This is a genomic window from Arthrobacter sp. Z4-13, from assembly GCF_054792705.1.
Genome location: NZ_CP096459.1, coordinates 3,083,183 through 3,194,291 on the forward strand (window position 1 = coordinate 3,083,183; position 111,109 = coordinate 3,194,291).

Here is a 111,109-nt window from a genome sequence, read left to right on the forward strand (position 1 = left end):
GCGGCTGTGGTGGGGATGCCTTGGTCGAGCAGCTCCTTGACGAGCCACTTCCCGATGAAGCCTGTGGCACCGAAGACGAGAGCATGCCGGTTGGCCTTCAACGTTGCCTCCCTATGGTTTTCTCAGCGTTTGTGGCTGTGGACATGATGCTAGTTGTTTCGGCCCGGACTTTGCGCCCGGAGGCTCTTTGCCCGGTTCGGCCGGGGGGCTGATGATCCGTACTGCGATGAGCACCATCCCGAGATCGCGGATCTTGGTGAGGAGGCTATGTAATGCGGCCTGGTCCGCTACCGGGCCGCGAAGAGACGTCGTACCGTCGATTTCACGGGTGATCTCGAGGTGCTCGAACCATTCCACCCAATGATCATCGAGATGACGGTCAACCCGAAACTCATAGTGCTTGGGCTTTTGCTTGTTGGGCATGTTGCTGGCCATGGCACGGGTACTTTCTTTTCTGATCGTCACTTCGCCACAGCGCGGCCACGACCGGGCGTGACGGTCCCGGTGGCCGGCAAAAGAGCTGTTTCACGGGCGCTGACCCAGAGCGAGTAACCCAGCCAAGCCACGGCGATACCTACGGGAAGGGCGGCAAAGCGTCCGACGGCGTGGGGAAACAGTGGGAGCAGGACTGTTGAAACGGATCCCACAGCGAGCAGGATGCCCGCCCAGCGGGTGAGGATCCGGGCGCGGAAGATGGCGATGCCGAAGGTCAGTCCGCCGAGAAGGTAGACGGCGAAGGCGAACGTGCTGATCCCCTCAAGAGCACCCAGGCTCCCGTCGGCTGCGGCACCGCCGAAGATTCCAAGGATGTCCGTTGCCACGTGCGGAGCCTGCTCGGCCAGTGGCGGCAGCACAAATGCTTCCACGAACGAGTTCGCTACAACGGCCAGATAGAACAGGCCGAACAGAAGAAAGCCGAGCAGCCCCAGCAGCCCCGTCTCCTTCACCTGCCGAAGGTACATTCCCGTTATCCCGGCAAGGCCGAGGATACCCATCGCCAGGGTCAGGTAGTGCACGATTGCCCAAGTGCTGCCGGTGACGTTCGCGACTTCCTCCGTCGGATGCACGAACTGTATCGATGCGTACAGCAGTCCGGCGGTGATGGCGGCAACTCCGGCCGCTGCGGTGAGTTTGGACGGGGTGATAGTCATTTCGGCACTCCCTGGTTCTGGTTGGCCCCGGCGGCTGCCGGGGATGATTCCAAAGCTACGGATGCGCTTGCTGACCGGGCATCACCATAGGTGGTGACTGATGTGGTGATTCGACGAGTTTGATTCGTTCAGAGCAAGCCGTGCTCGTGTGCGCGGCGGACTGCCTCCGCCCGGCTGTTCACCTGGAGCTTTTCGAAGATGTGCCGGGTGTGGGTTCTGAGTGTGTTGAGTGAGACGTACAAGTGCCTGGCCACCTCCGGGCCGCTCAGGGAAGAGTCGAGCAGCCGGAGAACCTGGAGTTCACGCTCGCTCAGCTGGGCGGGTATGGCGTCCGTGCCGGGAGTTGTGGCAGGCGCCGTTCCGCTGGCGCCGGATGCGTGCAGTAGCTGGCTTACGTAGCTGGGAGCGATCTGCTTCATGGCGGCTTTGCCCAGCAAGGCGACCATGGGTGCGCCTTCATCGAGGAACAGCCGCACGTGCCCATCGGCTTCGGTACGTGTGAGGGCCTGTTCCAAGGCTTCGAGCGCCAAGCCCAAACGCCCCTGTGCCTGGTAAGCCCTTGCCTGCAAGACGAGGATCTCGCTGACGCTGCCACCGCGCCCGGCGGTTTGGGCGGCCCGGAGCAACCGATCGAGCAGATTGAACGCGTCGCCGAGGGAGCCGTTGGGCGGGTGCGATTCGTGTTGGGCGATGAGCAGGCGGGCGAGGGTGAGGTGCTCGAATTCCCGCAGGTAGGTCAGCTCGTCACCGGCAGTGAGCCTTAGCGCCCGAGCCCAATCCGAGGCTTCGCGCAGCGACCCTTGCCGGATCCAGATCCGCGCCTTCATCGCCGGGATCGGCCGGACGTCGGGAAGGAACCCCCGCAGGTAGCGCCGCTCGGCCTCCTCCAGCAGCCCAATGGCACCGTCAGGGTCTCCGGAAAGGTGCTGTAGACGTGCCATCACAACGAATCGACGGTACCGGTTCTCCGGCAGGGACGCTGCCTCACCGAGCGTGAGGCTGGATTCCAGGTGTTGTTTCGCAGCATCCAGCGCGCCGGACTCACAGCACAGGGCGCTGATTCCCACATGGAGGTCCGCGGTTGGGGGACCAGACGCCATGCCGGCGGAGTTCGCGGCGATGAGGGCTTGTTCCAGAAGGCGGCGCGCCTCGTTCAGGCTTCCCCTGGCCATCCACATGTCCGCCAGCACCATGGCACTGGCGAGTTCGTCAGCGACATTTCCGGCAGCACGGAGGTTCGGGGCTACTTCCGAGAAGGTGGGCACTGCAGTCTCGAGATCGCCCCGGCCCCACGCGGCCAGCCCGAGGAACCCTGCCGCCGCTGCCCGCGACAGGTGATCACCTGGCCCACACAACTCCAACGCCCGTCGGGCATGGGCGTTGGTCCCTGCCACATCACCTGCTGCCTGTGCCAGCGCGGCCCGGTAGACGGCGATGGTCACAGGCAGGGCGCGGAACTCTTCGCCGTCGGCTGTCAACCCTTCGGGGAGATCACGCTTCTGTTCGGCAGGGCGGGAAGCCGCTGCGAGTCCCCGTTCAGCGTCCTGGAGATGATGCTCGACGGCGTCCAGGTCACCGGAGGTGAGCATCATCCAGGCGTAAAACACGCTCACGACCGGGTTCTCGCGCACGATGTGGTCGGGAAGGGCGCTCAACCAGCCGCGCAGGGTTGCGTCATGCCGGCTTCGTCGGATGTCCGGCAGCACCATCTCCAGCAGGACCTCCGCCCGTTTGAAGTCCTCGGCGGCCAGCGCATGCTTCAGCGCCTCCTCCAGCAGATCATTCTGCTGGTACCAATCGCTGGCGCGTCGGTGCAACGACTGTTGAAGGTCAGGTTCCTCGTGCCTGACACGGGCCCGGAGTACTTCGGCAAACAGGTGGTGGTATCGATACCACTGCCTCCGGTCGTCCAAAGGGACAACGAATAGGTTCGACCTCTCCAAGTGCTCAAGCGCAGCAATGCTGCCTCCCTGGCCGGTAACGGCGTCACAAAGAGGACCTGACAGGCGATCGAGAATCGCTGTGCGCATCAGGAAGCTCCGAACATGGTCGGGCTGGCGCTGCAGCACCTCTTCCACGAGGTAGTCCAGGACAAAGCGGTTACTGCCTGCAAAGGCCTCGACAAAGCCTGGCACGTCGGCGTGCCCGCGAAGGGAGAGCGCCGCGAGCTGAAGGCCGGCCGCCCACCCTTCCGTCCGGGCTTCGAGGGCGGAAATGTGCTCGGCCGAAAGGTTCAGCCCCATGCACTGGTTCAGGAAAGCCCCGGCTTCCTCGGCCGAAAAGCGAAGCTCCGCAGCCCGCAGTTCGGTCATCTGGTCCCGCCCCCGCAAACGGGACAAAGGAAGCGGCGGATCGGAGCGGCTTGCCATGGCCAGATGCAAGTGCCGCGGGGAATGGTCGAGCAGGAAGGCTATCGCGTCATGAACCGGGCGCGTTTCGATTGCATGGTAGTCGTCGAGTACGACGAGGAACGGAGTTCCCAGCTGGGCGACGTCGTTGATGAGTGCAACCAGAACCGGCTCTGCCGCGGGCGCCTGGGTGCCCTCCAGCAGCGCTTTGGCACCTGATCCGATGTCCGCGTCCGCGTCATGCATCGCGGCAACAAGATGGGCTAAGAACCGGGTAGGGTCGTCGTCGCCCTCATCCAGGGACAACCAGGCGACCCGCACCTCCGGGTCCGCCGCGCGGACGCGGCTCACCCACTGGCTCAGCAACGTGGTCTTACCGAAGCCTGCGGGAGCGCAGATCAACGTGAGCTTCCGATCTGCAAATGACTCGGAAATCAAAAAATCGACAAGCCTCGGGCGGGCGACGGCTTGGCGTCGTGGCGCCGGAACATGGAACTTCGTGGCAAGCATGCTCATGGCCATTTTGTGAACTATACGGCGGCCAACAGGTGCCGTGTAGGCGGCACGCTGGCTCGTTTTCCCGCACACCGGGCGTGGGGCGAGCCGAGCGCCGAAGCACCCGGCTCGTCATCCCCATCAGCGGCGGGATGCCATGCTGGTTCTGCTGCCGGCCTATCGCGCACTAACGCCCGTCACCGGCTTTGAATCGGCAGCGTGAGTTGCAGCTTCGTTTGGAATGTTCCGCAGGATCCAGATGGCGAGCCACGTGATGGCTGCGGCCAGCCCGATCAGCCCCAGCTGAAGCACAATTTCAGGAAACACGGTACGCAACGCGATGGGGAGTGTGCTGACCGCGTAAAGGAGAACCGCGCCTCTGGGCGCGTTTGAGGTCCGCCATAACGCGAGCATGAGGACCACCGTGCCGAACAGGAACAGTACTGAGACGGCGGTCAGTGCGATTGCCAGCGGACCCGATCGCAACATGGCAACGACATCCCGGTCGAGGTAGGGGAAGACAAGGTTGAGAACAAACTCAACCCCGACGAGCCCTGCCAAAGACGCGACGGACAGAGCCGCCCCGCAAATTCCCAGGACGCCGGCTTTCTGGGAAATCACCAGATAGATTCCGATAACCAGACCAATGGCAGCGAGTTGGGCAACCGGCGCCGCCAGCTGGGTGATGGGTGATGTGGGGATGACGCCGGAACGCTTGGCCGAGTTTAGCGCGAGAATGGCTGCCGAGAGGAATCCGGCAATTGCCAAGACTTTAACCAATGCGGCCGGCAGCAGCACCTGGATTCTTGCGGACATCTGAGGCTCTTGTCTGTTGGGTAGTGCGCGAATAACGAGTCCTGCGAGGATCATCGTGCCCCAAGGGGTGTCGGGACATCTCGAAGCTACAGACGGGCGTGGTGACGGGCCATCACCACAAGTGGTGACGCCCATGGTGAAGTGGTGGCACTGCCGGAGGAACGGCCGAATACCGGCCGAGCTGGCTTACCGGGTTGGCTCGGGACACAAAAGCACGGCCCGCCCTCCTGGAAGGAGGACGGGCCGTGTGGGGGAATCAGTGAGGATTCCGGTGGTGAGCCTTAGCGGCGGGTGATGCCGTCGTCGTCGAGCTCGATGTTTTCCTTGCGGATTTCCTCGGTGACGTGGTGCTCGTTGGTTACGGTCTCCTTGTCCAGGCGCACGCGCTCCACCGGGACGGCTTCCTTCTCCACGACGGGGCGTTCCTGGTGGAGGATGACCTCGTGCTCTTCCTCGCTGATGGCAGGGCCGTCCAGTGCGTCGCCGATGTTTGCGTCGGTGATCGGTTCACGTTCGATGCGGACCTCTTCACGCTGCACCGGGACGGTGGTGGTGACGTTCTCGGTGACCACGTACTTGCGCAGGCGTGCCCGGCCGGCCTCCTCCTGGCGGGTGCCGACGTGCAGCTGCTCCTCGGACCGGGTCATGGCGTCATCGGTGGTGGGCCCCGAGGTGTCGTGGCCCACGGTTCCGTGGCTGACAGTTCCGCGGCCCGCGGTGCCTTCTGCCGTACCCGCGGCAAACCCGTTGGCGGCGAACCCGTTGCCGCCGTTGAGGCCATAGTAGGTGTAGAGCTGGTCTTCCTCGGCGGGCTCCAGGTGGCCGTCCGGGGCGACCCGGGGTGCGTCCTTGACCTTGTCCTTGGTGTGGGCGACGACGATATCGTTGCCGTCCTGCGACGCGGCGTCCAGCGGCGCGAAGGACTCGTGGGATCCGAAGAGCCCAGTTTTCACCGTGACCCAGGTGGGCTCGGAGGTCTGGTCATCCACGTAAATCTGTCCGATGGATCCGATCTTGCTTCCGTCGGAACCTACGACGTGTCCGCCGGCAGTGGTCAGTGCAGAAAGGTTCTCAGTGCTGATCATGTGTTTCTCCTTCTTGTTACTGGTTTGTGCTGCTTGAGGACAAATTCAGAAGCGGTTCCGCGGCGGCCGGGATTGGGCCTGGCCGGCGCGGAGTTGCTTGGCTTTGCGTGCTTTCATGACCCGGCTGATGATGCCGGGGAGCAGGGCGAAGAGCAGTTTTTTCATGACGCTGGTCCTTTGGTTGTTGGATCCGCTGTCTTGGGGAGTCAGCTGTGACGCTTACGGCTGGCGCTCGGCGCCGCGGACTTCGCTGTACGGGTCATCCAGGTCCCTGAGTGGGACTCCGCCCGCTTCGGTGCCGGAGTAGGCGGGACGGGCAGGTTCACCGTAGATGGTTTCGCCGTAAGTTGCGGGCGCTGCCTCGTGGTTTTGGTAGACCGACTCTTCGCCCCAGGGCGGACCGGTTGTTGTTGCGGCAGCGGGCGCCTGCGCAGGCCTGGTTGGAATGGCAGTTTGCGGTGCCGGGGCTGGCTGCAGGCCACGTGCGAGGCGGCCCACAAGGATGCCTGCGCCGGCAGCCAGGAGCAGGAACGTACCCGGCTTGCGGCGGGCGAAGGACTGAACATCCTCCAGCAGCGCCCCGGGCTCCTTGTTTTCCACCCAGGATGCAACCGAGGAGGTGCGCTCGGCAGCCTGCCGGATCAGGTCACTGGCGAAGCCCTGCTGCTCCGGGGCATCAGCCATGGACTGCAGTTGGCTGGAAATGGTCCGGATGCCGTCGGCAGCCTTCTGCTGCTGCGCGCCGGCCTGGCTGCCCAGTCCGGACTTCGCCTCGTGCAGGAGGCCCTTGGCGCTGGCCTTTGCCTCGGACGCGACGTTTCCGGCCTCAAGCTTGGCGGTCTGGGCCACATTCTGGGCCGCACCGGCCGCCTGCCCGGCGATCTTCGACGTCTCCCCCTTAGCTGCATCCTTCTTGGTGACGTATGTTTCCGGCTCGGCCGAAGGATCCGCCGGTGCTGCGTTCCCGTACTGGTCGAGAGGGCTTCGGGCAGAAGCCTCAGGCCACTGGTTCTCCGTCATCTTCACTCGCTTCCACTGATGGGCAGCTGGACTTTGATACCCAGCATGATGAATTAGTAAGTAAGGTTACTAACTAGATACTAAGCACACTTGGTATCTGTCGCGCAAGACGGGTCTGGTGGCAGCCGACCCACCCGGGAAGGCCGAAGCGCCATCAGCAACCGGGCACGAACGCACGATGGAAGGGTGCCGAGTCCGTGCCGCCAGCCCCTATGAAGGATAAACTGGACATCCGCCGCCCAGGGCGGGTCACCGCTTTTTGCGGTGCCCCTCTCAGGGCCATTGTTCAGGGCACTACAGGAACGAGGCTGCATGGCACAGGACCCCAGCACGCAGCAGGACACCAGCGTGGCCGACCACCTCCAGGACCTCGTTCTGGAATCCGCCGACGTGGAGGAACTGCTGACCGAACTTGCGAAGTTTTCGGCTTCCAACCTTTCTGCCCACGGCGAGCTGCTGTGCGGTGTCACGCTGATGCGGCGGAAGAGGACAACTACGGTGGCAACGAGTGACCCTTCCGTCCTGCCCCTGGACGAGCTGCAGTACGGCTACGGCGATGGGCCCTGCCTGTCAGCTCTTCGGGAAAAGACCACCTTGCACGTTCCCGACCTGAGGGAAGAGCAGCGCTGGTCCCGCTACTGCACGGCCGCCTGGGCGGAAGGGATCGGATCCATCCTCTCCGTTCCACTCCCCCTCGAAGGCGAAGCGCATGCCGGGCTGAACTTGTACTCGAGGAGCACCCACGGGTTCACCGGCGAGGACATCGAAAACGCCGAAGCCTACGCCGTGCAGGCCTCCAAAGCCCTGCGTATGGCCGTTCGGGTGGCGCAGCTGGTCGATGACCGCAAGCACCTCAAGGCGGCGATGGAATCACGCACGGCTATCGACATCGCCGTCGGGGCAATCATGGCGCAGAACCGCTGCAGCCAGGAAACGGCCATGAAGATTCTTCGGATCGCTTCCAGCAGCCGCAATATCAAGCTCCGTGACGTGGCGGCGTCCATTGTCGCTTCCGTGTCCGAAGACCCGAATGTACTGACGCATTTCGACTACTGACCAGGGTTTCGGACCGCCGCAGCTTGATTCCGGACGCGGCGGTCATCGGGTCAGGCAGCATCACGTAGCCTCCCCAAAAGGTCCGGGCGGTTCCGGCCGCTAAGACATTTATCAATTTTATCAATACTGACCCATCCGTGGCCGGTATGGCTTCGAACCACTGCAGCGGGACGCAGACCGCGACACTTTCGCAAAGCCCACCGACCAGAAGGCGCCTGCCCATGAGCGTTCCGAACTACACCCGTTTCCTCTCTGAATGCTTCGCCCAGAACCCGGAAAGGCAACCGGCCCTTCGCGAAGACGAAATATACGGGGTGTACGTCAGCTGGTGCCTGCTCAATGGCCAGCAGCCCGGTCCCACCACGTCCTTGTGGGCAGCCTTGGACCAACGCGGACATACAAAACAACACCGCGACACCGGCCGTCATGAATGGCCCGGACTGACCATGAAGGGCCCGGCAGCGGTGGACTACATCCTCTCGAGCCAGCCCAGCCTGCTCTGACCCCCGTTGCCCGGAATAGGTCGTAACCCTTTCGCTCTTTCGCGGCTTTAACTGCGAGCCTGACCGGCCGCTAGGCTGAGCTGATGGTCTCACTCGCTGCCCTGGCACCCACCGTCGCAGCCGTAGCCATCCTGATGCTGATTACCGTCGCCGTGCTCCGGGGATCGAGTACGCCGTCGTTCCTTGCACCGGCCGTGGCCATCTTGCGGGGAGCTGCCCAGCTGGCGCTCATCAGCCTGGTCCTGGGCGGCATCATCGCGGATCCGCTGTGGGTGGCAGTGGCGCTGCTGGTCATGTTCACCGTGGCGGCAGCGACAGCAACACGCCGGTTGGCCTGGTCCTGGCGGCGCTTCGCAGTGGTGTCAGCAACCATGGCCGCCGGCATCGTGGTGACCCTCGCCGTCGTCTTCGGCATGGGAGCTGTGGCCCTCGAACCCCGCTATGTCCTGGCGGTGGGCGGGATTGTGATCGGCAACTGCATGACCATCGCGGTGCTCGCCGGGCACCGCTTCCACGAAGCAGTCCGTGAGCAGTGGGACCAGGTGGAGGGCTGGCTTGCGCTGGGCGCCACGGCCCGGCGCGCCACCCTTACGCAGGCCCGATACTCGGTGCACGCAGCCCTGATCCCTTCCACGGACCAGACCAAAACCACCGGCCTGGTGACCCTGCCCGGCGCGTTCGTGGGAGCGATCTTCGGCGGCGCCTCCCCGCTGGAGGCCGGGCGGTTCCAGGTGGTGGTCCTGGCGTCCATCATGGCGGCGGGCGCGATTACCGCCGTCGCGCTTCTCCGTTCCCTGGCTGCCGTGCGCGTGCGTCCCGAGCCGCGCTAGACAGTCAATGCGGGAGCTGCTGCTGCAACTCGGCGGTCATCTCGCTTACCAGTTCAGGCCTGCCGTGGAACTGGGCCGAAGTGTTCTGGAAGAGCTCGATGCGCCACAGGTCAGGATCAGCCATCGTTGCCCGTTAGGAATGTTCGGATTTCCTCGGCCATGCGCCTGGACTGGGTCCAGTGCAGGTAGTGGTGGCCCTCGAGGGTAACGATCTCGTGGCGTGTGACGTTTTTCAGCAGGTTCTGCGCCGCGGCTGTCTTGGTTTCTGTCGAGCCGGAGCCGTCATCAGCGAGGAAGGCCAGCACGGGCAGGTGGTCCGGATAGGTGACTCCCCTGAGGGCTGCCGCGTTGTTCGCTATCCGGGCTGTTTCATCCGCCACGGCCGGATTGCCGTAGGTCCAGCTGGTCATGAGGCGCATGCGGTGCAGCTCGTCATCGGTGTAGGCGTCACTTGCGGGGTCAACAAAACTTGGGACGGCGGCGGAGACAGCGCGGACTACCCCGGTGAAGGCCAGGGCCCGCTGCCAGTTGAGGTCCGGCTCCGGATCTGAAACCGGCCCCTCTCCAGGTTTGGGTATCGACGCGTCGATTCCGACGACGGCGGAGACTTCCGTTGGGTACCGGTTGGCGTAGTCAAGCATGTAGAAGCCGGCGATTGAGTGCCCTACCAGAACGTACGGTTGCCTGACCTGGAGCTTGGCCAGTACTTCGTGCAGTTCGGTGCTGATGTTCTCATTGGTCCTCGGAGGGGCTTCCATGTCGCTGTAGCCGTAACCAAACCCCTCGACGACGATGGCATCGAAGCCGTTAAGTTCGCGGACTAATGGGGCGAAATCAAGACCCGGCGCCGGGGTTCCCAGGCCACTGAGAAGGACAATGGTCTGGCCCTCCTGCCCGTTCCGGGACACGTTGAGCGCGCCGCCGCCTACCACGACGCGTTCGCCGTAGGCAGCCGTGCTCGATTTCTCCGTTGACTCCAGGACCGCGTTGATCACGGTGGATACCAGCACCAGCGCCAGGACTACCAGAGCTGCAATACCGGCCCGGCGCCACCCGCGGCGCGGCTTTTTCCGGATCCCGGATTCCCTGGCTTCTGATGACCCGGAAGTCCTATGCGGGGATGGGTGCATGCTGGACCTTTCCATCCCGAAGTTTATCTGGGCCGCCCTCCAACTGCCCGGAGTCAGGCAGGCTTGGCGAAAGTGGCCGCGCTCATGATTTCGTAGCCCACGAATGCCTCGTTGCCTTCAACCCAGGCGTCGTGGCCGGCTGGAATGGTGTACGCGTTGCCGGGGCTTATGGTGGTTTGCTCGCCGTTATCCATCTTTACCGTCAGCGTCCCGGCGGAGCAGATCCCCACGTGGTTAACCTGGCAGCTGTCCGTGTGGACCACGGTCTTAACCGTCTCGGACCACTTCCAGCCCGGCTCGAAAGTAAACCTGCCCAAGGTGGTGTCGCCGATGTTCACCACATCAACCTGGGTCTTTGGGGGACGGCGCGTTTCATCTGGTTCGTCGAATGACTTGGCTTTGAGGGCTTCTAATCCGGCCACTTGGTTCTCCTGACAGGGAGTGATTGGAACTGTTCGTCCGGAACGCCCAGAAAGCCCCGGGGTGATGGTTGGCCGGCTTCCTCCGAGCCCGTCAACGCCGACATCCAGCGGTATCAGGGTGCCTTCACGAGTGGGTCATGTCAATACGTAGGAGTCGGCATGACTGTAGCCGGAGTGTTGGGACGGTGCATGGTGACGCCCGCCCTGCCCTGACCCGCGGCGGACACACAGCCGCGCGTGTATTCATGGACCCGGCCCGCCGGGCTTGGCAGCGCATGTGAGGCTACGCTGCCAAGCCCGGCGCACTGACCGGAACGAGCTATTTGGGGGCTAACTCCCCAGCCAGATAACAACATCCTGACGCCGCGACCTTGGGAAAACCCTTTGCCGGGAACCTGGGAAGAACCTTGCAGGAGCGACCGGCGTTTCGCCCGTGTATACGGAGGCTCGGCCGGCTCCTGCGAGGCGCACGCAGAGGAATGTCCGGTCGTGTGGGATCGTGGTCGTATGAAGCGGGAGGCACTGCGGGAGAGCATCGACGCTGAGCGCCAGGCTCTCAGCGATCAGCTTGAAGCGCTCGATTCGGCAAGCTGGGCCACGCCCTCGCTTTGTGCCGGGTTGTCCGTCCGCGAGGTCCTTGCCCACATGACCGTCAGTGGAGCAGTCTCCGCTCCTCGGTGGTTCCTCGGCGTTCTACGTGCAAAGTTCGACTTCGATCAGCAGGTCGACGACCGCCTTCGGGAGCAGCTCGGCTCAAACGAGCGAGAGACCCTTGCCCTGTTCAGATCTACTGTCAGAAGCAGGACGTCGCCTCCGTTGCCGGCAGTGGCACTGCTGGGAGAGATGGTGGTGCACGGCGAGGACATCCGCCGGCCGCTCGGGCTTCCGCGCGTGTACCCGCAGCAAACCCTCGATGCACTGCTGTCCTACTACGCCGGAACCGATCAGGTGGTGATCGCGAAGAAGCGGGTTGCGGGCCTTCAACTCGAGGCCACTGACAGCGGCATCACGATTGGCCATGGCGAGCCCGTGCGCGGAACCAGCCTTGCTCTTATCATGGCCATGACCGGCCGCCGGGCCTATTGCACGGAGCTTGCCGGCCCAGGCACGCACACCCTCGCGGAACGGTGTTCCTAACTTCCGCGAACATGGAGGTACAGCTACCTGCCGGTGAGCTCCGCGTGGAGCTTCTGGACGCGGGCTTTGATGTCGTCCCGCACCAGGCGCATGCGCTCCATGCCTTCGATACCTTGCTCGGACGGCTCGTACGTCTCCCACACCTCGAACCGGGTACCTTCGGGAGCTTCCAGCTTCGCTTCGGTGCCCAGGACGATGACGGCGTCCACCGTGTGCAGGACCTCGTCGGTGACGGGCTTGGGGTGTTCGCCGGTGATGTCGATGCCGAGTTCGGTCAGGGACTCCACAGCCTGCGGGTTGAGGGACTTGCCAGGTGTGGTGCCGGCGGAGTAGACGGTGACCGCCCCGTTGGCGAGTTGGTTCATCAGCCCCGCGGCGAGCTGGGATTTGCCGCCGTTCTTGCTGCAGACGAAGAGCACAGCAGGGGTTTTCCGCGTACCGGGTGTCTCGTTGGTCATGAGTGCGCTGTTTCCTTTGTGAGTGAGTCGACCGCCGTGGGGAAACCGATCAGCACGGGTTCGGGGGCGGCACAGCAGCCGGCTTCTCCGGCCGAGTCTGCAGGGGCCTGGGCCGGGACGTCGCAGCTGGTACCGAAGTCCGTGGAGCAGACGCCGGTCTCGGGGAGTTCGAGCCGGACAGTGGCGGCGGCTTCGCGGTCGTCGGCCAGGGCGGCGACGACGGATCGGACCTGTTCGTAGCCGGTGGCCAGCAGGAAGGTGGGCGCCCGCCCGTAGGACTTCATCCCGACGATGTAAAAGTCCTTGTCCGGGTGGGCCAGCAGCTTGGCGCCGTGCGGCGGGACGGTGCCGCAGGTGTGGAATTCCGGGTCGATAAGCGGGCCGAGTTCCAGCGGAGCCTCGACGGCGGGGTCCAGGTTGAGCCGGAGTTCGCGCAGGATGTCCAGGTCCGGGCGGAAGCCGGTGCAGGGAATAACAACGTCGGCCTCGAGGGTGCGGCCGTCGACGGCCTCGACGGTCACGTGCGAGTCCAGGGATTTCAGTGCGCTGATGCCGAAGCCGGTGTGGAGTTCGATCTTCCCTGCCTCCACGAGCCGCCGGACGCGACTGCCGAGCTGGCCCCGTGCCGGCAGCCCGTCAGCGTCCCCTCCGCCATAGACTTTCGCCGCTGTGGCCCCGCGCATCGTCCAAAGAATGCGGGTGTCCGGCTCCTCCTTGGCAAGGCCGGCAAGGCTGATGAGGGTGTTGGCGGCGGAGTGGCCGGCGCCAACCACCAGGACACGCCGGCCGGCAAAGGCTGCCCTATCGCGGCCGATGACGTCGGGGAGCGGCGACGAAATTTGGTTCGTTGCGGTGTCCTCGCCGATGGCCGGCAGCCCGGAAGTGCCCAGCGGATTGGGCCGGGACCAAGTGCCGGACGCATCGATAACTGCCGCCACCGTATGGTCGCGGGTTTCGCCGCCCGCATACTCGACCCGCACGGTGAACGGTGTGGTGTCGCGGTTCCGGGCGTGGGTCTTGTCGATGCCCTGCCGGGTCACCGCCACCACGCGGGCGCCGGTCTGAAGCCGGGAGGCGATCTGCGGCAGCGCGGCCAGCGGTGCGAGGTAGTTGTCGATGAGTTCCCCGCCGTACGGAAGCGCGGTGGGACGGGGTGGTTGCCAGCCGGCAGCCTCCAGCAAACGCACGGCGGCGGCGTCAACGTTGAACCGCCAAGGCGAGAACAGCCGGATGTGGCGCCATTGCCCGATGGCCGCGCCCGCGGTCGTGCCCGCCTCAAAGACCAGCGGCTCCAGGCCGCGCTCGAGCAGGTGGGCCGCAGTGGCCAGGCCGACTGGGCCGGCGCCGATCACGGCGACGGGAAGGCTCTTCGCCACATCCATGCTGTCCTCTTTTCTCATCGGGTGTTGGGGTGGGAGGAGTCAGCAGCAGTCCTCGTCGTCGCAGCAGCCCGAGTCGCCGCAGCATCCTGTCGTCATTCCGCTCACCTCCTCCCCTCATCAGGTTCTTAGGCGTGGGTTGGTTCCTCGGGGATGAGGGACTCGATCAGGCCCTCGATCCGGGTTCTGATCTGGTCCCGGATGGGGCGGACGGATTCGACGCCCTTGCCGGCGGGATCTTCCAGGACCCAGTCCTCGTAGCGCTTGCCGGGGAAGTACGGGCATTCGTCGCCGCAGCCCATGGTGATCACCACGTCGGATTCCTTCACTGCCTCGGTAGTGAGCACCTTCGGGACCTCCGCGGACATGTCGATGCCCAGTTCGGCCATGGCCTCAACGGCGGCGGGGTTGATTTTGTCGGCGGGCTGGGACCCGGCCGAGCGGACCTCGATGCCGCCCTTGCCGAGGGTGGTGAGGAAGGCTGCGGCCATCTGGGAGCGGCCGGCGTTGTGCACGCAGACGAACAGGACGGAAGGCTTCTTGGCGGTTTCGGTGCTCATTGTTTTGCTCCTGGGGAGTTGAGGGACTGTGGCTGAGCCGTCACGCCCGCACTTCCTGCTTCAAGTATTGAAGTTGATCGATGCAGGAAGTATCGAACGATATATTGATCATTGTCAATGCGTAGAAGGTTGGGTGTTTCAGGCGGCGTGCACCCGGGGTGCTAAATCGGCAATGCGGTGGGAAATGTCGTTGTAGGCGAATTCGAAGGCTTCCTCGGTGTTGACCCGCAGGGGATCCGGAACGGACCAGTGGACGCCGGCGAGGCCGGTGAGTTCCTCGTGCGCGTTGTCGCAGACAGTGACGATGAAGTCATCGTCGGCAACCCCCTCCAACCGGCGTGGCGGAACCTCGGGGACCTCCACTCCGTGCCGGCGGGCGACGTCGATGGCTCCCTGGGCGATACGGTCCGCCGGCTGCGTGCCGGCGGAGGTCGAAGGGATTTCGCTGACCTGCCGCCAGAGGGCGGCAGCCAGCTGTGAGCGGGCGCTGTTGCGCGTGCAGACAAACAAAACGCGCGCGGCGGGGTGCTCGACGCCGGGCGCGAGGCCTTCCAGCGCGCCGGCAGCCAGGCGCATGTAGCTGCGGCGCTTGTCGGCTTCGGAGCGGTGCCGGGTTGCCAGTCCCGCTCCTTCCAGTGCCCGCAGGTGATGGGACACCAGGTTCGAAGGCATTCCCAGTTCAGCCTGCAGTTCCGTGGGCGAGAAGTCCCCAAGGGTCAGCAGATCGACAATGCGCAGCCGCGCGGGATCGGCGAGAGCCGCATGCTTGGCGACCCGCGACGAGAAGGCGTCCGCTTGCTCAGTTTTCATTGACTCAATTTTGACTGAGCTAATTTTCTGGGTCAAGCTTGACGCCATGACAACCAACCAGCCGCCGCTGTGGCGCCGTGCCGTGGCCGAGCTTCTTGGGACCAGCCTGCTCGTGATGATCGTCGTAGGTTCCGGGATCATGGCCCAGCAGCTTTCACCCACCGACGTCGGACTGCAGCTGCTGCAGAACAGCACCGCGACGGTGCTGGGGCTGACCGTCCTGATCCTCATGTTCGGGCCCGTCAGCGGAGCACACTTTAATCCCGTGGTCTCGCTCGTGGATTTGATTTTGGGCCGGCGCAGCGGCACCGGTTTGACCCTGCCGGAGCTCGGTACGTACGTGGTTGCGCAGACTCTTGGTGCGGTCAGCGGCAGCGTCATCGCCAACGCCATGTTTGAAGTGGGGACGTCCTTTTCGGGGAAGGACCGTGCCACCGGCGGGCATCTGCTCGGCGAAGGTGTGGCCACCGCCGGACTTATCCTGCTGATCTTCGCCCTCGCCGCCACCAAGCGGGGCGTCCTTGCCGCGCCCGCGGTGGGCGCCTACATCGGGGCCGCGTACTGGTTCACGTCATCGACGTCGTTCGCCAACCCCGCCGTGACGGTAGGCCGTATCTTCAGCGACACTTTCGCCGGCATCGCGCCCTCCTCCGTGCCCGCGTTCATCGTCGCCCAGCTCATCGGCGCTGCAGTGGGGCTGGGTCTACTCCTCATCCTCTTCCCCTTCGCGGCGCAGGCTGCCGACGACGTCGTCCTGCCGCACGAGGCGGACAAGGCCAGCTCGTAGCCCGGGCCGCCATACAAAACTGCCAGAATGGGCCCTGTGACTATCGCAAAGACCATCCTGCTGTTCGTTCTTGCCGCTGCCGCTGAAATCGGCGGCGCCTGGCTGGTCTGGCAGTCCGTCAGGGAAGGCAAGGAATGGTGGTGGGCCGGACTGGGCGTCATTGCCCTGGGCATCTACGGCTTCGCCGCAACCTTGCAGCCTGACGCACACTTCGGCCGCATACTTGCCGCCTACGGGGGCGTCTTCGTCGCCGGGTCACTCGTCTGGGGCATCGTCTTCGACGGCTTCCGGCCGGACAGGTGGGACATTGCAGGATCGGCGATCTGCCTGCTCGGCGTCGCTGTGATCATGTTCGCCCCCCGCAACGCTGCCTGAGGCCAGTTCCCAGCGGATTAGTCCCCGTCAGCCGGGACCCGCACCGTGCAGTCGGCCGCATCCCTGACTACGTCCTCCAAGTCCCCGGTTCGGTGCAGCACCTCAATCTGCCGGGCTGCGCCCGTTCCGGCGTTGAGCAGATTGTCCATCAGTTCCTCCACCCGCCCCAGGTCCCCGATGTCCTCCAGAGCCTTGCGGATGTGGTTCATCAGCGCATTGACGACGGCGAGGGCTTGCACCGGCCGGCTTGTCACCGGATCCAGCAGCTCACCGCGCAGACCCCACCGGCTCGCCTTCCAGCCCGCCAGCCGCAGCAGCGCAGTGGGAACAACGGCGGGTTCAATTCCTTCCCGCCATTCCCTCGCCGCGGTCTCCACCAGCCCCCGGGCGATGCCTGCCAGCAACACGGTGTTCTCCGGCCGGAGGCACACATCGGCAAGCCGGAGCTCCACTGTGGGGTAGTGCCGGGAGAGCCGGGCGTCGAAGTAGATCATCCCCTCGTCCAGCGCGACGCCGGTGCCCACCATGTCCTGCACCAACTGGTAGTAGGCCTCCGGTGTACGGAGGATTTCGAGTGGACCGGCTGACGGCCACCGGTTCCACACCTGCGAGCGGTAGCTGGCGTAGCCGGTGTCCTCGCCGTGCCAGAACGGGGAGTTGGCGCTGAGGGCGATCAGCACCGGCAGCCAGTTCCGGATCCGGTCCAGCACAGCCACTCCCTCTTCCGCCGACTCCACCGAGACGTGGATGTGGCAGCCGCACGTGAGCTGCTCGCGGGCAGTCAGCCCATATTCTTCCGTCATGGCCTTGAACCGCCGGAGCTGCACGGGATGGGGATCGGCGGGAAGCGGTGACGTGGCCAGCGCCGCCACCCTGACCCCCACGTCCTCTGCCGCCTGGTGCGCAATGGCCCGCCCGGCGATGATGTCCGCTTCCAGCCCGGCCAGGGTGGAATGCGGCGGGGTGACCACCTCGATCATCTCCTGCTGGAACTCAGCCGTGAGGACAGGACCGGAGGTGGAATCCATCGGGCGGACGTACAGGTCCAGGAGTGCGCCCGCTACCGGTACGGCATCCCCGCTGCCTGCGTCCACCAGGAGCAGCTCCTCCTCCACTCCAAAGGTACGACGGCGGCGGGCCGCCCCAGCGCTGGTATCTCCAGTTTGCGCCGGGGTGCCGTCAGGACCTGAGCCATCCATCGTCGTCGCCCCTTGCTCATTCCATCCGGGCCAGTTCGTCCCAGAAGCACGCCAGCGTGACGGCACCGTTCACCAGGACCTCGAGGTTGGCGCTCTCGTCGCTGTCGTGCCAGTGGTCCTCCACCAGGCCCGTTCCGAAAAACAAAAGCGGGGCGTCCAGTGACTTGCTCAGCAGCACGGCGGGACCGCCGCCGGCGTTGCCCATCCTGCCCACCTCTGCGGAGCGGAAGCCCGCAGCCATGGCCCGCTCCAGGGCGGAAACAGCGGGATGGTCCGGAGTCCAATACGGTTCCTGGGCCGTCTCGAGATCCACGCTGAGAGTGTGTCCGTAGTCCTCCCCCACCGTGTCCTGGACCCATTGCCGGAGCTGCTCGGCCACCTTTTCCACCCGCTGGCCGGCCACGGTCCGGAAACTCAGGTCCACGGAAGCCACGGAGGGAACGGCCGCGCTGGAAAGTCCTACAGGATCGCCGGCGAGCAACGCCGTGATTTCCACGGCCGGGCGCAGCCACAGGCGTTCCGGAACCGTGTACCCCGCCTCACCGGTGATGCGTCCCATCTCCGAACGCTCAAGCCAGTCCTCGTCCGTGAACGGCAGGCGTGCGAGCGCCGTCCGAAACTCCTCAGGCACCGGCGCAACGTCGTCATAGAATCCGGGAATGGTAATCCGGCCATCTTCGTCATGAAGGTCGGCAAGCAGCCTGCTCAGTTCAAAAGCCGGATTGGGGACGGCACCGGAAACGGCGCCGCTGTGAACGTCCACCTTGGGACCGGTGAGCTCCAGGTGTGCGCTGAGCATCCCGCGAAGGCTCACGCACAACGCGGGATGGTCGGCGCGGAAAAGCAGGGTGTCGGAGAAAACCACGAGGTCCGCCTGAAACCGGTCCGCCTGCTCCTCCAGCAGCTTGGCCAGGTGTGGCGAGCCGCCCTCCTCCTCCCCCTCAACGAGGTACTTGAGGTTGACGGCGGGCGCGGTGGAGTGCGAATGCGTTGGGGTTTCGGGAGCGGTAGCTGATGGAGCGTCCGGGTTTTGGGGGGCAATGGTAGAGCGTGTGGACTGCCGGTTCAGGTGCGCGCGCAACCCCCACAGGTGGGCCAGGACCTGGCCCTTGGCATCGGAGCTGCCCCGCCCGTACAGCCTCCCGTCCCGCACCACCGGCTCGAATGGAGCGGTTTGGTCCCACTGCTCGGGCTTGGCCAGGCGTACATCGTGGTGGCTGTACACCAGGACGGTGGGCGCGCCGGGCGCCTCGCACCATTCCGCGTACACGGCGTGGGACTCCCCGGTGGGGAGAACTTCCACCACCGGGAAGCCAACCTCCCGGTACGCGGCCGCGAGCCAGTTGGCGGAGCGGAGCAGGTCCTGCGCGTGCTCCGGATCCCCCAGCACCCCGGGCACACGCACCCACGCCGCCAACTGGCTCTCCAGCTCGGCCCGGCGGGACCTGACGAAGGCGTGAAGGTCCTCGCCGCCGTCGTTATCCTGCGACGGGTCTTCTGCGCCGCCGTCGTGGTCCTCTACGCCGTGATGCTGCTCCACGGCTCACCGGGGCTGGGCAGGGTTGGTGGGATCACCCTGCGACGGCGGGTTGATGGGCGGTCCTGGAACACTGGCTGTCCGCGGGGTGTCCGGCGTGCCGGTGTTGACCTCTGGAGTGCTGGGCGCCTGCGGGCCGCGGGGCACGGTGCCGCCCTGCAGGTCATGGAGCCTCTTTTCGAGGATCTGCATGACGGGCAGGCGGTTTCCGTGCGCCTTCTCGTAGGTAATAAGCTGCGCCACTTGCGCTTCCTCCAGGCCGGAGATGCGCGAAGGCAGGGTTCCCACCGGCAGGTGGTCGTAGTCCGGAAGCGGCAGGTCCTTGTGCAGGGGTACTTCGTTCATCGTTGTTCAGCTCCTTCTCTCGCAATGCAACTTCGTAGTGGATTAGTGGACAGACTGTCAGCCCAAGGCCCCGGCGCTTGCCGGCTCCGGCTCCTGGACCCCGCCCGCAAAGACGGACTCCGCCATCTGGGCGGCGATCGCATCCCAGTGGTACTTCTTCAGCAGCTCGCGGGTCTTCGGCTTGGGCCCGCGCGACGGGTCCCGCTGGCCGAGCCTTCGGCACAGCGCAGCAAAGCCGGCGGCGTCGTCGCGCAGGTGCACCACTCCGGGGAAATCGGTCACCACGTCCGGCACCCGCGTGGAAACCACCGGCAGGCCCGCCGCAAGGTACTCGAGCGTCTTGGTGGGACTGATGGAGCGGGTTGCCTCATTCAGGGCGAACGGCATCAGGGCCACATCCAGGCCGGCCATCGCCGCAGGCAGGTCCGCGTAGCAGGTGTACCCTTCGTAGCTGATGTTGGGCTCCTGGGGCAGGCTGGCGGGATCGATCTTGGCCACCGGCCCGTACATCCTGATGTCCCACTCGGGCAGTGCCCGGGCGAGGCCGGCGACAAGGCCCAGGTCCAGCCGTTCGTCCAGCACTCCCACGTAACCCGCAACTGGACGCTGCCCGGGAACCCGGGGCGCCGCCGTCGGGAGCCTGTAATGCTCCGGCTCCACGCCGCTGGGAAAGAGCAGCGTGTCCGCGCGGCCCTGCCGCACCATGGACCGGTGGAGCGAGCGGCCGCCGGCGAATACGACGTCGGCCCGCCGGAGTGCCTGCCGCTGCCTCACCACCAGCTCGGGCGGGGCATCCTTGAAGGCGGCGAGATCGTCCATGACGTCGTACACGAGCGTGGTGGGGTTCAGCGCGAGGGCCAGTTCCAGGGCCAGTGGGGTGTACAGCCACACCACGCGCTCCCCCGCAGGCGGGCCCACCAGTTCGGGCAGCTGCTCGATGTAGTCCGGGAGGACGTCGTCGAAAAAACCCACGTGGTGGCCCTGCTCCGGAATCTCCAGCCAGGCGCGGTTCAGCCCGTCCACCTGCGTATGGTTCAGCCGGTTCTTCCCGGTGAATCCGGGCGAGGGTGTGAGCGGCTCCTCCACATACCAGGTGGAACAGCGGGAGCCCAGGCGGGAAACGAGGTGCTGGGGACGCTGCCATACCCAGTCCCAGCGGAGATGCGACAAGACGATCAGTTCACTCTGCATTGACTATCCTCAATTCCATTCGGGTCTCCGTGCGGGGAAGGCTGTTTCCCTGGTCCGCGTCAGGGGCCGGTGTCCATTTCCAATGGGACATTTGTGATTCGTATCCGCGCAGCCAGGTGGCCACGGGTTCGCCGAGCGTGAAGGCCGGCAGCTCTTGCGACGGCGTGCCGGCGGCGGCTTTCGCGTAGGACTCGGACATCACGGACGGCTGCCGGGCCAGCTCGTCATCCAGCCAATACACGCCCACAGGATCGATGTGGCCATCGCTGCGGTACAGGAGCGTATCCCAGTCAGTGGAGTCGATCACCGGGAACCAGCACAGGCCCTCGAGGGGAACCCCCATCTGCCTGGCGCGTTCGCACTGTTCCAGCACGTACTTGAACCAGGTGGCCCGGTCTGACGTGCGGCCACGGACGTTCGTCTCCGTCAGCAGGCACGGCAGCCGGTAGCGGTCCCAGTACAGATAGATCTGCTGCGCCAGCGGCAGCGGGTACGGTGTGTTGGGCGAGCCTCCCTTTTCATCAAAGTGCCACTGGCAGTGGGCGTAGTAGTCCAGGCCCAGCACGTCGATCCGCCCCGGCTCCAGGCCCTGCAGCTTCTCTCCCCCGGCTTCATGGAGCAGCTCCGCCATGGGCCCCTGGGGGTCGTAGCCCTTGCCCAGGAAGCTGTCCAGCACCAGGAACCGGCGTTCGTTGGCCATGGTGGCGTACGCGCTTCCGTTGGCACCGGCCCCGGTGTGGTGTTCGCAGGTGTCCACCCACACGTGCTTGGCGCCGGGCAGCAGGTCCGCATACGCGCGGCTCGCCTCCGCCACGGCCGGCAGTACGTTGAGGATCTGGGCCACGAAGTTGTCCAGGCCCTTCTGGTACGGCGGCCAGATGCCCTCGTGGCCGGTGAGGAACAGGGTGGAGAAGGGTTCGTTGAAGAGGGTGTACTCCTCCACCCAGGGGTAGCGCCGGGCGAACTCTTCCGTGTACCGCAGGTACGCGGTGGGGAAACGGGGGTCTGCGAAACCGCCCTCCATCCACCGGGGATAGCTGGTGTGGTGCACCAGGTCCACGATGGGGCGGAAGCCGTGGTCCCGCAGGTAGTGCAGCACCTTGTCTGTGTCCTGCCAGCTGAAGACGCCTTCCTCAGCCTCCACCCTGTGCCAGCGGACCGGATACCTCAGCCTTTTTACCCCGCAGTGGGTCAGCAGTTCGAGGTCCTGCTTCCACTGCACGTCGTGGGCGGTGGATTCGAAAATATCCTTGTTGTGCCGGGGAAGATACGTGCTCTCAAAGGCGCCGATGATGTCAATTCCGCTCATATGCCCGCCCCTTCCCCCTTCAGGGCAGGAGCTGGGGCACTTGCCGCCATGTCTGCGCGGTCGAAGGTGCCGGCCGCATCCGAAGCGCGTGGACGGTCCGGGGTGCTTGCCAGGTGTTCGTAGACGAGGTCCAGCAACTCCGCCGCCCTCCGGTTCAGCCGCCGGGACTCGTCCAGGTCCCGGTCCAGCCGGTTAACCTCGGCCCGCAGTTCGGCGATATCCGTTGCGGCTATGGCCAACCGCAGGTGGACCTCTTCCAGCGGGTCACTCAGGGGCTCGTGCTCGTGGATGGCGTCAATCAGGGGATCATTCATGGCAGGGCCCTCACTTTCACTCGGTGGGTAGGTATGGCGCCATCGTCCTGGCGCCCGGTTTGTGGTGTCACATCCTCTGCTCTGAGCCCCAACTTGGTGAGGGTGCTTGTCAGCGCACTGATATCCATGGGGCCATAGAAGCGGCAATCCGGGAAGGCCGGTTCGGACTCCGCCACCTGGACTTCCAGGAAGGCCGTGGCCGCCCGGCCCTGGATCCGCAAAAGCTGCCGGATCAGCCCCAGCGTGTTCTCCCTGCCTTGCCAGTCCAGCGCATTCAGCAGCAGCCGCGCGTACACATGCAACGGACCCGCACCGTGGTTCACCAACCTGGCCAGCGGAGCGGTTTCCCGGAGCGAGTTGAGGTTCACCCGGCGGAACTCCACAGACCCGGCGCCGGCCTGTTGCCCGCGCAGGTTTTCGATTGCCGGGCGGCTGTAGTCAACAGCCACCACATAATGCCCCTGCTCCGAAAAGTGCCTGGCATCGGCACCAAGGCCACAGCCGAGTTCCAGGATGCGGGACCCCGGGGGCAGCTCACGGGCGAGTTCCTCGGCCCAGGCCGACGGCGTGTGGCCGGCAGCCTGCCCGGATTCTCCCCGCAACAGCGCCCGGTGGTGGTCCTCCCAGTTCTCCCGGTCCCAGTCCAGGCCGCCGAGCCAGGTGTCATAGCGGCGGCGGGCCGGTGGCGGCGTGACGAAACGGAAGGCAGGATCAGGGGTGTGCCAGCCGAGTCCGTAGATCGCCGCAAGCATCTGCTCCGGCTCCGCCGGGGCCGGCAACTCCCGTCCGTTGATGGCGAGGGTCCGCAGCGGGAAGATAGTCACCTTCTCGCTGTGCTCGCGGGCGTGGAACGTGCCGTGGAACCAACCCCCCACATTGAAGTAGGTAAAGATGTCCAGGTAGAACCGGTCCGTGCCGTCCGCCCCGGGAAAGAGCAACTGCAGGTGCCCCGCGGAGTGCCGGACGGTTTCGTAGCCCTCCGCGTGCAGGGCCCGTTCCAGTTCGAAGCCCTCCAGTGCAATGTCCGAGGGGTTCTGGTGCGGGCTGAGGTAGGCCAGGTCCACATCGTCGTCGCCGGGCATCACCCGGCCGTCCCGGACGGGTCCCAGGAGGGTGCCGCCGGTAACGAACAGCTCCTGGCCGCGGCCCCGCATCCACTCCACCAGCTTGCAGGCCTCATCCAGTGCCTCATCGATCAGGTAGGCGCGCCGGCCTTCGAAGTTCCGCGCGATCCGCCCCCACTTGTTGATGATCTGCGGCATGCCCGTGCCCGGTTCCGCCAGCGAGAACTCGTGCGGTGAGTCGTCAAAGGCGACTGTCGCCGTCGGGCATAATGGCGTTCCATCCTGCATCACGCGGAGCCGCGCCCAGCCGGAGAGACGGCCCGCCAGGGCCGGGGGCCAGTCGATGACGCAGACGCCGGGGCCTGGCCTGGCCGCCTCCCCGGTTCGGATGTTCCAGATGGGCCTGTCCCCCAGCAGGATGGACAAGGTGGAGTCCGCCGGAATGGGCGGCCCCGCCAAGGTGAGGGACACCTTGTCCGCCCGGAGGCTGTGGCTGTCAGTGCCCCTCCCAACCTCCGGCACCTCAGCCGACAAGGGGCCGCCGTCCCGGGTACCTGCGTCCCGGGTCTCAACGTCCTGGCTCATGGCTGAGCTACCAGTTCGGGGTCCTTGGACGGGTCCGTGTACGGGAGCCGGACGTCCACCACCTGCCCGGTCATGGCCGACGCCAGGACTTGAATGCTCGCCCCGGCCACGGCTGCCGCCGGCAGCAGGGATCCTTCCTCTTCCGCCCCGAATGCCCTGGTCCGCATGGGCGTGGCGGTCCGGCTGGGGCTGATGCAGTTCACCCGGATGCCGTCCGAGCTCCACTCGTCCGCGAGCGCCTGGGTGAGGTTCACGATCGCTGCCTTGGTGGCGGAGTAAACCGTGTAGTTGGCCCGGCCGCGGGTGTAGGAGCTGGAGGCGAAAAGCGTCAGCGAACCCTTGCTCTCGGCCAGGTACTTCTGCGACTCCTGGGCCACGATGAAGGCTGCCGTGAGGTTGACGTCAACGTCGTGGTGCAGCTGCTCATCGGTCAGCTGGGCGAGCGGCCCCACGCTGAGGACGCCGGCTGTGAGGATGATGTGGTCCAGGCGGCCGTGGCTTGCGGCGGCGGAGGCGAGCGCCTGCGCCACGCACCTGCGGTCCTCCACGTAGGTGCCGTTGCCGGTGCGGCTCTGCCCCACCACCACGGCGCCTTCGGCCTCGAGCTGCTGGACGAGTTCCAGGCCGATGCCCGAACTCGCACCGAACACCAGCACCGTAGAGCCGCGGAGCCCGTCCGCATTTCCGCCGGGCAGCATGGTTTTGTGCTTGAGCTGGAACAGTTTGTCCGCAAGGTGGATGTCGATGGGCTGGGTGATCTTGATGTTCGCCTCGTCCCCGTCCACCACGAAAATGGGGACGTCGGGGCAGTATTTGAGGACCACCGAGCAGTCATCAGTGGCGGCGAAATCCGGGTCCTGGCCGGCCCGTTCGTACGCTTCGGCAATCACGGGCATCCGGAACGCCTGCGGCGTCTGGCCTCGTCGCAGCTTGGCCCGCGGGGGCACGGCGCGGATGAAGTTGTCATCATCCACTTCGATGATGGTGTCCGCTGAGGGGATGGCAGTGTCGACGGCGGCGTAGACGTCGAGTGCGCGGATGCAGGCAATGATGATGTCGCCGTCGAGCAGGGGCCGGACGGCGTCGTGGAAGATGACGTTGGCGTCCCTGTCCGCGATGGCGTCCAGTGCCAGGCGTGAGGTTTCGCTGCGGTCTGCGCCGCCGGAAAGGATGGCGGTGAGTTTGCTGAACTTGCTGGCCGCTGTCGCACCCGGTGTGCTGCCGGGTTTGCTGCCATAGAGCAGCTCCTCGGCCCGCGGTATGTAGCCCGGGGCCATCATGACGATGATCTCGTCCACCAGCGCACAGTGCTGGAACAGCTCCACCGTGTGCTCGAGGCTGGTGCGGCCGGCGATCGGGACAAACTGTTTGGGTATGTCCAGGCCCATGCGGGCGCCGACTCCTCCCGCCAGGATGACCGCCACGTTGCGGCGGGTGCCGGATGGAGAGGGTGGTTTCTGGTCCATGGCTGGTCCTTTCATTCGAAGTAGCGGCCTACTGGCGGCCGCAGGGGGTGCCTCCCGCGTTTTCGGTGGCGGATGGGATGGCGCCGGCCGCGGCCTGGAGCCGCCGCCGGGTTTCCTCGGCGGTGATGTAGGAGCTCATCCGGGGGTATTCGCCCACCGGAACCACTGCCGAGACGAAGGTGCGGTCGTGGATGCGGATCAGATTGAAGGACCGGGCGCCGTCCAGTCCCTGCATGGCGCCTGAGGGCAGGGCCAGGTCCTGGTTATAGCTGGTGGAGGAAGCCACCGATACCGGGATGTTGGCGAAGGTTGAAAAGACGCTGTGGTGCGTGTGGCCGGAGAGGATCCCGATGACATCGCTGCCTTCCAGCACCCGGGCCAGGCCCTCCTGGTTCCGCAGCTCCGAAAGCACCGCGAGTTCCTGTACCGGCGGAACAGGCGGGTGGTGGATCACCAGGAGGGTGCCGTCGTCGGCCCTCGTCTCCAGTTCCCCGGCCAGCCAGCGCAGCTGCTCATCGCTGATCTCGCCGTGGTGGTAACCAGGTGTGGAGGAGTCCAGGACCAGCACCCGGAGATTGCCCAAAGAGTAGCTGCGGTCCACCGGAAGGGTCCGCGGCTCCTCGTCGAGGAGCATCTTCTGGAAGTTCATACGTTCGTCGTGGTTGCCCATGGCCCAGATGAGCTGGGCTCCCATCCGCTCGGCGTAGGCCTGGCAGGTGGTCCGCAACCGCCGGTAGGCCTCCAGGCCGCCCTTGTCCGTGAGATCGCCGGAGAAGATGATGGCTTCCGGTTTCAGCCCGCTGGCCTCGATGGCATCGAGGACTTCCACCAGTCCCGTTTGCGGATCCAGCTCGCCGTACAGCAGGCCCTCTTCCACGAAGTGCGGGTCGCTTACGTGGACCAGCACGTGGTTCGGGCCTGAGTACTCGGACTGGAGCAGGTGCATCGGAGCCTTTCAGCTTTTCCCGGGGCGGAGCCCATCGGGAAGATTGCTGACGGGCTCTGCATGCCGTCGAAGGAACAACATAATAAGCACGCTTATAAAATGTTGGGAAGACTTGTCTTTTGTTACGGCAGTGTGCAGGCTCTGCCCACTAACACGTCAGTGCGAGTCCGGCGGCGGCGGGCGGCTGTACTTCCCCGCCCGCCGCGGGTAAATTCAGGTGTGTGACGGGCGTTACCGCCGTCCTCCTCCGGCCCCTTCTGCAGTGGCCGCGGGAGTAGCTGCTGAAGCCACCCGGTGGCACATGTTGCAGAACTGGATAGAGCCATCATGCCGTCCTCGCACTTCCAGCAATTCCTTGATGAAGCCACCATTCCTGACCCTGCTGCCGAACACCCGTTGGGACCGGACTGCCTTTACGGCCTCTACGTCAGCTGGGCATCGCTGCACGGCTTCCGCGCTAAGTCCGACCAAGCCTTCCGTGCGGGCATGCAGCGTTGCGGTGTGGACATCCAGCACTCCCAGTTGCATATGACCGGCCCCGCCTCGGCCGATTACATCCTGCGCAGCTACCCCAACGTCGCCTGACGCGGCCAGGCAAGCCCCGGGTATAACGACGCTGACAGTTGAGTGAACCATGGCATTCGAGCCGCACGAGCCGGAGCAGCGCAGCCAGCTCAATTTCACCTTGCGGGAAGCCGACATCACCGTAGCGGAGCTCTGGCTGCGGTACTACAGCATCAGCGGTTCCGTCGGCGAATACGAGGTCCAGGCCTACATGGAGGGACTGATCTCCCTGCCGGCCCTCCAGCGCGACCTGCTGGCCATGGCGGCCAGGGAAATCATCAGCGAGGCGCCCTGACGTCGCCCGACGGCGGGGGAAGCTGAAGTGACTCCCGACGGCGACAGTCTCCCGCCGCCGTCGGCCGCCCTTTTCCCGGCGTACCACCCTTCCATCCGTCTCCATCCCGCGCTAGGGTGGGCACAAACCACTGGCCAGCGCCATGGGTGATTGGGCTCATGCAGTTGGGCCTCTGGGCATATCCGGAGGGAACCGCGGTGAGCAGCACTGGAAAAAACACCTTTCAAGGGCGGCGGGGTGCCGCTTTACTCATCATCCCGGCTTTGATGGGTTTAACCTCCTGTTCGGCTGAGGTCCAGCGCGGCTGGCTGCCCGGCGAACGCGATACTACAGACCACACCCCCTTGGTCACGGACCTGTGGGTGAACTCGTGGATCGCTGCGACCGTGATCGGTGTGATCACCTGGGGGCTCATCCTGTGGTGCATCATCGCCTACCGCCGCAGGAAAGACACTGTCGGGTTCCCGCGGCAGATGAGCTATAACCTCCCGCTGGAAGTCTTCTACCTGTCCGTCCCGCTGATGATAGTCGGGGTCCTGTTCGTGTTCACGGACCGCGACCAGCGTGCAATGGACGACCGCTTCGAGGACCCGGATGTGATCATCGATGTCCGTGGCAAGCAGTGGTCCTGGGACTTCAATTACGTCAAGGAAGATGTCCACGAGGATCCCGGAGTGCAGGCCCGCCTGGACGGCAACTGGGGCACGCCAGACCGGCTGCCCACCCTGTACCTGCCGGTGGGTAAAAAGGTTGAACTGCAGCTCAACTCCCGGGACGTCCAGCATTCCTTCTGGGTGGTGGAGTTCCTGCAGAAGCGGGACATGTATCCGGGTGAAAACCAGTACAACCGGTTCATCGACATCATTCCCACCCGCACCGGTGAATTCACCGGAAAATGCGCCGAACTCTGCGGCGAATACCATTCCGAGATGCTCTTCAAGGTGCGGGTAGTGACCGAGCAGGAATACAACAACCGCATTGCCGAACTCCGGGCCAAGGGTAACACCGGTATCCGCGGAGACGAATACGACAAGAATCCGGCACAACCAGCCCTGGAACAGGCACAGCAAAGGACGGAACCGTAATGACCACCACCGGCCAGAACATGGGCGTCACGTCGGCGACCGCCGCACCCTCGGTGGTCAAGCGCCCCAAGGGCAGCATGGTGGTCAGCTGGATCACTTCCACGGACCACAAAACCATCGGGTACATGTACCTGATTGCCTCGTTTGTGTTCTTCCTCATTGCCGGCATTATGGCGCTGCTCATCCGGGCCGAGCTGTTCGAACCCGGCATGCAGATCCTGCAGACCAAGGAGCAGTACAACCAGCTGTTCACCATGCACGGCACCCTGATGCTGCTGATGTTCGCCACCCCGCTGTTCGCTGGTTTCACGAACGTCATCATGCCGCTGCAGATCGGTGCTCCGGACGTCGCGTTCCCGCGGCTGAATGCGCTGGCTTTCTGGTTCTTCCTCTTCGGCTCCACCATCGCAACGTCCGGCTTCATCACCCCGCAGGGCGCTGCTTCCTTCGGCTGGTTCGCCTACGCTCCACTGTCCAACACCACCTTCACGCCCGGCCTGGGCGGGGACCTGTGGGTGTTCGGCCTGGCGCTGTCCGGCTTCGGCACCATCCTGGGCGCGGTCAACTTCATCACCACCATCATCTGCATGCGCGCCCCCGGCCTGACCATGTGGCGGATGCCGATCTTCACGTGGAACGCCCTGGTCACGTCCATCCTGGTGCTGATGGCCTTCCCGCCGCTGGCTTCGGCCCTGTTTGCGCTGGGAGCGGACAGGAAGTTCGGGGCCCACATCTTCGACCCCGCCAATGGCGGCGCCATCCTCTGGCAGCACCTGTTCTGGTTCTTCGGCCACCCCGAGGTGTACATCATCGCGCTGCCGTTCTTCGGCATCGTCTCCGAAATCTTCCCGGTGTTCAGCCGCAAACCGATCTTCGGCTATAAGGGCCTGGTGTACGCAACGATCGCCATCGCCGCCCTGTCCGTAACGGTGTGGGCCCACCACATGTACGTGACCGGAGCGGTGCTGCTGCCGTTCTTCGCATTCATGACCATGCTCATCGCAGTGCCCACGGGCGTGAAGTTCTTCAACTGGATCGGCACCTTGTGGGGCGGTTCGCTGACGTTCGAGACGCCTATGCTGTGGAGCCTCGGCTTCCTGATCACGTTCCTCTTCGGCGGCCTCACCGGCATCATCCTGGCCTCCCCGCCGCTGGACTTCCACGTCTCCGACTCCTACTTCGTGGTGGCGCACTTCCACTACGTGGTGTTCGGCACCGTGGTGTTCGCGATGTTCGCCGGGTTCTACTTCTGGTGGCCGAAGTTCACCGGAACCATGCTGAACGAGCGCCTGGGCAAGATCCACTTCTGGATGCTGTTCCTGGGCTTCCACGGCACCTTCCTGATCCAGCACTGGCTGGGTGTTGAGGGCATGCCCCGCCGGTATGCCGACTACATGCCGGAGGACAACTTCACGGGAATGAACCAGCTTTCCACCATCAGCTCCTACCTGCTGGGTGCCTCCATGATCCCGTTCCTCTGGAATGTCTACATCACCTGGCGGACCGGCAAGAAAGTCACAGTGGACGACCCCTGGGGCTTCGGTGCCTCGCTGGAGTGGGCCACGTCCTGTCCGCCGCCGCGGCACAACTTCACCTCGCTGCCCCGGATCCGTTCCGAGCGTCCAGCCCTGGACCTGCACCATCCCGAGCTGAGCGTCCGGGATACCGTGTCCGCTGACAACCCGGCTGCCAATGTTCTGGGCGCCGCGGACATCGGGGAACGCAACGTCAGGGATCTGAACCCCGAGACGTAGCACGCACAGGCGAAGCCCCCTGCCGGCCGGTCCTTCCGGGTACCGGCCTGCAGGGGGCTTTTTCCTGCGATTTCGATGCGCGAAGTACCGGTTGACGCGCAAAAACGCTGGCGCACCCGGAATATCAGGTGCGTCAGCGTTTTAGCGCGTCGCAAAACAACGTGCGGGTCGCGGAGCGTTGCCCGCCGGTACCGGCTACTCCTTGTGGAGCTTGTCCTGAATGGTTCCCGCAGCTTTTTCCATCATGTTCGGCAGCTCGGTGGTGCCGTAGAAGCGGGAATCAGGGTGCGTGGGCGGCGGCATTGGGACGCCGGCCGGAGGCTCTGCCACGTAGCTGAACTCGCCCAGCCCGTCCGGTGTAGGACCCTTGGCCCAGGACCCCTCCGCCGCGGCCTGGCCGTCGGAGAAGTTCCGGTACTGGTAGGCGACGTCCCGCATCTCATTTTTAAGGGGGAAGTTGCTGGGCACCGGGAAGTTCTCGGCGCCTTCCTCCTGGAGTTCCTTGGCCGCGGCTACCCACTGGTTCTGGTGCATGGTGTCGCGCGCCAGCAGGAACGAGAGCATTTCCCGGACGCCGTGGTCATCCGTCATGTGGTACAGCCGGGCCACCTGGAGCCGGCCCTGCATTTCGGCGTTGGCGTTGGCCCAGAAGTCGGCGAGCAGGTTTCCGCTTGCCGTGATGTAGCTGCCCTGCCAGGGGTTACCCATGCTGTCGACGGGACGGACGCCGGCGCCGGCAACGATGGCGGACTGGATATCGGTTCCGCCAACCACGGCGGCGATGGTGGGATCGGACTGGACGGCGTCCTCGGTGATCCCGAGGGGCGCTTTCTCCAGCAGCTGGGCGATCATGGTGGCCAGCATCTCCACGTGGCCGAATTCCTCTGCTCCAATGCCGAACAGCATGTCCCGGTACTTCCCCGGGATGTGCGCGTTCCAGGCCTGGAACGAGTACTGCATGGCCACGGTGATTTCACCGTACTGGCCACCCAGCACTTCCTGGAGCTTGCGGGCATAGACGGCGCCCGGCTTCTCCGGAGTTGCCTTGTATTGAAGTTCCTGCTTGTGAAAGAAAACCACGAGTATGTCCTCTCGAGCTCACATTTGGGTTTGTGGAACCGAAGTGGTTCCGGCAGCCGAGTTAATCAGCATGCTTACTATCCTGCGTCAGATGCGTCGCTTTTTCCAGACGTTTGGCTACCCCGAAACAGAAGCCATCCGCCCACGGCCAGGACCACGCTGATCACCAGGAAGCCGAGGTCCCAGGCCAGCGGCCCGCCGAGGTCATCCCGGACGTGATGGATCTGCAGGAGCTGATGGTTGACCAAGCCCTCGATGACGTTGAAGACTCCCCAGCCGCACAGGACCAGGCCGGTGTGGAAGCTCCAGCGGGCAGACAGCCGTCCCTGCTGCCGGGCTCTGATGGCGAGAGCGGCTGCAGCCACCACCAGCACCCACATGGCGCTGTGAAACAAGCCGTCCGCCAGGGTGTTCAGTTCCAGACCGGACACCGACTTTGTGTTGCCGCTTTCGGTGTGGCTAAGCATGTGGTGCCATTGCAGCAGCTGGTGCAGGACGATGCCGTCCACGAACCCGCCGATCCCCATTCCGAACAGGAAAGCCGGGGCTCGGGCCGGTGTGCCGGCCGCCTTCGCCGGCGTAGCTTGGGTTTCCCGTGACACTGTTCTGCTCCCCCTTGTGTCGGTGCACCTTTCACCTTGTCCCCTACCCGCCGTCGGACGCTCTAAGCATCCCGCACCCCCGCTAAAGGTGCCGGCGCAGCGACCCTTGACCAGGTCCAGCCCGAGGTGGAAACGTAGGGCAAGCGGTGCGCCTCAAGCAGCGGGGTGGTTCCTCCACGAGTCGGAACCGCACGGCCAGCCAACAACGAAGGCGGCACTCATGCGAGCAATGGTTTACCGGGGACCGTACAAAATCCGGGTCGAAGAAAAAGACATTCCCCGGATCGAGCACCCCAACGACGCGATCGTCCGGGTGACCACCGGAGCCATCTGCGGCTCTGACCTTCACCTTTACCACGGCATGATGCCGGACACCCGGGTGGGAATGACATTCGGGCATGAGTTTGTGGGCGTGGTGCACGAAGTAGGCTCCTCGGTGCAGAACCTCGTACCGGGCGACCGCGTGATGGTCCCGTTCAACGTCTACTGTGGCTCCTGCTACTTCTGCTCCCGTGGGCTGTATTCGAACTGCCACAACGTGAACCCGAACGCGACTGCGGTGGGCGGCATCTACGGCTACTCCCACACCTGCGGAGGGTACGACGGCGGCCAGGCGGAGTTCGTGCGCGTCCCCTTTGCAGACGTGGGGCCTGCCAAAATTCCGGACTGGATGGACGAAGAGGACGCCGTCCTGCTCACCGATGCGCTCCCCACCGGCTACTTCGGCGCCCAGCTCGGGGACATCGTTGAAGGCGACACCGTGGTGGTGTTCGGTGCCGGGCCGGTGGGCCTGTTCGCCGCCAAGTCCGCCTGGCTGATGGGCGCCGGCCGGGTGATCGTGATCGACCACCTGGAGTACCGGCTGGAGAAGGCCCGGACCTTCGCGCACGCCGAGACATACAACTTTGTGGAGTACGACGACATTGTGGTGCACCTGAAGAAAGCGACTGACTACCTGGGCGCCGACGTCGTGATTGACGCTGTGGGGGCCGAGGCGGACGGTAATTTCCTCCAGCACGTGACGTCCGCGAAACTGAAGCTGCAGGGCGGCTCGCCGGTCGCCCTCAACTGGGCGATCGACGCGGTGCGCAAGGGCGGCACCGTGTCGGTGGTGGGCGCGTATGGCCCAATTTTCAGTGCCGTGAAGTTCGGCGACGCCGTGAACAAGGGCCTGACGCTGCGGATGAACCAGTGCCCGGTCAAACGGCAGTGGCCGCGGCTGTTCGAACACATCCGAAACGGGTACCTGAAGCCCAGCGATATCGTCACCCACCGCGTCCCGCTGGAGCACATTGCCGAGGGGTACCACATCTTCTCCGCGAAGCTCGATGACTGCATCAAGCCCCTGATCGTTTCCACCCCGGCCTGAAAGGACTTTCATCATGGCTGAGATACCAACGCCCTACACCGCCGGCAAGTCCCCCTTGGCGGAATCCGCGGAGGACCTGCGGGCGCGCATCCCGGGCTGGGGCGCGGACCTGGACCCTGCCGACAGGCCCTCCTACCCCCGCGAACAACCCGGCATCGAAACCGGCGCGCACTGGGACTTCCCCGAACGCCAACCCGAGAAATGGCCCCGCGAACGGTCCGTCGAACACGCCTTCCTAACCCCCGTTTTCGGCACCTCCACCCCACCCAAGGGCGCCTCCGGGGCCATCCGGAAGTACGCCTACAAATACAGCGAAGGCCGCGCCGCGCACTGGCTCCTGCTCATCGCCGCAGACCGGGTGGACGCGTGGGAGCACCATCTGGGCTCGCTGGCCACCCTGCGCCCGGACAACCCGGTGACCGAGACGGGAGTGCTCAGCGAATTCTCCCGGCACGGCCTCCGCTCCCGGTTCGGAAGGAAGCGGGCCGACGTGAACCACCAGTGGATCGATCCCCTCGTGGTGGGCGGGCCCTGGGTGCTCGCCGGCCTGGGTGGCGTCGCCGCGGTGCGGGCGCTCCGCCGGGCAGCGGGAGGACGGAAATGACGCCGGCCACCTCAGGCAGGGCAACGTTCACCGCTGTGGCGGAAGGCGTGCACTGCGTGTCCGAGGCGTTCGTCAACTTCTATCTGGTGGAGAGCCCCGACGGGCTGACCCTGGTGGACTCCGGGCTGCCGGCAATGTGGAAGACACTGGAGGAATCAGTTCGGGGGCTGGGGCACGCGGTGGGCGACATCAAGGCGGTGGTGCTCACCCACGCGCACTTCGACCATCTGGGTCTGGCACACCGGCTGCATACGGAGTTCAAGGTCCCGGTCTGGGTTCACGGCGGCGACTCCTTCATCGCCCGGCACCCCTACCGGTACCAGCACGAGAAGTCCCGTTTTGTGTTCGCGCTGGCCCACCCGAAAGGCCTGCCCGTCCTGGCCAGCATGACCAGGGCGGGCGCCTTGCGGGTGAAGGGCGTTGATGATCTGACCCTGTTTCCTGGGCAGTCCGGCACACTGCCGGTGCCGGGGCAGCCCGAGGTGGTTTTCTCCCCCGGCCACACCGCCGGCCACTGCGGGCTGTACCTGCGGGACCGGGATGTGCTGTTCAGCGGGGATGCGCTGGTGACGCTGGACCCGTATACCGGCCGGACCGGGCCGCGGATCGTGTCCGGAGCCGCCACCATGGACAGCCGGCAGAACTTGGACACCCTGACGCAACTGGCGCGGACCGGGGCTTCGCTGGTCCTTCCCGGGCACGGTGAACCCTGGACCGGCGGGATCGAGGAGGCAGTCGCAGCAGCCCGGCGCGTGGCGGCCTCCTGACCCGCAGAGGTTTCGACGCGCAAATGACTTGGCGCGGCCCGCATAACAGGGGCGCCGAGGCATTTGCGCGTCGGTTTTGACTCTGCGCGTCGATCGCATTGTCCGCTGATACAGAAAAAACACCGTGTTGAAACATGTCAGCAACCTGGCCACGGCAAGCTGTTGTCACCGGGATACAACAGCAGGAGGCACCGCATCATGGAGGCACAAAAAGTACTCACGGCCCAGCTTCGCATCGGCGACCAGATCGAAGCGTGGCACAACGGCAAGCTCTTCCACCGGGGGCGGGTGACCGACGTCGTACCCGCCCTGGAACTGTTCTGGATCCTGGATGCGAGGACCGGTGCGCGCAAGCTGCTGGATCCGGAGGCGCTGGAGATCCGCCATGTGGAGGCACCGGCCCAGCCTCTGGCTACTGCCTGAGGGCTACGGCCTGAGGGCGGCCTGCGTTTGAGGGCGGCCGATGCTTGAGGACGGTGAGCGGGGCGCGCCTAGAATGAGTTTGATGCGGAACCACCGCGGAAGTCCGGGCGTCACATGCCCGCAACCACGAAGGAGCACACCGTGATTGGATTCATTGTTGCCGGCCTGATTATCGGCGCACTGGCCCGCCTCATCAAGCCGGGCAAGCAGAACCTGGGCCTGCTCGCCACCTTGCTGCTGGGCCTCGTCGGCTCCGTGATCGGCGGCGTGGTGGCTTCACTGCTGGGCACCGGAAACATTTTTGAACTGAACTTCCTGGGCTTCATCGTGGCCGTCATCGCGTCGGTGCTCCTGGTGGGCACCGCGGAGGCCGTTGCCGGGCGCCGGAAGTCAGTGCGCCGCTAGAACCTTTTGGGGCCGCCTGCCGGGTCGCGGGCAGCCCACCGGACCGGACAGAAACGCCACAGGCGCTTGGAAATGCCAGGCGCCTGTGACGTCAGGTGGGCCAAGCGCCCGCGGTGACGTCCCGACGTCGGCCGCTTGCCTGGGAGCCCTAGGTGCGGTCCTGGTACACGTCCGGAATACCGTCGTCGTCAGCGTCCACTCTTTCGGCTTCCTCGGCCGCGCGGTACTGGCGGTTCCTGGTCCGGAGCACGGCCGTGGCCAGCAGCGCCGCCAGCAGGGAGGCGGTGAGGATTCCCACTTTGGCGTGGTCATCGTGCAGGCTGCCCTGGCCAAAGCTGAGTTCGGCCACCAGCAGGGACACCGTGAACCCGATACCGGCCAGAAGCGCCACGCCGAAGACGTCAATCCACTTGAAGGAGTCATCAAGCCGCGCCCTGCTGGTCTTGGTCAACAGCCATGTGGTTCCCATAATGCCGATCGGCTTGCCGAGCACCAGGGCCACGATGATGCCCAAAGCTACGGGATCAGCCAGGGCAGAGCCCAACCCTTCCAGGCCTCCCACTGCCACGCCGGCCGAAAAGAACGCGAAGATTGGCACTGCAATGCCTGCAGAAATGGGCCGGAAGCGATGTTCGAAGATTTCAGCCAGGCCCGGTCCTGCTTCGGGCCCGCCGCCTGCCTGCGAACGGATCACCGGGACGGCAAAGCCCAGGAGGACTCCGGCCACCGTGGCGTGGATCCCCGAAGCGTGAACCAGCGCCCACGTGACCATCCCGAGCGGCAGCAGGATGAGCCACGCCGCCGCCGCCTTGCGGCCAAAGAAATGGCGGTACTTCTGGGCCAGGAACGCATAGATCGCCAGCGGAACCAGGGCCCAAAGCAGGGGCATGACCTGAAGGTCGCTGGTGTAGAAGAACGCGATGATGGAGATGGCGATAAGGTCGTCAACCACTGCCAGCGTCAGCAGGAAGATCCGCAGGGCGCTGGGCAGGTGTGAACCGATAATCGCCAGGACGGCCACCGCGAATGCGATGTCCGTGGCGGTCGGGATGGCCCAGCCGCGCAGGGTTTCCGGGCTGGTGAAGTTGATAAGGGCGTAGATGAGGGCCGGGGCCACCACCCCGCCCGCGGCAGCGGCCACCGGAACGATCGACTTGTTCAGCTGCCGCAGGTCCCCCGCTACGAACTCCCGTTTGAGCTCCAGGCCCACCAGGAAGAAAAAGATTGCCAGCAGCCCGTCGGCCGCCCAGGCTCCGAGGCTGAGGTCAAGATGCCACGGCTCGTAGCCTACTTTGAAGTCCCGCATGGCGAAGTAACTGTCCGCGGCGGGTGAGTTGGCCCAGACCAGTGCGATGACCGCCGCGGCAACCAGCAGCGCTCCGCCCACGGTCTCTTTGCGCAGGATCTCGCCGATCCGCAACGCTTCGGCGTAGCTGCCCCGGCCGAAAATCGTGGAGCGGGCGGGGTTGGGTGGGGGCGTCTGGCTCATCAAGCGTCCTCAAATCCGGGATCGACAAATTTATGCCGACCAGACTTCCCGGCGCACCTTCGAGTTATCCTACAGGTCCGGGTTCCGCCCCGGCCATGTGACGTCCGGGACCGGCCGCCTAGCCTGCCCGGCGCGCCGCGCTTCCCAGCGACCTGCTGTCATGGGCAATGGCCCTAACGGCGGCGTCGAGGTAACCGCCCGTAGCCGCGGAGTTTGCCAGCTGCACCAGCTCAGCTGCCACCACCACCAGCTTGACGTTGCGGTGGCTGCTGGTGCTCACCAGCACCTGGAAGGCCTCGTCCGAGCCCAACTTCAGCTGACCCATCAGGATGCCCCGCGCCTGGTCGATGACGCTGCGGGTGGAGGTCGCCCCCGCCACCGCTTCGCGCGTTTTCTCCTCGGTTTCGCGCTGGAGCGTGGAGGTGAGGTCAATCATCACTCCTTCCATGGCGGTGACCTTCCCGGCAGCATCCACAATGGCCTCGCCGGACGTCAGCACCCGCCGTGTCCGGCCGCGTGAATCGATGATCCGGTGGTACATGCAGAAGTAGCCTCCGGTCTTCGCAACCTGCGCCACGATCTCTTCGCATCGGGGCCTGTCCTCCGGGTGCTTGTGCGAGTACAGCAACTCCAGGGTGGGCACTACTTCGCCGCGCTCATACCCGTGCAACTGGAACATGCCGTCCGACCATTCAATCTTCCAGCCGTCAACATCAACGTGGTATGTGCCCGCGACGCACTCATTGTCGCCCAGGGCACTTGAGTACGTGTAGGGGCCGCTCAGTTCAGCCACAGAGCCACCTCGGTCCTATCTTCCAGCCACGTCCGCAAGGACGCAGGCGCCATTGCCTGTTTCCTTCATTATGGTCAAGAAGCGTCACCGCGGAAAGGCCGCAAGCTTCTCACCACGCCTTGAGCATGCGGATTAGGGGGCTGGAGATAGTTGACAGCTATGGCGCCTGCCGCCGTCGTAATTCCCGACGCCGGCACCCCCTCCGCGACGCCCTCTCACCTTTAGCAACAATTCCGGCGCGAAATCAAGGACGCCCGGGCCCGCACCTGCCGGCGCGGTCAAGCGCTGCGGCGTTGGACGTGTTCGGGAAGGATGCCGACCCCGACGAACCGTGCGGTGACCCGGCGCAGCAGTGGTGAGGCGACCCGGAGAAGTCCGATGAACCAGCGGGGCGCCACCCGGCTGCCGGTAGCCGCCCTTGCAACCACCTTGTGTCCGTTGCGCTGAAGCAGCTGCACAACCTTCACCGGCCTCTCACGACGCCGCTGCACCGCCGCGAGCCTTTCCACCGGCAAGGTTCCGGTTGCCAGGTCGTCCGCTATGGCGTTGGACAGTGCGACGGCGTCCTGGATGGCGAAGTTCACGCCGACGCCGAACATCGGGGACATCGCGTGGGCTGCGTCGCCAATCGCGATGAACCCGGGACGGTACCAGCGCCGGAGTCGGTTGATCTTCACTGAGAGGAGCTTGATCTGGTCCCAGTCCGTGAGGGTGTCAACGACGGGGCGCAGCACGGGCGCAGCGTTGCTGATCCGCGCTCGAAGGGCGCCAAGCCCCGCCCCCCGAAGCTCGTCGAAACCACCCTTCCGGATGACCATGCCCGACTGGTATCTGTCGCCCCTGTCAATGGTGAGGACCATTCCCTGGGGAGATATGTATCCGAGGGTTGCAGGCGGAGGGCTGGGTGGTTTGGGAAGGCTGAACCACAGCACGTCGATAGGCACGCCGAACTCGTCTGGAATCATCCCGGCAGCTCCGCGCAGGACGGAGGCGCGACCGTCAGCGGCAACAGTGAGCGTCGCCCGGATTTCAAGCGCGCCGTCGGCCGCGGCGGCCCGCACGCCGCGCACCTGGTCCTCCTCAATGATCAGGTCCGTCACGTCGGTGAGCATGCGCAGTTCAAAGTTCGGGAACACCGCCGCCTCGCCGGCGAGGAAGTTCAGGAAGTCCCACTGCGGCGCCAAAACGAGAAAGTTGTCGGGGCCCGGGAGGGTGCCGAAATCCACCAGCGTGAAGCGCTGGCCGTCAAAAACGGCGTCCATGGTGGGCAACCGGGTGAGCGGCAGTTGCAGGAACTTTTCGCGCAGTCCCAATTCGCCAAGCAGGGTCACGGTGGAAGGATGCACGGTGTCGCCGCGGAAGTCGCGAAAGAAGTCTGCGTGCTTTTCCAGCACTGTGACACGCAAGCCGGTGCGGGCCAGGAGGTAGCCGAGCACCATGCCAGCCGGGCCGCCGCCGGCTATCACGCAGTCGCGCTCGAGAAGGCTCTCCACACTCATATCATCCGGCCTCTTTCGCGGAAAGTGATAGGGGCTCGTCTGGAAACGTGCGGAAAGTGATAGGGGCTTGCCTGGAAACGTGCGGAAGGTGATGGGGCGTCGCGTAAAAACGTGCGGAAGGTGATGGCGCGTCCTATGGAAACGTGCGGAAGGTGATGGGGCGTGCGGGGTGGGGCGGCCGGCGTCGGGTCGTTGCGTGTTAAGTTGAAAAGCACGGAGGCACCGGCTGGAAAGAGAAATCTCCCTTGGACTCACCCGCACCAGTAAGAATCCTGACCGTCTGCACGGGCAACATCTGCCGGTCACCCGTGGCCGAGCGGCTGCTGCAGGCGGGGCTCAACCAGGTGCTGCCGGGCGGATTCGAGGTGGCCAGCGCAGGGACCCGCGCCATGGTGGGCGACCCCATGCAGCCGATTTCCGCGGACATCGTACGCACGTTCGGCGGCGACCCCGAAAACTTCGCCGCCCGCCAACTGACACCGAAGGTCCTGCGCGGCGTGGACCTGGTGCTCACCATGACCTCGGGGCACCGCGGCGAGGTCCTGCAGCTGGACGCGTCCCTCCTCAAGCGGACCTTCACCATCCGCGAGTTCGCCCGGATGCTTGACGTCCTGGACGAGCGCGCTGCCGCTTCCGAGGGCAGGGATCCTGGCGCAGGAACGCCCGACGACGGCGATCCCCTGGCCGCCAACCACGCCTTTTGGCGGGGCTTGCCGGCGAGCGCGGCGGCGGTGCGCCACTTGTCGCTGCCTGCAGACTCGTCCGAGAACGACATCATCGACCCCTACCGCCGGGCGCCCGAGGTATACCGGCAGATGGAGGACGAACTCGCGCCCGCGATCGTGTCCATCCTGCGCCATGCACGCCTCAACGCTCCCGTTCGCGGGACCCGTGCCGGGTCACTGTAGCGCTCCGGCGAGCCCGGCATCTCTCCCGAAAGATTCGACGGCGGCCCGGTGAGTCCGACGGCGGCGGCCATGGCAGGTGACAGTTTGGACACGTTTGTAGCCAGGGAGGGCCCGGCGGGCGGACACTGATCCCACCATCCCCACGATGAGGTGAGGCACAATGAGCACGCCCGGCGATTCCGAACCCGGCACCAGCCCCTCCGGCCCCCACCCGCGCGGTCTTGGCCTGGTGCTCTGGCGGCGACGTTGGATTGCGGCGCTGCTGGCGGTGGTCCTGGTGGCGGTTGCCGTCGTCGCCGTCGTCAGCCTCAACCGCGCAGGCAACGAGGCCCAGCCTGCCGCAACTCAAAGCGAAACCCCCGCTGGGACAGCTTCCGAAACTCCGCTGCCGGCCTTGCCTCCTCCGCCGCCGCCTCCATCCATCCCGGAACACCCTGCCGTGGCCATGAACGTCCTGGTGATTGGCAGCGACATGCGCGGCATCGCCAAAGATGCCGCAGCCCACACCGCGGCAACCGGCCAGCCCATGGACCACCGTTCAGACGTCCTGATGCTGGTCCATGTCCCGGCTGACCGCCGGTCCCTGTACATCGTTTCCATCAACAGGGACCTGTGGGTGGACATCCCCGGCTTCGGTGGAGGAAAGATCAACGCCGGGCTGCAGTACGGCGGCATCGACATGACCACCCGGACGGTGCAGCAACTGTTTGGGATCACTATCCACCACACCCTGATGCTGGACTTCGGCGGCTTCAAGCTTCTGGTGGACGGGCTGGGCGGCATCGACGTCAAGGTCCCCGTCCCGTTCCAGTCCACGCACGACACGAAGCACGTCTTCGGCCCGGGCGTGAATCACCTGAACGGCCAGGCGGCGCTGGAATTCTCCCGGGAGCGTCACGCGTTCATCGACGGCGACTTCCAGCGGGTGCGCAACCAGCAGGCCCTGCTGCGGGCCGTCCTCGCCCGCCTCACGGCCGGCGGCGCCCTGAAGAACGTGACGGCGGTAAGGGGCCTGGTGGAGTTCGCGTCCTGCTGCCTCACAGTGAACAAGGGCTTTGACCCGGCGCAGGCCGCCATCCTCGCCTACAGCCTCCGCAACCTGAACGCGAACGCCATCGGCATGATGACCCTGCCCACGGCCGGGAACGGATTCATCGCCGGGCAGTCCGTGCTGCTCCCGGATTACGCCGCCATCAATGCCGTGGGGGCCGCCCTTCGGGAGGGACGGATCAAGGAGTTCGCAGTGCCGTAAGCCAGCTGTTCAGCCCCGGCTTACCCTTCGTTCACCTATGGGAAACGGTCCGTGCGCCGGGCGCCGGAAGGCTGGCCCCCATGACTGACATTTCTCGCCGCACCATCGTCAAGGGCTCCGTCCTCGCCGCCGCACTGGCAGCCACACCCGCAGCTGCGCAGGCCGCCCCTGGCCAGCAACCCGCCGGCATTGCATTGGTCCGGAACCGGCTGACCCTGCCCAGCGGTATCGCCACCGGCGACGTCACCTCCGACTCCGCCGTGCTGTGGTCCCGCGCTTCAGGCCCCGGCCGGATGACAGCCATACTGCGGGCGGTCGACGACGGCGGCGGGGTCCTGCGCGGCCGCGGCTCCTTCGAGCGCACCCTCCGCGGGCCGCGCGCCACCCAGGCTTCCGACTTCACCGCAAAGATCCACGCCGGTAACCTGCCGTCCAACACCCGCTTCGCGCTGGAGATCAACTTCGAGGACGACGGCGGCGCTGCCGGTGAGACGGTCCGCGGCACCTTCCGCACGGCTCCCGACGCCGGGACGGGCAACGGGGGCGACGTGCCGGCGTCGTCCGTCCAGAGCTTCGTCTGGACCGGTGACACGGCCGGGCAGGGCTGGGGCATCAACGAGGAGATCGGCGGGATGCGCGGTTACCGGGCCATGCACCAGGCCCGGCCGGACTTCTTTATCCACTCCGGCGACACGGTGTACGCGGACGGACCGCTGACTGAAACCGTGGTGGAACGGGACGGGCAGGTGTGGCGGAACCTGGTGACCGAGGAGGTGTCCAAGGTGGCCGAAACCCTCACCGAATTCCGCGGCCGGCACCGGTACAACTCCATGGACGCCAACATGCGTGCCATGTTCGCTGACGTGCCGGTGATCGCAAACTGGGACGACCACGAAACCACCAACAACTGGTACCCCGGCGAGATCCTCGAGGACCCGCGCTACACGGTCCGCGACGTCAACACCCTCGCGGCGCGCGGCCGGCAGGCGTGGCAGGAGAACATGCCGATCGCCGACTCGTCCGCGCTCTGGCGCCCCGGCACGTTCGACGACGCCGGCCAGTACCAGCCCGCGCGCATCTACCGGAAGATCAGCCGCGGCCCCCAGCTGGACATTTTCTGCCTGGACATGCGCACCTTCAAGTCCCCCAACACCGACGGCAAGGAGTCGTACGCCACGTCCATCCTCGGCCAGGAACAGGTGGACTGGCTGATCCGGGAAGCCACGAAATCAAAGGCCACCTGGAAAGTGATTGCCGCCGACCTGCCGCTGGGCATCATTGTGCCCGACGGCGCCGTAAACCAGGAGAGCCTGGCAAACCGCGACGCCGGTGCGCCACTTGGGCGCGAGCTGGAGATCGCGGGGGTGCTGAGCGCGTTCAAGCACAACCGGGTTAAGAACGTGGTGTGGCTCACGGCCGACGTGCACTACTGCGCCGCCCACCACTACTCCCCCGAGCGCGCCGCCTTCACCGACTTCGACCCGTTCTGGGAATTCGTGGCCGGGCCCATCGCCGCCGGCTCTTTCGGCCCCAACCCGATGGACGGAACGTTCGGCCCCGAGGTGGTCTTTTCCAAGGCCGGGCGCTTCCCCGGAGAGTCGCCGCGCGACGGCGAGAACCAGTTTTTCGGGCACGTGCAACTGGATGACCACACCTTTACCGTGAGCCTGCGGAATGCCAACGGTGCCACGGTGTTCTCAAAGGTGCTGACGCCGCAGCCGTAGCCGGGGCGGCTCCCGGTGGCGCTGCCGCTCGCTGCGCTTCCGGGCGGCCTCCCGCCGTCGTCGATTGACCCACCTCGTTTACTTTCCCTGGCCCATGGGTACGCCGCTGGTAATGTTCCTGCATTCGGCACGGCACACGGACGGGGTGATTCTTTGTGGAAGAGGACGGACTGACAGAGGCTGTCCAAGAAGCCGGGGCGGTGGATCTGATCCTGATCCGCCACGGTGAGAGCGAAGGGAACGTGGCTGCCACCGATGCGCGGCTGGCGGGGGCAGAGGTCATCGAGGTGCCGGCCCGGGACGCAGACGTGGACCTCTCGGGAACCGGGCAGGAACAGGCCAAGGCCCTGGGCGCCGCGCTGGCCCGCATTGCTGAGGACGTCCGGCCGGATGCCGTGGTTTCCTCGCCGTACGCCCGTGCCCGCCAGACGGCCGAGATCGCCATCGAAGCAGCGGGCTGGCCCGTCAAGGTGCGGACCGATGAACGCCTGCGCGACCGCGAACTCGGCATCCTGGACCGGCTGACACGCCGCGGTGTTGAAAGCCGCTTTCCGGAAGAGGCTGAGCGCCGCGAGTGGCTGGGCAAGCTCTACTATCGGCCGCCGGGCGGCGAATCCTGGGCTGATGTGGCACTGCGGCTGCGTTCCGTCCTGGATGAACTGAACAGCCTCGGCACCGGGCACCGGGTGATGCTGGTGTGCCACGACGCCGTGATCCTGCTGTTCCGCTACGTGCTGGAGGGCATGAATGAGCAGGAAATCCTGGACCTTGCCGCGAGCACGTCGGTCCTCAACGCTTCGTTGACCCGCTACGTCCGGCCGTCCGGTGAGGGGCCCTGGACCTTGGAAAGCTTCAACGTGGCGGACCACCTCACCGAGCAGGGTGTAACAGTCACCGAGCATGCGGGAGATGCCAGTGTCCACCCAAAATGACTCCCTGGCCACAGCCCGGGCTGCCACCGCTTCCCCGACGCTGGTGACGCCGTCGCTGCTTCGCGGCTGGCCGCTGCCGGCGCCGGGCGCGGACAAGTATTCGCGCGGCTCGGTGCTGGTGATCGGTGGTGCACGGGCCACGCCCGGTGCGGTACTGCTGGCCGGTACGGCTGCGCTGCGGGCCGGCGCCGGAAAGCTCACGCTTGCCGTGGCGGAGTCGGTGGCGATGCAGCTGGGCGTGGCCCTGCCGGAATGCGGGGCCATGGGGCTGCCGGAAAACGCGGACGGCTCGGTAACCGGTGAGGGCCTGGACCGGATCTCCTCGTACCTCGAGCGCGCCGATGCGATCCTGGTGGGCCCCGGGCTGGACGATCCGGACCTCGCGGCGGAGCTGCTGCGGGCACTGCTGGAGCGGGAGGCGGCCGGCTCCAGTGATTCAGGCTCTGGTGATTCAGGCTCTGGTGAGGGGGACGCTGGCGGTGGTCCCGCCGTCGTGCTTGATGCCTATGCCCTGGGTGCCTTGGTGAAGGTGGCGGACCTGCTGGAGCCGTGGAAGGGGCGGCTGATCCTCACGCCGAACCCGAAGGAGGCAGCTGTTTTGCTGGACCGCAAGGTGGAGGATCTGGCTGCCGATATTGCTGAGATCGCGGATACGTTCCAGGCGGTGGTGAGCTGCCAGGGCTTCATCGCACGTCCGTCCGGCGAGGACGCGCCGGAGGAATCCGAACTCTGGCAGATGACCACCGGGTACGGCGGGCTGGGGACTTCCGGCAGCGGGGACGTCCTTGCCGGGGCAATCGCGGGACTTCGCGCCCGGGGAACCACCAGCGCGCAGGCCGCATGCTGGGGGACCCATCTTCACGCTGCAGCAGCAGACCGGCTCGCCAGCAGGCTGGGCCCCCTCGGGTTCCTCGCCCGCGAACTGGCCGACGAACTGCCCGCCCTGATGCTGGAGCTGAATACCTAACAGCGCCCCGGGGCGTTCGAAGCCCGGGCATGGGACGGCCCCCGGCCGAAACCGGGGGCCACCGTACCGGGAAGTGCAGGCCTACCCTGCCGTGCGTGTTCAGCGCTGTGGCGTGCTCAGAATGGCTATCCGCCCCAAAAGGCAGTCAACAATCATTTACCCGACATCCCGATCCTGCTGGGTACTAAGCGGAAATTTCCTGCTTTGCCCCCTTCGTCTCAACTTCAATCTTACGCGGTTTGGCCTTTTCAGCGACAGGAATCCGAAGGGTCAGGACACCGGCGTCGTACGACGCCCTCACGTTGTCAGTGTCCAGCGTGTCCCCGAGGATCAGCTGGCGGCTGAACACGCCGCGCGGCCGCTCGGAGGCGATCAGCTCCGTGTCCTGGCCTGCGGGTTCCGGGCGCTCCGCCCGCACCGTCAGGACATTCCGTTCAACATCCAGATCCACTGAGTCCGCTGAAACACCGGGCAGATCAAAGGCGACTACAAAGTCCTGGCCTTCACGCCAGGCGTCCATTGGCATCGCTGCCGGACGCGCTGTGGTGCCGAGGACCTGCTGGGCCAGCCTGTCCAGCTCGCGGAACGGATCGGTTCGCATCAACATGGCTTCCCTCCTCGTGAGAGACGGTCCAACACTGTTTTGGTACCAGCCGATCTGTATTGGCTGATACAGATTTTTTAGCACCGTCCAGGAAGATCTGCAAGCGGTTTTCGCAAAAGTTTTTCCGGCTCCAGGCGGGGTGCGGATGGGCACGCAGAAGGGGCCCTCGCGGTGTGCAAAGGGCCCCTTCGGCGCGTGGCGTGATAGCTGTTCTAGCTCCGGGTTGGGTCGGGACGGAGCGGCTCAGGACCCGGGTCCGGCACGGGCAGTGGCCCGGGAGGCTCCGGTACGGGAAACGGGTTGGGCGATGGCGGACCGGGGTGGCCGGGCTGGCCGGGATCAGGGGTTGGGCCTGGCTCCGGCGGGAACGGCTCGGGCTCGTGCACTGGCGGGATGGTCATAAACTTCCCTTCTCACGCTGGGCGGATGTGCCTTAGCGTGAACAGGATACGCCTGCCGCCGAAACCCTACTAGGGCCTCGTCCGGTAGCGAACGGCCGGTCCAATGTCAGGGCGGGTCTATATATTTGAACCCATGACCCAGACTCCGCTGCAGGACTCCGCCAGCACTGCGACCCCCACCCCCACTCCCCCGGTTGCCCGGAAAATCGCCTCCGAGCGCATTCACCACGGGGACACGTTCGTGGACAACTACGAGTGGCTGCGGGACAAGGAATCCACCGAGGTAGTGGAGCACCTTAAGGCCGAAAACGCCTACCAGGAAGCAGTCACCGCGCATCAGGAGCCGCTGCGCGAGGCGATCTTCCAGGAGATTAAGGGCCGCACCCAGGAAACAGACCTGTCCGTCCCCCACCGCAAGGACGGCTGGTGGTACTTCAGCCGCTCGGCGGAAGGCAAGGAGTACGGCATCCAGTGCCGGGTCCGTGCCCAAAACACCGGCAACCCCGTCGCGGACTGGACTCCCCCGGCCGTGGAACCGGGCGTCGGTATCCCGGGCGAGGAAATCCTGCTGGACGGCAACATCGAGGCCGAAGGGAAGCCGTTCTTCTCGGTTGGCGGCACCGCTGTCACGGTGGACGGCACCCTTTACGCCTATGCCGTGGACAACGCCGGCGATGAACGCTTCACCCTGCGCATCAAGGACCTGCGGACCGGCGGGCTGCTGCCGGACGTCATCGAAAACGTCTTCTACGGCGTCTCCTTCTCCCCGGACGGCACCCGCATCTTCTACACACTGGTGGACGACTCCTGGCGCCCCTACCAGGTCAAGGCCCACACCCTGGGAACACCCGTTTCCGAGGACGTGGTGATCTACCAGGAGGACGACGTCGCCATGTGGCTGGGCTTTGAGCTCTCCGCTGACAGGCGCTATCTCGTGCTGGGCATCGGCTGCTCTGAGTACAGTGAGACCCGGCTTCTCCGGTTCGATGATCCCGCCCAAGAGCTCACCACCGTTATTTCCCGGGGTGAGCGCGTACTCTACGAGGCCGAACCGTTCCTGCTGCCGGGCCCCGACGGCGTCAAGACCGAACGCATCCTGCTCACGCACAACCGCGGCGCCATCAACTCCATGGTCTCCCTGGCTGACTGGGCCGAGCTTCGCAAGCCGCTCCCCGAGCAGCGGTGGGACAGCGTCGTTGAACATTCCGACGACGTCCGCGTCAACGGCGCAGGCGTCACCTCCACGCACCTCGTCGTTTCCATCCGCAAGGACACCATCGAGCGCGTGCAGGTCATCGGGCTGGAAGGCCTGGGCACTGCGGCCCAGGAGGCACCGGTGGAGCCCGCGTTCGACGAGGAGCTGTACACCGCCGGGGTGGGCGGCTCCGATTACGAGGCCCCAGTCATCCGGCTCGGCTACACGTCCTACTTCACGCCGTCCCGGGTCTACGACTTTGTCCTGCCTACTTCCGGGCAGCCCGCCGGCGAGCTGCTCCTCCGAAAGGAAAGCCCGGTCCTGGGCGGGTACGACGGCAAGGACTACGTGGCCACCCGGGAATGGGCTGAAGCGGGCGACGGCACCCGCATCCCGCTCTCCGTGCTGCGCCACAAGGCGGTTAAGCAGGATTCGACTGCGGTGGGCCTGGTGTACGGTTACGGCTCCTATGAGTTGAGCATGGATCCCGGCTTCGGCATCGCGCGGCTGTCCCTGCTGGACCGCGGCGTGGTGTTTGTGATCGCCCACATCCGCGGCGGCGGCGAACTGGGCCGGCACTGGTACGAGGACGGCAAGAAGCTCAGCAAGAAAAACACCTTCACCGACTTCGTGGACGCCACGGACTGGCTGGCAGGCTCGGGCTGGGTGGATCCCTCCCGGATAGCGGCCCTGGGCGGCTCGGCCGGCGGACTGCTGATGGGTGCCGTGGCCAACATGGCCCCGGAAAAGTATGCCGCGATCGTGGCGCAGGTGCCGTTCGTGGACGCGCTCACCACCATCCTGGATCCGGAGCTGCCGCTGTCCGCCCTTGAGTGGGAGGAATGGGGCAACCCCATCACGGACCCCGAGGTCTACACCTACATGAAGTCGTACTCGCCCTACGAGAACGTCCGCCCGGCGTCGTACCCGAAGATCGCCGCGGTAACGTCCTTCAACGACACCCGGGTCCTGTACGTGGAGCCGGCAAAGTGGGTGCAGGAGCTGCGGAACAGGACCACGGGATCCGAGCCGGTAGTGATGAAGATCGAGATGGACGGCGGCCATGGCGGCGCGTCCGGCCGGTATGTCCAGTGGCGCGAGCGGGCTTGGGACTACGCCTTCATCGCAGATTCCCTCGGTGCCACGGAGCTGCTCCCGGGGGCTGGCCTGAAATAGGCACACCTGTTGCTCCATCGCGGGGGGCCAGACGAATTCGGCCTGGTTCCCAAAAAAGCTAATCATGCTTACTCTTATCTGACGCAGTGCTGTCCGCTGGGGGGCAGATCAACCCGCGCCGGAACTTGAGGTGACGTGAGCATGGTTTCCCAGCACAGCGACGACGGAGCGAATGGCTGCCAGCGACTTGGGGCGGTTTTCCCCGTGCGCATCCTTGCCCTGGGGGCTGCTGCAGCCGTCCTGGCCGGGCTCACGGGGGTATGGTGGCCCGGCGCCGCCGCGTACGGCGCGGTTCAGCATGACGAACGCGCCGTACCGGCAGGCGCCGCCACGCCTGCCGACTGGGACGATCCCGGCCCATCCTGGGTATTCCCGTTCGACCCGCCGGAGGACCCGGAGGAGGACGGCAACCAGGCCTTGGCGGTGAACACCACCGACGGCTCGGTGGACTACAGCGTGGAGTTCGCACTTGTTTGGGCCGAGGACGGCGATCCGGTAGAGACGAGAAATGAAGCGTACGCGTTCGCCAGCTGCACAGGCTGCACGGCGGTGGCCGTGGGATTTCAGGTGGTGCTGATTGAGGAACAAACCGATGTCATAGCTCCCCAGAACCTGTCCGCAGCTGTGAATTACGACTGCACCGAGTGCAATACCTATGCGCTGGCCAACCAGTTGGTCCTGTCCCTTGCCGGCCCGCTAAATGACGACACTATGGAACAGCTGTCAGCACTGTGGTGCGAAATCGACGAGTACGGCACAAACCTTGAGGACGTCCCCCTTTCCGAAATTCAGAACAGGCTTGAGGCGTACAAGGAGCAGATCATCACGGTCGTCCAGGCCGACCCGAGCACCACAGAGGACGGCATCGCAACCTCCATCGAACCCGCCGCTGGGGCCTGAACCCTCATCGGTACTGATTTCCAAAAAACATAATCATGCTTACTATTGTCTGGCGCTGGCTGCCCGCTGGGGGTAGACAACCCGCGCCACACTGGAGGTTGCGTGAGCATGGAACAGGAAATGCGTCCCCTGACCGATGACGAACTAATGCTGGAGCAGGCAACAGCTTTGCCGGACAAGGAAGTTGCCTCTGTCCTGGACCTCAATGCGGATCTGGACCTCGGCATCGACGCGGCGGCACCCATCGACCTCGCCGTCGCGGCCAACGCCAACGTGGCCGCACCGATCGACGCCGCCGCCTCCGCCAACATCCTCTCCTACGGTTCTGACGCACAGGCCCTCGCTGACCAGGGCGTCATGATTGAGCAGGGCATCGTGGCCGACGCGAACGCCGAATCCACCCAGGACAGCACCATCAACCAAGGCAACGACACCGTTGACGACGGTGGCATCACTGCCCAAACGGACGGCACCGAGGCCACCGGCACCGGCGCCACGGCCGACGGCGGCAGCCTCCTCCCCGACGGAACATCCACCGACGGCATCGTGCCCGAGGAAGGGCTGGGCGAAGCCCTGCCCGACGTCGGCGCGCTGCCGGTGGATCCCGCCGCCGCGTTGGACGGGGACCTGCTCAACGTCAACGTGGACCTTGCCGCCGACGCCGACATCGCCGCCCCGATCAATGGTGCAGTGGCGGCCAACGCGAACGTCGCCGCCCCGATCGACGCCGCCGTCGCCGCGAACATCGGCTCCATCGACAGCCAGGCCTATGCCGTGGCCGAACAGGACGCCATCATTTCACAGCACATCGAGGGCGAAGCCAACGCCTCTGCCGACCAGCAGTCCGACCTCGAGCAGTAAGCACAGATGACCCACGCCAGCGGCGGGCCGCGCCCCCAGGCCGGCCCGCCGTCGTCCGCTGCCCCCGTTGCCGAGCACCCGCTGCAGGATCCCGCCCGGGCCGACGGCGTCCAGCTCATCGGCCGGTCCGAGGGGTCCGGATACCGGGAACCGCCGTCGCTGGTCCGCCGCGCGGACGGCCAGACCCTGCAGCTGACGCCACTGCTGTACGCGGTTCTGGAGGCTGTGGACGGCAGGCGCACCGTGGAAGACATCGCCGCCCAAGCCAGCCAGGCATCGGGAAGGCTTATCAGCGCCGAGAACGTGCGCACCTTGATGGATTCCCAACTCCTGCCGCTGGGCCTGCTTCGCCTCGCAGACGGATCCCAGCCGGAGGTCCGGAAGGCTGACCCGCTGCTGGGGATGCGCTTCCGCTATACCGTGACGGATCCGGAGCGGACCCGGAGGATCACCGCACCCTTCGCAGCCCTGTTCAATCCGCTGATCGTGGTGGCGGTGACCGTGGCATTCCTGGCCGCGTGCTGGTGGGTGCTGATGGTGAAGGGGCTCGGATCGGCCACCCACGAAGCGTTCGAGCACCCTGTCCTGCTCCTGCTGATCTTTGCCATCACCATCGTCTCCGCCGGTTTCCACGAGTTCGGGCATGCCGCGGCTGCGCGCAAGGGCGGTGCCACGCCCGGAGCCATGGGCGCCGGGCTATACCTGGTCTGGCCGGCGTTCTTCACCGACGTGACGGACTCGTACCGGCTGGGCCGCGGCGGTCGGCTACGGACAGACCTTGGCGGCCTGTACTTCAACGGGATTGTTGCGGTGGCCATCATGGCGCTGTGGTGGGCCACCGGCTTTGATGCGCTGCTGCTGGTGGTGGTCACCCAGATCCTGCAGATGGTCCGGCAACTGCTTCCCCTGGTCAGGTTTGACGGATACCACATTCTGGCCGACGCCACCGGTGTGCCCGACCTGTTCCAGCGCATCAAGCCCGTCCTGCTGGGCCTGCTTCCCTGGCGGTGGGGAAGTCCGGAGAACAAGGTCCTCAAGCCGTGGGCCCGTGCCGTGGTGACGGTGTGGGTGCTGGTCACCGTGCCGCTGCTGTTGTTCAGCCTGGCTATGATGGTGCTCGCCCTGCCGCGGCTGCTGGCCACGGCGTGGAGCAGCGCCGCCCGGCAGCAGGGCCTGCTCGCCGAGAGCCTTTCCGCCGGCGATGTCGCCGGCGCTGCGGTCCGCGTCCTGGCCATCGTGGCCGTGGCCCTTCCCATGCTGGGCATGCTCTACATCCTGCTGCGGCTGCTGCGGCAGCTGGTTACCGGACTCTGGCAGAAAACCCGCGGGAAGGTCCTCCAGCGAGCTGCCGCCATGGGCGCCGTGGCGGTGCTGCTGGCCGGGCTCGCTTGGGCATGGTGGCCCGACGGCGGGACGTACCGTCCGGTGCAGCCGTACGAACGCGGCACGCTGGCGGATGCAACGACGTCTGTCTTCCCGGCTGCGGGCACAGTCCTGCGGGAGGGCGGCAGCGGGAGGACCGTGGTGCTGTGGCCCGAGGGTGCAGCGATGCCGACGCGCGAGAACCCTCAGCTGAGCATGGTGCTGGTTCCGGTGGAGGCTTCGCCGGGCTCCAGCCCGGGTTCATCCCCTGCTGGTTCCACCGCCGGTTCCGTACCGCCGTCCTGGGTGTTCCCGTTCGACCGGCCGGCCGCCCCGGAGGAGGACGGCAACCAGGCACTCGCCGTGAACACCACCGACGGTTCGGTCACCTACAGCGTGGCCTTCGCGCTGGTGTGGGCCGAGGACGGCGAACCCGTGGATACCCGGAACGAGGCCTACGCCTTTGCCAGCTGTACCGGCTGCGCCGCCGTGGCGGTGGGCTTCCAGGTGGTGCTCATCGTGGGGCAGGCGGACGTGGTGGTTCCGGAAAACCTCTCTGCGGCAGCCAACTACAACTGCGTCGAATGCCTCACCTTTGCGCTGGCCAGCCAACTCGTCCTTACCCTGGACGGCCCGCTGAGTGAAGCCGGCAGGGAGCAACTGACGGCACTGTGGGCCGAAATTGCGGAGTACGGCCGGAACATCCGGAACGTGCCGCTCTCGGAAATCCAGGCCAGACTGTCCGCGTACAAGGAACAGATCACGGGCATTATCAAGGCCGATCCGAGCGCCACGAAAACCGTCGCTCCCACTGCAACGAACACCGCGGGGCCTCCAACGGCGCCGGCCGCAACACCCACCGGCGCGCCCGCCGGTACCCCGGCTACCGGCAGTACGCCCGCAACAGTGCCCGCCGCACCCGCTCCGGCAGGGACGGGGGCCGCCACCGCGCCGGTGACGCAGCCCGCTCCCGCCGACGCGCCGCCGTCGTCCGCACCCATTGAGACGCCGGTTCCAACGGCGGATACTGGGGGCACGGCCCCCGCCGCTGAGCCCCTACCCACCGCAAACCCCAGCTAGGAGAGCAGATGTCGTTGAGCAAGGGAACGTCCGTGGAATGGAACACGTCGCAGGGCACAACGCACGGCAAGATTGTGGAGAAGAAAACCAGCGACTTCGAGCTGGACGGCCACACGCACCGCGCCAGCGAGGACGAGCCCCAGTACGTGGTGGAATCGGCCAAGACCGGCGCGCGGGCCGCACACAAGGCCTCCGCCCTGACGGAAAAGAAGTAACGCGAATGGCCGCACAGCACGAGGTTGTGATCATCGGCGGCGGCAACGCCGGGATTTCCCTGGCCGCCCGGCTGGAGCGCTACAGCGTCAAGGACGTGGCCCTCATTGAGCCCAGCGACCACCACTTCTTTCAGCCGCTGTTTTCCCACATCGCCGGGGGCAGGGCAGCAGCCAAGGAAGCCGTCCGGCCGCAGGAACCCCTGATTCCGGACGGCGTCACCTGGATCCGGGACTCCGCTGCGGGCGTGGACACCGATTCGAACACGGTCACGTTGGATTCAGGTGCCACCGTGGCGTACGGACAGCTGGTGGTCTGCCCGGGCCTGCAGTACGACTGGGACGACGTGCCTGGCCTGGCCGAGGCCGTGCACTCGCCGAACGGCGCCTCCCACTATGAGTTCGAGCTGGCGCCGAAGGCCTGGACGCTGCTGAGCGGGCTGACGTCCGGCACCGCCGTGTTCACCATGCCGGCCGGACCGGTCAAATGCGGCGGCGCGGCCCAAAAGCCCATGTACCTTGCCTGCGACTACTGGAAGGAACAGGGCGTCCTGGACCGGATCCGGGTGGTGATGGTCCAGCCCTACCCCACGGTGTTCGGGGTGGCGGAGGTGGACCGGGAGTTGGACCGCAAGATCGCGGAGTACGGCATCGAGCTGCGGACCAACAGCGAACTGGTGTCCGTGGATGCTGCCAGCCAGAAGGCCACCATCCGGGACACCGAATCCGGCGCCGAGGACAACCTGCACTACGACGTCCTCAACGCCGTCCCGCCCCAATCCGCGCCGGACTGGCTGAAGGCAACCAACCTGCCCGCACCGGATGACGCGGGTGGCTTTGTGGAAGTGGACCGGCAGACGCTCCGGCACATACGGTTCCACAACGTCTGGTCCCTCGGCGACGCCGCCGGGACCACCAACTCCAAGTCCGGCGGCGCCCTGCGCAAGCAGACGAAGGTACTGGCTAAAAACCTGGTGGCCGCCCGGAAGGGGAAACCGCTGCCGGCCAAGTACAACGGCTACTCCGTGTGCCCGTTCACGGTATCGCGCAACACAGTGGTGTTTGCCGAGTTCGATGACCGGTACCGCCCCATGCCCACGATCCCGCGCATCCCCATGTGGAACGAGAGCAAGCTGTCCTGGGTGGTGGACCGGGACATCTTCCCGCAGGTGTACTGGAACCTGATTCTCAAGGGCCGCGCTTAGCGGGCGGTTCGGGTTCCGCTCTGCTGCTTGAGGGCCTGGTCCACGCGCCACTCGTCAGCCAGGACTGCGTAAATCAGCTCGGTGGCCCACTGGCCTTTGTAGTGCCACTTGTCCACGTGCCGCGCTTCCTGCCGCATGCCCAGCCGGCAACAAAGCGCGGCAGATGCCGTGTTGAGCTCGTCCAGGCGCGCCTCGATCCGGTGCATGCCGAGCTCCTCGAAACCGAGCCGGAGCACCGCCGCTGCGGCCTCGGTGGCGTAGCCCTTGCCCCTGGCACCCGGCGCCAGGGTCCAGCCCACTTCGGCCTGCCCGCACCCCGGCAGCCATTTGAGGACCACCTCGCCCTGCAGCCCGCCGTCGTCCACTGCCGCGACGGCGAGAGCCACCCAGTCGCCCTCCTTCCTGAAAACGAAGTTGGCGTACCGGCCCACCCGCTCCATCGACTCCGTGTAGGTTTTCGCCGGTCCCGGCAGGAACCTGGCGGTCGCCGGCAGCGAGTGGTAGGCGTGGAAGGCCTCCAAATCGCTGGCTTCGAAGCGGCGCAGGATCAGCCGTTCGGTGCGGATCGGCAGGGTGATGTCAGGCATGGGAAGGAGGCTAGCGGGCAGGCCCGGATCCTACGACGGCGGCCGTCGCCTCCGCGATGGCACGTTCCTCGTCAGTGGGAACCACCAGGACAGGGATGGCGGACTGTGGGGTGGAAATGACGCGGGGTTCCTTTGACCGCTCGGCGTTCAGGCCGGCGTCGAGCTCTATGCCCAGGGCACCCAGCTTCTCCGCAACCAGCCCGCGGAACTGGTGGGAGTTCTCGCCGATGCCGGCGGTGAACACCAGTGCCTTGGCTCCGCCCACGGCCACGTGGTAGCCCCCGATGTATTTGGCCAGCCGGTACGAGGTGACGCCGAGCGCGGTGGCCGCCTTGGCGTCGCCGGCCTCGGCTGCCTCGACCACTGAGCGCATGTCGTTGTTGCCGGCCAGGCCCTTCAGCCCGGATTCGCGGTTGAGCATGGTGTCGATGTCTTCAGGGGTCCAGCCCGCCCGGCCGAGGAACACCAGGATGGAGGGGTCGAGGTCGCCCGAACGGGTCCCCATCACCAGGCCCTCCAGCGGGGTGAAGCCCATGGACGTGTCCACGGAACGGCCGCCCCGGATGGCCGTGACGGAGGCGCCGTTGCCCAGGTGGGCAATGACGCCGTCGAACTCCTCAACCCGAAGGTCCAGCAGCGCGGCGGCGCGGCGGGTGACGTACTCATGGGAGGTGCCGTGGAAGCCATAGCGGCGGATGCCGTGGTTGGTGTACAGCTCGTCCGGGACAGCGTAGCGCCAGGCGTGCTCCGGAAGGGTGCGATGGAACGCTGTATCAAACACGGCCACCTGCGGCATGTCCGGCCACTTCTTGGTGATCGCACGGATGCCCAGGACGTTGGCGGGGTTGTGCAGGGGCGCCAGCGGGTTGAGCCGCTCGATCGCGCGGGTGATCTCATTGTCGATCAGCACCGGCTCGGCAAACCGCTCGCCGCCGTGCACTACGCGGTGCCCCACGGCGGCCAGCTCCAGGTCGCCCAGTTCCTGGTGGATGGCTGCGTCCACCTGCTCCAGCGCCTCGGCGTGGTCCCGCGGGCCCTCGATCTCGCCGTCACCGTCTCCGCCGTTGCCCATGCCGATCTTTTCGATCAGCCCCTCGGTCAATACGCTGCCTGCGGCGACGTCGCGCACTTGGTACTTGAGCGAGGACGAGCCGGAATTGATGACAAGCACGAGCATGCGGGGCCTCCTGAGCCTGGCTTCTGCAGTTCAAACCACACTATAGGTTGCCCTGCTGCCACGCAGTTTCCTTGCGATTGGGAGCGGCCTGTGCCTAGAGTCGGCGGGACAGGCTGGACCACGCCCCGAGAGGACAATTCCATGACGAACGAGCCCGCTTCGATCGACGAGAACGACCCCACCAACACGGGATCCAGCAACACCGCTGCGCTCAACGCCCAAGGCGGCGCAGGTTCCGGGTCGAAGGATCCCACCGGTGTGGAGGGTGCGAATCCGGCCCTGGACGACACCGGCGCCCACAAGGCCGGGGAAACCGGGGAGGCACCGGAAGCGCCGGAGAACCTGCAGGACCTCGACCTCACCCCGCAGGGCCTGGCCGACGAGCCGGCCCACCAGGATGATCAGGACAGTGTGGTCAGGCCGCACAACAGCGACGCTTGACGGGTTCGGCCGGGCCCCGCCCCTGGGGAGGCTCAACCACCGCTGTTAGAAAGCCTGCGCCTGGATGGCCGTAATGGCCACCGTGTTCACGATGTCCTCTACTGTGCAGCCGCGGGAGAGGTCGTTGACCGGCTTTCGCAGCCCCTGCAGGACCGGCCCGACGGCGACGGCACCCGAGCTCTGCTGCACCGCCTTGTAGGTGTTGTTGCCGGTGTTGAGGTCCGGGAAGATGAACACGGTGGCCTGCCCGGCCACTGAAGATCCCGGCATTTTGGACTCGGCGATCGAGGCGTCCACGGCGGCGTCGTACTGGATGGGGCCTTCAACGGCCAGGTCCGGGCGGCGCTCGCGCACCAGCTCGGTGGCCTGCCGCACCTCGTCCACGGCTTCACCGGAGCCGGACCCGCCGGTGGAGTAGGACAGCATGGCCACCCGCGGCTCCACGCCGAACTGTGTTGCGGTCTCGGCGGAAGCGAGAGCGATGTCCGCCAGCTGTTCCACGTTCGGGTCCGGGTTCACTGCACAGTCGCCGTAGACCAGCACCCGGTCCGGCATCAGCATCAGGAACACGGACGAAACGATTTTCACACCCTCGCGGGTCTTCACGAACTCGAGCGCCGGCCGGATGGTGTGCGCGGTGGTGTGGGCCGCGCCGGACACCATGCCGTCCACCACACCCAGCTGGACCATCATGGTGCCGAAGTAGCTGCCGTCCTGCATGATCTCCAGGGCCTTGGGCAGGTCAACACCCTTGTGCGCCCGCAGCTCCGAGTACTGCTCGGCGAACTTCTGCCGAAGGTCCGAGGTGGCGGGATCCACGATATTGATCCCGGACAGGTCGATGCCGCGGGCGGCGGCCAGCTCGCGGACATCCGATTCCGGGCCGAGGACGGTGAGGTCGCAGACGTCGCGGCGGTGCAAAATTTCGGCCGCCCGCAGGATCCGTACATCGGTCCCCTCGGGGAGGACCACATGGCGGCGCTGGCCGCGGGCCCGTTCGATGAGGTCGTGCAGGAACCGGAGCGGGGTCATGCGTTCGGCCCGCGGCAGGTGCAGCCGCTCCACCAGTTCCGCTTCATCCACTGTTCGTGACCAGAGCCCGAGGGCCGAGGCCACCTTGCGGCGGTGCCCGGACCAGATCTCGCTCCGGACCTCGGAGACGCGGCGGGCGGTGGTGTACGTGTCATCCGTGGCGGCGAACACCGGGAACGGCGCCTGCGCCAGGAGCGGATAGATGTTGGCGTCCGGCGCCAGCCCGCCAGTGAGGATCAGCGCTGAAGCCACGGGAAACTCAGGCGAGAAGGACGACGCCAGGCATGCCACCATCACGTCCGCGCGGTCCCCGGGCACGATGACCAGGGCGCCGTCGTCCAGCACGTTCAGGAAGTTGCCCACATTCATCGCCGCAACTTTGATATCCCGAACGTCGCGCTCCATGTCCGCCCGGCCGGCGATCTGCCGCACCCCCAGGGCGGCAGCCACCTCACCGGTGGTGGGGCGGGCAATCTCCTCAAGCTCCGGCAGGACGTACACGGGCCGCTTTGAGGCGCCCGGCTTCACGGCGGCAGCGATAGCCTCGACGTCGTCCGGATCAGCGCGGTTCACCATGATGGCCAGCAGGGCGCACTTCTCAGCAGCAAGCTCCTTCCGGGCAACCTCGACGGCGGCCGCTGCCTCCGCCACAGTCCGCCCCTTGGCACCCACCACGGCAACCACGGGGGCGGCCAGGTTGTTGGCCAAGCGGGCGTTGAGGTCGAATTCGACGGCGGCGTCCTGGCCGGTGAGGTCCGTTCCCTCCACGATCACCACGTCACAGTGGCGGGAGATTTCGGCGAACATCTCCACGCAACGGGAATCGATCTCCTCGCGTTTGCCTTCGGCGAGCAGGGACCGGACCTCCTCGTGCGTGAGGCCGCCGCGGCACCGCTCATCCTCCAGCGCGAACCTTGACTTCATCAGCGCCACCATCGGATCGTCGGCGGCGTCCGTGCCGTGGACCACGGGTTTGAAGAAGCCGATCCTGTCCGCATGGCGGTGAAGGGTGTCCGCCAGGCCCAGGGCCACAAGGGACTTCCCCGATCCTGGAGTGGTTGCGCTGACGTAGATGCTTTTGGCCATGGTCCGCCCTTTTGCTGGTCTGCTGGTGCCGGTCCTCCCATCCTCGCACTTCCCCCTGCGCGAGATGGCACTTCGCGGCGATGTTGGGGCCCGGGACTGCCGCCAAATGCCATCTCGCGGGAAGGGGCGGGCCTTGACACCGGACCCCCTCATGGGATTACCTAATGAACATTCGGTAAATAAAGCTGGAGGCAATGACGCATGGCTGAAACAACAGTTTCCGGGGCCATCCACCCCATCCTGGAAAACGACTACGCCTCTATATGGATGGGCATCGAAGTCCTCACCGTCAGCGACGGGCACGCCACCATCCGGATGACCCTCCGGCAGGAAATGCTCAACGGCTTCGGCATGGCGCACGGCGGAATGATCTTCGCCTTCGCGGATTCCGCCTTCGCCATGGCCTGCAACCCGGTCCACCCGGCCCCCGGCGAGGAAAACAACATCACCGTAGCCGCCGGCGTCGATATCAACTTCCTGAAGCCGGCCTACCGCGGCCAGGTGATTACCGCCGTCGCCGACCGCCGTTCCAGCGCGGGACGGAGCGGACTGTACGACATCCAGATTTTCGCTGCCGACGCCGGCGCCCGGGCCCCGGGAGAACTCATTGCCGAGTTCCGCGGCCGCAGCCGGACCATCCCCAAGAAGTAGGAAACCATGACCCTCCACGCCCCCGAAACCCCCATGTCCGCCGCCACGGCAACGGCGGCGTCAGCCGCTGCCTTGGACCGCGAGGAAACCATCTCCCGCGACGAGCTCGAAGCGCTCCAGCTCAGCCGGCTGCAGCACAGCGTGGCCTACGCCTATGACCGGGTCCCCCTGTACAAGCGCAAGTTCGACGACGCCGGCGTCCACCCCAGCGACCTGCGCGAGCTCAGCGACCTGGGCAATTTCCCGTTCACCACGAAGGACGACCTGCGCGCCGAGTATCCGTTCGGCATGTTCGCGGTTCCGCAGAGCGAAGTAGCCCGGGTGCACGCCAGCTCTGGCACCACGGGCCGGCCCACCGTCGTCGGCTACACCAAACAGGACCTGGCGGACTGGGCCAAGCTCGTGGCCCGCAGCTTCCGTGCCTCCGGCATCCGGCCCGGCATGAAGGTCCACAACGCCTACGGCTACGGGCTGTTCACCGGCGGCCTGGGCGCCCACGCCGGCGCCGAAGCACTGGGCTGCACGGTCATCCCGATGTCCGGCGGCCAGACCGAACGCCAGATCCAGCTGATCCAGGACTTCCAGCCGGACGCCATCCTGGCCACTCCCACCTACCTGCTGACCATCGCCGACGCGATGGCGCACATGGGCATCGACCCCACTTCCACGTCGCTGAAGTTCGCGGTCCTGGGCGCCGAGCCGTGGACACAGGAGATGCGGCACGAACTCGAAGTCACCATGAACATCAAGGCCTGCGACATCTACGGACTCTCCGAGGTCATGGGCCCGGGCGTCGCCGGCGAGGCGGTTGAGACCCAGGACGGCAGCCACATCTGGGAGGACCACTTCCGCCCGGAAATCATCGACGCCTTCAATCCCGTGGTGGGCAAGGAGAACGTCCTGCGCGACGGCGAACACGGCGAACTCGTCTTTACGTCCCTCACCAAGGAAGCGCTGCCGATCATCCGGTACCGCACCAAGGACCTCACCCGGCTCCTGCCCGGCACGGCCCGCCCGGCGCACCGCAGGATGGGACGCATCACCGGCCGCAGCGACGACATGATCATCCTCCGCGGCGTGAACCTCTTCCCGTCTCAGATCGAGGAAATCGCCCTCCGGATCCCCGAGCTCAGCCCGCACTTCCAGCTCGAACTCACCCGCCCCGAGGGCCAGCGGATGGACCAGCTGACGGTCCGGATCGAACGCCGGGACGCTGTCAGCCACGAGCAGAGCACGACGGCGGCGCGCACCTTGAAGGAGCAGATCAAGATCCACGTGGGTTCTTCGTGCTCAGTGGACGTGGTGGAGCCGGGCTCGCTGGAGCGGTCCAACGGCAAGCTGCGGCGCATTTACGACCTGCGGCCGAAGGGCTAGGAGCACCAGCCCGCACAGACTGACCGACCGTTCATGAGAAACTAGGCCCCATGCCCAGCTCCACTGAAACAGCCAGTTCCGCCGCCGGAGCCAAGCGCGGCCGGCCCGGATACGACCAGCAGTCGGTGCTGCGCATCGCCGTCGACGTGTTCAACAGGCACGGTTACGACGCAACATCCATGGGAATCCTGGCGGACAACCTGGGCATCTCAAAGTCCGCCATCTACCATCACGTTCCGTCCAAGGGCGACCTCCTCAAGCTCGCCCTGGACCACGCGCTCGGCGGCCTTGAGGCCATCCTGGAACAACCCGAGGCTACGTCCGGTGCAGCCGATTCCCGGCTCGAGTTTGTGCTCCGGCAGACGGTGGCCGTGCTGGTGGACAGGCTGCCGTTCGTCACGCTGCTCCTGCGCCTGCGGGGCAACACCGAGATTGAACGCGATGCCCTGGAACGGCGCCGCACCTTTGACCACAAGGTGGCCGGGCTGATCTCCAACGCGCGGGACGAGGGCTCGCTTCGCCAGGACATCGATCCCAGGACCGTCACCCGGCTCCTCTTCGGCATGATCAACTCGATCGTGGAATGGTACAAGCCCGGCGGCGCCCTCTCCCCGCAACGCCTTGCCGACGACGTCATCACCATGGCGTTCGACGGGCTCCACTCCCAGCCCTAGCCCCTCCCAACCAGGTAGCGCCGGTCGCCTTCTGGTTGCCCCACTGATGCGCCCCCGGGCTCCCAATTCCAAGGATGCTAAGCAGGCTTGGTATTTTTGTTGCTCCCCGGCTACGGTGGTAGGACCAGCCAGCATCCGCAGGAGGTCGACCATGAGCACCACCATCAGCCAGGGTTTATGCCGTCCGGCCCGTGCACGTGCAGCAGTCGGCGGCGCGGTGCTGGCGGCTTCCCTGGCGCTCACCGCGTGCACCGGCTCGCCCACTCCTCCGGCGCCAAGCGAAACCTCCGCCGCGACATCCGGCAACAACGCGTCGCCGGGTGCCACCGTTCCCGATCTGGTGGCGAATCTTTCCCCGTCCGTAGTAACCATCTTCACCCGTGGTGGCGGGCTGGGAAGCGGCGTGGTCTATTCGGAGGACGGCCTCATTCTCACGAACGAGCACGTTATCCGGGGAAACACCACGGTTGAAGTCGGTTTTGCGGACGGCCAGCGGGTAGCCGGGACGGTCAAGGCAACCGACGCCGTCACTGACTTGGCCTTGGTGCAGGCCGACCGGACCGGATTGCCGAAGCCCACGTACCAGAGCAACCTTCCCCGGGTGGGCGAGGGTGCCCTGGTGTTGGGATCGCCGCTGGGATTCGAAAACACCGCCACCGCGGGGATCATCTCCGGGCTTCACCGGTCCATTCCGGGTTCCGCGTCCAACAGCCTTTCCCTGGTGGACCTGATCCAGACTGACGCGCCCATCAGCCCCGGCAACTCCGGCGGTGCGGTCATCAACATGCGCGGCGAGATCATCGGCATCAGTGAGGCCTACATTCCGCCGTCGGCTGGTGCCGTCTCCCTCGGCTTTGCCATCCCTGCTGCCACGGCCGTGCAGGTTGCGGAGGAACTTTTGGCGGACGGCACTGCCGAACACGCCTACCTCGGCCTGACCCCGGGCGAACTGACACCCCAGATCGCCGACCAGCTGGGCATCCAGGCGAGCACCGGCGTCGTGGTCCTGTCAGTGGACGAGGAAGGCCCAGCCGGACGTGCCGGCATCCGCCCCGGCGACGTCCTTGAGTCTCTCGAAGGAGTGCAGCTTACCGCTCCGGAGAAGCTCCTGACGGAACTGCGCAACCGGAATCCCGGCGACACCGTAGGCATCAAGGTCAAGCGCGGGGACCAGAGCCTTGACGTCAAGGCAGACCTGATCGACCGGCCAACCCAGTAGCACCACCACCAACAGGAAGGTTAGACAATGAGCCACCCCAAAGAAGAAGCAGACGGCGGATACATCATTCCGGACCCGTCCAAAGTCCGCGAGGACATTCCCCAGGATGCCGCGGACGAAGCCAACGCGATCCGCTTCAGTGAAGAGCAGGCGCTGATCGAGGAACAGTCCCACGGCATCCGCCCGGACACTTACAGCGTCCCCTCCGGCGGCCCCACGCTGGACGAAGCCCGCGGCAACACGGACCTTTCGGACCAGACCGGGGCGGCGCCGTCGGACGACAGCAGCGACGACGGCCTGCACAGCGGCGCCGAATCCTGACAGTCTCTTATGACGACGGTAGGGGCGCCCCGGTAATCGGGGTCCCCTACCGCTTTCAGGACGTTCCTAGAGTTCGTACTCGGCTTGGAGGCCAAGCGATTCGTGGACGCAGAGGATGTTGTGTTCCGAGTCCATGAACCAGGCGCATTTCTCCGAGTTCGTGGTGCAGATGTGGTTGTCGGTCTTGAGGTTGGGCAGGTTGTAGTCCTGGAACTGCACTCCCCTGGCTTCCATGTCCCGGACCGTGCGCTCGATGTCCGTCACCTCGAAGCTCAGTGCAGTGTGCTCGGAGTGCTTGCCGTCCGAGACGGGCATCAGCTGCAGCATCGGGCCGCCGTTAATGCCGAGTAGTTCGCTTCCATCGTCTGTCATGCCGCGGTGCGGGAGCCCAAGTTTTTCTGTGTAGAACCTACGGGCGCGCATCGGATCATCGACTGGCAGGACGGTGGTGGCTGTGTTCATTCTTAGGCTCATATGGCCACCTCCTACGGGCAGAATTTTACGCCCGCGCACGCCGAAAAGCCCCCGCCGCTTTCCCTCCCTGAAACGCCCCATCACCTCCCGCCATAAAACCGGGAACGCCCCATCACCTCCCGACGGAAGGTGATGGGGCGTCCCGAAAAAACGTGCGGAAGGTGATGGGGCGTTGAGGGGTTACTTTTCTACGAGGGTGAGGACGTCGTAGGTGGCCACGATGTCGTCGTTCTGGTTGGTCAGCACTGCATCCCAGGCCACCTCGCCGTATTCGTCGGTTTCACGGGGGGTGATTCTCTTGGCAGTCAAGGTCACCCGAATCGAGTCACCCCCGGCCACCGGAGTGACGAAGCGCAGGTTCTCGAGCCCGGAGTTGGCCAGGACCGGACCCGGGGCGGGGTCCACGAACAGGCCGGCGGCCCAGCTGAGCAGCAGGTAGCCGTGCGCCACGATGCCCGGGAAGAACGGGTTGGCTTCCGCGGCTTCCTGGTTAGTGTGGGCGTAGAAGGTGTCGCCGGTTGTCTTGGCGAAGGCCGAGATATCCTCCAGCGTGACCTGGCGGAGTTCGGACCGGACGGCGTCTCCGATCCGCAGCGTTTCCAGGGACTTTTGGAATGGGTGGGTCCCTTCGGTTTCAACCGTGAAGTTGCGGTCGGCGCCGGCATGCCAGACACCGGTGACGGCGGTGAGCATGTTGGGCGAGCCCTGGATTGCAGTGCGCTGCATGTGGTGCATTACCGAGCGGATACCGCCCAGTTCCTCACCGCCGCCTGCCCGGCCCGGACCGCCGTGAACCAGGTGCGGCACGGGCGAGCCGTGGCCGGTGGAGCTGCGGGCGTCCTCGCGGTTGAGCATCAGGACGCGGCCGTGGTGGGCGGCGATCCCGGTGACCAGTTCGCGTGCGATGGCGGGATCATTGGTGCACACGGAAGCCACCAGGGAGCCGTTACCGCGGGCGGCGAGGCGGACGGCGTCGGGAATGTCCTTGTACCCGATGACGGAAGAAACAGGGCCAAACGCCTCCAGCGAGTGGACTTCCTCCGCCTCAGGGTCCTGCCAACTCAGCAGGACGGGGGCCATGAAGGCGCCGCCGTCCACCACGCCGGTGGACCCGTCGGCAGAGGTGACCGACGGCGATTCGAGCGTTCCGTACGCGAGCTCACCTCCGGCGTCGAGCATTGACTGGACGGCCGCGCGCACGTCCTCAAGCTGCTCCACTGAGGCGAGCGCGCCCATGGTGACGCCGTCCGCCCGCGGGTCCCCGAGGACGACCCGCTCGGAGATGCGCCTGCCGATGGCCGCCGACACCGCGGGCACCAGTTCCTGCGGAACGATGGCGCGCCGGATGGCGGTGCATTTCTGCCCCGCCTTGGCCGTCATCTCGGTGACGACTGACCGGACGAAAGCGTCGAATTCGGGCGTGCCCTCCACCGCGTCCGGGCCCAGGATGGCGGCGTTCAGGGAGTCGGTTTCGGAGGTGAAGCGGACCCCGCCCTGAACCACGTTGGGGTGGGACTTCAGGGAGAGGGCGGTAGAGGCAGAGCCCGTGAAGGCAACCAGGTCGCGGTAGTCCAGGACATCCAGCAGCCCGCGGACGGAACCGGAAATCAGCTGCAGCGAGCCCTTCGGCAGGATGTTGGATTCAACGATCGCCTTGACCACGGCCGCCGCCACGTACCCGGTGGGCGTGGCGGGCTTAACGATGGTGGGAACGCCGGCGATGAAGGCAGGGGCGAACTTCTCCAGCATGCCCCACACCGGGAAGTTAAACGCGTTGATCTGTACGGCGACACCGGGGATGCGGGTGTAGATGTGTTCGCCGGCGAAGGATCCGTCCTTGGACAACACCTCCATGGGCCCGTCCACCACCACCTGGGAGTTGGGCAGTTCGCGCCGGCCCTTGGAGCCGAACGTGAAGAGGACGCCGATGCCGCCATCGATGTCGATCATGGAGTCGACCTTGGTGGCGCCGGTCTGGGCCGAGAAGGAGTAAAAGTGCTCTCGCCGGGCGTGGAGGTACTGCGCCAGCTCCTTGAGCTTGAGCGCGCGCTGGTGGAAGGTCAGTTGACCGAGTTCGGCCTGTCCGGTGGTGCGGCCGTAGTCGACGACGGTGGACAGGTCCAGCCCCTCCGTGCTCACCTTGGCCAGGATCTCCCCGGTGCTCGCGTCGCGCACGGGGACAGCGGAAGCCGTGGCACCGTCGTCAGGCGTCCACCACGCATCCATGATGAAGCTGGGCACTGTCTCCACGGTGTCGACCGTGGCCTGGGGAGCTGTGGCGGTGGTGGTCATCGTTGACGGGTCCTTCCAACATGGGACATACAAAGGCGGCCAGTGATTACTGACCGTCCGTTCGGTAATATATTCACCATACATGAAAGGCCGTGGTGCAGACTAGAAGGCCGGGCTTGAAATGGCTACCCAGAAGGAGAACGTATGAGCGCCCCGTCACCCAAGGATGCAGCCGTGGAGAACCACCTGGATGCGCACCAGTTGTGGAAAATCACCCTCGGCGAGCTCGACGAGAAGATGGGCGTGAAGATTCTTGAGGAGTCGGTGGAGCGTGTGGTCGCCACCATGCCTGTGGAGGGGAACAGGCAGTCCTTCGGGCTGCTGCACGGCGGGGCGTCGCTGGCCGTGGGCGAAGCGGTGGGGTCCTGGGCCGCCGTAATCCACGCGAGTACCCTGGGCAAGACGGCCGTGGGGGTGGACGTCTCGGCCACCCATCACCGCTCGGCGCGGGAGGGCCAGGTGACCATTACCGCCACGCCCATCCACCTGGGCGGCACCCTCACCACGCACGAGGTGGTTATCACCAACGAGGCTGGCCAGCGGCTCTGCACCATGCGCATCACCAACTTCCTGATGCGACGCCACAAATAGCGGCTGCCGGGCGAGGTTGAGCCTGCCGTCCGGTGGTTGGGCTTGTCTTCCGGTGGTTGAGCCGGTCGAAACCCTATTCGCGGGTGTGTTGCCTCCGACGCCGGACCAGCACCATCAGCACGGTACCAACGACGATGGCCGCTGCCGCAGCACCTGCCGCAGGGAGAAGTGCGGAGGGCCCAGTGTACGCAAGATTGCCGTTGTTCCTGCGGTCAGCAGTGCCCCCAGTGTTGGCGAGGCCAGCGGACGGCATGCTGCCGGGCGGGTTCACGACGACGGCGGTTGGGTTCTCCGTCGGAGCCTGTGGTAGCGCCACGGCCGGGTCAGCCGGGGCTCGGTCAGCCGGCGCCGGGGCGGGTGCGGGGGCCGCGTTCGGCACGCGTGCCGGCGGTTCCGGTTCGGCTCGTGCAGCTGAAACCAACTCAAAGCCCGTGGGCCCGGAGGCACTGAATCCGTTGACCGTCTCGGCCGTGAACCGGAGCGTCTCGGTCCCTTTTGGAGCAGGAAAGCTCCAGCTGCCGTCGGAACTGACCGGAACATCGAACGGTTGCTGCCCCTCAACAGTGATCCGTACGCCCGACCCGGCGGCAACCGCAGAAGCGGGGGCGGCCGGAACGTTCCCGCTCACCACCTGCCCCGGCTCATATGGGACACCCGGCGCTGGAGAGGCCACAGCAGGCTTGTTGAGGAAGAGCTCCAGCTGGTACCCGGGCAGAACCGCGATGGCATCGTCCAGCGTGGCGGCTACAGCACGGTTGGTTTGACCTGCTCGTTCCCCGGCCGCATGCAGTCCGAGTGCGTAGTTGCCGCTGACATACGGACCACCGGAATCTCCTCCGCTGGACTGGACGTCGTAGGAGAGGAAACCGCGGAAAGCCCTGAGGTCAGTAGGGTCAGTCCCATAGGTCGGTCCGGGCACGGTGTAGATCCCCACCTCATCCACCTTGCCGCAGGACCAGGCCGAGGTCCTGCCCGAGCGGCATACGTCCAACCCGATCACTGGTTCGGCCGTACCGATGATCTTGACGTCAGGTCCAGGTTGCGACACGTCACCCCAAGTACTGGCAGCGGGAACCGGGTCGAGATCAGGACGAAGTGACTCCACCACCGCCACATCAGTGCCGACATTGCCCGGGTTGCCGGGGTCCAGCGGATTGTCCACGATCCGGGAGTTACCGGGGCCGCCAAACTGGCTAAATCCGAACTGCCCCAGCAAACCCACCTTCTCGAACTGGAATTCCAAGGTTGCTGTTTCTGAAGCGCCGTCCGCGGCACAATGCCCTGCGGTAAGAACGGCAGGGAGGCCGGCAGGGTCGAAGGCGGAGAAACCGGTGGAACAGATCCACCCGGTGTCAGCGATAAAGCCAACGCCCCCGGGAACGTCGGCCTCAGGCGTGAGCGGAGCACCACCGTCGAGCTCCACGTTCGCATAACGGGCAACGAACTCAGCCGCAGACTTCCTGCCGGCACCAGGTGCCGCCGTGGCATCCGCTGGGACGGCCGAAGCGGGCTGGCCAACACCCGGACCGGCCGTCGACTCCGGCGAATTGACGTCGCCGGTCCGGATGACGAATTTCCCGCCAGACTCCACCACCGCCTGCAGGTCCGCAGAGCCCACTTCCCGGATGTACGCCTGGAACAGCTGCTCGGTGTTGACGGCAAGTTCGCTGCCTTGAGGTTCGGCGGCGCCGGGTGCCTCCACCGGCCGCGATTGGGCGGGGCCCTCCACCGCCAGGCTCGGGATGCTGTCGGCCAGCACTGCCACTTCCGCCAGCAGCTCCGCGCCGGTACCCGCTACAACAATTTTCTCGTCCCGCAGCCGTATCCCCGAGTAGCCGGGGACGTCCCGCAACTTGGCTGCAACATCCGCCGCACGGGTGCCCAGCTCCCCCTCCGCAGCAAATTCCGCTGGAGTCATACCAAGGTCCCTCGCCAGGGCTTCCTCGAGAGCAGCCGCGGACAGGCCGGAATGACGCGCGTCATCCGTGACGCCGGCAGGACCAGGCACAGGTTGATCCGCAGCCCACACCGGACCCACGGCGTAGGCGGAGGATGCCAGTACTCCAACGGCCGCTCCGGCCGCCAGGAAACGCCGTGTTTTGCCACCCATCACCGGGACACCCCGGCTCCGCAGAGGGCTAGCACCGCGTCCAGCTCGCCAGGTGTGACACCGTTTCGCAACAGGAAAGCACGCGTGTCGAGGCTCCGTACAAAGTCCACCACCGCCGCGCCGCGCTGTTCCAGCAAGGGCGCGAGCTCCACGTCCTCAACGTACCGTTCCCGCGAATGGGGAGGACCGTGGGTGCGGTAGCGCTCGTTGATGCCGCGGGCTGCACGCCGGTAGCTGTCCGCAATCTCCTGGTCGGAGGCCCCCGCCAGGTCCTGCACCATCGCTGCAACCATCCCGCTGCGGTCCCGGCCGGCAGCGCAGTGGAGCACTACATCACCTTGCGCCGCTGCAGAGGCAAGCTCACGAAAGACGCCCGCCAGCTTTTCCGGAAAGAGCCGGGCGTTGTCTGCGTAATAGGCGGGATCGTTGAGGTAGGGCCCGGACAGCTCCGTGAAGCGCGGATCGCCCGGCTCCTCGGTGGGTGCAGAAACCACCGTTATCCCGCCCAAGGCGGTATCTCCTACCAGCGGATCGCTGTCCCGGCGCCGCGCCTCCGCAGCGTTACGGAGGTCAATCACCGTGCGGACGCCGTCGTCATACGCCTGCCGCCACCCCGCTTCCGTCAGCCATTCCCGCCGACCCATCCGGTAAACACCCCCGGCAACATGCCACGCGTTGACAGCACCATCCCAGTCCACGGACCCGCCCGCTTTGCTCATCCGGACAGCTAATCACACTGGCCACAGGAGCCGCACGTCACTTTAGGGGACATACACACGGAAATCGGATACACAGGAGTACGGTGACACCCATATGACTTCTGTTCACGGTTCAAAGGAGAGCCTCAATGGGAAATGCATTACGACGGCGGCACTCGGCTTTTGGGGCCGGCCTCGCCACTGTGGCTATGGCACTGGCCTTCACGGCCATCCCGGCGGACGCCGCGCCGCCAACGCCGCGAGTCGACCTCGTAGCGGTCGGTGATTCCTACACGGCCGGGACTGGGGCCGGACCATTCGACCCCAACTTCCCTTGCGACCGGACAACCGGTGGCTATGCGGACCAGCTCGCTGCCATACCCATCATTGACGAGGTAATAAACGGTGCATGCCACGGAGCGCTCCTCGATGCCAGGGCATCTGGCATCGTGCCCAGCGTCTTGGAGCAGATCGCAGCCCTTGTCCGTACCGAGGGACTTTCGGGCCGCACTGAACTGGTTACTCTGACCGCGGGTGCGAATGACCTTGACTTCAACACAGTTCTGTCAAAGTGTGCCTTCTCCAGTGTCCAAGCCTGCCAGTTGGAGCTCGCGCAGGCGCAAGCGAAGTTGCCCACAATACAGACCAACCTTGTCAAGGCGCTCACCGCCATTCACGATGCGGCCCCGAGGGCCAGGATTGTAGTTTTCGGTTACCCACTGCTCTTTGATCCCGAGGACGGGTTTCCAGTAATTACCGCAGAGAGCCAAACTTTGGTCAACGCAGGCACGGCAGCCTTGAATGCCACAATCGATGCAGCAGTGGCTAAGGCCAACTCCGCTTCAAGAGCCAACGCTGTGTACATCGATGTAACAGTTCCGTTCGCGGGGCATGCGGCCAACACGTTGCAGCAATGGATTGCCCTTGACCTTGTGCCACCCATTGAGTTCGCAGATACCACTTTCCACCCCAATGCGGCCGGACATGCTGCCTACGCCGATGCCCTCACTGGTGCCGTGAACCTCCAGGCTTTGGCACGGCGCTGACCAACAAGCCTCCACGGCGCTGACCAACTCCCCCTTACCCCCGCCGGTCCAGCCGGTATTCGAGCCCGGCGCGGACCATGGGCCATTCGTGCTCGAGGATGGAGAACACTACGGTGTCGCGCAGGATGCCGTCGCGCGTCCTTGAGTGGTTCCGGAGTACGCCGTCCTGCTTGGCTCCCAGCCGGGCGATCGCCTCGCGCGACTGGTGGTTGAGCCAGTGTGTCCGGAACTCAACGGCCGGGCACGCAAGAACGTCGAAAGCGTGCCGCAGGAGCACCAGCTTGGAGTCCGGATTCGTTCCGGTTCCCTGCACGGAAGCGGCATTCCAGGTGGAGCCGATCTCCAGGCGGGGAGTGCCGGCGTCGACATTCATGTAGGTGGTCATCCCGATGATCCTGCCGGGGCCACCGGTGGCGGGGTCGATCAGCCGTGTGGTGAACGGCAGCATCGAACCCTGCTCCTGCAGGGTGAGCCGCCGCTGAATTTCGGCTGCCATGTCGTCAGGCGCCGGCACGGACGTGTACCAGAGACGCCACAGCTCACCGTCCCGTGCGGCATCAACCAGGCCGTCGTGATGCTCTGGATTCAGCGGCTCCAGGGTTATATACCGGCCGGTCAGGGTAAGGGGTTTAAGGAAGGTCACCGCACCAGCCTAGGTCCAACCACCCGGGCCGGTTACGCTGGAAACAGCACCAGGACGGAAACGAGGGAGATAACGTGTCAGGACACAATCCGGACCCGGAAGACGACAAGCTCACTGGCCTGGAGCCGGGAGGCGGAGTACCGCCAGGGGAAACGCCGCCGGGCGAAGCCTCCACGAACACCACCCAGGGGCATGACGAACACGGCACGAAAAGAAGCACACAGTTCTTTGTGATCGCAGCTATCGCGGTAGTGGTCCTGCTGTCACTCCTGTACTTCATCGGCTACATCGTGGGCTTCTTCGACTAGCCCGCTTTCCTAACCTGGCCAGTCAAAAAAGCCCTTCCCGGTCTTGCGTCCGAGTTCGCCCCTGGCCACCTTGTCCTTGAGGATCTGCGGCGGAGCGAAACGGTCACCCAGCGTCGAATGCAGGTATTCGGCAATGCCGAGCCGGACGTCCAGCCCCACGATGTCGGTAGTTCTCAGCGGACCGGTGGGGTGCTTGTAGCCAAGGACCATGGCGGCGTCGATGTCCTCTGCGGACGCCACCCCCTCCTCCACCATCCGCATCGCCTCAAGGGCGATGGCAACGCCGAGCCTGGAAGATGCAAAGCCTGGAGCATCATTGACGACGACGGCGGTCTTGCCAAGCGCCTCCACCCACCCCTTCGCCGCGGCAGCGAGTGCGGGAGACGTGCGTGTTCCGAGCACCACCTCGATCAGGGTGGATGCCGGCACTGGGTTGAAGAAATGCAGACCCAGGAAGTTCCTGGGCCGTTCCAGTTCACTGGCCAGACCGCTCACGGACAGCGACGAGGTGTTGGACGCCAGGTACGCGTCATTGGCCAGCCGCTCCTCAATGCCCCGCAGCGCAGCAACCTTCAGGTCCCAGTCTTCGGGTACCGCTTCGACCACCAATTGCCGGTCTTTGAAGGCGTCGTAGTCAACACCCAGGGCAAGCCGGGACACCAGTTCATCCAGGCTGGCGTCGACGGCACCGCGCTCAATGCTCTTGGCTGCGGCGGACTCAACCCGTTCCCGGGCAGCCTCGGCTGACTGCTCGTCGCGCTCAATCACCAGCACGTCAGCACCCTTGACCAGGAACGCGTGTGCGATGCCGGCGCCCATGCGGCCGCCACCGAGGACGCCCACGCGGGAAGGGAGCCCGAAATTGGGTTGCGGATTGTTCATCAGTTCTTCTCTCCGGTCTCATTGCCGGCCTTCACACCGGCGTTCTTATCGGCCTTCCTGGCGGAGTTCTTGTCGAGGAACTTCTGCATCCGGTCAAACTTGGCCTCGGATTCAAAAAGGATGCCCTGGGCCATTTGGTCGATCAGGGGGTGCGCCTCCGCCGGGGCGTGGAACACGGACTTGGTGATGCGCACCGCCAGCGGATCCTGCCGGCCGATTCGATCTGCTAAGTTATGAGCCGCGTCCAGGAGCTCCGATGGCTCCTGGACTTCGGTGATGAGGTTCACCGCCAGCGCTTCCTCGGCGCCAAGGACCCGGCCGGCCAGCAGAATCTGCTTCGCCACCGGCTCCCCCACCAGCTCCTTGAGCCGCCAGCTGGCCCCGGCTGCGGCGAGTATCCCCAGCCCGGTTTCCGGGTTGCCGATGCGCACGTTGGGTGTGCCGATGCGGAAGTCGGCCGCGTAGGCCAGCTCCGCTCCGCCGCCCAGGCAGTACCCGTCGAGGGCGGCGATCACCGGCATGGGCAGCTTGGCGATCCGGACGAAGATGGTGGAGTTGATCCCCTGCAGGGCATCGTCCCGGCGCCGCTCGCGCAGCTGCCCGATGTCCGCCCCGGAGGCAAACACACCTTCCACACCCGCGATGATCAGCACCTTCGGGTCCTGTTCAAGGGCGGCGCAGACCACGTGGAGTTCGTCCACCATCTGCTGGTCAATGGCGTTCCGGACCTCAGGACGGTTGAGGAGCACCACCACGCGGTCGCTGCGCTCCTCCACCAGCAGCGCATGGAACTTCTCCGCCGCCAGGTCCACGGCGCCCGGCATCAGACTTTCTCCAGCAGCATCGCCGTGCCTTGGCCAACACCAATACACATGGTGGCCAGGCCAACCCGGGCGTCCTCCCGCTCCATCCTTCCGAGCAGGGTGATGGCGATCCGGGCACCGCTGGAACCCAGCGGGTGCCCCAGAGCGATGGCACCGCCGTCGTTATTTACAATCTCTGGTTCGAGGCCCAGCCGGCGGATGCAGGCGAGGGACTGTGTGGCGAATGCTTCATTAAGTTCGACGGCGCCAAGGTCACCTACGCTGAGGCCGCTCCGCTTGAGGACTTTCTGGGTGGCGGGCACCGGGCCGATGCCCATGATTTCGGGCTCACAGCCCGCCGAAGCACCATCGATGATCCGCGCGCGGGGCGTGAGGCCCAGCCGCTCAATGGCCGCCTCAGAGGCGACGATGATGGCAGAGGCGCCGTCGTTCAACGAGGACGAGTTGCCGGCTGTAACCACTGTCCCGCCATTCGCCACCGGCCTCAGCCCGGCGAGGACGTCCAGGGTGGTGTCCGCCCGGGGACCTTCATCCGTGTCCACAACATGCTCGGACTTCCGGGTCTTGACGGTAACCCCCACGATCTCGTCCTTGAACCGGCCGGCAGCCGTGGCGTCCAATGCGCGCTGGTGCGAACGGACCGCGAAGGCGTCGGCATCCTCGCGGGAGATGCCGTCCATGCGGGCCACTTCTTCGGCCGTTTCCGGCATGGAGTAGGTCATTTTGCCGTCGCGGGACAGCTCACCCTTGTGGAATTGTGGATTGGTGAAGCGCCATCCGATGGACGTATCAAAAATCTGCCCCGGCTTGGCGAAGGCGGAACTGGGCTTCTCCTGCACCCAGGGCGCACGGCTCATGGATTCCACGCCACCGGCGATGACGATGTCTGCGGCGCCGGACTTGATCATGTGGCTCGCCTGGATAATGGCGCTCAGGCCGGAGGCGCACAGCCGGTTCACCGTGATGCCGGGAATGTGGAGCGGCAGCCCGGCAAGTATGGTGGCCATCCGCGCGACATTCCGGTTTTCCTCACCGGCCCCGTTGGCGTTGCCCAGGATGACCTCGTCGATGCTGTCCGGATCAAGCGCGGCCCGGTTCACGGCCTCGCGGATTACCAGGGCTGCCAGGTCATCGGGGCGGATGGACGAGAGTGCGCCACCGTATTTGCCTACCGGCGTTCGGACCCCGCCAACAAGGAAAGCCTGCGGACCTGCGGTTGCAGCCATGGAAACACCCTTCACGCGATAAACAGCACTGTCATCGTCGGCCGGCAGCGCTCCCCTCCCCAACCAGGTAGCAGCAAGCGTCGTTTTGAGCGTCCAAAACGACACTTAGCGCTACTGAGTTGGAGACACTTACCGACCGTTCGTTCTGTAAATAGTACACGGGAGGGCTCCCGTTGCGAACACCTCCGGAGGCTAGAGGACCGAGATGCCCAGATGCGCTGCCAGCAGGGGCGCCAGAAGGCCCAGCTGATACTCATCGACCACCACGCCCGCCATGCTTCCGAGGCCGCTGATGCTGCGGAACTCCGTGCCACGGATATCGAAGTCCTTGAGTTTTGCCCCACCGAGGTCGAGGGAACCTACGGTGCAGTTCTTCAGCGCCACGCGGGTACCTGCGGCGGAGCCCAGGTCCAGTTCGTTGATGATGCAGTCGGTGATGAGCACGTCCGCAAGTCTGGCGCCGCGCAGGTTGAGGAAGTCCAGTTTGCCGCCGTCGACGCGGACCGACTGCCAGCCGCTTTCGTAAAGCTCCGCCGAACCCAGCCTCGGGTTCCGCAGCTCAACGTCCCGCCAAGTGGACCGGGCCGCCCTAAACACGGGCGCGTACAGCTCACCCAGGATGCAGTCGCGGAACGAGGAGCCACGGAGCTGGGTGTCGTTGAAGGAGGCACCTATGAATTCGCACTCCGCAAAGTCCGTGCCGCTCAGTTCGAGACCGTCGGCCTCGGCACGGCTGTACCGGCCGCCGTCGTACCGTTCACCGCGGCGGAAATCCGACGTCGGCTGGTCCGTTAGGTTCTCCAGCCGCACTGGCGTGAGCCTGGGCGCGATAACACCGGAAGCACCGACCCTGGGAGGACGCCCGCCCACTACGGAAGCGATTCTGCTTTGGCCGCGATCTCCGCCAGGTCCTTCGTCAGGGCCTTGCGGGTGGCCGCCATGCCCATCCTGCCAAACAGCAGCATCATGAGGCGGCTCGCGAATGTCGGCTTGATGACCTCGGCGCCGAAGATGAGGGTCAGGTCGGTGCCGCCGTCGCGAGCGGCAAGGCCGAAGCGCGTGGTGTAGTCCGCACCGCCCTGGAGAGCCTTGACGGTGGTGCTGCGGTGCTGATCGGCTTCCGCCACCCACATCTCCACTGTTTCGGCTTTGCCCAGCATCTTCCGGGTCTCCTTCCAGCGCGTCCCCTCCCCGTAGGGGCCGTCGGTAAGGAGTTGCACGGAGTCTACTCCGGACAACGTTGCCGCCGAACCGGGGATGTCCGTGATGACGGACCAGACCCTTTCGGGGGACGCGTTGACGTGCTGGGTGAGGCTGATGCTGTGGTCCATGTTTCGAGCCTAGCCTCGGGCACGGACAATCAACAGGCGCCCCTCCCCGCCGGAAACAAGGGACTTGAAATAGTAAGCAAGCTTCGTGTTAGTGTGAAAAAGCACTGTTTGATCATCGGAAACGAAAGGAGGCCACCACCCATGGGCCTCGGAGACAAGATCAGTAACGCAGCAGAAGATTTCGGCGGCAAGGCCAAGGAAGCCACCGGCAACGCCACCGACAATGACCGGCTGAAGGCTGAAGGCCAGACCGACCAGGTCAAGGCTGACGCCAAGAAGGTCGGCGAAAGCGTCAAGGACGAGTTCAAGCGCGACTAGCCCCTTCCTGCGGCAGCCCGCCTACCAAGCCTGGCTGGAACAGAGCCCAACGGCGGCGGATTCCAAGGGATCCGCCGCCGTTCTGTTTGTCCCGGACAGTGGGAACAACAGGTCCTAAGCGTTGCGTTCACCAGCCGCTGCGGGTGGGCGTATGCCCCTGCCTGGAGTCTTCGGGCATCGTCATTTCGGCCCGGAGCCCCAGGAGCCGGATGGGACGATCCGGCTCGATCTTCGCCACCAGCTCAAGGGTGCGGGCCAGTACTTCCACGGGGTCCGACGTCTCGGGAATCTTCCGGGCGTACGTCTTGGTGAGGAACGGGGCGTAGCGGACCTTGAGCGTCAGTCCGATCACCGGGCGCCCCTCGGCGGCGACATCCGCCAGGACGTGCGCCGCCAACTCCCTGACGGCATCATCAATTTGCCCGGATTCAGTCAGGTCGCGCTGGAAGGTGATTTCGCGGCTGTGCCCGCGGGCCACCCAGGGCGTGTCATCAACGATCCGCCCGCCATCGCCCCGCCCGAGCTGCGCATACCAGGGACCCATCTTCGGGCCGAATTCGGGAACCAGGTCATCAGGATTGGATGCTGCCAGGCCGGCAACCGTCTCGATGCCGAGCTTGGCAAGGCGGCGCGACACCTTTGTTCCCACGCCCCACAGCTCGATCGTTGGCCGGCTGCCCATGACGTCGAGCCAATTGTCTTCCGTGAGCCGGAAGACGCCGGCCGGCTTGCCGAACGACGTCGCCACCTTGGCCCGCACCAGGGTGTCGCCGACGCCCACACTGCAGTGCAGCCGGGTCTTCTCAAGGACGGCGTGCTGCAGCTGCCGGGCGTAGGCCTCCGGATCCTCCGTCTGCACACCAACAAATGCTTCATCCCACCCGAGCACCTGCACCGTAGCGCCTGGCTGTGCGTGCAGCACCGCCATGACTTCCTCGGACGCAGCGAGGTAGGCATCCTGGTCGACGGGCAGGATGACGGCATCGGGCACTTTCCGCGCGGCGATCCGCAGCGGCATTCCCGAGCCGACGCCGTACGCCCTGGCTTCGTAGGACGCCGTGGACACCACCGCCCGCTCGGTGGGGTCACCGCGGCCGCCAATAATCACCGCCTTGCCCGCGAGCTCGGGCCGGCGCAGCACTTCGACGGCCGCAATGAACTGGTCCAGATCCACATGCAGCACCCACGGTTCGCTCACACGCCCCAGTTTGCCCCCGCCGGCCGCTCCGCACCACCTCCCAAGCCGGGAAACGCCAACGGCGGGACTCCCCTCCCAGGGGATCCCGCCGTCGTCGTACTGCTTGGTGCCTAGCTGTAGAGCGCGTTCTTGGGCTCGTTGTTCTTGACCTTCTGCCAGCCCAGCCACAGGACCACCGCGAAGAACGGAATGGTGGCCAGGGTCCAGAGGCCCAGGTAGAACACCTCGCCGGTCTTGCTGGTCATGGTGTCGAAGCCGATCAGCACCGCAATGGCGAGCAGGGCGATCAGGCCGGCCCAGCTGGTCCACGGCGAACCGGGCATCGGCAGGCTGGACGTGACGCCCTTCCTGTGGCGCAGCGCGATCTGGCTGGCGAAGATGGCGCCCCAGGTGAAGATGACGCCGATCGAGGCGGTGTTCAGCGCCAGGTCGAACGCGTGGGAGCCGCCCAGCCAGATGTTCAGCATGATACCCACCAGGTAGAACGCCGCGATGGCGAGAATAGCCGCGTACGGGACGTGGCGGCGGGACATCCGGGTGAGCCACTGCGGGGCGTGCCCGTTGTTGGCCATGGTGCGGAACACGCGGCCGATTGAGTACAGGCCCGAGTTGCAGGAGGACAGCGCCGCGGTGATAACGATCATGTTCATCACGTCGCCCACCCAGGCAAGGCCCATCTGGCCGAAGACGGTGACGAACGGGGAGGTGCCCGCCACGTACTGGTCCGACGGCAGCAGCATGGCCAGCAGGGTCACGGAACCAACGTAGAACACCACAATGCGGAGCACGACGGCGCGGATCGCCTTGGGCACTTCGCGTTCCGGGTTCTGCATCTCGCCGGCGGTGATGCCCACGAGTTCGATGCCGTTGTACGCGAAGATCACGGCGTTGAGGACCAGGACCATGACCAATGCGCCCTTGGGGAACATTCCGCCTTCGGCGGCGAAGAGGTTGGCGACCGATGCGTTGCCGTCGCCCACCTGGGCGTTGGTGACCACCATAAAGGTGCCCACCACCAGGAAGATCAGAATGGCGCCCACCTTGAGGCAGGAGGCCCAGAACTCGAACTCACCGAACGCCTTGACGCTCAGCAGGTTGACGGCCACCAGGAGGGCCAGCGCGGCGATGGCCGAGGCTTCCACGGGGACGTTGGGGAAGAAGAACTGGAAGTAGAGGCCGATGGCGATCAGTTCGGCGATACCGGTCATGCCCCAGTTGATGAAGTACATCCAGCCGGACAGGAACGCGCCCTTCTTGCCGAACATCTCGCCGGCGTAGCTGACGAACGAGCCGGAGGTCTGGCGGTACATGATGAGTTCGCCCAGGGCCCGCATCAGCAGGTAGGCAATGACGCCGGCGATGGCATAGGAGAAGATCAGGGCCGGGCCGGTGGAGGCAAGGCGTCCGCCGGCTCCCATGAACAGGCCGACGCCGATGGCGCCGCCCATCGCGATCATGGTGACGTGGCGCCTGCCCAGGGTCTTGCTGTAACCCTCGGCGCTGAGGGTGGGGTCGACGGCAGTGGATGGTGCCGTGTTGTTCTGGAGATCTGTGGGGGTACTTTGAGGCACAACGATTCCTTGTGGGTTGGGGGTTGGCCGCATCCGGGCTACGGATGATTCCACTCACATATTCGGTGTTTAGCCCTGTTGGGCAACGCAATGTGATCGGAATCTCTCGTGGCGCCGAAGCTTCGCGCGGCTCGTCTATCTTACAAGACGCCAAGGGGTGCTACGTGACGCGGGCTACACCGGGGCCTGCAGCGGTGACGCCGGCGTCCACCCGCCGCGGTGGTCCCACACCGTTTCGACGGTTCCGTGCCCGTTCGACGGCGGCGCGCGTCGAGTCTGCAGTGAACCGTCGAAACGGGCACGGGCAGCCGTGGACCCCAGGGACCTGAATCAGGCAGGCGCGAGCACGCCCTTGTCCATGGAGTAGCGGAGCCACTGCCCGGCCACGGTATTTCCGCCCACGTTTCCGCCCGTGGTCCCCCTGCTGTCCACAGCGCGCCGGCACTTGGCAAACCATTCGCGGAGGGCTCTGTCGTGGCTGACCATCACCAGGGTCCCGGTGAAGGCCGCGAGCGCAGCCTCAAGCTGCTCCACCAATACGGGTGCCAGGTGGTTGGTGGGCTCGTCCACAATCAGGGTGCTGTAGCCGCCCAGGAGCAGGCGGGCGAGCGCGAGCCTGCGCTGCTGGCCCGCGGACAGGCTCCCGACGGGAACGTGGAACTCGCTGGTCCGGAACAGCCCCAACCGCAGCAGCGATTCAGCATGCTCATCAATGTTCCCGCCCAGCCCGGCCGCAAAGGCGGGCAGCAGCCGGAGGGAAGGCTGCTGCGGCAGCTCCAGTTCCTGCTGCAGGTAGCCCACCCGCTCCGGCCGGGTCACCCTTCCTGCGGGAGGTATCAGCGTCCCCGCCAGCACGGACAGCAGTGTGGACTTGCCGGCGCCGTTCGGCCCGGTGATCAGGACCTTCTGGCCCAGGGCGGCCTGGAAGTCGGTGGCTTGAAGGCGGCCCGGAACGCTCACCCCGTGGACAGAAAGCGCAGCCGGACCGGCAACGGCCGGCGCAGCTTCGGAAGGCAAAGTGGCAGGCGCGGCGAGCCGCAAGGGCACCGGCGGCTGCTCCACTGGGCTGGCCTCAAGGCGCCGCAGCCGTTCCTGCGCGTTCCGGACCTGGCTGCTGGCGGCTTTCTGCCAGGTGCCGGCTTTGAAGTCGAAGCCCATTTTGTCGCCGTCGCGCTTGCGGCCGTACCCCATGGTCCCGGCAACAGTCTCCGCCTGCCGTTTTTCGGACTCCATGGCGTCCAGCCAGCCGTGGTACTGCTGGACCCAGCGTTGGCGTTCGGCGGCCTTCTCGCGGAGATAACCGTCGTAACCGCTGCCGTAGCGGTTGACGGCACGGCGCTCGGCATCCACTTCGATGATGGCGGCCGCCACCTTGCGGAGCAGCATGCGGTCGTGGGACACCACCACCACAGTGCCGCGGTGGGCGGCCAGCCTGTCCTCCAGCCACGCTGTTCCGCGGGCATCCAGGTGGTTGGTGGGTTCGTCGAGGAGCAGGATGTCCGCCGGATCGGCCAGGACGCAGGCCAGCGCAACGCGTTCCTGTTCGCCGCCGGAAAGCGATCCCAGGGCACGGTTCCGGTCCAGGCCGCCCAGGCCCAGCCGGTCCAGCCCAGCCTCCACCCGCGGTTCGGCGGCGTAGCCTTCGCGGAGCTGGTACTCCGTCTGCAGCCTGCCGTACGCGTCCAGGTCGCGGTCCTCTGCGTCAGCCAGACTGGCCTCGAGCCGGTCCAGCTCCGCTTCGAGTGCCCGGAGCGATGCGAGGGCTGCGTCGATGGCCCCGCCAACGGTGAAGGACTCGGGCAAACCATGGGTCTGGGCGAGGTAGCCGACGCGGCCGCCGATGGCGGCAGACCCCTCGTGGGGCTGTTCAAGGCCGGCCAGGATCCTCAGCAGCGTCGATTTGCCCGCGCCGTTCTCACCCACTACCGCCACATGCTCGCCCGCAGTGATGGTCAGGTTGATGCCGTCGAGCAGCAAGCGGTCGCCGTAGCCGTGGGAGACGTCCGAAAGGTTGATGTGTTCTGTCACGGGAAGTCCTCGCATAAGTTCCGCGTATGGCCGCCGGAGCTGAACCGGCTTCACCCGGTGCTCGACGACGGCCTTGGATGTGGGAACAGTCCGGCGTGGCCGGGCTGCTGGGCTAGGACTTCATCGCTCCAGCCTGCCCGCCGGGGGATGTTGAGTCAAGCGGTCGCCGGGGCAAACGCAGCGAAAGGCCGACGGCGGCACCCCGCCAGGTGCCGCCGTCGTACTTCCCTTGCCGGGAGCGCTACACGGCGACGGCAACAGCCTTCCTGCGGCGGGCCTTCGCCAACCGGGTGCCGATCAGTCCCTGCCGCGGGCTGAACAGATAGACGACGGCGAACACCACTCCCTGCGTGAGGACCACCATGGCGCCGGAGGCGGTGTCCAGGTAGTAGCTGAGGTAGATGCCGGCGAGCGAACAGGCCGCCGAGACCACGGGGGCGATGACCAGCATGCGCGAGAAGCGGTCGGTCAACAGGTACGCCGTGGCTCCGGGGATGATCAGCATGGCCACCACCAGGACCACGCCCACCGTCTGCAGCGCCACCACGGAGGTCAGCGCGAGCAGGCCCAGGAGCAATGCCCCGAGCCGTTGCGGTGAGAGCCCGATGGCGTGCGCATGGGTGGGGTCGAAGGCGTAGAGGGTGAGGTCCCGCCGCTTGAGGATGAGGATAACAAACGCCACCACACCCAGCACCAGGACCTGGATCAGGTCCGGGACGCTGACGCCAAGCAGGTTACCGAAAATGATGTGGTTCAGGTCCGTCTGGCTGGGCGTCACCGAGATCAGCACCAGGCCCAGGGCGAACAGCGAGGAAAACACGATGCCGATTGCGGCGTCTTCCTTCACCCGGCTGGTGTTGCGGACCACCCCGATCAACGTCACGGCAATGAGGGCAAACACCAGCGCGCCCAGCGCAAAGGGCGCGCCCACGATGTACGCGAGCACTACTCCGGGCAGCACGGCGTGGGACACTGCGTCGCCCATCAGGGACCAGCCGATCAGCACCAGCCAGCAGCTCAACACGGCACAGACCACCGCGGCCAAGGCGGTGGTCACCAGGGCGCGGACCATGAAGTCATAGCCCAGCGGTTCGAGGAGGATCTCCATCAGCGGTTCACCCGCTTGCCGTCCAGAATCCTGCCGGGTGGGTTGCCGGCCGGCATTTTGCTGCCCGAAACCTCGGCCGCCGACTGATCCCGCTCCGGCAGGCCCCGCTCCAGCACGTCCAGGCCGAACGCCATCGCCAGGTTTTCGGGCTGCAGCACCACGTCCGGCGGGCCGTGCATCAACACTTTGTGCATCAGCAGGACTGCTTCGTCACACAACTGCGGCAGGGCGTGCAGATCGTGCGTGGACACCAGGATGGTGCAGCCGTCCGAGGCGAGCTCCCGCAGGAGCCGCGTGATGGTCGCTTCGGACCGCTTGTCCACACCGGCGAAGGGTTCATCCAGGAGCATGGTCGTGGCACCTTGGGCGATGCCGCGGGCCACGAAGGCGCGCTTTTTCTGGCCGCCGGAAAGCTGCCCGATCTGGCGGCCGGCATACGGCCCGAGTTCCACCCGGTCCAGTGCTTCATCGACGGCGGCGCGGTCCGCTTTGGACGCACGCCGGGTAAAGCCCTGGTGGCCATAGCGGCCCATCATCACCACGTCCCGCACGGACAGCGGAAACTGCCAGTCAACGTCCTCGCTTTGCGGGACGTAGCCGATGCCGCCTTGCTTGCGCGCCCTTGAGGGTGGCTGCCCATTGATCCGTACGGTGCCGGCGTCGGGCTTGATCATTCCCATGATCACCTTGAACAGCGTTGACTTGCCGGACCCGTTCATGCCCACCAGGCCGCAGATCCGGGCGGGCTCAAGGGCCAGGTTTGCTGAATCCAGCGCCCGGACCTCGCCGTAATGGACGGTCACCTTTTCCACGAGGATTGCCGGGGAGGTCATGACCCTGCCCCCTTGGTTGCCCCGGCGAGCGCCTTGGTAATGACGTCGGCATCGTGCCGGATGAGGTCCAGGTAGGTGGGGACCGGCCCGTCCGCTTCGGAGAGGGAGTCAACGTAGAGCGTGCCGCCGAACGTGGCCCCGGTAGCGCCCACCACCTGCTGCATGGGGGCGTCGGAAACAGTGGATTCACAGAAGACAGCGGGGACCTTGTTGGCCTTGACGTACTCGATCGCCCGGGTGATCTGTTGCGGCGTTGCCTGCTGTTCGGCGTTGACAGCCCAGATGTACACTTCGGTCAGTCCGGCGTCACGGGCGAGGTACGAGAAGGCACCTTCGCAGGTGACGAGGGCACGCTGGGTTTCGGGAACTGCTGCAAGGCTGGACTTCATCTGGTCCTGCACAGCCTGGAGCTCGGCCTTGTACGCGTCACCGTTGGCCTTGAAGGCCTCGGCGTTGTCCGGGTCCAGGTCGCTGAAGGCCTTCACCATGTTGTCCACATAAATCTGCACGTTCACCGGCGACATCCACGCGTGCGGGTTGGGCTTGCCCTGGTAGGAGTCTTCGCTGATGGACATCACCTGAACGCCGTCACTCACCATGGCGTGCGGGACGTCCAGGCCTTCCACAAACTGCCCGAACCAAGCTTCCAGGTTGAGCCCGTTGTCTAGGATGAGGTCCGCTTTGGAGGCCTTGCGGATGTCACCGGGCGTGGGTTCGTAGCCGTGGATTTCGGCGCCGGCCTTGGTGATGGATTCAACCGTGAGCTTGTCCCCGGCTACGTTCCGCGCGACGTCGGCCAGCACCGTGAAGGTGGTCAACACCACTGGTTTGCTGTCGCTGGCATTTCCGGAGGCACCGCCTTCGCAGGCGGTCACCAGAAGGGAAAGTACGACGACGGCTGCCGCGGCGGCACGGAAGCGCACCTGGCGGAGGGAGCTTCTTCGGGCGGCTACTTTGGCGCACCGAAATGAAAGTTTAGGCATACCGAATATTCTAGGTGAAGCACGATTCCCCCGGCAACGCCACCAGCTCTCCCCCCGGCCCGACCAGGTAGCGCTAACTGCCGTTTTGGTGCTCCATAGCTACACTCGGCGCTACCTGGTTGGGGGCTAGGCTGAAACCATGGCCACCGCACACCGAATACCACCTGCACCACAGCCACAGCTCTACCGGTTTTCGCCCCTGGATGTGCTCACAGTCATCCTCTACGTGGCTCTCGCCGGGTTCTTCACCCTGGCCGGGGAGCTGCTTGCACCCTTCCTGCGGCAAATAGCCCCCACCCCTGCGGCTGCCTCCTATGCCACAAACCTGCTCTTCTATGCGTCCGTAGGCATACTGGCGTTCGTAGCTGCCCGGCGAGTGATGTGGCGCGACCTGCGCGTGCTGGCAACGCGTCCGTGGTTCACGCTGCTGATGGTCCCGGCCGCGGTCATCGCCATGATGATTCTCTCCGCCGTCGCCGTCGCGGCCAGCGGCAGTGTGGCGACCTCGGAAAACCAGGCCGGACTCCAGGCCTTGATGCAGCAGGTGCCCGCGTGGCTGATGGTCCCGCTGCTGGTGTTGGTGGGCCCGTTTGTGGAGGAGTTCATCTTCCGCCACCTGCTGATCGGCAAGCTGAGCCGGAGGGTGAATATCTGGGTGTGCTGTCTGTTGTCCGTGGTCCTGTTCGCCGCCCTGCACATCGTGGGACAGGAAGACCTGACGCTCACAGTCCTGATGCCCTATCTGGCCATGGGCGCAACACTGGTGTTTGTGTACGTCTGGACGGGCAGGAACCTGATGTTCTGCTACTTTGTCCATGCCGCGAAGAACCTGCTGGCAGTGGTGTTCATCTACGCCATCCCGCCGGAGTTCTACGAACAACTCCAGCAGGTTCAGGCCTGACGGGCAACCGGAAGCTGCGGATCTAAACCGGGCAACAACCCCATTCGCGCTGCTGACCGCACCTACCGCAGGAGCACCTGCCACCGTACCGTGGTGGGATGGGACTGAACATCCAGATTGTTATTGACTGCAGGGAACCGCACTCCCTCGCCGAGTGGTGGGCGGAGTCGCTGGAGTGGGCGGTGGAACCTCAGGATGAGGGCTTCATCCGTTCCATGATCGACCAGGGCTTCGCCACCGAGGACCAGACCACCGTGCATAACGGCAAGCTGGTGTGGCGCGACGGCTGTGCGATCCGGCCGCACGAGGAACTCGAAGCAAAAGCACCGGAACGGCGGCTCCTTTTCCAGACAGCGGCTGAGGGAAAAACTGTCAAGAACAGGGTGCACTGGGACATCAACCTGGCAGGCCGCGACAAGGACGAGGTGCGCCGCGAACTCGAGGCCCGCGGCGCCACGTTCCTCTGGACGGCCAACGAGGGCCCGCACTTCTGGCACACGATGGCTGACCCCGAGGGCAACGAGTTCTGCATCAGCTGACCCCGATTACTAGACTTGGACGGTGAGCAACCAAATCCCCGCCTCGGTGTCCGATGTCTTCGATCCAACCCGCTGGCGTGTTGTGTCCGGCTTCGACGACTTCCAGGACATGACGTACCACCGGCAGGTGGAGCGGGACGCCGACGGCGGATGGGTGCGCGACCTGCCCACGGTGCGGATCGCTTTCAACCGCCCTGAAGTCCGCAATGCCTTCCGGCCCGGAACAGTGGATGAGCTGTACCGGGCAATGGACCACGCACGGATGTCCCCGGATGTCGCCACCGTCCTGCTCACCGGGAACGGCCCGTCTCCCAAGGACGGCGGGCATTCCTTTTGTTCCGGTGGAGACCAGCGGATCCGGGGCCGTGACGGCTACCGGTACGCAAACGGTGAAACCCAGGAAAGCATCGATCCAGCGCGGGCCGGGAGGCTCCACATCCTGGAGGTCCAGCGGCTCATGCGCACCATGCCCAAGGTGGTCATCGCCGTCGTAAACGGCTGGGCGGCAGGCGGCGGGCATTCCCTGCACGTGGTCTCCGACCTCACCATCGCCTCCCGCCAGTACGGCCGGTTCAAACAGACAGACGCCACCGTGGGCAGTTTTGACGCCGGCTACGGCTCGGCCCTGCTGGCCCGGCAGATCGGCCAAAAGGCAGCCCGGGAGATCTTCTTCCTGGCCCGTGAATATTCCGCCGAGGACATGGTTCGGATGGGCGCCGTCAACGAGGCGGTGGACCACGAACGCCTCGAAGAGGTCGCGCTGGAGTACGCCGCGGATATCGCCCGGCAGTCGCCCCAGGCCATCCGGATGCTCAAGTTCGCCTTCAACCTTGCCGACGACGGCCTGGCAGGACAACAGGTGTTCGCGGGCGAAGCCACCCGGCTGGCGTACATGACCGATGAAGCCGTGGAGGGCAAGGAAGCGTTCCTGGAAAAACGCGACCCCGACTGGTCCAGCTTCCCGCACTACTTCTAAGGCAGGACGGGCAATGAACACTGAACCCCAAGACACCCGCTCCCGGAACGGCGAGCCGGCCGGAACAGGCGCAACCAGCACCGGCGTCCCCGATATCGACCCTGCACTGAAGGCGCTGGCCGCCGCACTCCACGGTGAGGGCCCCGCCGTCGAACTTTCTGTGGGCCAAGACGGCGCCCTGGTGGTGGGCCATGTCGAAACGCCCGGCTGCGATGATGCAGTGGCCGTGGTGCGCACCTCCGGGTCCACCGGAACTCCCAAGGCCACGGTCCTGACGGTGGAATCCCTGGCCGCGTCCTCGATGGCGACTGCCCTGGCGCTCAAGGGAGAGGGCCAGTGGCTCCTGGCGCTGCCCGTCCAGTACGTTGCGGGCATCCAGGTCCTGGTGCGTTCGCTGTTCGCGGGTACCCGGCCCTGGGTGATGGACATGTCAGGCGGGTTCACGCCCGAAGCCTTCACCGCTGCAGCGCAGGAACTGACGGACAAGATCCGCTTCACCTCACTGGTTCCCACCCAGCTTCAGCGCCTCCTCGACGAGCCGTCCCCGGAGACCCTGGCAGTGCTCCGCCGCTTCAACGCCGTCCTGCTGGGCGGCGCACCGGCCCCCGCCTCGCTGCTGTCCGCTGCCAGGGATGCCGGTGTCCGGGTGATCACGACTTACGGTTCGGCCGAGTCCTGCGGCGGCTGCGTCTACGACGGCTTTCCGCTCGAAGGGGTGTCCGTCCGCGTTGAGCACGACGGCCGCATCCTGCTGGGCGGCGACACCATCGCCGCCGGCTACCTGGAAGCGCCGGACGAGGCCGGCAGCACCTTCTTCGAGGAGGACGGCGTGCGCTGGTACCGCACCAGCGACCTCGGCAGCATCGACGACGACGGCCGCCTCACCGTTGCAGGCCGCGCCGACGACGTGATCATCACCGGCGGGATCAAGGTTTCGGCCGCGCACGTGCAGGAGGAGCTGGAAAAGTCCGACGACGTCGCCGCGGCCTTCGTGGCCGGCGTCCCGTCCGCGGAATGGGGCCAGGCCGTGGCAGCTTACGTGGCACTGGCAGGCCCGCCGGGAGGCGCCGCCGAGCGCCCGGGCTCTTCGGCAAGCGGGGAACACGCCGTCGTCCTTGAACAGGAATGGCACCGGACGCTGGGCATCCTTGCTCCCAAAACGGTCCTGGCGGCCCCCTCCCTCCTGATGCTTCCCAACGGCAAACCGGACCGCCTGGCCATGGCCGCCGAACTCAGCGCCCTGCACCAGGGAAAGTAAAGTAGACCTGCACCACCGGCAGGGCCCCATCCTGCCGCCTTCCCCAAAGTAACGCGAGGTACTGACCGTGGCTACAGCCGCACAATGGATCCAAGGCGCCCGGCTCCGAACACTGCCGGCCGCGATTGCGCCGGTACTGATCGGCTCCGCCGCCGCTTATGAAATGGATTCGTTCCTGCTCTTCAACGCCATCCTCGCGGCGCTGGTGGCCCTCCTGCTCCAGGTGGGCGTGAACTTCGCCAATGATTACTCGGACGGCATCCGCGGTACGGACGACGACCGCGTGGGCCCGCTCCGCCTGGTGGGATCGGGGGCTGCAAGCCCCGAGCACGTGAAACGTGCCGCGTTCGGTGCGTTCACCGCGGCCATGGTCTTCGGGCTCGTCCTGGTGGTCATCACCCAGAGCTGGTGGCTGATCCTGGTGGGGCTCGGCTGCGTGATGGCGGCCTGGGGCTACACCGGCGGCAAGAACCCGTACGGCTACATGGGCCTGGGTGACGTTTTTGTGTTTGTGTTCTTCGGGCTGGTGGCCACGCTGGGCACCACGTACACACAGGCCGGGCAGATCAACCTGCCGGCCATCATTGGCGCTATCGGCACGGGTCTGATCGCCACCGCGCTGCTCATGGCCAACAACGTCCGGGACATCCCCACCGACACGCAGGCCGGCAAGAAGACCCTCGCTGTGCGGCTGGGTGACAAACATGCCCGGGAGAGCTACGTGCTGATGCTCGCCGTGGCCATCATGCTGGTGGTGATCCTTGCCCCGGGGCGGCCGTGGATGCTGATCGTCCTGCTGCTGATTCCGGCGTGCCTGATGCCTGCGTGGCTGATGATCAACGGCCGCAAGCGGAAGAGCCTGATCCCGGTCCTGAAGCAGACCGGCCTGATCAACCTCGGCTACAGCCTGCTGTTCTCACTGGGTCTGGTGCTGAGCCACGGCTTCTAGGGCGCCGGGGCCAAGGCCGGGGTCTGGCGCTAGGAGCGCTTGGGGTCCTTGGCGTCGTTGCTGATGGCGATGTCCGGATTGGCGTCCAGAAGCGAGTCCTCCGCATGGGCGTCCTGGACTTCATTGGCTGAACGGATCGGCTTGGCCTTGCCTGAGAAACGCTGGTGGATGGCTGCGGCTGCCGCGTCCCGCTGCTTTTGGAAAAACAGGTAACTTACGGCGAACGCAATCAGTGCTGCGCAGATGACGGACATCAGCACACCCAACTGCAGGAGCATAAAAACCACAAACAGGGGGGCGAACAGAGCAAGGCGGATCAGGGAATATTTCAAAAAGGCCACTATTCCAGTTTAGCCGCCTCCCGCCCGAGGCCCCCGCGCCTCCTGACGATAGACTTATTGGCATGCTCCTCCGTGTGGCTTTGGCCGTCGCAGTCCTCGTCATCTTTGTGTATGGCCTCGTGGACGTGATCCGCACTGATGGACGCCTCACCCGGGGGATTTCCAAGCCCGCCTGGATCGTGGTCATGATTGTCCTGCCAGTGGTGGGCGCCATTCTCTGGCTCCTGATCGGCCGGCCGCGTGGGAGTTCCCCTCAACAGCAAAGCCAGCGCCATCCCACCGCCCCCGACGATGATCCCGACTTCCTCCGCAACCTCGAAGCCCGCCGTCGCCACCAGGCAGAGGCCGAGCGGCTCAAGAAGCTCAAGGATGAACTGGACGCCAAGGCGAAGGACGACGACGCCAAGGGCGGCGGCAAGGACAAGCACGAGACTGACGAACACGATACCGACGGGCTGAAGTAGGGGCGGATGACTCAGGAACCTGACGGAGAAGACCGGCTGCGGACCACAGCCCACGGGGCCGCAGCCCCGCCTTCACCCTCAGGTCCGCCAGCGCCGCCGCCAAGGCCAGGGCTGTCCTATTCCGCTCCGGCGCCCATCGCCGTCATCCCGGCAGCTCCCCACAGCGTCCGGGATGCGCGGACCCTCTGGCTCCTCAGCTTTGCCGCCGGGCTCGCCGTCCTGGCGGGATCGTTCCTCACCCGCGATTCGCATCTGGAACGGCTGCGCACAGTGGTGGTTCAAATGGCTCCCGGCGGCGGCGCCGAAGCCGTCACCACGGCCACGGGCATCGTCTTCTGGGGCAGCCTGGCGGCTGTCCTCCTGGTGATCCTGCTCGAGGCTGCGATGCTCGGCGTCGTGATGGGCCGGCAGGGCTGGGCGCGCTGGGTTCTGGTGCCGCTCCTGGCCGGGCATGTCATCGTCCTGCTGGTAGCCGCTGCCTTCCTTGTGCCCGAAGGCGACGCCGGCAGTTATGTGGTGCTGCTCTGGGGACTTCAGCTCCTGCTGGCGTTAATCGGGCTGGTGCTGTTCTTTGTGCCCTCAGCCAATGCCTGGCTGAAGTCGGGCCGGGACTGACCCATCGGTGGCCGGCCCGCCCCTCATGCGGGCTGGTGGGTCCCCTGTAGGGCGCACTGGGCAACAACACCCTCGCAGCTGCGGATAACCACCCGGCAGGCGTCCAGGGCGGAGCGGTCGGTCAGCGGGTTTTCCGCCACTGCCCGCCACCGCTCCACGCAGCGCCGGGCTTCCGCCGCCAGCTGTTCTGGTCCCGCATCAGCTTCGAGGCCCAGGCGAATGTAGGACGCGGCGCCCCAGCCCCCAATGAGGCCCTCGGCTTCGTTAGCCAGTTCAGGGTCCAGCGATACGCCGGTGGTCCGAAGGGTTGCCAGCAGCCGCAGTTCGCGGAACTCGTGGGCGTTGACTTGCAGCCGTTCCAGTGCGGCGGCCAAAGACCCTGTCCCGTCCCGAGGGGATGTGCGAAGCAGGGTTTCCACCCCCACCAACGCGGTCCTGGCCTTCAGCGCCTCGCCGCGGGCCTGGAACTGCCGCCCCAGCATGTCAATCAGGGGATCCAGGCCGCTGCGCCGGGCCAGTTCGTGGGCCAGGGGCGTGGGCTCGGCAAATCCATTGCGGATGAGAACCACGGCGAGGCGGATGCCGAACAAACCAAACCTTTCCAGCAGAGAGGCACGGGCCGCCGTCGTCAGCCCTTCCGGGCCTGCAGTCCGTACAAACCGGTCCGCCGAGAGCAGCAGCTTTTCCCGTTCTGCCCGTTCCATCCCGGCCAGCAGCTGCAGTGCCTCAAAGTCGGACTGGCGCAGGCTCCGGGCACTCTGTGCCAAGAGCCCGGCCACCGGGACCACCCCCAACGCCAGCTTCCGCAGGCTGTGGTCCTGGCGGTACCTTTCGGCGATCTCCCCGGCGGAGAGAAGCGAATCAATCCGTCCTGCTCCCACTTCATCGGCCCGGGAAAGGACTGCCAGCGCATTGACCGTGCCGGATCTCCCGGCCTCGGTGTCCTTGAATGACTCAAGGAACCGCAGATCGGAAGCGTGCATGTGGCGCATCAGGTAGATGATGGCGTCAGCTTCGGAGGGGGTGTCCTCCGGAGTCAGGAAGTGTGTGGACCGGGCGGACACGTCCCCTGACAGCGATGCAATGCCAGGGGTGTCGATCAGGGTCATGTCCCGCAGGCCCGGCGAGGGCCACTCCACTTCCAGCCGGTCCACCTCATCGGACTGCACGTTGCCCAGCACAAACACCAGGCGGCCGTCCACGCGTTTCACCGGCAGGCCGCGCGGTTCACCCTCCACAGGGTAGAGCGTGATCCGCGGGGTACGGCCGTAGCGGTACCACGTGACGATGCGCGTGCACTCCCCCGTGTCCGTGGGCGCTATCTCTTCACCGAGGATGGCGTTCAACAGGGTGGACTTTCCGGCTTTCACCATCCCGGCTACGGCGATCCGCAGGGGTTCGGCAAGCCTCCTGGCATAACCCTGCAGAGCTGCCACAGCTGCGGGATCCTCACGGTAGACCTCCAATGCTTCCTGCACCAGGTCTGCCGCCCCCGTGATGGTCGTCGCCGTCATCCGGTCGCCACAGCCGTCGGCGCCGCCGCTGCCGGCTGGCCCGCAGCCTTTGCCCCGGTACCGGGTGCCGGCAGCGCCTTGCCTCCGGCCACTTCGGCTGCCACGGCAGTGGCTGCCCTGTGCAACGCGTCAACCTTCCTAAGTTCATTCTTGATGTCGCGGATCCGTAAATCCTTTTCCAGGGCGTACGTGGTGGCAGCTTTCTGGGCTGCTGCCACGGAATCCGCCAGGGAACGGTGGTACTCGTCCGCGATCTCGGTGAAGTGGTCCCGGGTTGACCGCTGCACAAGCCGCAGCCGGTCCTTCAACTGCTTGCCCACCTGGAAGGTGACGTCGTCCAGCTGGCGCCTAACCAGGACCTTGGCCTCCCCTTGCCGGCGCTTCAGCCGCGCTTCCTTGTCCTCACGGTAGGCCTTGCGCCCGAGCAACAGGCCGGCGCCCACTGAGAGGGGATTGATCAGGGCCATTCCGAAGATTCCCGTCAGGAGCCCGAACATCAGTACGCCGCCATAGGAACCGCGCATGCCGATCAGGACTTTCTGCGCGGAATTGATGCGCCCGTCGTCCAGCGTGGGCATGTCGTCAACGGGGTCCAGCGCGTCACCCGTGTCTGCGACGCGAAGGACGGGCAACGTCACCTCGTCCGCGGCGAAGTGTTCGGCAACCTGCGCAGCCAGCCACTGCGACCGCTCGCTGGTCCATACAAACGTGTCGGAGACGGCAGCCGCCGTGCTTTCCTCGAGCCACTTGGAAATCTGTGGCCAGGCCGGTCCCGGGTCGCCTTGGTCAATGGCTGTCTCAGCCTCCCGTTGAATCCGCCGGAGTCGGTCACGCAGGTCATATTCCATGTCTGAGATGAGGTCGCCGATGCCATCATTCAACGTGATCTGCCAGCGGGCTGACCGTTTCCGAAGGTCGTCGGCCTCAGCCTTGGCCAGCTCCAGTCCGGCGATCATCTGCGGAGTCCCCTCCGGATTCTCCAGCGCTTCGAGCTCGGACTGCAGGGACAGGCGCAGATTCTCCGTGACAGACAGCAGATCCTGGCTGACGGAACGACGCTGGAGCCGCTCGGCCTTTCCGACGATCTCATTCCTGAGTTGGCTGATCAGGCCAGGGAATCCTGATTCCTCGTTGAGCTCACGGTCCTGCATGCGCGCCGCTTCCAGCCTCAGATCCGACGAGACGGCGATCAGTGGGATATCGGGGGCAACCCGTGAAAGGTGCCCCCTGTCGATCTCCTCAACCCGCCGCCAGTCCGGGTAGAGATCCGTCTTGGTGAGGACACCCACAACGCTGGGGGTGAGCCGCATGGCTTGTCGCAGGAAGCGCAACTCGGGCTCGGTGTACTCCTGCGATGCATCGGAGACGAGCAGCATGGCGTCTGCGGTTGGAAGAGCGGTCAGGGTGGTCAGCGTATGCGGGGAACCCAGTCCCCCAACACCGGGCGAGTCTATGACGGTAAGCCCCCCTGTCAGAAGCCTCCGGGGCAGGTTCACTTCGGCGGCCACCAGCTTTTTACCGTTACCTGGATTTCCCCGCTCCGAGACGTAGGAAGCAAGATCAGCAATGAGCACTGGCTGGCGCTCGATGTCGGCTTCGTCGTCAGAGTCGGCGTTGCCCTTGGGAATAAGGATGGCCGCGGAGGCCGGGTCTCCGTACCGGACCACGGTGGGGACAGAGGTGGCAATGTCGTCGTCGACAGGGCACACCGGCGCATTCACCAGAGCATTGACCAGCTTGCTCTTTCCCTGCTTGAACTCCCCCACCACGATGACCCGGACGGATGTATCCTTCAGCCGCTCCAACGTCTGGTTCAGGCGCTTGCGGAGGTCCGTGCGGTCTCCGCTGCGCACCAGTTCAAGGCCCTGCCCCACCAGTTCCATCAGTTGCACGGCCGACAGATTAGCCGGCGGCTTTACGGGTTCTGCTTCTGCCACGGCATGTCCTTTGCGTCAGTCTCAAAATGGACGTGGGGTAAGCCCCCGAAGTGCCCGGCAGGTGGTGAGCTCCTGCCGGGCACTGCCTGATACCGGGGACCTGGTGATCAGAAGTTGATCTCCGAATCATCGTCAGCGCTGATGTCGGTTTCAGAATCGTTGTCAATCCTGGTTGTGTTCGCTTCGTAGTCGAAATCGTATTCGTTACCGACATTGGTGAGGTCGGCATCCACCTTAGTCACGGTAACGTCTTCCACCTTCAAGGATTCGTTGCCGACGTTATGCAGGTTGGTGCTGCCCACGTTCTCCAGTTCGGTCTTGGAGTTATCGGTGTTGCCGACGTTTTCGAGGTCAGCCTTGATTTCAACGTCCGTCTCGTTCTTGTTGAGCGAGTCGTTGATGGAGTTGTCGTTGCCGGAATCCCGGACATCGATGTTGGTGGAATGGTCCTCGCGGTTGTCGGTGTTGCCAACGTTTTCCAGGTCGGCGTCAATATCAACTTCCTTGTTGTAGGAGTCCTCGATCTCAACTTCCTTGTTGAAGGAATCGTCGGCATCAATGTCGGTGTTGCCGATATTGACGTCCTCGCCGGCGTTGATGGAGCTGTCCTTCGAGTTATCCGTGGAGTTGTCCGTGTTGTAGGAGTCCTCGATGTTGTTCGAGTCCTCGATGTCGACGTCGTCGCCGGCTGCCACTGCGCGGTCACCGGAGGCGACAACGGAATCGTTGTCGAAGTACTGGGTGACGTCGCCGTCTGCCCAAATGTTCTGGTTGACGGACTGGTCCGTGATGGTGTCACGGTCATCCACAGTTGAGGTGTACGAGTAGTTGTTGACCACGTGGTGGAGCTGCTGGACAGCGTGGGCGTGATCACCGTTTCCGCCATTTGAAGGGGGCGGTGTGTAGCCGGTACCGCCGGTGCCCCCACCGCTGGGTGCGGTTGCGGACACGTTGCCGCCGGTGTTGTAGGTCCGGTCGAAGGAGGAAGCGTTGAGCGTGATGGGTGCGTAATCCAGGACCACCGGCATCGCAGCATCCACATCCGCGGAGCACACGCCGCCCAGGCCGTGATCGTCCAGAACCTTATCCGGGTTGTCCAGGAAGTCCTGCGCGGCCTGGCGATCGCCGAAGAGGTGCATCAGGAACTGGACGAGATCGTTTGCGAGTGTCATTTCGTGGTCCTCAATTTTCTCTGCCTTGCGGATCGCCCGGCTTGGTTCCGGGCTTGAATCTAACGTAAGGTTCCCCTTCGGGCCTGGGCATCGGGCCGTTTCCCCCTACCGGCAGCTCCCGTGCCGGGGAACTGCTTGCCCTGCCCCTAGGGGTATTAGGGGTTACTCCTGTTGGGGGTCTTCGGTGCCCAGCGCCAAGCGCAGCCGGGCCAGCAAATCAGAGCGGCTTTCTGCACCGAGGCGCCGGCGCATACGGGCGATGTGGTGTTCGGCAGTCCGGGGAGAGATATAGATTGCCTCGCCTATTTCCCTGTACGTCTTGCCCTCAAGCACCAGCCTGGCCACTTCCTTTTCCCGCTCGCTCAGCCCCGCACCGTCCGGCTGCATGCCGCTGGTTGATTCGGCGGCGGCCGTGTTTTCGGAATCCTGTGATCCGTTTCCGTGCCCTGCTGTATGTCCCTGCGGGTGCAGGTCCCTGGCGCAGCACAGCAGGCGCACCATGTCCTTCCGCTCGTCTGCCCGGGCAGCTGCGTGTCCCGCAAGCCTCGCACCTTCCCAAGGCATTCCCACCCTGCCGAGGCCCCGCGCTGCCGCTTCAACGTCGGCAGTCTGGAACCTGCCTGCGAGCACAGATACCCAGGCCTTGCCCGCAGCGGCAAGCATTGTGGCGAGGTGGCTGTGCTGGGCTGCCCGTGCCAGGGCGGCAGCATGGGGGGCCAGATCTGCTGGACTTTCACCCAGCAGTGTTGCCTGCACACCCGCCCAGTGGAAGGGCACTGACCATAGCGGCGGATCATCAAGGCGCCGCAGCAGTTGTTTTGCCTCGTCGAGGTAATGCGCCACGCGGCGGGTTTCCCGCAGCCGCGCTGCGGTAATCATCAGCTCGCCCCATGGCAGCAGGCTGTACAGGTCCACTGAGGTGTGCAGCATTGCTTCACGCGCCCGCTCCCAGGCCAGAACAAGTTCCGCCAGGTCACCGTTGCGCCGGGCAAGGCCTACTTCCAGGGCCGCCTTAAGGAACTCATCCCTCGGTACCAAAGGCCAGTGGTTGGTCTTCGACGCCTCGTTGATCGCGAGCCTGGCGTCCTCGAGTTTGTTCTGCTGCATGGCCGACCACGCCTGAAGCAGGTAGAGCCGTGGTTTTGCGGCATTACCGCCCTGCCCTGCGGCCGCGGCAGACCGGCATACGCTTTCCGCTAGATGCGGCTCTCCACTGTGCAGGGCCATCAGCGCGGCAAGTGCTGCCGGAGTGTCCGGAAGAGGAAGGGCGGTACCGGTTGCATTCAGCATGTCCGAGGCGTGGATCAGCAGCGGGAGCGCCTGCTGCGGATCCTGCGCCAGCGACTCGATGATGCCCTTTCCCGTTTGGGCCAGCGCGGCTGCCAGCAGCGTGGGAGATGCCGGCGGCGCATCCGCCGGGAACAGCGATTCGGCACCTGACCCGTTGCCGCAGCCGATCATGGCGACGGCGGCCAGCGGTGCCGAGGGACCCAACCTCGAGGCGCCCAACCAGCCGTAGGCGTCTGCACTGCGTGCCAGCATTCCGCGCTGGGCCCATACTGCTGACGCTACGTCCACCCCGCGGCGAACGTCGGGCGGATCCGGACAAACCAGAAGGGTGTCAATGATGCGGGTGGCAGCATCGAGGTCCCCGCCGGCTGCCGCCGCCTGTGCACGCCGTGCTGCGGTTGCTGTTTCGTCAGCTCCTGCCAACAAGGCTTCTTCGTAAAGCTGGGCGGCCAGAGCGGGATCATGCTCCAATACCTTGTCCCCCGTATGCTCCAGCTCGGAAGCAACGCGGGGGTCCGCCAGGCCGCCGCGGGCCAACTCGCGCGCAAAGTCCCCCATCGGCTGGCGGTCTGCCACATACAGCGTTACAAGTTCCCGCTGGAGGGCGTGCACCCGGGTCGTGGGGACTACGTTCAGCAGTGCATGCTGTGCCGGTCCAACGACGCTTCCGTCCGGTGAGAGCAGACCGGCAGACTCTGCCCGTTCCACCAGGGCGTCAACGCTCTCCACCTCGCCGCCGTCAATCTTCCGTTGCAGGTCAGCGGGCAGCGGTCCGGGCAGTTCGAAACCCACCGACAGCGCCAACAGAAGTTCACGCACCGCTGCGTTCTCACCCTTGAGCTGCCGGGCCATCTGCTCGGCAGCGCGGGGGCTTTGGCCTTGGTTGTTCAGGTTCGACTGCAAAAAACCATGCACTTCCTCGCGCGTTTGATGACCAGCCATCCTAGACCGCCGGCTCGGTAGTGATTGGAGTCGCCGACACCGGCACTGCCGGCTGGGTGGAGGTCGGCCCCGCAACCGGGGCCGCCACCGTGACGACGGGGACGGGGTCCGTAGGCGGCGGCGTTCCACCACCCTCAACCGGCGGCGGCGTCCCTCCACCCTCAACCGGCGGCGGCGTTCCACCACCCTCAACCGGCGGCGGCGTTCCACCACCCTCAACCGGCGGCGGCGTCCCTCCACCCTCAACCGGCGGCGGCGTCCCTCCACCCTCAACCGGCGGCGGCGTCCCTCCACCCTCAACCGGCGGCGGCGTCCCACCACCCTCAACCGGCGGCGGCGTCCCACCACCCACAACCGGCGGCAGCGTCCCACCACCCACAACCGGCGACGGCGTCCCACCCACAACCGGTTCGCCAGTTACTGGGCCCGTCCCGGGAGTACCCGTGGAATCCGGGGTCGCGCCAGCTGCTCCCTTGCCGGCTGCACCACCAGTTGTTCCGCCACCGGTCCCGGCAGGAGCACCCGTGCCCGAACCGGCAGCTGCACCGCCGGTAGACCCCGCAACAGCTTGGCTCGTGCCCAATGCCGCGCTCGATGATGGACTGCTGGTGGGCGCAGCATGCGTGTCCAAGCCTGCTTCGATGCCGGCCATCGGGGCCCCGCCGGCCACTGCGGTTTCCGGGCCCGGTCCGCTTCCGGCGGCCGGAACACCGGAACCACCCGGAGCGGACCCGGTGCCAGGGTCAGCTCTGGCTTCCTGTCCAAAAGCTGACGTGAGGCTGCCTAAGCCTCCCGGGCTTTGCGCAGCGGTGGCCGTGAGGACGGACACCAGGGCTGCGGCGGCTGCTATGGAAGTCAGCCGGACGGCCGGCCTTGGAGCATGTGCGCCGCCGTGGGCGTGCTCATGCGTCGCCCCAGCAGCCGCACCAGCCGCACCAGCCGCCGTCGCGCCTTTGCGTGACCAGCTGGCCCGGCGGCCGGGCAGGTGCCCCGCAGCCGCAAGAAGCCCGACGGCGGTGAGGCCGGCTTCCACGGGCGCCGCGCCTGGCCCCACTTCCGGCGTCGCTTCCTTGGCTTCGGAAAGTTCAGCACGCGCCAAAAGTGCCGAGACTGCGGCCCCCATGCAGATGGATGACTTCGGGTCGGCGTCGACGGCGATGGGCCGGTCGAGCTGTTCCGATATCAGCTGCGCCACGAGCGGAATCCGTGATGATCCACCGATCAACAGCACGGCGGAAAGGTCCTCCCGCTCCAGTTCCATCTCCGCCAGTGATTGTTCCAGCGCGTCGACCGTGTCCCGGACGGGATCCTCGATCAGCGCTTCGAAGTCTGACCGCACCAGGCGGACCTGCTGCTGGATGCCGGGAAGAAGCACGGAAATGTTCGCCTCGCTGTCCACGGAAAGCGCCTCCTTGGCTTCCACGCACTCCCGCCGCAGCCTGGCCAGCGCCCCGCGCACCCCTGCATCCGCCTGGTTGAGTTTCGACAGGGCACCTGCGGTGTGCTCGGCGACGTAGCGGAACACTTCCGCGTCAAAGTCGGCGCCGCCCAGGTTTTCAATGCCCTCGGGGCGCCCCACCAGCTCAAACCGGCTACTGCCGGCCTTCCTGAGGACAGCGGTGTCAAAGGTACCTCCGCCAAGGTCGTACACCGCGATGGTGCTGCCGTCCTCCACGCGGACCTGGGAGGCGTAATACACGGCCGCGGCTTCCGGCTCGGTGATAAGGGTGACGTTCTCCAGGCTCTTTGCGGCCATGGCCGCCAGTATCACCGATGTGCGGTGGCTACCCCAGGCGGCAGGATGGGTGAGGACGATTTCCGACGGCGGCGCGCCCTCGCGCTCCTCCGCACGGTCGGCAACCCAGCGGGCCACCGTGGCGAAGACGTCCTCCGGGGGAAGTGACAGCGCCCCCACGGAGATAGGTACGGAGTCGCCTACCCGTCGCTTGAACTCGCGCACCACCCGCGCGGGGGAGTCGAGGCCGCGGCGTTCTGCCGCCTCCCCCACCAGGATGGGACCGTCCTCCGGGTAGTAAATGACAGAGGGCACAGATGTCCCGCGAACGCCCAAAGGCAGGCACTCGGGGGCAGGGGAAGATCCTTGGTCAAACCGGGCAATAGCGGCAGCGGTGAAGCTTGTGCCGATATCTATGGCGAGCACGTAGCTCATGCGGACCTCGGTAAAACTGGTGTTTCGCCAGCAAGCTTCATCACGGGCGGACTTCACCAAGGTAGCATTACGGCCCTGCCCCGAACAGCCCTATTGCTCGACGGGACTGTCAGCTTCTGAAAGCATCCTTGCCGCTCCCCCGTAAACCCTGTTCAGAGGCCTGAGTATGAATGCAGGCCGTTGAAGAACTGGTTGACAATAGTGAAATTGAAGATGACGCAGAGGTAGCCCACGATTGACAGCCATGCCGCCCTGGTGCCGGTCCAGCCCCTGGTTGCCCGGGCATGCAGGTAGCCTGCATAAACAACCCAGATGACGAACGTCCACACTTCCTTGGTGTCCCAGCCCCAGAACCGGCCCCAGGCTTTTTCCGCCCAGATGGCACCGAACATCAGCGTGAAGGTCCAGCCGATGAACGCGATGGCGTTGATGCGGTAGGACAGGTTTTCGAGGCTCAACGCGGACGGCACCAGGCGCATAAAGCCCAGTTTGTCCGAACCGCCGGTGGCAACGGTCTTCAGCCGGCGCGTCTGGACGAGCTGCAGGGCAGACATCGCGAACGTCAGGGTGAACAACGCGGAGGAGAGCACGGCGATGGATACGTGGATGATTAGCCAGTAGCTTTGCAACGCGGGAACCAGGTGGCCCACCGGCGTCCAGTACGCCACGGAGGCGGCCACGAGCATAATGATGACCAGGCCCACCACGAACGTCCCGAGGAAGCGCAGGTCGCGGCGGATCAGCACCAGCAGGAACACTGCAACTGCGACGAAGGCCCCGGTAGTGAGGAACTCATACATGTTGCCCCAGGGCACCCGGCCCGCACCCAGCGCGCGGGTCAGCACGCCGGCACCGTGGATCAGGGCACCCAGGACGGTCAGGGCCACCGCCACCCGGGCGGGAGCGCGCCGCTCACCGGCGTACCGCATGTCGGCGTCGGCGGTAACGACTCCACCGGCCCCGTTGCCTGCCGACCGGGCTGCGGACGACGACGGCCGTTCAGCCCTGCCCGCCGGTCCGGCGAGCTGGGACTCGCTGCGGTCCCCCGCCAGGGCGCCAACCGGCACGCGGGCGGAGTCTTCCGCCTGCGCCGCCTTGAGGTCGATGGCACGCAGGGCCTTGCTGCTCTTGGCCAGGTCCCAGGCGAAAGCGATGAAGGCCACCGTGTAGGTGCCTGCGGCCAGCAGCATAAAGAGCTCGCTGTACTGGCCCATGGTTTCGTTGATTCCGTTGATTCCGTAAGGCATTACTGGTCCTTTTCGGGCCCGGTGGGGCCTGCTGGGGTGGTGACTGAGCCTGTAGTTGCGGCAGGGCCCCCGTTATTATCGCCCGTGCTGCTGGAAGTTTGTTGTGAGGTTCCCGGCCCGGCTGCGGGATCGGGATCCAGTTGCCATTCCTCGGCCAGCAGTTTCCGCACTGCTTGGGCTTCGGTGGCGAGCCGGTGATCCTCACCGCGGGCCAGAAGCCCGTACTCCACCATGGTGCGGCCGTCTGCGTGGGTGCCCGTGCGGACCCATACGCGGCGGCGGTTGACGTAGAGGGAAAGAATCAGTCCGGCGACGGCGAGGAGCGCAAAAATCAGGGCGTAGAGCTGGCCGGGGTTGTGGTGGATGTCCACGCCGATGTAGCGCTTCACGCCGTCGAAGCTGATGGTGCCTTTGCCGTCAGGGAGCGTGTAGCTGCTGCCGGGGGCAAGGGTGATGCCGCCGGCGTCCAGGTTCCTCGCGTTCAGGGGTGTCAAGTCCTGCACGTCCAGTTCGAAGACGTTCTGGGGGGAGCCGTCATCAAGGCCCAGGTCACCGTAGTAGGAGTTCAGGGTCAGCTGCGGGTTGAAGAGTTCGGGGTCGCCGCTGAAGGAGACCCCCTCGTTCGAGACGAAGGCCGTGGGCAGGAAGAAGCCGGCGAAACCCAGCTGGTCCGGCTTGGCATCGGGAACCTTGATCACCACTGAGGAGTAGTAGTTGTCCCCCTGCAGCTTGGCCACCACAGGCCCCTGCATGGCCACGTTTCCGTCTCCGTCCCGGATGGTCACCACAGGGGCGTAGCCGTTGCCGGTGAGGTAGATACTGGTGCCGCCCAGGGTGACGGGATCGTTGACCTTCAGGGTTTCCTTCTGCGCTGGCGCGTCCGGGTTCTCCTTGGTGGTCACCGCGGCGGAGAAGTCGATGGGCTGGCCCTCCTTGCCCTGCGACTCCCGGTCGAACGTGATGTCGAACTTGTCCAGCTGCACGGAGTAGGGCTGGAGCTGGCCGGGCTGGAAGTTGGTGCCCGGGGTGAACTGGTCGTAGCCCACCAGGGTGTTCACAAACGTGTCACCCTCCACCAGGATGCGCTGGCCGCTGTAGCCAAAAAGGCCGCCAACGGCCACGGATACCAGCACCCCGATCAGGGACGTGTGGAAGACCAGGTTCCCCACTTCCTTTGCGAAACCTCGCTCGGCGCCCAGCGAGGGACGCTCGCCGCCGCTGTCCCGGACCTCAACGCGGTAGCCGCGCTTCTTCAGCACCCCGGCGGCGCTGGTGATGGCCGCCGCCGCCGGGATCCCGGCGTCGGCCGGAATCACCAGGGTGCCGTACTCCGGGAGGCGGGACAGGCGTTTGGGGGTCCGCGGCGGCTGGGAGCGCATCGCCTTGTAGTGGGCGATGGCCCGGGGCACCACGCAGCCGATCAGGGAGATGAACAGCAGGAGGTAGATGGCCGAGAACCACGCCGAGGAGTAGACGTCGTACAGCTGCAGGGTGTCCAGCAGCTTGCCGTAATCCGGGTTGTCCTTGATGTACTGGGTGACCACTGAGGGATTGGCCGGGCGCTGCGGGAACAGCGAGCCCGGGACTGCCGCGACGGCCAGGAGCAGCAGCAGGAACAAAGCGGTGCGCATGCTGGTCAGCTGGGTCCATGCCCAGCGGAGCATGCCCATCGGCCCCAGGGCCGGGAGCGCTGTTTCAGCCTTGGCCTCTGATATCTTGCCGCCGGGCTCATGGCCACCGGCCGGGGCGGAAGTTTTCTTGTCTACGTTCACGCGCTCGCTCATCAGATCGGCAATTTCACATCGGTTTGGAACCAGTACTGCAGCCCGGTCACCCAGGTCCCCCAGACGCCGCTGGCCATGAGCAGCCCAAGGACCACCAGGATGCCGCCGCCAATGCGCTGGATGGCCAGGCGGTGCTTGCGGAAGAACGCCATGACGCCCATCCCGCGGCGGAGCGCCAGTGCGATGAGCAGGAAGGGGATTCCCAGCCCGAGGCTGTAGACGAACGCAAGGAACGCACCCTTGGCGGCGGACGAGCCGCCGGAAAGGCTCAGGAGCTGGACCGCTGAATAGGTGGGCCCGATGCACGGGGCCCAGCCCAGCCCGAACGTGAGGCCCAGGAGCGGCGCTCCCCACAGGCCGGCCGGCGGCTTGGCGTGGATTTTGGCGTCCCGCTGCAGCCAGCTGAAGCCGCCCATGAACACCACGCCCATCACGATCACCAGGAGGCCCAGCACCTGGGTAATCCAGGCGTTCTGCGAGCCGGTGAGCAGGGTACCCAATTGCCCGAACGCACCGCCGAGGAGAACAAAGATCACGGAGAAGCCCAGCACGAACAGCCCGATCCCCGCCAGCATACGGCCACGCTTTTGCTTCTCCAGGTCCACGCCGCTTAGCCCGGTGACGTAACCCAGATAGCCGGGTACCAGCGGCAGGACGCAGGGAGACAGGAAGGAGACCAGTCCGGCCAGCAGCGCCACGGGAATGGCAAGGAGGAGCGAGCCGTTGAGGATGGCTTCGGCGAAGGGGCTGTTCACGGCTACTCAGCCACAGCGGCAGCGATGAGGGCCTTCAGCGTGCCCTTTTGGATTTCGCCCAGGACGCGGGAGGCCACCCGCCCCTGCTTGTCCAGCACCAGGGTGGTGGGGACGGCGCCGGGGGGAACCAGCCCGGAAACCGCCAGCAGGACGCCGCCGTCCTTGTCGTCGAAGCTGGGGTAGGTCAGGTTGAAGGACTTGTCGAAGGCTTCCGCGGTGGCCTTCTCGTCCCGCAGGTTGACGCCGAAGAACTGCACGCCCTGTGGCTTGAATTCCTGGTGCAGCTCTTCAAGGATGGGTGCCTCTACCCTGCAGGGGGCGCAGGCGGCGAACCAGAAGTTCAGGACGGTGACCTTGCCCTGGAGGTCGGTGGGCGCAACCACCGTACCGTTGAACAGCGTGCCGTTGATCTGGAGGGCGGACTTGCGGTCGGCCGCGGCGAACTCGGTGACGGAGCCGTCACCGGCCACGTAGTTTTTGTTGTCCCCGGCCCTGGCCTGCTCGGCGAGGGCATCTTCCTGGGCACATGCCGAAAGGCCCAGGGTGAGCGCGGTCAGGGCGAGGCCCCCGGCAGCGAGCACGCTGCGGCGGGAGGTGAGGGGCAGGCCCGGCCGGCCCTTGTTGGTAAAACTGTCAGTCACTTCTAGGCTCCAGGGGTGGTGGCAGCACCGGGAAGAAGGGACGCCGCTGGCTCGCTGTACGTGACGCGCACAAGTGCGCCGTCGTCGTCGAACACCAGCGACGTTATGGAGGTCAGGGTGCACTCACGCTTGCGCGGATCGTGCCACAGAGGTTTGCCTTCGGCGCTGAGCCGGGTGGCCCAGATAGGAAGCTGATGACTGACCATGATTGCTTCGGGCCCCTCTGCCCCGAAGTCGCCGTCAGCCAGCTCAATGGCGCGAAGGCGGGCCTCCTGGGCCGCTTCCATAACCCTTGCCGCCTGCTGCTTGTAGGGCTCGCCCCACGATGGCCGGAGGGGGTTGACCAGCCGCGGCCAGTGCTTTGGCCTGCGCAGTTCGGCCTTGGTGACCTTCATGCCCTCGAAGTAGTTCTCTGCCTCGATGATCCGCCGCTCCGTGTGGATTTGCAGATGCAGGGCGTCCGACGTCGGCCGGGCAGTTTCCTGCGCACGGTCCAGCGGCGAGGCGGCCAGGTAGGTGATGCGGGCCCCACTTTCGGCGCGCTGCCGGAAATGTTCTGCGAGGGTACGCGCCATCTCCTGCCCCAGCTCGGAAAGGTGGAATTCGGGCAGCCTTCCGTACAAAACGCCTTCAGGATTATGGACCTCGCCGTGGCGGAGCAGATGGACAGTGGCTTGGGGCATGTTTACCAGTTTCTCAAAGATGGCGTGCGATCCGAAATCTTCTACATCCAGTAGAACTGAAGTTTTTGAAGAAATGTTCCGAAGGGGGGAACAAAAGATGCAAATGCATGTTTATAGTAGATGCAGCAGTTAGTTGAGACTTCAACAGATGAAGGTTCAACACCGACCCGACAAACAGGTAACACCCTAAGGAGCAACATCATGGCACTTCCCGCAGACGTCACCACCGGCACCTGGACCCTGGACAACTCGCACAGCGAGATCGGCTTCACCGTACGCCACGCAGGCATCAGCAAGGTCCGCGGCCAGTTCAAGGAAGCAGCAGCAACCCTGGAACTCGGCCAGGACGTGGCCGATTCCAAGATCGCCGCCACCATCAACACCGCCAGCTTCGACTCCGGCGACGCCAACCGCGACGGCCACGTCAAGGGCGAGGACTTCTTCGATGTTGAGAAGTTCCCCGAGATGTCCTTCATCTCCAACGGCCTGGTGTCCAAGGGCAACAGCTACGAACTGACCGGCGACCTCACCATCAAGGGTGTCACCCGCCCGGTCACACTGGAGACCGAGTTCAACGGCGTGGCCGTGGACCCGTTCGGCAACACCCGCGCCGGCGTTTCCGCAGAGACCACCATCAGCCGCAAGGACTTCGGCCTGACCTGGAACGCTGTCCTCGAGACCGGCGGCGTCCTGGTGAGCGACAAGGTTGCCATCAACCTCGAACTCGCCTTCATTGCTCCCGCAGCCTAGTTCCTGCCCCTGATTCAGTGCGCTTCATTCGGCGCACCTGATTCAAGGCACCCCGGCACCGGCTTAAGCCAGTGCCGGGGTGCCGCCCTTTTAACGAGTCCCGTGCAAGCGCGCAGGGCTACAGTGATGCCCATGAGCAACTTCGACAGCACGAGGCCCCGCAATGGTTTTGCCGGCATGTTCTCGGTGGCGAACCTTCCCACCGAGATCAAGGTCTCGTACTGGATCTGGTTCCTGGGCGGGATCCTCGGCCTCCTGGGCGGAATGCTCGGCATGCTTGCCTCGCTGGTGCTTTTCGCCGCGGCGCCCGGTGCGGCTGCGCTGGTTCTGTTGCTTATGCTGCTGGCTGCGGCTGTGGGCGCCGCTCAGATCGTCTTTGCGCTGAAGATGAAAGAGGGAAAGCAGTGGGCACGGCTTGCCCTCACAGTCCTGACAGGCGTCACCCTGCTCCTCGCCCTGGCCAACCTGGCGATGCGCGTTGGCCAGGGCGGCAACTGGGCAGGCTTCCTGATCAGCCTCGCAGCAACGGTCCTGCTCTGGCTGCCCAACTCGCAGGCCTGGTTCGCAGCGGTCAGGAATAAAGGCTAGCGGGGCAACCGCCAAACAGGGGACGAATACCTCCCTGGAATGACTCATCTGCCGCCAGTCCGGGGGTACGGTGGACTTAAGCCATGCTGGGGGTAGGGCACAGGACCGAAACCCGGCAGCCTACCAGAACCCCGACATGCCAAAGGACAGCTCATGAGTAATCCTCCCGTCCCGCCTCCCGTGCCCAACGATCCGGAGCAGGGCAACCAGCAGCCGCGCTACGGGGAAAACGCCCCGCAGTACGGGCAGAATCCGCCGCAGTACGGACAGAACGCTCCGCAGTACGGACAGAACCCGCCGCAGTACGGACAGAACGCTCCGCAGTACGGACAGAACGCTCCGCAGTACGGCCAGTCCGGCGCCCCCCAGTACGGGGATAACACTCCGCAGTCCGGCCAGAACCCGCCGCAGGCCCCGGGCTTTGGCCAGCAGCCATACGGACAGCAGCCTTACGGCCAGTCCCCGTATGCGCAGTACCCCTCGGAGCAGCCGCAGCCCACGGGCAGCAACGGGGTGCCGCAGCTGGTCAACATCTCGTTCTGGCTGCTGATCGCCTCAGCTGCGATCTTCGTCATCTCCATGCTCACCGGACTCACCCAGCTGGACGACCCGGTATTCCGCCAGGCCTTTGAGCAGCAAATGGAGGGTAGCGGAGCGGGCGTCACGTACGAGGACATCCAGGGCGTCATCGCCGGCACGCTGGTGGTGTTCGCGATCCTCGGCGCGGGACTCTACCTGCTGGTGGCCTTCTTCATCCGCAAGGGCAAGAACTGGGCACGTATCCTTGGCACCGTGTTCGCGGCGCTGTCCATCTTCGGCCTCTTCGGCCCTCCCAGCATTGGGACCGTGGGCACGCTCCTGGGGATCGCCGCCATCGTGCTGCTGTACCTGCCGGCGGCTGCCCCGTACTTCCGGAAGCAGCAGCCCTTCGCCAACCCTTACGGCGGCGGCTTGGGTAACCCCTACGGCCGGTAAATTTATTCACTTCCCACACCTGCGGGCGTGGGTCCCGGAACCGCCTGGACCCTAGGCGGTCTGCCCCGGGGCCTGCGCCCGCTGTGCGTGGTAGGCCAGGATCTGCAGCTCAGTAGCCATGTCCACCTTGCGGAGATTGACTCCCTCCGGCACTTGGAGCATCACGGGGGCGAAGCTCAGGACGCTGCGCACACCAGCGGCCACCACACGGTCGCAGACATCCTGCGCCACGGCGGCCGGCAGCGCCAGCACCACCATATTCGCTCCGGTGCGGTGCAGCACTGTTTCCAGGTCAGCCACGTCGCTGACGCGCAGCCACCCCACTTCATTGCCTACCACCATCTGGTCGGCGTCAAAGATGGCCACGACGTCGAATCCCCGGGATTCGAATCCGCCGTACCGCGCCAGGGCCTTGCCGAGGTTGCCGGCGCCCACGATGGCGACCTTCCAATCGTGCGTCAGCCCCAGCGCCGCCGCGATGTGACGGCTGAGGTACTGCACTTCGTAGCCGACGCCGCGCGTACCGTAAGAGCCCACATGGGACAGGTCCTTGCGCAGTGTGGCGGAGCTGACGCCTGAGGCTTCAGCGAGGGACTCAGAGGAGACGCGCTCCACTCCCTCGGCGAGCAGGGTGTTCAGGGCACGCAGATAGAGCGTCAGCCGGGCCACCGCTGCGGGCGGAATCTGTTTGGCTGGCGTACCCGTGGCATCCGGAAAATCCGGGACAGCCTGGGGAGTTGGATCCAGCGAAGCCACCAGCCCCTCCCTCGCATCGCGTTGTGACTCCACTCTAGAGCCCTCCGGCCGATGCCAACAAAGCAGCCGGCCACATAACATCCGTGGTCACGGGCGCTGCTCCTTATTGGGCCATGGCCCGCTGAAGCACGCGTTGCAGCCGGGTCTCATCAATTTTCCAGAAGTCGCGCTGCACCCCGTCCACCAGCACCACCGGGATTTCTTCGGCGTAGCGGTCCCGCAGCTCCGGCCGGTGGTCCACCAGCTCTTCCGTCCACTGAAGGCCCAGCGAGGCAGTAACGCGTCCGACGGCGTCGCGCGCTTCTTCGCAAAGGTGGCAGTCAGCTTTGGTGATCAGGACGACGCGCGGTGTAGCCATGCCTTAACCGTAGCCCCGTTGACTGTGGCCCGCGACGCCGACGGTGTCCAGGGACTGGATTGACTAGACTCAGCTTTATGCCCGAGGAGAAATACGTCGCCGTAGTCACCAAGCCGGTTGCGGCGCCGCAGCCCGGCGAGGCGGCGTTTTTCGACGTGGACAACACCCTCATGCGTGGCGCCAGCCTCTTCCATGTTGCCCGCAAGATGCACCAGCGCGGCGCCTTCACGCTTGCCCAGGCCGCCGGATTCGCGTGGAAGCAGTTCAAGTTCGTGGCACGCGGGGAAAACATGGACGACGTCCACGCGGTCCGGGATTCCGCACTCACACTGGCCGCCGGCATCACGGTGGAAGACATCAAGGCCCTCGGCGAAGAAGTCTACGACGAGATGATTGCCTCCCGGATCTGGCCGGGCGCCAAAGCCCTGGCCGAGCAGCACCTGCGCGTGGGACGGCGCGTCTGGCTGGTGACGGCAACCCCTATCGAAGTTGCCACCGTGATTTCAACCAGGCTGGGGCTCACCGGAGCGCTGGGTACTGTCGGGGAGATTTCCGAGGGCATGTACACCGGCCGACTGGTGGGAGACATCCTGCACGGCTCCGCCAAAGCCCTGGCCGTCCAGGCAATCGCCGACGCCGAGGAGCTGGACCTCAAACGCTGCTGGGCCTACAGCGACTCCTACAACGACATTCCGCTGCTCACCCTGGTGGGCCACCCTGTGGCCATCAACCCGGACGCCCGCCTCCGCCGCCACGCCCGCGACCACAACTGGCCGGTCTACGACTTCCGCGCAGGCCGCCGCGCGGCCACCTTCGGCCTGAAGACAGCCACCGCCTGCGGCGCCGTCTACGGACTCTGGAAAGGCTTCGCCCGCTTCCGGGGCCCGCGCAACTAGGTAGCAGCCTGGACGACGAAATGCCCGCCGCCTTGGAAGGCGACGGGCATTTCTACGCTGTTCGAAGTATCTCTACTTCTTATTGCGGCGCTGGTGACGGGTCTTGCGAAGCAGCTTGCGGTGCTTCTTCTTGGCCATACGCTTGCGACGCTTCTTAATAACTGAACCCACGAAAGTTCCTTACAAACTAGATGCAGTACCTGTCTGATGGAAAGTGTTCGTGGACAGAGCTACGAACTGAACAACTGACAGATTCTTACAATGACGTAAAACGTTCCTTAACAGGGTACCGCTTATCAGGAGCGGCTTCTGACCGCAGCGGCTCCCACCGGCGAAAACACGGCGAATGGGACGTAAGGCCTCAGGCGGTTTCCGTGTGGCCCTCCACCACAGCACCCTTGAGGTACTGCTCCACGGCGGTTTCGGGTACCCGGTAGGAGCGGCCGAATCGCACTGCCGGCATGTCGCCGGAGTGGACCAGCCGATAGACAGTCATTTTGGAGACGCGCATGACCTGGGCTACTTCCGCCACGGTCAGGAACTTCGCGTTGGAGAAGTTCTGTTCTGCCGACATTTCCCTATTTTCCTTTGCTGACGGATGGACAACAGTGACCCCAGGTACGTGCCAATGCGGTGTTCCGATGCTGAGCCATCCACCTATCTAGATACTCTAGATGTTCCTGTGGCAGAAGTGAAAGTAGTACGGTCCCCCTATTTGCTCCTTCGTTCCCAGTCCCCGCTCACCTCCTGCGCTTGCGCGCGGATGCGGCCAGCTGGTCCAGCACCGAGACCGAAACCTCCCAGTCCATGCACGCGTCCGTGACGCTCTGCCCGTACAGAAGCTCCGGTCGGCCGGCCGCGTGCTCGGTAACATCGAGGTTCTGCGCGCCGCCCACCAGGAAGCTTTCCAGCATGACTCCGGCGATGGCTTGCGCCGAAGCCCCGCCGTCCTCGAGCTGGGCGCCGATCTCCAGCGCGACCTCGGCCTGGCGGTGGTGGCTCTTGCCGCTGTTCGCGTGGCTGGCGTCAACGATAAGGCGCGGGTTCAGCTGCTTGCCCGCAAGCTTCGCCGAAGCGGCCTCGACGTCGGCGGCAGAGTAGTTGGGTCCCTTGCGGCCGCCGCGGAGGATGACGTGGGCGTCAGGGTTCCCCGCGGTGGCCACCAGCGCGGCCCGGCCGTCGCCGTCAATGCCAAGGAAAGCCTGGGCCGCCGCGGCCGCACCGCAGGCGTCGATGGCTACCTGGAGGTCGCCGTCGGTCCCGTTCTTGAAGCCAATGGGCATGGAGAGGCCGGAGGCGAGCTGCCGGTGGATCTGGCTCTCGGTGGTGCGGGCCCCGATGGCGCCCCAGGAGATGAGGTCCGCCATGTACTGCGGGCTGATGGGCTCGAGGAATTCGGTGGCGGTAGGAAGGCCGAGCGCGTTGACCTGCCGCAGGAAGTGCCGTGCCGTCCGGAGTCCGGTGACCATATCGTGGCTGCCGTCCAGCCGCGGATCGTTGATCAGGCCCTTCCAGCCCACGGTGGTGCGGGGCTTCTCGAAGTAGGTCCGCATGACGATCAGCAGGTCTTCCTTGTGCTTTTCAGCCTCGCTGACCAGCCGCCGGGCGTACTCCAGTCCGGCCTTGGGGTCGTGGATGGAGCACGGCCCCACAATCACCAGGAGGCGGTCGTCCACGCCGTCCATGATGGCGCGGACTTCATCACGTCCGCGTTCGACGACGTCTGCCACCCGGGCGTCCAACGGCAGTTCGGCGATGATTTCCTGCGGAGTGGGCAGCGCAGTGAACTCGCTGACGCGCAGGTTCGACGTCGATTTTGCCGTGGATTCCCTACGGGGGTTGCCGGCGGTGGTGCTTGCGGTGGCTGTTGCGGTGCTCATGTTCGGGTCCTGTTCCAGATGGGAAGCGGGCCCAGTCAGAACCCGCCGGAGAAACGGCGAAGGGCAGAGAATGATCTCTGCCCTGTTGGCTCTGAAGGAAAGTTGGATGCGTGTCAGTTAGACGCGGGCCCCTCCAGAGCCAACGAAAAATACGCATACCAACGGTTTGTCATGCCATGAACCATAACCGCAGGCCGCCGTGGCCGCAAAGTGTTACGTTGCATCGCGCGACAAGGTGGCCACGAGCTCCGCGTGCTTTTGGTCTGTCAGCCGGTACCAGTACATGATCCCTACCGATGCCAGAACCAGGGCCCCGGGCAGCAGACCCGCCGCAGCCCGGATGGCGAGGGTGGCTGCATCAGATTGCTCCGCAGTACCCGAAACATAGCCTCCCCAGGCGAGTGAGAAGGCAACGACGGCGGCTCCGAACCCCATGCCGAGCTTCCGGGTGGCGGCCAGGAGCGCGTAGTTGATTCCCTGGACCCGGACTCCCGTTTTCCACTCCCCGTATTCCACAGTGTCGGCAATCAGGGCCCACGTCACGATGCTGACCGAAGCCGAAGCCAGGAGCCCCAGCACGAGGCCCGCCAGTCCGAGCAATGGCATGTCCGCGGGGGCCAGGAAAACCAGCACGCCGCCCACCGCCCCGAATCCGCCGCCAACGCCGTAGACAGCCCGCTTGCCCCATCGCGCCACGGGAAGCGGCATCAGGACAGCCAGCGTCAGCGTGATCACCACTTGGGCGGTGGCCATGACGGGGAAGAGGTCCACCCGGGAGAGGACATCGCGGAGGTAGTAGAACTGGGAAGCGCCGGTGGCAGAAGTTCCGGTAACGAAAAGGACGGAACTCACGCAGAGGATCACCAGCGGGGAATTTGCCTTCAGGGCTGCCACGCTCTGGCGAAGGGTGATCTTGGGGATGCTGCCGGGGACCTGCTCAACACAAACCATGCCGGTAAAGCAATAGAGCAGTGAGCCAACGACGGCGAAAGTGATAGTGAGCCAGGTGAAGATCTGCTGCATGTCCTGGCCGGCACCGAGGAGCGGTGCAATGAAAAACCCAAGGGTCGCGCCGACCGAGAGGCCGCCGATGGTCCGTGCCCCACCGAGCCTGGCGCGTTCTTTGGCGTCCTGCGTCATGGCCCCCACCAAGCACCCGTAAGGCACATTAACCATGCTGTACGTGACACACACCAGCGCGTAGGTACAGTACGCGTACAGCAGCTTCAGGGACGGGTCGACATCCGGAACGTGGAACACCGCCACACTCAGCAGCAGGGGGATGAAGCCGAACATCAGGAACGGGCGGAACTTTCCCCACCGCTTGCTCGAAACGCGGTCCACGATGCGGCCGGCCGCTATATCGGTGAAGGCGTTAAAGACCCGCGCAACAAGCAGCAGTGTTCCGGCCGCCGCTGCGCCGATCCCCGCTACGTCCGTGTAGTAGACGAGCAGGAACATGTTCCCGGTACTGATGATCATGCTGTTGGCCGCATCGCCGGCACCGTAGCCGAAAACGCTGAACCTGCTGAGTTTCTTCATTGCTTCCTTGTTCGCCGGGCTGAGAAACCGTTTTCTCGTGCCCGCAGAAGAAACTTACCCCAAAATCCTGCGAAGAAACAGCAGCTGCCTTATGCAGTGATGCCCGGAGCCGGCAGGGGCTACAGCCGCGAGAACTCCGGCACGAAGACCTGCAGTGGGCTGCTGGCCACCACCATGGCACGGAGTTCTCCAAGCCCGCCGTCAACGGAACCTGCAGCCCGCGCCTGCACCAGGACGTTGCCCAAGGCTGTGGCTTCCACCGGCCCTGCTACCACTTTCCTGCCTGTGGCGTCCGCGGTGAGCTGGCAGAGCAGACGGTTCTGGGAACCGCCGC

General features: G+C 65.5%; 112 protein-coding genes (2 of these 112 cut by a window edge). 47 read left to right on the plus strand and 65 right to left on the minus strand.

Annotated features, from left to right (window positions below; genetic code table 11):
• From M1E07_RS15970 to M1E07_RS16000, 7 genes are all read right to left on the minus strand, one after another.
• Positions 1-101, minus strand: the beginning of a protein-coding gene (locus tag M1E07_RS15970; RefSeq protein ID WP_461187605.1) for an SDR family oxidoreductase. 928 nt of this gene lie to the left of the window's left edge; the window shows 101 of its 1,029 coding nt (coding positions 1-101); it begins with the start codon at positions 99-101; its stop codon lies beyond the left edge, outside the window.
• A 10-nt stretch (positions 102-111) separates the two neighbouring features.
• Positions 112-435 carry a hypothetical protein gene (locus M1E07_RS15975; protein WP_461187606.1) on the minus strand — a complete coding sequence of 108 codons (324 nt, stop codon included), beginning with the start codon at positions 433-435 and terminating at the stop codon, positions 112-114.
• A gap of 26 nt (positions 436-461) precedes the next feature.
• A complete protein-coding gene (locus M1E07_RS15980) occupies positions 462-1,151 on the minus strand; it encodes a hypothetical protein (protein WP_461187607.1) in 690 nt (229 codons plus the stop codon).
• 128 nt (positions 1,152-1,279) lie between these two features.
• Positions 1,280-4,015, minus strand: coding sequence for a LuxR C-terminal-related transcriptional regulator (locus tag M1E07_RS15985; protein ID WP_461187608.1), 2,736 nt, complete (start codon positions 4,013-4,015; stop codon positions 1,280-1,282).
• A 156-nt stretch (positions 4,016-4,171) separates the two neighbouring features.
• Positions 4,172-4,792: a hypothetical protein gene (locus M1E07_RS15990; RefSeq protein WP_461187609.1), complete on the minus strand. Its 621-nt coding sequence runs from the start codon at positions 4,790-4,792 to the stop codon at positions 4,172-4,174.
• 299 nt (positions 4,793-5,091) lie between these two features.
• Positions 5,092-5,895, minus strand: a complete 804-nt coding sequence (locus M1E07_RS15995) for a DUF2382 domain-containing protein (protein WP_461187610.1) — start codon at positions 5,893-5,895, stop codon at positions 5,092-5,094.
• A gap of 219 nt (positions 5,896-6,114) precedes the next feature.
• Positions 6,115-6,915 (minus strand): hypothetical protein, encoded by an 801-nt coding sequence (locus M1E07_RS16000; RefSeq protein WP_461187611.1) that lies wholly within the window; start codon positions 6,913-6,915, stop codon positions 6,115-6,117.
• Positions 6,916-7,227: 312 nt separating this feature from the next.
• Between M1E07_RS16000 and M1E07_RS16005 the strand changes: the two genes are divergently transcribed.
• The 3 genes from M1E07_RS16005 to M1E07_RS16015 all read left to right on the plus strand — a co-directional run bounded on the left by M1E07_RS16005 (position 7,228) and on the right by M1E07_RS16015 (position 9,304).
• Entirely contained in the window at positions 7,228-7,971 is a 744-nt protein-coding gene (locus M1E07_RS16005) for an ANTAR domain-containing protein (protein WP_461187612.1), read from the plus strand.
• Between the two features lie 221 nt (positions 7,972-8,192).
• On the plus strand, positions 8,193-8,474 hold the full coding sequence (locus M1E07_RS16010) for a hypothetical protein (RefSeq protein WP_461187613.1): 282 nt from the start codon (positions 8,193-8,195) through the stop codon (positions 8,472-8,474).
• A gap of 83 nt (positions 8,475-8,557) precedes the next feature.
• Positions 8,558-9,304, plus strand: coding sequence for an ABC transporter permease (locus tag M1E07_RS16015; RefSeq protein WP_461187614.1), 747 nt, complete (start codon positions 8,558-8,560; stop codon positions 9,302-9,304).
• A 116-nt stretch (positions 9,305-9,420) separates the two neighbouring features.
• Here M1E07_RS16015 and M1E07_RS16020 read toward each other — a convergent pair whose 3' ends face one another.
• A complete protein-coding gene (locus tag M1E07_RS16020; RefSeq protein WP_461187615.1) occupies positions 9,421-10,449 on the minus strand; it encodes an alpha/beta fold hydrolase in 1,029 nt (342 codons plus the stop codon).
• A 38-nt stretch (positions 10,450-10,487) separates the two neighbouring features.
• Positions 10,488-10,856 (minus strand): cupin domain-containing protein, encoded by a 369-nt coding sequence (locus M1E07_RS16025; protein WP_461187616.1) that lies wholly within the window; start codon positions 10,854-10,856, stop codon positions 10,488-10,490.
• A gap of 507 nt (positions 10,857-11,363) precedes the next feature.
• On the opposite strand from M1E07_RS16025, the gene M1E07_RS16030 reads away from it, so the two are divergent.
• Positions 11,364-11,993, plus strand: a complete 630-nt coding sequence (locus tag M1E07_RS16030) for a maleylpyruvate isomerase family mycothiol-dependent enzyme (RefSeq protein ID WP_461187617.1) — start codon at positions 11,364-11,366, stop codon at positions 11,991-11,993.
• Positions 11,994-12,016: 23 nt separating this feature from the next.
• Here M1E07_RS16030 and M1E07_RS16035 read toward each other — a convergent pair whose 3' ends face one another.
• From M1E07_RS16035 to M1E07_RS16050, 4 genes are all read right to left on the minus strand, one after another.
• Positions 12,017-12,451, minus strand: a complete 435-nt coding sequence (locus M1E07_RS16035; protein ID WP_461187618.1) for an arsenate-mycothiol transferase ArsC — start codon at positions 12,449-12,451, stop codon at positions 12,017-12,019.
• Positions 12,448-13,833, minus strand: a complete 1,386-nt coding sequence (locus tag M1E07_RS16040) for an FAD-dependent oxidoreductase (protein ID WP_461187619.1) — start codon at positions 13,831-13,833, stop codon at positions 12,448-12,450. The genes M1E07_RS16035 and M1E07_RS16040 overlap by 4 nt, the downstream gene beginning before the upstream one ends.
• A gap of 125 nt (positions 13,834-13,958) precedes the next feature.
• Positions 13,959-14,390 carry an arsenate reductase ArsC gene (locus M1E07_RS16045; protein ID WP_461187620.1) on the minus strand — a complete coding sequence of 144 codons (432 nt, stop codon included), beginning with the start codon at positions 14,388-14,390 and terminating at the stop codon, positions 13,959-13,961.
• Positions 14,391-14,528: 138 nt separating this feature from the next.
• Positions 14,529-15,200: an arsenate reductase/protein-tyrosine-phosphatase family protein gene (locus M1E07_RS16050; RefSeq protein WP_461187621.1), complete on the minus strand. Its 672-nt coding sequence runs from the start codon at positions 15,198-15,200 to the stop codon at positions 14,529-14,531.
• Positions 15,201-15,246: 46 nt separating this feature from the next.
• Between M1E07_RS16050 and M1E07_RS16055 the strand changes: the two genes are divergently transcribed.
• Positions 15,247-15,987 (plus strand): aquaporin, encoded by a 741-nt coding sequence (locus M1E07_RS16055; RefSeq protein ID WP_461187622.1) that lies wholly within the window; start codon positions 15,247-15,249, stop codon positions 15,985-15,987.
• A gap of 36 nt (positions 15,988-16,023) precedes the next feature.
• Positions 16,024-16,362 (plus strand): YnfA family protein, encoded by a 339-nt coding sequence (locus M1E07_RS16060; RefSeq protein ID WP_461187623.1) that lies wholly within the window; start codon positions 16,024-16,026, stop codon positions 16,360-16,362.
• 17 nt (positions 16,363-16,379) lie between these two features.
• On the opposite strand, the gene M1E07_RS16065 is transcribed toward M1E07_RS16060, so the two are convergent.
• Genes M1E07_RS16065 through M1E07_RS16105 form a run of 9 tightly spaced genes read right to left on the minus strand, consistent with a single transcriptional unit; the run spans position 16,380 to position 26,318 of the window.
• Positions 16,380-17,561: a carboxylate-amine ligase gene (locus M1E07_RS16065; RefSeq protein WP_461187624.1), complete on the minus strand. Its 1,182-nt coding sequence runs from the start codon at positions 17,559-17,561 to the stop codon at positions 16,380-16,382.
• Positions 17,562-17,577: 16 nt separating this feature from the next.
• Positions 17,578-19,101 carry a M20/M25/M40 family metallo-hydrolase gene (locus M1E07_RS16070; RefSeq protein WP_461187625.1) on the minus strand — a complete coding sequence of 508 codons (1,524 nt, stop codon included), beginning with the start codon at positions 19,099-19,101 and terminating at the stop codon, positions 17,578-17,580.
• A gap of 3 nt (positions 19,102-19,104) precedes the next feature.
• Entirely contained in the window at positions 19,105-19,443 is a 339-nt protein-coding gene (locus M1E07_RS16075; protein ID WP_461187626.1) for a hypothetical protein, read from the minus strand.
• Between the two features lie 57 nt (positions 19,444-19,500).
• Complete coding sequence (locus M1E07_RS16080) at positions 19,501-20,634, minus strand: glycosyltransferase (protein WP_461187627.1); 1,134 nt, start codon at positions 20,632-20,634, stop codon at positions 19,501-19,503.
• Positions 20,624-21,943: a family 1 glycosylhydrolase gene (locus tag M1E07_RS16085; protein ID WP_461187628.1), complete on the minus strand. Its 1,320-nt coding sequence runs from the start codon at positions 21,941-21,943 to the stop codon at positions 20,624-20,626. The genes M1E07_RS16080 and M1E07_RS16085 overlap by 11 nt, the downstream gene beginning before the upstream one ends.
• Complete coding sequence (locus M1E07_RS16090; protein WP_461187629.1) at positions 21,940-22,257, minus strand: DUF6752 domain-containing protein; 318 nt, start codon at positions 22,255-22,257, stop codon at positions 21,940-21,942. Before M1E07_RS16090 ends, M1E07_RS16085 begins: the two co-directional genes overlap by 4 nt.
• A complete protein-coding gene (locus tag M1E07_RS16095) occupies positions 22,254-23,906 on the minus strand; it encodes a class I SAM-dependent methyltransferase (RefSeq protein ID WP_461187630.1) in 1,653 nt (550 codons plus the stop codon). The genes M1E07_RS16090 and M1E07_RS16095 overlap by 4 nt, the downstream gene beginning before the upstream one ends.
• Positions 23,903-25,372: an SDR family NAD(P)-dependent oxidoreductase gene (locus tag M1E07_RS16100; RefSeq protein WP_461187631.1), complete on the minus strand. Its 1,470-nt coding sequence runs from the start codon at positions 25,370-25,372 to the stop codon at positions 23,903-23,905. Before M1E07_RS16100 ends, M1E07_RS16095 begins: the two co-directional genes overlap by 4 nt.
• A gap of 28 nt (positions 25,373-25,400) precedes the next feature.
• Positions 25,401-26,318 (minus strand): metallophosphoesterase, encoded by a 918-nt coding sequence (locus M1E07_RS16105; RefSeq protein ID WP_461187632.1) that lies wholly within the window; start codon positions 26,316-26,318, stop codon positions 25,401-25,403.
• A gap of 294 nt (positions 26,319-26,612) precedes the next feature.
• Between M1E07_RS16105 and M1E07_RS16110 the strand changes: the two genes are divergently transcribed.
• From M1E07_RS16110 to ctaD, 4 genes are all read left to right on the plus strand, one after another.
• Entirely contained in the window at positions 26,613-26,903 is a 291-nt protein-coding gene (locus tag M1E07_RS16110; RefSeq protein ID WP_461187633.1) for a hypothetical protein, read from the plus strand.
• Positions 26,904-26,952: 49 nt separating this feature from the next.
• Complete coding sequence (locus M1E07_RS16115; protein WP_461187634.1) at positions 26,953-27,177, plus strand: hypothetical protein; 225 nt, start codon at positions 26,953-26,955, stop codon at positions 27,175-27,177.
• A 158-nt stretch (positions 27,178-27,335) separates the two neighbouring features.
• Positions 27,336-28,262, plus strand: a complete 927-nt coding sequence (gene ctaC, locus M1E07_RS16120; protein ID WP_461187635.1) for an aa3-type cytochrome oxidase subunit II — start codon at positions 27,336-27,338, stop codon at positions 28,260-28,262.
• Positions 28,262-30,016, plus strand: a complete 1,755-nt coding sequence (gene ctaD / locus M1E07_RS16125; RefSeq protein WP_461187636.1) for an aa3-type cytochrome oxidase subunit I — start codon at positions 28,262-28,264, stop codon at positions 30,014-30,016. Before ctaC ends, ctaD begins: the two co-directional genes overlap by 1 nt.
• Before the next feature lie 195 nt (positions 30,017-30,211).
• Here the strand turns inward: ctaD and M1E07_RS16130 are convergent, their stop codons facing one another.
• On the minus strand, positions 30,212-31,096 hold the full coding sequence (locus M1E07_RS16130) for a manganese catalase (protein ID WP_461187637.1): 885 nt from the start codon (positions 31,094-31,096) through the stop codon (positions 30,212-30,214).
• A 77-nt stretch (positions 31,097-31,173) separates the two neighbouring features.
• On the minus strand, positions 31,174-31,698 hold the full coding sequence (locus tag M1E07_RS16135; RefSeq protein ID WP_461187638.1) for a DUF2243 domain-containing protein: 525 nt from the start codon (positions 31,696-31,698) through the stop codon (positions 31,174-31,176).
• Positions 31,699-31,918: 220 nt separating this feature from the next.
• On the opposite strand from M1E07_RS16135, the gene M1E07_RS16140 reads away from it, so the two are divergent.
• The 5 genes from M1E07_RS16140 to M1E07_RS16160 all read left to right on the plus strand — a co-directional run bounded on the left by M1E07_RS16140 (position 31,919) and on the right by M1E07_RS16160 (position 35,266).
• Positions 31,919-33,067: a zinc-dependent alcohol dehydrogenase gene (locus tag M1E07_RS16140; protein ID WP_461187639.1), complete on the plus strand. Its 1,149-nt coding sequence runs from the start codon at positions 31,919-31,921 to the stop codon at positions 33,065-33,067.
• A gap of 13 nt (positions 33,068-33,080) precedes the next feature.
• Positions 33,081-33,671 carry a hypothetical protein gene (locus M1E07_RS16145; RefSeq protein WP_461187640.1) on the plus strand — a complete coding sequence of 197 codons (591 nt, stop codon included), beginning with the start codon at positions 33,081-33,083 and terminating at the stop codon, positions 33,669-33,671.
• Positions 33,668-34,438 (plus strand): MBL fold metallo-hydrolase, encoded by a 771-nt coding sequence (locus M1E07_RS16150; RefSeq protein WP_461187641.1) that lies wholly within the window; start codon positions 33,668-33,670, stop codon positions 34,436-34,438. The genes M1E07_RS16145 and M1E07_RS16150 overlap by 4 nt, the downstream gene beginning before the upstream one ends.
• A gap of 198 nt (positions 34,439-34,636) precedes the next feature.
• Positions 34,637-34,861, plus strand: a complete 225-nt coding sequence (locus tag M1E07_RS16155) for a hypothetical protein (protein WP_461187642.1) — start codon at positions 34,637-34,639, stop codon at positions 34,859-34,861.
• A 141-nt stretch (positions 34,862-35,002) separates the two neighbouring features.
• Entirely contained in the window at positions 35,003-35,266 is a 264-nt protein-coding gene (locus M1E07_RS16160) for a GlsB/YeaQ/YmgE family stress response membrane protein (RefSeq protein ID WP_461187643.1), read from the plus strand.
• 148 nt (positions 35,267-35,414) lie between these two features.
• Here M1E07_RS16160 and nhaA read toward each other — a convergent pair whose 3' ends face one another.
• From nhaA to M1E07_RS16175, 3 genes are all read right to left on the minus strand, one after another.
• Complete coding sequence (nhaA, locus tag M1E07_RS16165; protein WP_461187644.1) at positions 35,415-36,755, minus strand: Na+/H+ antiporter NhaA; 1,341 nt, start codon at positions 36,753-36,755, stop codon at positions 35,415-35,417.
• 118 nt (positions 36,756-36,873) lie between these two features.
• Positions 36,874-37,548, minus strand: coding sequence for a PAS and ANTAR domain-containing protein (locus tag M1E07_RS16170; protein ID WP_461187645.1), 675 nt, complete (start codon positions 37,546-37,548; stop codon positions 36,874-36,876).
• A gap of 278 nt (positions 37,549-37,826) precedes the next feature.
• Positions 37,827-39,047: an FAD-dependent oxidoreductase gene (locus M1E07_RS16175; protein ID WP_461187646.1), complete on the minus strand. Its 1,221-nt coding sequence runs from the start codon at positions 39,045-39,047 to the stop codon at positions 37,827-37,829.
• 245 nt (positions 39,048-39,292) lie between these two features.
• Here M1E07_RS16175 and M1E07_RS16180 point away from each other — a divergent pair, with 245 nt between their 5' ends.
• From M1E07_RS16180 to M1E07_RS16200, 5 genes are all read left to right on the plus strand, one after another.
• Positions 39,293-39,955 (plus strand): arsenate reductase/protein-tyrosine-phosphatase family protein, encoded by a 663-nt coding sequence (locus M1E07_RS16180; RefSeq protein ID WP_461187647.1) that lies wholly within the window; start codon positions 39,293-39,295, stop codon positions 39,953-39,955.
• Positions 39,956-40,115: 160 nt separating this feature from the next.
• Positions 40,116-41,207 (plus strand): LCP family protein, encoded by a 1,092-nt coding sequence (locus M1E07_RS16185; protein WP_461187648.1) that lies wholly within the window; start codon positions 40,116-40,118, stop codon positions 41,205-41,207.
• A gap of 80 nt (positions 41,208-41,287) precedes the next feature.
• On the plus strand, positions 41,288-42,931 hold the full coding sequence (locus M1E07_RS16190; RefSeq protein ID WP_461187649.1) for an alkaline phosphatase D family protein: 1,644 nt from the start codon (positions 41,288-41,290) through the stop codon (positions 42,929-42,931).
• A 155-nt stretch (positions 42,932-43,086) separates the two neighbouring features.
• Positions 43,087-43,863 carry a histidine phosphatase family protein gene (locus M1E07_RS16195; protein WP_461187650.1) on the plus strand — a complete coding sequence of 259 codons (777 nt, stop codon included), beginning with the start codon at positions 43,087-43,089 and terminating at the stop codon, positions 43,861-43,863.
• The gene (locus M1E07_RS16200; RefSeq protein WP_461187651.1) at positions 43,841-44,830 is read left to right on the plus strand and encodes an NAD(P)H-hydrate dehydratase; all 990 of its coding nucleotides are present in this window, start codon (positions 43,841-43,843) and stop codon (positions 44,828-44,830) included. Before M1E07_RS16195 ends, M1E07_RS16200 begins: the two co-directional genes overlap by 23 nt.
• A 184-nt stretch (positions 44,831-45,014) precedes the next feature.
• Here M1E07_RS16200 and M1E07_RS16205 read toward each other — a convergent pair whose 3' ends face one another.
• The gene (locus M1E07_RS16205) at positions 45,015-45,437 is read right to left on the minus strand and encodes an Hsp20/alpha crystallin family protein (protein WP_461187652.1); all 423 of its coding nucleotides are present in this window, start codon (positions 45,435-45,437) and stop codon (positions 45,015-45,017) included.
• A 531-nt stretch (positions 45,438-45,968) separates the two neighbouring features.
• On the opposite strand from M1E07_RS16205, the gene M1E07_RS16210 reads away from it, so the two are divergent.
• The 6 genes from M1E07_RS16210 (at position 45,969) to M1E07_RS16235 (ending at position 53,826) form a co-directional block, all read left to right on the plus strand.
• The gene (locus M1E07_RS16210) at positions 45,969-48,206 is read left to right on the plus strand and encodes a S9 family peptidase (protein ID WP_461187653.1); all 2,238 of its coding nucleotides are present in this window, start codon (positions 45,969-45,971) and stop codon (positions 48,204-48,206) included.
• Between the two features lie 141 nt (positions 48,207-48,347).
• Positions 48,348-49,106: a hypothetical protein gene (locus tag M1E07_RS16215; protein ID WP_461187654.1), complete on the plus strand. Its 759-nt coding sequence runs from the start codon at positions 48,348-48,350 to the stop codon at positions 49,104-49,106.
• A 108-nt stretch (positions 49,107-49,214) separates the two neighbouring features.
• Positions 49,215-49,967, plus strand: a complete 753-nt coding sequence (locus M1E07_RS16220) for a peptidoglycan-binding protein (RefSeq protein WP_461190419.1) — start codon at positions 49,215-49,217, stop codon at positions 49,965-49,967.
• A gap of 6 nt (positions 49,968-49,973) precedes the next feature.
• On the plus strand, positions 49,974-52,409 hold the full coding sequence (locus M1E07_RS16225) for a zinc metalloprotease (protein WP_461187655.1): 2,436 nt from the start codon (positions 49,974-49,976) through the stop codon (positions 52,407-52,409).
• 8 nt (positions 52,410-52,417) lie between these two features.
• On the plus strand, positions 52,418-52,624 hold the full coding sequence (locus tag M1E07_RS16230) for a hypervirulence associated TUDOR domain-containing protein (RefSeq protein ID WP_461187656.1): 207 nt from the start codon (positions 52,418-52,420) through the stop codon (positions 52,622-52,624).
• A gap of 5 nt (positions 52,625-52,629) precedes the next feature.
• A complete protein-coding gene (locus M1E07_RS16235) occupies positions 52,630-53,826 on the plus strand; it encodes an NAD(P)/FAD-dependent oxidoreductase (RefSeq protein ID WP_461187657.1) in 1,197 nt (398 codons plus the stop codon).
• Here M1E07_RS16235 and M1E07_RS16240 read toward each other — a convergent pair.
• A complete protein-coding gene (locus tag M1E07_RS16240) occupies positions 53,823-54,413 on the minus strand; it encodes a GNAT family N-acetyltransferase (RefSeq protein WP_461187658.1) in 591 nt (196 codons plus the stop codon). The two genes, M1E07_RS16235 and M1E07_RS16240, sit on opposite strands and share 4 nt — an antisense overlap.
• A gap of 10 nt (positions 54,414-54,423) precedes the next feature.
• On the minus strand, positions 54,424-55,590 hold the full coding sequence (locus M1E07_RS16245; RefSeq protein WP_461187659.1) for an acetate kinase: 1,167 nt from the start codon (positions 55,588-55,590) through the stop codon (positions 54,424-54,426).
• Positions 55,591-55,731: 141 nt separating this feature from the next.
• On the opposite strand from M1E07_RS16245, the gene M1E07_RS16250 reads away from it, so the two are divergent.
• Positions 55,732-56,031 carry a hypothetical protein gene (locus tag M1E07_RS16250; RefSeq protein ID WP_461187660.1) on the plus strand — a complete coding sequence of 100 codons (300 nt, stop codon included), beginning with the start codon at positions 55,732-55,734 and terminating at the stop codon, positions 56,029-56,031.
• Between the two features lie 45 nt (positions 56,032-56,076).
• Here M1E07_RS16250 and pta read toward each other — a convergent pair whose 3' ends face one another.
• A complete protein-coding gene (gene pta, locus M1E07_RS16255) occupies positions 56,077-58,149 on the minus strand; it encodes a phosphate acetyltransferase (protein WP_461187661.1) in 2,073 nt (690 codons plus the stop codon).
• 201 nt (positions 58,150-58,350) lie between these two features.
• Between pta and M1E07_RS16260 the strand changes: the two genes are divergently transcribed.
• The 5 genes from M1E07_RS16260 (at position 58,351) to M1E07_RS16280 (ending at position 62,388) form a co-directional block, all read left to right on the plus strand.
• The gene (locus M1E07_RS16260) at positions 58,351-58,800 is read left to right on the plus strand and encodes a hotdog fold thioesterase (RefSeq protein ID WP_461187662.1); all 450 of its coding nucleotides are present in this window, start codon (positions 58,351-58,353) and stop codon (positions 58,798-58,800) included.
• 6 nt (positions 58,801-58,806) lie between these two features.
• The gene (paaK, locus tag M1E07_RS16265) at positions 58,807-60,174 is read left to right on the plus strand and encodes a phenylacetate--CoA ligase PaaK (RefSeq protein WP_461187663.1); all 1,368 of its coding nucleotides are present in this window, start codon (positions 58,807-58,809) and stop codon (positions 60,172-60,174) included.
• Between the two features lie 50 nt (positions 60,175-60,224).
• Positions 60,225-60,848 (plus strand): TetR/AcrR family transcriptional regulator, encoded by a 624-nt coding sequence (locus M1E07_RS16270; RefSeq protein WP_461187664.1) that lies wholly within the window; start codon positions 60,225-60,227, stop codon positions 60,846-60,848.
• Between the two features lie 151 nt (positions 60,849-60,999).
• Entirely contained in the window at positions 61,000-62,067 is a 1,068-nt protein-coding gene (locus tag M1E07_RS16275; protein ID WP_461187665.1) for a S1C family serine protease, read from the plus strand.
• A gap of 27 nt (positions 62,068-62,094) precedes the next feature.
• Positions 62,095-62,388, plus strand: coding sequence for a hypothetical protein (locus M1E07_RS16280; protein WP_461187666.1), 294 nt, complete (start codon positions 62,095-62,097; stop codon positions 62,386-62,388).
• A gap of 66 nt (positions 62,389-62,454) precedes the next feature.
• Here the strand turns inward: M1E07_RS16280 and M1E07_RS16285 are convergent, their stop codons facing one another.
• Both M1E07_RS16285 and paaZ read right to left on the minus strand, forming a co-directional pair.
• On the minus strand, positions 62,455-62,850 hold the full coding sequence (locus tag M1E07_RS16285; RefSeq protein ID WP_461187667.1) for a VOC family protein: 396 nt from the start codon (positions 62,848-62,850) through the stop codon (positions 62,455-62,457).
• A 192-nt stretch (positions 62,851-63,042) separates the two neighbouring features.
• Entirely contained in the window at positions 63,043-65,154 is a 2,112-nt protein-coding gene (paaZ, locus tag M1E07_RS16290) for a phenylacetic acid degradation bifunctional protein PaaZ (RefSeq protein ID WP_461187668.1), read from the minus strand.
• Positions 65,155-65,298: 144 nt separating this feature from the next.
• Here paaZ and M1E07_RS16295 point away from each other — a divergent pair, with 144 nt between their 5' ends.
• On the plus strand, positions 65,299-65,745 hold the full coding sequence (locus M1E07_RS16295) for a PaaI family thioesterase (RefSeq protein ID WP_461187669.1): 447 nt from the start codon (positions 65,299-65,301) through the stop codon (positions 65,743-65,745).
• 73 nt (positions 65,746-65,818) lie between these two features.
• On the opposite strand, the gene M1E07_RS16300 is transcribed toward M1E07_RS16295, so the two are convergent.
• Together M1E07_RS16300 and M1E07_RS16305 are read right to left on the minus strand one after the other, a co-directional pair.
• Positions 65,819-67,855 (minus strand): S1 family peptidase, encoded by a 2,037-nt coding sequence (locus M1E07_RS16300; protein ID WP_461187670.1) that lies wholly within the window; start codon positions 67,853-67,855, stop codon positions 65,819-65,821.
• A complete protein-coding gene (locus tag M1E07_RS16305) occupies positions 67,855-68,574 on the minus strand; it encodes a tyrosine-protein phosphatase (protein WP_461187671.1) in 720 nt (239 codons plus the stop codon). The genes M1E07_RS16300 and M1E07_RS16305 overlap by 1 nt, the downstream gene beginning before the upstream one ends.
• A gap of 128 nt (positions 68,575-68,702) precedes the next feature.
• Here M1E07_RS16305 and M1E07_RS16310 point away from each other — a divergent pair, with 128 nt between their 5' ends.
• Positions 68,703-69,599 carry an SGNH/GDSL hydrolase family protein gene (locus tag M1E07_RS16310; protein ID WP_461187672.1) on the plus strand — a complete coding sequence of 299 codons (897 nt, stop codon included), beginning with the start codon at positions 68,703-68,705 and terminating at the stop codon, positions 69,597-69,599.
• A gap of 34 nt (positions 69,600-69,633) precedes the next feature.
• Here M1E07_RS16310 and M1E07_RS16315 read toward each other — a convergent pair whose 3' ends face one another.
• Complete coding sequence (locus tag M1E07_RS16315) at positions 69,634-70,242, minus strand: GNAT family N-acetyltransferase (RefSeq protein ID WP_461187673.1); 609 nt, start codon at positions 70,240-70,242, stop codon at positions 69,634-69,636.
• Between the two features lie 74 nt (positions 70,243-70,316).
• On the opposite strand from M1E07_RS16315, the gene M1E07_RS16320 reads away from it, so the two are divergent.
• A complete protein-coding gene (locus M1E07_RS16320; RefSeq protein ID WP_461187674.1) occupies positions 70,317-70,550 on the plus strand; it encodes a DUF6480 family protein in 234 nt (77 codons plus the stop codon).
• Positions 70,551-70,559: 9 nt separating this feature from the next.
• Here the strand turns inward: M1E07_RS16320 and M1E07_RS16325 are convergent, their stop codons facing one another.
• From M1E07_RS16325 to M1E07_RS16345, 5 genes are all read right to left on the minus strand, one after another.
• Complete coding sequence (locus M1E07_RS16325) at positions 70,560-71,432, minus strand: 3-hydroxyacyl-CoA dehydrogenase family protein (RefSeq protein ID WP_461187675.1); 873 nt, start codon at positions 71,430-71,432, stop codon at positions 70,560-70,562.
• Positions 71,432-72,256, minus strand: a complete 825-nt coding sequence (locus M1E07_RS16330; protein WP_461187676.1) for an enoyl-CoA hydratase/isomerase family protein — start codon at positions 72,254-72,256, stop codon at positions 71,432-71,434. The genes M1E07_RS16325 and M1E07_RS16330 overlap by 1 nt, the downstream gene beginning before the upstream one ends.
• Entirely contained in the window at positions 72,256-73,482 is a 1,227-nt protein-coding gene (locus tag M1E07_RS16335) for a thiolase family protein (RefSeq protein WP_461187677.1), read from the minus strand. Before M1E07_RS16335 ends, M1E07_RS16330 begins: the two co-directional genes overlap by 1 nt.
• A gap of 192 nt (positions 73,483-73,674) precedes the next feature.
• On the minus strand, positions 73,675-74,292 hold the full coding sequence (locus M1E07_RS16340; protein ID WP_461187678.1) for a pentapeptide repeat-containing protein: 618 nt from the start codon (positions 74,290-74,292) through the stop codon (positions 73,675-73,677).
• Between the two features lie 59 nt (positions 74,293-74,351).
• Positions 74,352-74,813 (minus strand): SRPBCC family protein, encoded by a 462-nt coding sequence (locus M1E07_RS16345; RefSeq protein ID WP_461187679.1) that lies wholly within the window; start codon positions 74,811-74,813, stop codon positions 74,352-74,354.
• 141 nt (positions 74,814-74,954) lie between these two features.
• Between M1E07_RS16345 and M1E07_RS16350 the strand changes: the two genes are divergently transcribed.
• Positions 74,955-75,131, plus strand: a complete 177-nt coding sequence (locus M1E07_RS16350; RefSeq protein WP_104044994.1) for a CsbD family protein — start codon at positions 74,955-74,957, stop codon at positions 75,129-75,131.
• 127 nt (positions 75,132-75,258) lie between these two features.
• On the opposite strand, the gene M1E07_RS16355 is transcribed toward M1E07_RS16350, so the two are convergent.
• The 6 genes from M1E07_RS16355 to M1E07_RS16380 all read right to left on the minus strand — a co-directional run bounded on the left by M1E07_RS16355 (position 75,259) and on the right by M1E07_RS16380 (position 82,852).
• Positions 75,259-76,329 (minus strand): DNA polymerase IV, encoded by a 1,071-nt coding sequence (locus tag M1E07_RS16355; RefSeq protein WP_461187680.1) that lies wholly within the window; start codon positions 76,327-76,329, stop codon positions 75,259-75,261.
• A 110-nt stretch (positions 76,330-76,439) separates the two neighbouring features.
• Complete coding sequence (locus tag M1E07_RS16360) at positions 76,440-77,900, minus strand: amino acid permease (RefSeq protein WP_461187681.1); 1,461 nt, start codon at positions 77,898-77,900, stop codon at positions 76,440-76,442.
• Between the two features lie 330 nt (positions 77,901-78,230).
• Positions 78,231-79,928, minus strand: coding sequence for an ABC-F family ATP-binding cassette domain-containing protein (locus M1E07_RS16365; protein WP_461187682.1), 1,698 nt, complete (start codon positions 79,926-79,928; stop codon positions 78,231-78,233).
• 241 nt (positions 79,929-80,169) lie between these two features.
• On the minus strand, positions 80,170-81,036 hold the full coding sequence (locus M1E07_RS16370) for a metal ABC transporter permease (RefSeq protein WP_461187683.1): 867 nt from the start codon (positions 81,034-81,036) through the stop codon (positions 80,170-80,172).
• Positions 81,036-81,869, minus strand: a complete 834-nt coding sequence (locus tag M1E07_RS16375) for a metal ABC transporter ATP-binding protein (protein WP_461187684.1) — start codon at positions 81,867-81,869, stop codon at positions 81,036-81,038. The genes M1E07_RS16370 and M1E07_RS16375 overlap by 1 nt, the downstream gene beginning before the upstream one ends.
• Entirely contained in the window at positions 81,866-82,852 is a 987-nt protein-coding gene (locus M1E07_RS16380) for a metal ABC transporter substrate-binding protein (RefSeq protein ID WP_461187685.1), read from the minus strand. The genes M1E07_RS16375 and M1E07_RS16380 overlap by 4 nt, the downstream gene beginning before the upstream one ends.
• 139 nt (positions 82,853-82,991) lie before the next feature.
• Here M1E07_RS16380 and M1E07_RS16385 point away from each other — a divergent pair, with 139 nt between their 5' ends.
• The 5 genes from M1E07_RS16385 (at position 82,992) to M1E07_RS16405 (ending at position 87,475) form a co-directional block, all read left to right on the plus strand.
• Positions 82,992-83,753 carry a lysostaphin resistance A-like protein gene (locus M1E07_RS16385; RefSeq protein WP_461187686.1) on the plus strand — a complete coding sequence of 254 codons (762 nt, stop codon included), beginning with the start codon at positions 82,992-82,994 and terminating at the stop codon, positions 83,751-83,753.
• Positions 83,754-83,851: 98 nt separating this feature from the next.
• Positions 83,852-84,292, plus strand: a complete 441-nt coding sequence (locus M1E07_RS16390; protein ID WP_461187687.1) for a VOC family protein — start codon at positions 83,852-83,854, stop codon at positions 84,290-84,292.
• A 22-nt stretch (positions 84,293-84,314) separates the two neighbouring features.
• Positions 84,315-85,268: a 1,4-dihydroxy-2-naphthoyl-CoA synthase gene (locus M1E07_RS16395; protein ID WP_461187688.1), complete on the plus strand. Its 954-nt coding sequence runs from the start codon at positions 84,315-84,317 to the stop codon at positions 85,266-85,268.
• 13 nt (positions 85,269-85,281) lie between these two features.
• Entirely contained in the window at positions 85,282-86,526 is a 1,245-nt protein-coding gene (locus M1E07_RS16400; RefSeq protein WP_461187689.1) for an AMP-binding protein, read from the plus strand.
• 67 nt (positions 86,527-86,593) lie between these two features.
• Complete coding sequence (locus M1E07_RS16405; RefSeq protein ID WP_461187690.1) at positions 86,594-87,475, plus strand: 1,4-dihydroxy-2-naphthoate polyprenyltransferase; 882 nt, start codon at positions 86,594-86,596, stop codon at positions 87,473-87,475.
• A 29-nt stretch (positions 87,476-87,504) separates the two neighbouring features.
• Here the strand turns inward: M1E07_RS16405 and M1E07_RS16410 are convergent, their stop codons facing one another.
• Positions 87,505-87,816 carry a DUF4229 domain-containing protein gene (locus M1E07_RS16410; protein WP_461187691.1) on the minus strand — a complete coding sequence of 104 codons (312 nt, stop codon included), beginning with the start codon at positions 87,814-87,816 and terminating at the stop codon, positions 87,505-87,507.
• A gap of 62 nt (positions 87,817-87,878) precedes the next feature.
• On the opposite strand from M1E07_RS16410, the gene M1E07_RS16415 reads away from it, so the two are divergent.
• Together M1E07_RS16415 and M1E07_RS16420 are read left to right on the plus strand one after the other, a co-directional pair.
• Positions 87,879-88,280: a PLD nuclease N-terminal domain-containing protein gene (locus M1E07_RS16415; protein WP_461187692.1), complete on the plus strand. Its 402-nt coding sequence runs from the start codon at positions 87,879-87,881 to the stop codon at positions 88,278-88,280.
• A 6-nt stretch (positions 88,281-88,286) separates the two neighbouring features.
• On the plus strand, positions 88,287-88,895 hold the full coding sequence (locus tag M1E07_RS16420; RefSeq protein ID WP_461187693.1) for a hypothetical protein: 609 nt from the start codon (positions 88,287-88,289) through the stop codon (positions 88,893-88,895).
• 23 nt (positions 88,896-88,918) lie between these two features.
• Here the strand turns inward: M1E07_RS16420 and M1E07_RS16425 are convergent, their stop codons facing one another.
• The 10 genes from M1E07_RS16425 to M1E07_RS16470 form a co-directional block, all read right to left on the minus strand.
• Positions 88,919-90,409, minus strand: coding sequence for a dynamin family protein (locus M1E07_RS16425; protein ID WP_461187694.1), 1,491 nt, complete (start codon positions 90,407-90,409; stop codon positions 88,919-88,921).
• Positions 90,406-92,292, minus strand: a complete 1,887-nt coding sequence (locus tag M1E07_RS16430) for a dynamin family protein (protein ID WP_461190420.1) — start codon at positions 92,290-92,292, stop codon at positions 90,406-90,408. The genes M1E07_RS16425 and M1E07_RS16430 overlap by 4 nt, the downstream gene beginning before the upstream one ends.
• A 161-nt stretch (positions 92,293-92,453) precedes the next feature.
• On the minus strand, positions 92,454-93,518 hold the full coding sequence (locus M1E07_RS16435) for an IniB N-terminal domain-containing protein (RefSeq protein ID WP_461187695.1): 1,065 nt from the start codon (positions 93,516-93,518) through the stop codon (positions 92,454-92,456).
• Between the two features lie 162 nt (positions 93,519-93,680).
• Positions 93,681-95,750, minus strand: coding sequence for a LuxR C-terminal-related transcriptional regulator (locus M1E07_RS16440; protein ID WP_461187696.1), 2,070 nt, complete (start codon positions 95,748-95,750; stop codon positions 93,681-93,683).
• A gap of 1 nt (position 95,751) precedes the next feature.
• The gene (locus tag M1E07_RS16445; RefSeq protein ID WP_461187697.1) at positions 95,752-97,920 is read right to left on the minus strand and encodes an Hsp70 family protein; all 2,169 of its coding nucleotides are present in this window, start codon (positions 97,918-97,920) and stop codon (positions 95,752-95,754) included.
• Between the two features lie 152 nt (positions 97,921-98,072).
• Positions 98,073-99,167, minus strand: a complete 1,095-nt coding sequence (ccsB, locus tag M1E07_RS16450; RefSeq protein ID WP_461187698.1) for a c-type cytochrome biogenesis protein CcsB — start codon at positions 99,165-99,167, stop codon at positions 98,073-98,075.
• Positions 99,167-100,951, minus strand: coding sequence for a cytochrome c biogenesis protein ResB (gene resB / locus M1E07_RS16455; protein ID WP_461187699.1), 1,785 nt, complete (start codon positions 100,949-100,951; stop codon positions 99,167-99,169). Before resB ends, ccsB begins: the two co-directional genes overlap by 1 nt.
• Positions 100,951-101,706: a cytochrome c biogenesis CcdA family protein gene (locus tag M1E07_RS16460; protein ID WP_461187700.1), complete on the minus strand. Its 756-nt coding sequence runs from the start codon at positions 101,704-101,706 to the stop codon at positions 100,951-100,953. The genes resB and M1E07_RS16460 overlap by 1 nt, the downstream gene beginning before the upstream one ends.
• A 2-nt stretch (positions 101,707-101,708) precedes the next feature.
• Positions 101,709-102,347, minus strand: coding sequence for a TlpA family protein disulfide reductase (locus M1E07_RS16465; protein ID WP_461187701.1), 639 nt, complete (start codon positions 102,345-102,347; stop codon positions 101,709-101,711).
• A gap of 2 nt (positions 102,348-102,349) precedes the next feature.
• Positions 102,350-103,030, minus strand: a complete 681-nt coding sequence (locus M1E07_RS16470; protein ID WP_461187702.1) for a histidine phosphatase family protein — start codon at positions 103,028-103,030, stop codon at positions 102,350-102,352.
• A 201-nt stretch (positions 103,031-103,231) separates the two neighbouring features.
• Here M1E07_RS16470 and M1E07_RS16475 point away from each other — a divergent pair, with 201 nt between their 5' ends.
• The 3 genes from M1E07_RS16475 to M1E07_RS16485 all read left to right on the plus strand — a co-directional run bounded on the left by M1E07_RS16475 (position 103,232) and on the right by M1E07_RS16485 (position 105,343).
• Entirely contained in the window at positions 103,232-103,780 is a 549-nt protein-coding gene (locus M1E07_RS16475; protein ID WP_461187703.1) for a YceI family protein, read from the plus strand.
• A gap of 132 nt (positions 103,781-103,912) precedes the next feature.
• The gene (locus M1E07_RS16480; protein WP_461187704.1) at positions 103,913-104,368 is read left to right on the plus strand and encodes a hypothetical protein; all 456 of its coding nucleotides are present in this window, start codon (positions 103,913-103,915) and stop codon (positions 104,366-104,368) included.
• A 153-nt stretch (positions 104,369-104,521) separates the two neighbouring features.
• Positions 104,522-105,343 (plus strand): Yip1 family protein, encoded by an 822-nt coding sequence (locus M1E07_RS16485; RefSeq protein ID WP_461187705.1) that lies wholly within the window; start codon positions 104,522-104,524, stop codon positions 105,341-105,343.
• 51 nt (positions 105,344-105,394) lie between these two features.
• Here the strand turns inward: M1E07_RS16485 and M1E07_RS16490 are convergent, their stop codons facing one another.
• Entirely contained in the window at positions 105,395-106,099 is a 705-nt protein-coding gene (locus M1E07_RS16490) for a redox-sensing transcriptional repressor Rex (RefSeq protein ID WP_461187706.1), read from the minus strand.
• 103 nt (positions 106,100-106,202) lie between these two features.
• Complete coding sequence (locus M1E07_RS16495; RefSeq protein ID WP_461187707.1) at positions 106,203-106,457, minus strand: glutaredoxin family protein; 255 nt, start codon at positions 106,455-106,457, stop codon at positions 106,203-106,205.
• Positions 106,458-106,534: 77 nt separating this feature from the next.
• Between M1E07_RS16495 and M1E07_RS16500 the strand changes: the two genes are divergently transcribed.
• On the plus strand, positions 106,535-107,353 hold the full coding sequence (locus M1E07_RS16500) for an HAD family hydrolase (protein ID WP_461187708.1): 819 nt from the start codon (positions 106,535-106,537) through the stop codon (positions 107,351-107,353).
• A gap of 72 nt (positions 107,354-107,425) precedes the next feature.
• On the opposite strand, the gene M1E07_RS16505 is transcribed toward M1E07_RS16500, so the two are convergent.
• From M1E07_RS16505 to M1E07_RS16525, 5 genes are all read right to left on the minus strand, one after another.
• Positions 107,426-107,524 carry a 30S ribosomal protein bS22 gene (locus tag M1E07_RS16505; RefSeq protein ID WP_003792170.1) on the minus strand — a complete coding sequence of 33 codons (99 nt, stop codon included), beginning with the start codon at positions 107,522-107,524 and terminating at the stop codon, positions 107,426-107,428.
• A gap of 190 nt (positions 107,525-107,714) precedes the next feature.
• Positions 107,715-107,927, minus strand: coding sequence for a helix-turn-helix domain-containing protein (locus tag M1E07_RS16510; protein ID WP_461187709.1), 213 nt, complete (start codon positions 107,925-107,927; stop codon positions 107,715-107,717).
• 166 nt (positions 107,928-108,093) lie between these two features.
• Positions 108,094-109,233 carry a 3-deoxy-7-phosphoheptulonate synthase gene (locus M1E07_RS16515; protein ID WP_461187710.1) on the minus strand — a complete coding sequence of 380 codons (1,140 nt, stop codon included), beginning with the start codon at positions 109,231-109,233 and terminating at the stop codon, positions 108,094-108,096.
• A gap of 213 nt (positions 109,234-109,446) precedes the next feature.
• Positions 109,447-110,775, minus strand: coding sequence for a glycoside-pentoside-hexuronide (GPH):cation symporter (locus tag M1E07_RS16520; RefSeq protein WP_461187711.1), 1,329 nt, complete (start codon positions 110,773-110,775; stop codon positions 109,447-109,449).
• A 119-nt stretch (positions 110,776-110,894) separates the two neighbouring features.
• Positions 110,895-111,109, minus strand: the final stretch of a protein-coding gene (locus tag M1E07_RS16525) for a rhamnulokinase (RefSeq protein ID WP_461187712.1). It continues 1,237 nt past the right edge of the window; the window shows 215 of its 1,452 coding nt (coding positions 1,238-1,452); its start codon lies beyond the right edge, outside the window; it ends in the stop codon at positions 110,895-110,897.

What these genes read in the sequence shown, in the direction of transcription:
- M1E07_RS16435 (WP_461187695.1), bottom strand. Translation starts at nt 93,518, where the DNA reads ATGACACTCGCAAACGATCTCGTCCAGTTCCTGATGCACCTCTTCGGC.
- M1E07_RS16150 (WP_461187641.1), top strand. Translation starts at nt 33,668, where the DNA reads ATGACGCCGGCCACCTCAGGCAGGGCAACGTTCACCGCTGTGGCGGAA.
- M1E07_RS16155 (WP_461187642.1), top strand. Translation starts at nt 34,637, where the DNA reads ATGGAGGCACAAAAAGTACTCACGGCCCAGCTTCGCATCGGCGACCAG.
- M1E07_RS16495 (WP_461187707.1), bottom strand. Translation starts at nt 106,457, where the DNA reads ATGGCTACACCGCGCGTCGTCCTGATCACCAAAGCTGACTGCCACCTT.
- M1E07_RS15985 (WP_461187608.1), bottom strand. Translation starts at nt 4,015, where the DNA reads ATGAGCATGCTTGCCACGAAGTTCCATGTTCCGGCGCCACGACGCCAA.
- M1E07_RS15980 (WP_461187607.1), bottom strand. Translation starts at nt 1,151, where the DNA reads ATGACTATCACCCCGTCCAAACTCACCGCAGCGGCCGGAGTTGCCGCC.
- M1E07_RS16205 (WP_461187652.1), bottom strand. Translation starts at nt 45,437, where the DNA reads ATGTTGATGCGAACCGATCCGTTCCGCGAGCTGGACAGGCTGGCCCAG.
- paaK (WP_461187663.1), top strand. Translation starts at nt 58,807, where the DNA reads ATGACCCTCCACGCCCCCGAAACCCCCATGTCCGCCGCCACGGCAACG.
- M1E07_RS16245 (WP_461187659.1), bottom strand. Translation starts at nt 55,590, where the DNA reads ATGCTCGTGCTTGTCATCAATTCCGGCTCGTCCTCGCTCAAGTACCAA.
- M1E07_RS16215 (WP_461187654.1), top strand. Translation starts at nt 48,348, where the DNA reads ATGGTTTCCCAGCACAGCGACGACGGAGCGAATGGCTGCCAGCGACTT.
- M1E07_RS16080 (WP_461187627.1), bottom strand. Translation starts at nt 20,634, where the DNA reads ATGCAGAGTGAACTGATCGTCTTGTCGCATCTCCGCTGGGACTGGGTA.
- M1E07_RS16305 (WP_461187671.1), bottom strand. Translation starts at nt 68,574, where the DNA reads ATGAGCAAAGCGGGCGGGTCCGTGGACTGGGATGGTGCTGTCAACGCG.
- M1E07_RS16095 (WP_461187630.1), bottom strand. Translation starts at nt 23,906, where the DNA reads ATGAGCCAGGACGTTGAGACCCGGGACGCAGGTACCCGGGACGGCGGC.
- M1E07_RS16220 (WP_461190419.1), top strand. Translation starts at nt 49,215, where the DNA reads ATGGAACAGGAAATGCGTCCCCTGACCGATGACGAACTAATGCTGGAG.
- M1E07_RS16270 (WP_461187664.1), top strand. Translation starts at nt 60,225, where the DNA reads ATGCCCAGCTCCACTGAAACAGCCAGTTCCGCCGCCGGAGCCAAGCGC.
- M1E07_RS16235 (WP_461187657.1), top strand. Translation starts at nt 52,630, where the DNA reads ATGGCCGCACAGCACGAGGTTGTGATCATCGGCGGCGGCAACGCCGGG.
- M1E07_RS16185 (WP_461187648.1), top strand. Translation starts at nt 40,116, where the DNA reads ATGAGCACGCCCGGCGATTCCGAACCCGGCACCAGCCCCTCCGGCCCC.
- M1E07_RS16510 (WP_461187709.1), bottom strand. Translation starts at nt 107,927, where the DNA reads ATGTCGGCAGAACAGAACTTCTCCAACGCGAAGTTCCTGACCGTGGCG.
- nhaA (WP_461187644.1), bottom strand. Translation starts at nt 36,755, where the DNA reads ATGAGCCAGACGCCCCCACCCAACCCCGCCCGCTCCACGATTTTCGGC.
- M1E07_RS16145 (WP_461187640.1), top strand. Translation starts at nt 33,081, where the DNA reads ATGGCTGAGATACCAACGCCCTACACCGCCGGCAAGTCCCCCTTGGCG.
- M1E07_RS16310 (WP_461187672.1), top strand. Translation starts at nt 68,703, where the DNA reads ATGGGAAATGCATTACGACGGCGGCACTCGGCTTTTGGGGCCGGCCTC.
- ctaD (WP_461187636.1), top strand. Translation starts at nt 28,262, where the DNA reads ATGACCACCACCGGCCAGAACATGGGCGTCACGTCGGCGACCGCCGCA.
- M1E07_RS16485 (WP_461187705.1), top strand. Translation starts at nt 104,522, where the DNA reads ATGAGTAATCCTCCCGTCCCGCCTCCCGTGCCCAACGATCCGGAGCAG.
- M1E07_RS16055 (WP_461187622.1), top strand. Translation starts at nt 15,247, where the DNA reads ATGACAACCAACCAGCCGCCGCTGTGGCGCCGTGCCGTGGCCGAGCTT.
- M1E07_RS16065 (WP_461187624.1), bottom strand. Translation starts at nt 17,561, where the DNA reads ATGGATGGCTCAGGTCCTGACGGCACCCCGGCGCAAACTGGAGATACC.
- M1E07_RS16005 (WP_461187612.1), top strand. Translation starts at nt 7,228, where the DNA reads ATGGCACAGGACCCCAGCACGCAGCAGGACACCAGCGTGGCCGACCAC.
- resB (WP_461187699.1), bottom strand. Translation starts at nt 100,951, where the DNA reads ATGAGCGAGCGCGTGAACGTAGACAAGAAAACTTCCGCCCCGGCCGGT.
- M1E07_RS16140 (WP_461187639.1), top strand. Translation starts at nt 31,919, where the DNA reads ATGCGAGCAATGGTTTACCGGGGACCGTACAAAATCCGGGTCGAAGAA.
- M1E07_RS16250 (WP_461187660.1), top strand. Translation starts at nt 55,732, where the DNA reads ATGACGAACGAGCCCGCTTCGATCGACGAGAACGACCCCACCAACACG.
- M1E07_RS16175 (WP_461187646.1), bottom strand. Translation starts at nt 39,047, where the DNA reads ATGAGTGTGGAGAGCCTTCTCGAGCGCGACTGCGTGATAGCCGGCGGC.
- M1E07_RS16230 (WP_461187656.1), top strand. Translation starts at nt 52,418, where the DNA reads ATGTCGTTGAGCAAGGGAACGTCCGTGGAATGGAACACGTCGCAGGGC.
- M1E07_RS16415 (WP_461187692.1), top strand. Translation starts at nt 87,879, where the DNA reads ATGCTCCTCCGTGTGGCTTTGGCCGTCGCAGTCCTCGTCATCTTTGTG.
- M1E07_RS16275 (WP_461187665.1), top strand. Translation starts at nt 61,000, where the DNA reads ATGAGCACCACCATCAGCCAGGGTTTATGCCGTCCGGCCCGTGCACGT.
- M1E07_RS16240 (WP_461187658.1), bottom strand. Translation starts at nt 54,413, where the DNA reads ATGCCTGACATCACCCTGCCGATCCGCACCGAACGGCTGATCCTGCGC.
- M1E07_RS16015 (WP_461187614.1), top strand. Translation starts at nt 8,558, where the DNA reads ATGGTCTCACTCGCTGCCCTGGCACCCACCGTCGCAGCCGTAGCCATC.
- M1E07_RS16420 (WP_461187693.1), top strand. Translation starts at nt 88,287, where the DNA reads ATGACTCAGGAACCTGACGGAGAAGACCGGCTGCGGACCACAGCCCAC.
- M1E07_RS15975 (WP_461187606.1), bottom strand. Translation starts at nt 435, where the DNA reads ATGGCCAGCAACATGCCCAACAAGCAAAAGCCCAAGCACTATGAGTTT.
- M1E07_RS16085 (WP_461187628.1), bottom strand. Translation starts at nt 21,943, where the DNA reads ATGAGCGGAATTGACATCATCGGCGCCTTTGAGAGCACGTATCTTCCC.
- M1E07_RS16475 (WP_461187703.1), top strand. Translation starts at nt 103,232, where the DNA reads ATGGCACTTCCCGCAGACGTCACCACCGGCACCTGGACCCTGGACAAC.
- M1E07_RS16090 (WP_461187629.1), bottom strand. Translation starts at nt 22,257, where the DNA reads ATGAATGATCCCCTGATTGACGCCATCCACGAGCACGAGCCCCTGAGT.
- M1E07_RS16430 (WP_461190420.1), bottom strand. Translation starts at nt 92,292, where the DNA reads ATGGAACTGGTGGGGCAGGGCCTTGAACTGGTGCGCAGCGGAGACCGC.
- M1E07_RS16225 (WP_461187655.1), top strand. Translation starts at nt 49,974, where the DNA reads ATGACCCACGCCAGCGGCGGGCCGCGCCCCCAGGCCGGCCCGCCGTCG.
- M1E07_RS16285 (WP_461187667.1), bottom strand. Translation starts at nt 62,850, where the DNA reads ATGAACACAGCCACCACCGTCCTGCCAGTCGATGATCCGATGCGCGCC.
- M1E07_RS16050 (WP_461187621.1), bottom strand. Translation starts at nt 15,200, where the DNA reads ATGAAAACTGAGCAAGCGGACGCCTTCTCGTCGCGGGTCGCCAAGCAT.
- M1E07_RS15995 (WP_461187610.1), bottom strand. Translation starts at nt 5,895, where the DNA reads ATGATCAGCACTGAGAACCTTTCTGCACTGACCACTGCCGGCGGACAC.
- M1E07_RS16075 (WP_461187626.1), bottom strand. Translation starts at nt 19,443, where the DNA reads ATGAACGAAGTACCCCTGCACAAGGACCTGCCGCTTCCGGACTACGAC.
- M1E07_RS16470 (WP_461187702.1), bottom strand. Translation starts at nt 103,030, where the DNA reads ATGCCCCAAGCCACTGTCCATCTGCTCCGCCACGGCGAGGTCCATAAT.
- M1E07_RS16385 (WP_461187686.1), top strand. Translation starts at nt 82,992, where the DNA reads ATGGCCACCGCACACCGAATACCACCTGCACCACAGCCACAGCTCTAC.
- M1E07_RS16115 (WP_461187634.1), top strand. Translation starts at nt 26,953, where the DNA reads ATGGCATTCGAGCCGCACGAGCCGGAGCAGCGCAGCCAGCTCAATTTC.
- M1E07_RS16375 (WP_461187684.1), bottom strand. Translation starts at nt 81,869, where the DNA reads ATGACCTCCCCGGCAATCCTCGTGGAAAAGGTGACCGTCCATTACGGC.
- M1E07_RS16010 (WP_461187613.1), top strand. Translation starts at nt 8,193, where the DNA reads ATGAGCGTTCCGAACTACACCCGTTTCCTCTCTGAATGCTTCGCCCAG.
- M1E07_RS16300 (WP_461187670.1), bottom strand. Translation starts at nt 67,855, where the DNA reads ATGGGTGGCAAAACACGGCGTTTCCTGGCGGCCGGAGCGGCCGTTGGA.
- paaZ (WP_461187668.1), bottom strand. Translation starts at nt 65,154, where the DNA reads ATGACCACCACCGCCACAGCTCCCCAGGCCACGGTCGACACCGTGGAG.
- ctaC (WP_461187635.1), top strand. Translation starts at nt 27,336, where the DNA reads ATGCAGTTGGGCCTCTGGGCATATCCGGAGGGAACCGCGGTGAGCAGC.
- M1E07_RS16515 (WP_461187710.1), bottom strand. Translation starts at nt 109,233, where the DNA reads ATGAGCACCGCAACAGCCACCGCAAGCACCACCGCCGGCAACCCCCGT.
- M1E07_RS16520 (WP_461187711.1), bottom strand. Translation starts at nt 110,775, where the DNA reads ATGAAGAAACTCAGCAGGTTCAGCGTTTTCGGCTACGGTGCCGGCGAT.
- M1E07_RS16035 (WP_461187618.1), bottom strand. Translation starts at nt 12,451, where the DNA reads ATGACCAACGAGACACCCGGTACGCGGAAAACCCCTGCTGTGCTCTTC.
- M1E07_RS16190 (WP_461187649.1), top strand. Translation starts at nt 41,288, where the DNA reads ATGACTGACATTTCTCGCCGCACCATCGTCAAGGGCTCCGTCCTCGCC.
- M1E07_RS16330 (WP_461187676.1), bottom strand. Translation starts at nt 72,256, where the DNA reads ATGCCGGGCGCCGTGGACCTGGCGGCGGAGAAGTTCCATGCGCTGCTG.
- M1E07_RS16480 (WP_461187704.1), top strand. Translation starts at nt 103,913, where the DNA reads ATGAGCAACTTCGACAGCACGAGGCCCCGCAATGGTTTTGCCGGCATG.
- M1E07_RS16445 (WP_461187697.1), bottom strand. Translation starts at nt 97,920, where the DNA reads ATGAGCTACGTGCTCGCCATAGATATCGGCACAAGCTTCACCGCTGCC.
- M1E07_RS16040 (WP_461187619.1), bottom strand. Translation starts at nt 13,833, where the DNA reads ATGGATGTGGCGAAGAGCCTTCCCGTCGCCGTGATCGGCGCCGGCCCA.
- ccsB (WP_461187698.1), bottom strand. Translation starts at nt 99,167, where the DNA reads ATGCCTTACGGAATCAACGGAATCAACGAAACCATGGGCCAGTACAGC.
- M1E07_RS16400 (WP_461187689.1), top strand. Translation starts at nt 85,282, where the DNA reads ATGAACACTGAACCCCAAGACACCCGCTCCCGGAACGGCGAGCCGGCC.
- M1E07_RS16100 (WP_461187631.1), bottom strand. Translation starts at nt 25,372, where the DNA reads ATGGACCAGAAACCACCCTCTCCATCCGGCACCCGCCGCAACGTGGCG.
- M1E07_RS16000 (WP_461187611.1), bottom strand. Translation starts at nt 6,915, where the DNA reads ATGACGGAGAACCAGTGGCCTGAGGCTTCTGCCCGAAGCCCTCTCGAC.
- M1E07_RS16020 (WP_461187615.1), bottom strand. Translation starts at nt 10,449, where the DNA reads ATGGAAAGGTCCAGCATGCACCCATCCCCGCATAGGACTTCCGGGTCA.
- M1E07_RS16200 (WP_461187651.1), top strand. Translation starts at nt 43,841, where the DNA reads ATGCCAGTGTCCACCCAAAATGACTCCCTGGCCACAGCCCGGGCTGCC.
- M1E07_RS16345 (WP_461187679.1), bottom strand. Translation starts at nt 74,813, where the DNA reads ATGGACCACAGCATCAGCCTCACCCAGCACGTCAACGCGTCCCCCGAA.
- M1E07_RS16260 (WP_461187662.1), top strand. Translation starts at nt 58,351, where the DNA reads ATGGCTGAAACAACAGTTTCCGGGGCCATCCACCCCATCCTGGAAAAC.
- M1E07_RS16030 (WP_461187617.1), top strand. Translation starts at nt 11,364, where the DNA reads ATGAAGCGGGAGGCACTGCGGGAGAGCATCGACGCTGAGCGCCAGGCT.
- pta (WP_461187661.1), bottom strand. Translation starts at nt 58,149, where the DNA reads ATGGCCAAAAGCATCTACGTCAGCGCAACCACTCCAGGATCGGGGAAG.
- M1E07_RS16500 (WP_461187708.1), top strand. Translation starts at nt 106,535, where the DNA reads ATGCCCGAGGAGAAATACGTCGCCGTAGTCACCAAGCCGGTTGCGGCG.
- M1E07_RS16370 (WP_461187683.1), bottom strand. Translation starts at nt 81,036, where the DNA reads ATGGAGATCCTCCTCGAACCGCTGGGCTATGACTTCATGGTCCGCGCC.
- M1E07_RS16280 (WP_461187666.1), top strand. Translation starts at nt 62,095, where the DNA reads ATGAGCCACCCCAAAGAAGAAGCAGACGGCGGATACATCATTCCGGAC.
- M1E07_RS16380 (WP_461187685.1), bottom strand. Translation starts at nt 82,852, where the DNA reads ATGCCTAAACTTTCATTTCGGTGCGCCAAAGTAGCCGCCCGAAGAAGC.
- M1E07_RS16210 (WP_461187653.1), top strand. Translation starts at nt 45,969, where the DNA reads ATGACCCAGACTCCGCTGCAGGACTCCGCCAGCACTGCGACCCCCACC.
- M1E07_RS16335 (WP_461187677.1), bottom strand. Translation starts at nt 73,482, where the DNA reads ATGGCTGCAACCGCAGGTCCGCAGGCTTTCCTTGTTGGCGGGGTCCGA.
- M1E07_RS16440 (WP_461187696.1), bottom strand. Translation starts at nt 95,750, where the DNA reads ATGGCTGGTCATCAAACGCGCGAGGAAGTGCATGGTTTTTTGCAGTCG.
- M1E07_RS16325 (WP_461187675.1), bottom strand. Translation starts at nt 71,432, where the DNA reads ATGAACAATCCGCAACCCAATTTCGGGCTCCCTTCCCGCGTGGGCGTC.
- M1E07_RS16390 (WP_461187687.1), top strand. Translation starts at nt 83,852, where the DNA reads ATGGGACTGAACATCCAGATTGTTATTGACTGCAGGGAACCGCACTCC.
- M1E07_RS16045 (WP_461187620.1), bottom strand. Translation starts at nt 14,390, where the DNA reads ATGAGCACCGAAACCGCCAAGAAGCCTTCCGTCCTGTTCGTCTGCGTG.
- M1E07_RS16425 (WP_461187694.1), bottom strand. Translation starts at nt 90,409, where the DNA reads ATGACGGCGACGACCATCACGGGGGCGGCAGACCTGGTGCAGGAAGCA.
- M1E07_RS16295 (WP_461187669.1), top strand. Translation starts at nt 65,299, where the DNA reads ATGAGCGCCCCGTCACCCAAGGATGCAGCCGTGGAGAACCACCTGGAT.
- M1E07_RS16350 (WP_104044994.1), top strand. Translation starts at nt 74,955, where the DNA reads ATGGGCCTCGGAGACAAGATCAGTAACGCAGCAGAAGATTTCGGCGGC.
- M1E07_RS16105 (WP_461187632.1), bottom strand. Translation starts at nt 26,318, where the DNA reads ATGCACCTGCTCCAGTCCGAGTACTCAGGCCCGAACCACGTGCTGGTC.